Origin of the sequence: Streptomyces sp. NPDC001373, from assembly GCF_042895815.1 — a bacterium.
Lineage (GTDB): Bacteria > Actinomycetota > Actinomycetes > Streptomycetales > Streptomycetaceae > Streptomyces.
In genome coordinates this window covers 54,679-154,371 of sequence record NZ_JBIAWQ010000014.1, presented here as the reverse complement: position 1 = coordinate 154,371, position 99,693 = coordinate 54,679, and the positions used below count along the sequence as shown (strand labels likewise).

The window sequence follows — 99,693 nt, the reverse complement described above, 5'->3', positions numbered from 1 at the left end:
GGCAACCTTGCCGCAGCCGACCTCGGCCAGATCACCCGGGCCGTCAAGCGCAGGCTCAAGCAGATCCAGTACCGCCCGGACCTGGTCGACGGGTGCCTGGCCGGCACCGGCCTGATCACGGACGGCTGACCGACATCACGAATTCAAGTTCAGTAGTTGTGCCACTTCGTTGGACAGCTTGCTGTCCCGGACCCCGGATGATCTTAGAGGCTGTTGTCTTTCCGAGTTTGATGACGGCGTTTTCGCTGGTCAGGGTAGTGGTGGCGTCCGTGTGGGAGTGATGGATCGTTGCTTCGTCGCGTGGACGGGCTGCGCGAGGAAGCCGACCGGATCCAGGCCGAGCTCGCGGCGGCCGGGCAGGAGTGGCTGGAGTGGACGATCGCCCGTGAGCGTGTGGGTACCGTGCTGTCCGCGCCGGGCGGGTGTACAGCCGACGCGGTGGCCGCCGAACGACCGGGCGGTGCCGGGACGGAAGCCGTGGTGCAGGCGTCCATGCCGGTGGCGGCGAAGGCGAAGTCGCAGGTTCCGGTGTGGCGCAAGGGGCTGGCCGTGACGGCATTGTCGGCGGACTATCAGCGCATCCTGGCCGCGCTCGCGGACCGGGTCCGTCTCGGTCAGGGCCCGCCGACCTGCCAGGAGATGGCCTCCGCCTTCGGCATGGAGAGGGTGCCGGCCAAGGTGGAGGCCCTGCGGTCGAAGGCGAAGCGCCTGGTCGCGCGGGGCTGGCCGGCCGAGCCTGCGCCGGGCCGGTTCACGCTCGCGCGGAGCGTGAGCGGGCAAGGCGGCGGGTCATGATCATGGTCATCGACCAGTAGATCATCGCCTCGGCGGTGGTCGTGCGGCGTTCGTAGTCGCGGACCAGGCGGCGGCTTCGCATCAGGTGGGCGAAGAGCCGCTCGACGATCCACCGCTTGGGCAGGACCACGAAGCCGCGCCTGTCGTCGCTGCGTTTGACGATCGCCAGGACCAGGGCGAGCGTGGCCAGGCAGTGCTCGACGAGGCTGCCGGTGTAGCCGCCGTCGGCCCAGACGAGTTCCAGCCGGTGGTGGGCATCGGCCGCCCGCTCAAGCAGCACCTTCGCTGCGGCGCGGTCGCCGATGTCCGCGCTCGTGACCATCACGCCCAGCAGCAGGCCGAGGGTGTCGACCACGACATGCCGCTTGCGCCCGTTGATCAGCTTCCCGCCGTCGAAGCCGCGGCTGTCGGCGCCGACCACGGCGTCCGCCTTGACCGACTGCGAGTCGATCACGCCGGCCGTCGGCTCCGCATCCCGACCCGCCTCCTGGCGGACCCGGCCATGCAGCCGGTCATGAAACTCCTGGACCAGCACGTGGTCGCGCCAGCGGCGGAAGAACGCATGGACCCGGTCCCACGGCGGGAAATCGCCGGGCATTGCCCGCCACTCGATCCCGTTGTCCACGAGATAGCGGATCGCGTCCAGTATCGCCCGGTGGCAGTACGCCTCCGGCTGCCCGCCGCGGCCGCGCATCCAGCCCGGCACCGGCAACAGCGGCCGGACCACGGCCCACTCCGCGTCCGTCATGTCCGAGGGATACCGCCGAACACGCTCCGGATGATCGGCCGCATTCCCGAACCTGTGAGCGACACAATCACACGACGGTGCAGCCGAGTTGAACTTCACCGGGGCGAGCACGTACAACTGCGGCAACAGGGTCTCCTGGATCTCGGTTGGCTTCGCAACCCCGAGCTACCAAGAGGCCCTGCCTTCATGCCCGCGGCCAGCCGCGATCACCCGATCGAGACTCCCGTTCGACGCCCACCCCTCAAGATCGGAACGACAACAGCTACTAAGGTCTACTTCTTCGCCTGTTGCTTGGCCTTGGTTGGGCGAGGCGGTAGGACTCGGTGCCGCCGTCCCCGGCAGTCCAGCACGTAGGAGGCGGTGCGGGTGATCAGGCCGTAGTCGAACGCGGCATGCTCGGCGAGCAGCACGACCGCGTCCGCCGCGAGGAGGACCTCCGAGCTCGCTTCCACCGGCCCGTGGAGGCGGAACCCGAGTGCGGTGCGGCGGTGGTCGGGGACGTGGGGGTCGGCGGCCCAGGCCTGGGCACCCTTCGCGGTGAGCAGTTCGGACACCGCGGCGGCCGGGGTCTCGCGCACGTCGCTGCTGTCGGCCTTGCAGGCCAGTCCGGGCAGAGGGACCGTCGCGCCGTCCAGCGGGCGGCCGCGCTCGGCCAGGCCCTGCTCCAAGCGCTCCACCACGTAGGCGGTATCGCCTGGTTGACCTCGCAGGCCAGGTCGACCAGCGGGATCCAGCGCCCCGAGATCTGCTCGGCGGCCCACGACACGCCGCCGCGCCCCGCCGACGTCATGGGACCCGGGCTCGCCGCCCCGCTGGTCACAGACGCGGGCGGTCGGCCTACCTGGAGCGCGCCTTTCGGACAGCCGCCCCGCCCCGATGTGGACGCGGCCGACCCCGCCTGTTGCACTCGCAGGCCCGGCGGGGCGGCACCCCCGCTACGGTCCGCGGACACCAGGGGGAGGGCATGGCCAGGGCAGGACGTCCACAAGGAGAGCCGAAGGGCCGCTCGCAGGCCGCCAACGAGCTGGCCGCGCTGCTGAGGCAGGTCACCGCCGACCTGACGGTACGGGAGCTGGCCCAGCGGTTCGGGGGAGGCAAGACGGCCTGGAGCGAGTACCGTTCGGGCGCCCGGATCATCCCGCTCGGACGCCTCGGCCTGGTCGTCAAGGAGTGCGTCCGCGATCCCCGCAACCGTCAGCGGCTTCTGACCAGGGCCCGGGCCCTGCACGCCCAGGCCCTGACCGCGCACGCGCAGGCGGAGGCCGAGGCCACCCCCGCACCCGGACTGGAGGAGGCCCTGCGCCGGGCCCAGGAGGACCTCGCCACCTCCGGCCGCCTGGTGGAAGGGCTCCTGGACCTGATGGCCGTGCTCCAGGATCAAGCCAAAGTCTCCGCGCCGGACACCGCGCCGGACGCCACCGTTCCACCGGAGGCGCGCCCCGCACCGCCCGAGCGGTTACGCGGCCGGCTGGACGAGACGCTCGACCAGTTGGTCACCGCCCGGGCCGTCGAGGAGTCCGCCCGCCGAGCCGTCGCCGACGCCCGGGCCCAACGCGAGGTGGCCGCACGCCGCCGGCTCCCCGCCCTGGCACCGCCGCCGGCCGGCGCCCCGCCCCCGACAGCGGACGGGCCGCTGTCCACGGAACTGATCCGGCTGCGCCACAGCCTGCAACAACAGCGTGAGGACGCCCACTGGCTGTGGGCACGGGCCCGGACCGCCCGGGCCCCTCACGAGGTCATCGAGGGCGTCGTCCTGGAACGCCTCGACACCTTCCCCGCAGTCCCCGAACCCCCCGCACGCCGCCGCACCGCACCCGCCAGGACCCCGCTGGCCGCACTGGGGGCCCTCCTCGCCCTGGCGGTCATCGCGGCAGCCACCCTCGCCGGGGTGCTGATAGGGCAACGGCACACCGACCTCACCGCCGAACTCCCGGCCCCCCAGCCCGTACCCCGACCCGGAAGCGGCCCCGGCGCCAGCGCGGCCCCGTCCCCCTCGCCACCCTCCCCTCCCCCTTCCCCCTCTCTGCCCGCCGCTCCCCTCCCCTCCTTCCCGGGCCCTCTGCCGAAGCCCGCCGACCCCGGGACTTCCCCCACCCCGCCCGGAGCCCCCACGCCCGCAGCCCCTACCCCGCGATCCCCGTCCGGCACCGCCTACGCCGTCTCCCTCGACCGGCGCAGCATCCTGCGCTGGACCGCCCGGGACGGCTCCTGGAAGGTCATCGGCCCCGCGGCCGAGAAGGTCTACGCCAGCCCGGCCGGCCTGTTCGCGACCAACACCGGCGACGGCCGCATCTTCAAGTACGACGAGTCCTCCAGCTCCTGGTCCCAGATCGGCTTCCCCGGCGACCAGTTCGCCACCGCAGGGGACGCCCTCTACGGGATCACGGAGCACCGCGACGCCGTCATGCGCTGGAGCGGCCAGGGCACCGATTGGGTCCGCATCGGCACCGCGGCCGCCCGGCTCTACGCGGGCGGCGCGGGCCTCTTCGCGACCAGCCCCGACGCCGGAGCCCTCTTCCGGTACACGGGCTCCGGCGACGCCTGGGTCGACGCGGGAGGCCCCGGAGCCGACTTCGCCGTCGGACCCGACTACGTGGCCCGGATCTCCCCGGACGGCAAGGAGACCTGGCAGGCCAACGCCAAGGGCAGCAACTGGCACCGGATCGGCGGTCCGGCCCGCAACCTGTACGCGGGCGGCGCCGGGCTCTTCGCGGTCGACTCCGCCACCGGCCGGATCCTGCGCTACGACAACCTGCCGGACGCCTGGACCCCGATCGGCACCGCGGGCGTCGGCCTCACCGTCGGCGCCGACTCCGTCTACCGCATCGGCGACGACCTGACCGTCTCCCGCTGGACGGGACGGGGAACGGAGTGGACCACCCTGGGGATCTCCGCCAGCTCGCTCGCGACGGCCGACTGAACCGGCCCGGTCGTCCGGCGGACAACCCGGACGACCTGCACCCGGGGCACCTCCCGGCCCTTCGGATGTCAGAGCTCGGACGTAGGGTCCCGGCATGCACCTCCAACGTACCGCCCAAGGCGCCGAAGGCCCCTACGACGCCGCGTACCTCCCCCGGTTTGACATGCGCCTCGTACCGGACAGGACCCCCATGGCCGCGCCCGTCGCGAAACTGGGCGGCGAACCCGTCTGGCTGGGCGAGCCCAGCTGGCCGGTGGCCCCCGGAACGGGAGTCCCACTGGACTTCATCGGCCAGTTCCCCGTACCGGGCGAGCCCGGCGAGGAGCCGCGGATGGTGTACCTCTTCCTCGCCTACGGCGACTACGAAACGGGCGGCATCGACCCCGAAGACGGACAGGCCGTACTCCTCGTACAGCCGGGCGGCCGGATCCCGACTTCGCCGTCGTCGGGCCGCCCGGCACCACGGGTCGCTCCCTGTGGGCCTTCGATGCGGAGGACGAGACGGTACCCGTCGAATTCCGGATCGAGTTCCGGCCGGTGGCGGACGAACTGGAAGCGGAGCTGGAGGACGGTGGGATCCTCTCCGTCGACCACTACATGGGCGAACGGCCCTCGTATCCCGACTGGCCGGGATACGAGGCACCGTGGCGCTTCTTCTTCAAACTCGCACACGGGGACGGCGACCCCTACTTCCTCGACTTCGCCGACGGTGGCGGCTACGCCTACCTCAGCCCGGACCGACTCGAAGGCCGCTTCAAGTGGGAAGCGGCGTAGGCCGCGTTCATGGGCCCCGCGCTCGAAGGACGCCGGGCGCCGCATAGGCTTCACGGCGGCCGAGCGATGCCTCCCTTGTCCGCCGGACAACCGGGTTGTCCACTCCATCCACCCCGCTGACCTGCGAGTCCGTGATCCGGACCGTCCGGCCAACCTCACCGCCGGGCCAGTCTTCCGGCGGACGGGGCGCCGACCGGGCGCCTCGCCTCCCGGCCCACCCCGGTGGGACCGGACGACTAGGGGAGAAACATGTCATCGACGCGTATCCGCCTGGCGGCGCTCGGCGCCACCCTGCTCGGCGCCCTCGCCCTGGCGGCCCCGGCACAGGCGACCGACACGACGGTCGCACCGTCGCGGTCCGCCTTCTCCGCCCAGGCCCGCGAGGCGGGGCTGGACGACGGCCAGGCCGCGGAGCTCCAGCGCCGGGTCGACGCCGAAGTGGCCACCACCGGTGGCCGTCAGATCGCCGCGAACAAGATCGCCCTCGACAAGGACGCCCGGACGGTCATGCTGCTCACCCTGCCGGGGGAGGAGCGCGTCCGTGAACTGTCCGGCCCCGAGGCGTCGTTCGCCGACCCCTGCGCGCGAGGCTGGGCCTGCCTGTACCCGTACCCGAACTTCGAGGGCAACGCGATCAAGATGTACGAGTGCGGCAAGGTCGGCAACCCCTGGTACGGCACGGGCTCCTGGATCAACAACCAGCCCTCGAACTACCGCATGAAGTTCTACGACCGCAGCGGCCGGCTCGGCTGGACCTCCCCGGGCGGCTACGCCGAGGACCGCAACGCCCCCCTGGACTGGGTGGGCTACGTCGCCGCCTGCTGATCCGCGCCCGCTGAGGGCCTCCTGCCGCCTCGACGGCAGGAGGCCCTCGCCTCTGCGGCCCCCGGCGGACGCGTGGGAACGCGGGACCGCGCGGCCTGGTCACGAGGCCGTCCGGCCGAAACCCGCTGCGGGAGGGGGCGGCTGATCGAGCGGTTCCGGTCGGGGGCGAGTGGCCTGCGGGTGGCGCTGGCGTGGCCCGCCGGCCTGCGGGGCACCGCCGCCCGCTACGGAGGGGGTGGTCCACCACTAGGTTCTGTATTCGGGCGCGGGCGAGGACCGCGGGTGTGTGCGGCACGACTGCGGCGCGTCACCCCGAAGCCCTGGTGCCCCGACCACGGGACGGCCGTCGGCCGGATGACCGAGGACCACATCGGCGTCTACTGCACGCAGTGTGCCGCCTGCCACAGGAGTGCGCCCGCCCGCGTCTGAACCGCCGAGGGGGCGGCGGCCCAGGGTGCGCCGCCCCCTGGGCGGCCCCGCGCTGGAGGGGCAGGTAGATCAGGTTCCCGCGGGGCGGTTGTCGCTTCGTGTGGGTGGTGGGTGTGGTGTGTGTGAAGTCCTGGCGACTCCTTCGCAAGCTGCTCTTCACCACCACAATGGCCGCTGGCGGATCGTCAAATGACCTTGTACCACAGCTCGTACAGAGACGAAGACGGTGCGCCGATGCTCTGCGTTCGTTCGCCAAGGCCTATCTCGGAGGGGTTGATCCCCGCCCCGCCAATGACGCTGGCCTGGTGAGTTGCCTCATTCACTTCGCGCAGAATGATGTCAATCTGCGGTGTGCCATCGAACGGTATGAGCCGCTCGTTGAACTCATACACGTCCCCTTGTCGCATTTGTATCCTTTCGAAGATGCCGCCGTCACCTCTACTGATCTGGATCTCGTCCGCACCATCCGGGTCCTGAATCCTTTTCGCCTCGAGCCACAGAAGCTTGGCGTAAGATGCTTCTGCCATTTTATCCTCCCACACTTCCCTGCTGTTTGCTGCTTTTCATATGGGCCATATAATGGAATGACCATATAATGGAATACGGTTCTCCAAATCGGCCGCAGAAATGGTTTTCACCTTGCGCACCGTCCCGCCGTGCCGTCCCCTGCCACCCCTCAGGTCTCCTTCACCCCAGCATGCCCTTGTGGCGGGCCTGCGCAACCCTGCACTACGCCGAGCCCGAAGCGGGTGGAGTTCCGAGGGTGCGCGTGCGGAACTCTACGAAATCACCGGCGGCTGGTCGGGGTGCTGACAGTCATGGAATTCCCGCTCTGCGTCATCGGACTCCCTCTTGTCCTCGTCCACGACTTTCCGGGCAGCATCCACCTTCTGCTGCAGCGCAGCCACTTGGTCCGGATCGGGGTGCGGCAGGTGCTTGAGGGCGTTCAGCTCGCCCTCAAGGGTTTGGAGGACCGCGGTGTCCGCCTTCAGCTTCTGATAGGCCGCTTTGGCGGCTGCCTGCAATTCACTACAATCGTGCGCGCGCATAGCGAATCACCTCTGTCCTTCGAAGACCGGTCGCCGAGCCGGTTCGGGTGGCCGGAGCATCCGCTCCGCCCGGGCGTCAGAGCTCGCAGAGCTGGACACAGACCATGTGGGGCGCGTCCCCGGCCCACTCGCAGCACACAGGAAGGTCCTCCGGGTCGAATCCGGACTCGACTTCGTCGCGGTTGCGGAACTCGGTGACGATCCGGTCCCCTTCCACCCGGGACAGTCCGACCTGTTCGGCGAAGTCGACTTTCAGCACCTCTTTTTCGCGGTGCAGGCACCTTACGGCATACCTTCCGGAAACGTTCGAATGCTTTGCGAACACTGCGGCCAGGTCCCGAAAGAACTCGGCATCCCGTCCCGGACCGCACACATGCTTTTGAGTCATAGCAGCCTCCTGACGCCCGTGCCCCCGGTTCCAGGCTTCCGCTCACCGTCCAATGACGCCACCCACCGTGCCCCGTGCAGCCGACCGCACGGGGCCGGAGGCGACGGGCGCACCGCTCCGGCTTCTTCCGCCCCGCACTGCGATGGGTGAGACGGCCTCGGCAAAGCCGAGCTACGGCTGGACCGGGGGCTTGTCGATACCGGTCTCGCAGTCGTAGAGGGCTCGTTCTGCCGCCTCGACGGTGCGCTGGTCCGTGTCCACCTTCTCCTGCGCCGTCTTCACCTCCTGCTGCACCTCCGCCAGCTGGGCCGGATCGGCGATCGGCCGGCGCTTGAGGGCCTGCAGCTTGTTCTCCAGGTTTCCAAGAATCACGGCATCATGCTGCAGCGTCTGATTGGCCCTGGCGACGACTTTCTCAAGCCCACTGCATTCCTGCGTGCTCAAGGCGAATCACCACCGTCCCTCGAAAGTGGGGCCCGGCAGCATTCCGGAGGGCGCGAGCCGGGCAACAGGGCTGCGGCAGGATTTCCACGAGGCCGGCCATGGGCGGCCTTCATCGGGCCGACCGAAATCCCTGCGCTGCCACATACTCAATTCCAGGAGACCACGGCAGCAGTGGGACTGCACTCCCAACGGCCCGGTGACCGTACGGCACGCCCCGCCCACGCCGACACCCCGCCCCGCCGGGCGGTGAGGGTGAACAGGGGCCGGGTGCCGGTGAGGTCCAGCAGACGCAGGGCCTGGTCGGGCAGATTGGCCAGTTCCAGTGTCGCGCCGACGAGACTGGCGCGGTGGCGGAGGGCCAGGAGCACGTTGAGGCCACAGGAGTCGAAGAACGTGACAGCCGACAGGTCCAAGGTCAGGGCCCGACCGGGCAGGTCGATGGCGTCGGCGGCCTCGATCAGGTATGGCGCGGTGTCCATTTCGAGTTCGCCGGCCGCGGTGACCACCGTGTGGTCGCCGTGCACGCTGACGTCGAGATCAAGGGTGTTGGACATTCGTGGACCGCCCCGTTTCGGGATCGGAGCCCAGGCTGGTAGCCCTTCACACGCGTGATGGCACACTGTTCGGACAGCGGAGCCTCCGGTCTTTGTGAACGGCTTGTCTTGGTCGACTGCCAGTTCTACCGGGGCTCCGCTCCTCATGTCCGGCGAATCCGCAGCTTACGGCCCCCTGGACAACCCCACCCGACCCATAACTTCACGGCCTTGGGTCTAGCCCCGGCCGCGGCGGCCCAGGTCCAGCACGCTCAGCCCGAACATCAGGACGCCGAGCGGGACATGGGCCGCGGGGAGGTGCGCGATGCCCAGCACCACCTGCACCGAGGCGAGTGCGAGGAACCCGGACGCGTACAGGACAGGGCGCGGCGACCCGCCCCCCGGCCGCCAGGCCAGGACCGCCGCGAGTACGTACAGCATCGACGCGCCGTACATCACGCGCGCGCCGACGCCGTGCAGCACCTCGCCGTACGAGGTGGACAGCAGCAGTCCGGCGGTGACGGCCTGGAAGAAGACGGCCAGGGTCTGCAGGGCGACCGCCGCCCGCAGGAGGACCGTGGCGCGCCGGCCGGCGGTGGTGGTGGTCGTCGCGGTTGCCGTCGTCTCGTTGGTCGTCATGGAAGGGGCCCCGTCTCTGCCGTTCGGCGGTGGTCGGTACTGTCTCGCTGATCCGACGACGCAGCCCCGCGAAGTGTGAGGTGCGGGGGCGGAGCCGGGCCCACGAGCAGCCCCGAGGAGCGGACGAGGCCATGAGCACCCCACCCGAACCGGAGCCGGACGTGATCGTCGGCGAGCGGCGCCACCTGGCCAACCTCGCCTACCGGATGCTGGGTTCGCTCACCGAGGCCGAGGACGCGGTCCAGGAGGCGTTCACCCGCTGGTGCGCGCTGCCGGGGCGGAAGCGGGCGGCCGTCGCGTCCCCGGGGGCCTGGCTGACGACGGTGGTCAGCCGCATCTGCCTCGACGTGCTCGGCTCCGCACGGGTCCGCCGCGAACGCTACGTGGGCGCGTGGCTCCCCGAGCCCCTGCCCGACCGCACCGAGTGGTCCGCCGGATCGGCGGTCACGGCCGACCCGGCGGACCAGGTGGCCGTCGACGACTCGGTGAGCATGGCCCTCCTCGTCGTCCTCGAGTCGATGACGCCGGCCGAGCGCGTGGCATTCGTCCTGCACGACGTCTTCCGCTACCCCTTCCCCGAGATAGCCGCGATCGTCGGCCGGACCCCGGCGGCCTGCCGCAGGCTGGCGTCGTCGGCCCGCGGCCGGGTCTCCGCGGACCGGGCCCCCGCCACCTCCGCCCCCCGACAGGCAGCGGTCCTGCGCGACTTCAAGGAGGCGTGGCGGGCCGGCGACATCCAGACCCTGGTCACCCTCCTGGACCCCGGCGCCACGATGGTCGCCGACGGCGGCGGACTGGCCAGTGCCGTACGGCGCACGATCGAGGGCAGCCTGGACATCGCGGGCTACCTGACGCACATCGCGGGCCTCTCCCCGGACCTCACCCTCCTGGAACGCACGGTCAACGGCGAGCCGGGCCTGGTGGCCCAGCGCGACGGTGCCACGGTCACGGTGGCGGCCTTCCGGCTCACCGAGGGCCGCATCACGCACATCTGGGCGGTCCGCAATCCGGAGAAGCTCCGGCCCTGGACCACCCCCGCCCACGCCTGATCCCCACCCGGGTCCCCAACCGCCGTGAGCTGTGCGCGGGTTGGGGACCGGGGCATACTGGCCACCATGACGCACACCCCCGCCGAGCCGCCGACCCCGTTCTCCCGCATCAGGATCCGCGTCGGGGCCCTGGTGTTCTGCGGTGACGAGGTCGCCCTCATCCGCCGCGACCGTGCCGGATCGGTCCACTACACCCCGCCCGGCGGCAACGTCGAAGACGGCGAGGACCTCGTCGCCGCGCTGCGCCGGGAGCTCGAGGAGGAACTCGCCCTCGACGTCGGCCGGGCCGACGGCGGCGACCTGCTCTGGGTCGTCGACCAACGGGTCACCCGCCCGGGCCCCACCCCGCCGCCCCGCAAACTCCACCTGCTCTACCGCCTCCACATCACCCCCGACGTCCGCGCCACCCTCGCCGCGTACGAACACGACGAACTCCCCGACGGCAGCCACGACATCGGCGTCATCGAATGGATCGACCACCGCGAGACGGCCGGCCTGCCGCTCTTCCCGCCCATCGGCCCCGCCCTCGCGGCCCTGCCCGACCCGCGCGCGACGGTCGCCGACGCGGCCCTGGACGCGGTCACGGACGAGACCTACACCTGGGTGTGAGCGCGGCCGTACCGGGTGCCGTGGGTGCGTCATGCCGTTCGGCTCTCGGCGGGGGAGCGGCCCGCGTGGCCGCGGTCCGGGCGGACGGGCGCCCTATGCGGGCCCCTTCGCGCGGCCGTGGCCCTGCGTCATCCGACCGACCGGTGACCTGCATGATTGCGGGGTGTCCGTGCTTCCCGATCTGCATCCGGTCCGCCTGTTTCCCCGGGACGGCGGTCCCTTCGCCCACCGTCCGGAGCTTCTGGAGGAGCCCCTGTTCTGGCGGCAGCACCTGAGCGCCTGCCTGCGGGGCGGGACACCCGCCTCCTGGCTGGGGCCGCGCGACCCGGTCGCCTCCCTGGCGTTCTCGCGCCGCCTGTGGGCCGGGGGAGACCGGCCGGTGTTCACGGTGCCGCTCGCGGGCGGGCTGCGCCTGCATGTCGTCTACCGGAACGACACCGAGGACGTCGGGGTCGACTACGCCGTCCACCACCCCGACTGGGAGCGGGCCGAACTCCTCGCCCGCGACGACGGGCACTGGAGGGGACCGGGCCTGTCCTGGAACGAGCTGGCCGGCGCGGCCGACAACGGCCTGCCCGGCGGCACCACGACCGACCCCGGCACCCGGCTGCTCCTGCTGCTGCCCGCACTCGGGGACGAGGACCCGCCGCCCGGTGCGGGCCGGCGGCTCGCGGCCTGCCTGCGGGACCGCCTCGGCGCCGCCGAACCCGGGCGGCTCGCCGCCGCCGTCCTGCGCCGGCAGGGGATGGCCGGTCCGTCCCGGTGGAGCACCGGCCCCGGCGGCGTCCGCACCGACGACGGCGGGCACTCCTACCGCAACCCGGCCAACCGCGACGCCCTGCCGGACTGCCGCCTCGCCCAGGTGTCCGCCGCGCTCACGGACGGCCGGGCCGTCCTCCGGCGGGACCGCGGCCCGCAGGACTGCCGGCCGGACGGCTGCGCGGCCACCCCGCGCTCCGCCGCCGACTGCCCCCGCCGGGCCGCCTACGGCGCCTGGCTCGCCGCCCTCACGACGGGCGCCCCGCCCCCCTTCTGACGCGCGCCCGCGCACGGACGTCCCGTCACGGCTCAGCCGCCCAGGGCCCGGTAGCGGGCGAAGGCCTCCACCGCGTCCGGCACGAACGGCCACGTCGTCATCAGCTCGGGCAGGGACGCCTCCTCCACCCACCCCCACCAGGCGATCTCCCCGACGTCCGGCGACGGCGTCCCCGTGATCAGCGCCTCGTGCACCGCCAGCCAGTACGGGGAGACGGCGCCGTCGCACAGGAACGTGAACCTGAGCTCCACCGGCGCGGACGTCCCGAGCTCTTCCGCCAGCTCGCGCCCCGCGGCCTCCTCGTACGTCTCGCCGACGCCCACGGCCCCGCCGAGCAGCCAGTTGTAGGCGCCGGGGAAGCGCGGGCTGTCGTCCGGGCGGCGGTGGACGAGGAACCGCCCCCCGGGGTCCCGGCACACCACCGTCGCCACCCGGTGCAGCCAGCGCCGCTCGACGGCCTCGCCGCGCTCCACCACACCCAGGACCCGGTCGTGCTCGTCGACCCGCTCCACCCATTCCGCCATGTCCGGCCCCTCCTCCGTACCGCCCGGCCGGGTCGCCGGGCACGCCCCCAGCAGTACAGGATCCGCCGACGGGGGGGTGCGCCCGGGTTCCGGCGGGGCGTCTCAGTGCGTACCGCAGCCCCGGGCCGGCGCGGCGGCGTCCTCGTCCGCCACCCGGCGGCGGACCTGGTCCTCCTGGGCGAGGCGGCGCAGCAGCTCGAACACGGGGGCGCAGATCGCGAAGACGATGACGGCCCGCTCCGCCAGGGCCACCGGGTCGTCGAGGCACTCGGCGCGCTCCAGGTCCAGCCGGGCCACCGACTCGGCCAGCCTCGCGTACGCGGCGAGCTCGCCCGGGGCGTACTGCGCGTCCAGCCGCCGCAGCTCCTGGAGGGCCGTCGTGAGCCCCCGCACGTGCGGCGAGGCTGCCGGCGCCCGCCAGTCGAGGGCCGCCAGCAGTTCCGCCACCTCCGCCCCGGCGGCCTCCTCGGCCGCGGTGTCCTCCTCCGCCCCCGCGCCGCCCTGGGAGGCGACCGGCACCGGGAGGGCGTAGCTGATCGCCCCGAGGGCGCCCTCGGTGGTGTGGGCCTGGTCGACCGCGCCGAGCACCTCGCGGGTGGCGGCGATGGAGAGGCCGCCGAGCGTGGTCAGCGCCTTGATCAGGCGCAGCCGCTCCGCGTGCTCCTCCCCGTACTCGGCCAGGGTCGCGGCGGTCGCCCGGCCCGCGGGCAGCAGGCCCTGCCGCCGGAAGTACTTGATGCTGGCGACCGGCACGCCGGTCCGCCGGCTGAGCTCCGAGATCTTCACGCGGCCTCCCCGCTGGTCATCCGGTCCGGCGTCCGGCATCGGCGATTGGACACCACAACAAGATACTGCCACTATCCAGTAGCTGGATACCAGGAGTATCCAGCTACTGGAACGCAACCCAAGCAGCCCACCGCAGCCGTACCGGAGAATCCGGAGAATCGATGCCCCACCCCACGTCCCGCTCCGTGCTCCGCCGACCCCAGCTGTGGATCGGAACGGGGCTCATCGCCGCAGTGGTCTCGATGTTGTTCGCCCTGCTGTACGTCGGCGGCAACGTCAACCCACGAGGCAACCTGCGCGACCTGCCCGTGGCCCTCGTCAACGCCGACGCCGGCGCCGACGCGGGCGGCCGCCACGTCGACCTGGGCGAGCAGGTCGTCTCGGGCATACGCAAGGCCGCCGAGACCGACAAGAGCATCGACTGGCAGGTGGTCAGCCGCGAGGAGGCGGACAAGCGCCTCGGCCGGGGCAAGGTCTTCGGCGCCCTCGTCATCCCGCAGGACTTCAGCGCCGCGGTGACCGCCCTCGGCGCCCCGCAGCCCGCACCCCAGGGCAAGCAGCCGGCCCCGCCGACCCTCACCGTGCTGACGAACCAGTCCGCCGGCAGCATCGGCTCCTCCATGTCCTCCCAGGCCGCCCAGAAGGCCGCCCACGCCGCCTCCGCCCACATCGGCCAGGAGCTCCTGAAGCAGGCCGCGGCCCAGAAGGCCCCGCTGCCGACCGCCGCCCAGCTCAAGCTCGCCGACCCGGTGACCGTGACCGTCGCCGACGGCCACCCCGTGGGCGCCCGCAGCGCCATGGGCCTCAGCGCCTTCTACTACGCGCTCGTCCTGGTCGTCTGCGGCATGCTCGGCGCCAACCTGGTCAACTCCCAGGTCGACACCGCCCTCGGCTACCTGCACACCGACTACGGCCCGGTCCGCAAGCGCGTCCCCGTCCAGCACACCAGCCGGGTGCGCACCCTCGCCGCCGGCGTGGTGCTGATGCTGGGCATGTCGCTCGTCATGGGCACCCTCGTCGAGGTCGCGACCGTCTCGATCCTCGACATGGACGCCTCCCACCTGGGCCTGCTGTGGCTCTACTCGGTCGCCACCATCGCCGTCGTGGGCATCGGCGGACTGGCCCTGTTCGCCGCGTTCGGCACGCCCGGCATGCTGCTGGCCACCATCGTCTTCGTCGCGATGGCCGTCCCCTCCTCCGGTGCGACCGTGCCCCTGCAGGCGCTGCCCGGGTTCTTCCGAGGGCTCTCCGAGTTCGAGCCGCTGCGCCAGATCACCGAGGGCATGCGCTCCCTGCTCTACTACGGCGCCCAGGCCGACGCGGGCCTGACCAGGGCCTGGACCTCGATGGGGATCGCCCTCGTCGCCGCGCTGGCCTTCGGCTTCGCCGTCACCGCCTTCTACGACCGCCGGGGCCTGCACCGTGTCCCGCGGCCGGACGAGGAGGGCGACGCCCCCGCCGGGACCCCCGCCCCCGCCGCGGAGGCGGCCACGGCCTGAGCGCCCCCGCGGCAGCCCAACCGGAGCGCCGGTCCACCGTCGAGGAGGCGGAGGGCCGGCGCTCCGGCGTACCCGGGCCCCCTCCGCCGTGCCCGGAGCATCGCGCGGAGGGTCCGGCGGAGGGGGCCCTTCAGGGCAACGGGCGCCGCCGTACAGCCGGGATCCTTGGAATGAGGGGTTCCGCGAGGTACCCCTGACAGGGCGTACGCGCAGCCCCTGCCTCCGGCCGCCCGGCCCGGCCGGATCCGTCGGCAGGGCGGACCGCGCGCCCCACCGACGGCAGGAGCGCCCCATGACCACAGGCTGGAACACCCGCCCGCCGCAGCCCGGCCCCCCGGCGGTCGAGCACCTGCCCGAGCTCGACGTGCCGCCGCCCGGGCGCCAGCGGCGCTGGACGGTCCTGCTGCGCTGGCTCCTGCTCCTGCCCCAGTTCGTCGTCACGGCCCTGCTCGGCATCGCCGCCCTCCTCGTGACGATCGTCGGCTGGTTCGCCGCCCTCTTCCAGGGCCGTCTCCCGGCCGGCATCGCGGAGTTCCTCGGCGGGTACCTGGCGTACGAGACCCGGGTGGTGTCGAGCGCGATGCTGCTGGTGGACCGGTACCCGCCCTTCTCCTTCGACGGGCAGGGCCACCCCGTGCGGATCGAACTGCGCCCCGGTGAGCTGAACCGGCTGGCCGTGCTGTTCCGCATCGTCCTGATGATTCCGGTGGTGATCGTGACCAGCCTGCTGCAGTACGGCCTCGGGGCCGTCTGCTGGGTGTTCTGGCTGATCACGCTGGTGCTGGGGCGGATGCCGCTGCCCGTGTTCGGCGCCGTGGCCGCGGTGGTGCGGTTCCGGATGCGCTACCAGGCGTACGTGATGATGCTGACCTCCGCCTATCCCAAGCACCTCTTCGGCGACGGGCCGCCCGTGGGCCGGGCGGTCGCCCCCGCCCCTGCCCCCGCCCCGGCCGCCGCCTCGGCCACCCGGCCGCTGCTGCTCGGTACGCCGGCCAAGGTGCTGGTCGTGGTCATCCTCGTGCTCGGCCTCGGCGCGGCGGGCGTCTCCCAGACCGTCCAGGTCCGGCAGGAGCGCTGGAACCCCTCCACCGGGGCCGCAACCGTACCGATCCGGACAAGCTGAATGGCCTCCGGGTGTACGCGGGGTGCGCAGCAGCAGGTCAGTGGCCCCGCCCGGACGGCCGACCCGGTGATCACCCGCCGTTTCCACCCGGACACGGAGCGAGCGCACCCCGGCTGAGCTGCCCGAACGCCTCTTCGTTATCCGATAGTCGAACACTCTGTCCGTAAATAGGTCATCAACATGCGCCCTGCCTTCGCATCGGACAGACTCGGGCACATCGAGGCGCGACAACGCAAGAAAATGCCGCGCTAAACCTTCGTATCGAAAGCGAGTTTCGTCGTGCGCTACCGCTTCGCTGCTGTCCCTGCCGCCGCCCTCCTGTGCCTGGCCGGCGCCACCGGCATGGCGGAGGCAAAGCCCACCAGCCTGTACGCCCCGTCGGCCATGGTCTTTTCCATCGCCCAGGGCGACGACGCCGCCGGTGCCACGGTGCTGCGCGCCGCCACCCTCAGCTGCATGCCGGCCGCCCAGGGCACCCACCCGGACCCCAAGGCCGCCTGTACCGCCCTGAACTCCACCGGCGGCAGCTTCGACCGGCTCCTCGCCGCCCCCGACGCCAACCGCGCCTGCCCCATGCACTACGCGCCCGTGACCGTGACCGCCGACGGCGTCTGGCAGGGCAGCCGGGTCTCCTGGAAGCACACCTTCTCCAACACCTGCGACATGTCCGCGACCCTCAACGGCAACGCCGTCTTCGCGTTCTGACCCGCGCCGCGGCGTCGCGCCAAGGGCCGCCACCCCGGAGGGTGGCGGCCCTCGCCGTGCGGACGCGGTGCGTCAGCCGACCGGGCCGACGGCGTTCTCGTGGCCCGCGTCCAGCTCCTTGCCGAAGTGGAAGGCGACGACGCCCATCCGCTCGCGGAAGTAGAAACGGTGCGCCGCCGTGCGCTGGGTGCCCGAGTCGAGGTCCAGCAGCCGGCAGTCCGCCGCCCGGGCACGGTCCTCCAGGTAGGAGAGCAGGGCCCGTCCGACGCCCGTGGAGCGGGAGGCGGCGGCCGTGACGAGGTCGTCCACGTACAGCTTGCGGATGTCGCAGGTGCCGGCGACGATCCGCCAGCCGGCGGCCCCTGTGCACCTGCCGTCGGCGTCGTACGCCGCGCTGAACCGCAGGCCCTGCGGGTGCCCCTCGGCGTAGATCTCCCCGAACAGCGCGGGCGTGAGGTGCGGCCGCAGCTCACGCAGCACGGGCAGCAGGTCGGCGGCGAGCCGGGGATCGCCCGGCTCCAGGTCGATGATCTTCATGGGGCCACGGTAGACGCCCGCCCGGTTCAGCGGGCGTGCGCCAGTTCCAGGAAGCGGTGGAGGTCGTGGGCCGCCTCGAGCGCGCACAGCCCGGTGGCCGCCAGCAGGGCCGCGGCGGCGGCAAGGAGCAGCGGTCGGCTCCGGGGCGGGGGAGCCAGGAGCGCGGCGACGCGGCGGGGGACCATGCCGGGCGCGGGCCGGCGGCCCAGCACCCCGAGGGCCGCGGCGGGGATCCGGCGCGCGCCGCGGCTGCGCTTGGCGGCGATGGCGGCCCGGGCGACGGTCTCGGCGACCGCGCGGCGGTTCCCGGTGTGCCGCGCGGCGTGCTCGTCGGCCCAGCGCTCGACGGTGTAGGCGACGGCACCGGACAGGGGCCGCAGGAGGGGGTTGGCGGCGGCGGCCAGCTGGGTGAGCGCGACGAAGGCGTAGTGGTGGTGGCGCAGGTGGGCGCGCTCGTGGCTGAGGAGGATCTCGCGTCCGGCAGGGTCGAGGGCGTCGAGCATGCCGTGGGAGATGACGATCCGGCCGGGCAGCCCGGGCATGGCGTAGGCGTCGGCGCCGGGGTCGTCGGTGACGACGACCGGGCCGGGGCCGGGCATGCAGGCGGCTTCCAGGGCGGCGGACCACAGGGCTCCGGCCCGCCGGGCGGCCAGCCGGGCGGCGGCCAGGACCGCGAGGGCGAGCAGGACGGCGCCCGCGAGGGCGGCGGGCCACGTGGCGGGGTCCTGCCGGGCGACCAGCTCGGGCGAGTAGCCCTTGAGGGCGTCGACGAGCGGGATGCGCACCAGCCCGGCCAGCGTGAGCAGGCCCAGAACGAGGGTGCTGGAGGCGGCGAGCAGCAGGCCCGCCGCGGTCAGCAGCCAGGTCGCCAGGCGGGGCTCCAGCCGGCGGGCCAGCGGCCCGGCGCTGAGCCCGGCCAGGGCGGGGAAGAGCAGGGGCAGGTAGACGGCCAGGTGCATGGCGGGGGCGGCCCTATCCCTCGGGGCCCAGGAGCCGGCGCAGCAGCTCCTCGTCATCGTCGGACAGCTCGTCGACGAAGCGGGTCAGGACCGACGTGCGGTCGCTGCCTCCCTCCATGACCCGGTGCATCTGGCGGGCGGTGAGCCCGGGCTCGTCAGTGACCGGCGCGTAGGCGTAGCTGCGCCCGCGCGGGGTGCGTTCCAGGACGCCGCGCGCGTGCAGCCGGGCCAGGGTGGTGGCCACCGTGGTGTGGGCGGGGGAGGCGGTGAGGCGTTCGGCCACCTCGCCGGGGGTGAGGGCCCGGCCCGCGCCGTGCAGGAGGGAGACGATCTCGTTCTCCAGAGCCCCGTTCGCCCGCCGTCCGCCGCCGCTCCGGCCCGGCGGCTCCTCGCGCCTGCGCACCGTCGTCCTCCTTCCGCTCGTCGTCCTGGTCCAGAGTAACTTCTATTCGCGAATAGAAGTTACTCTGTGCGTCCCGTGTGTCCCGTGCGTCCGCCAGGATGCCCGATGCCCCCGTCCGAACAAGCGAAGGTGAAGGAACGTGAGCGCGATCAGTGTGGGCCAGGCCGTAGTCCTGGGCGTCGTGGAGGGGGTGACGGAGTTCCTGCCGGTCTCCTCCACCGGCCACCTCAAGATCACCGAAGGGCTGATGGGCATCCCCGTCGGCGACAAGTCCGTCGTCGCGTTCACCGCCGTGATCCAGGTCGGCGCCATCGCGGCGGTCCTGGCGTACTTCTTCAAGGACATCACCCGGATCGTCACCGCCTGGGGACGGGGGCTGGCCGACCGCGAGGAGCGCTACCACCACGACTACAAGTTCGCCTGGTGGGTCATCTACGCCACGATCCCGATCGTCGTCGTCGGTCTGGCGGCCAAGCCCCTGATCGAGGGGACGCTGGCCTCCCTGTGGGTGGTCGCCGGATCCCTCATCGTCGGCAGCGGGCTGATGTGGGCGGCCGACCAGATGGGCCGGCACAAGCGGGGTGAGGACGACAGCTCCCTCAAGGACGCCATGCTGGTCGGCTCCTCGCAGATCCTCGCCCTGCTCTTCCCCGGCTTCTCCCGCTCCGGCGCCACCATGTCCACCGGCCTCATCCTGGACCTGGAGCGCGTCGCGGCCACCCGCCTGTCCTTCTTCCTCGGCATCCCGGCCCTGACCGGCGCGGGCCTGTACGAGCTGAAGGACGCGCTCGGGGCCGGCGTGGACACCCTCCCCCTCGTCGTCGGCACCGCTGTGTCCTTCGTCGTCGCCTACGCCTCGATCGCCTGGCTGCTCAAGTTCGTCGCCAAGCACTCCTTCAACGCCTTCGTCGTCTACCGCGTCGTCGTCGGCGTGCTCCTCTTCGGCCTCCTGGGCACCGGCATCCTGCAGGCCTGAACGCCGCCGCCCCGCACGTCACCGCCCCCGGCCGCCCGCGCGGCCGGGGGCGGTCCGCGTCCCGGGCGGGGAGGCAGGGGTGGAAGCCCCCCACCGGAGCGCCTAGTTCCGCAAGGGCGGTGCTTCCGAGATGATGTGCGCTCGTCACCCCCGGCGGAAAGGAACGGAGCATGGCCACCTTGTGGTCAGGGCAGGGCGTATTCCGCCGCAAGCCGATCGAGCACATCGAAGAGCCCGAAGGCGCCCCCAGCGAGCGCCTCACCCGCACCCTCGGCCTCTGGCAGCTCACGGCCATCGGCGTCGGCGGCATCATCGGCGCCGGTATCTTCACCCTCGCCGGAACGGTCGCCAACGGCGTCGCCGGTCCGGCGGTGCTCCTCTCCTTCCTCATCGCCGGCGTGGCCAGTGCCGCGGCGGCCTTCTCCTACGCGGAGTTCGCCGGCCTGATCCCCAAGGCCGGTTCCGCCTACACCTACGGGTACGCCGTCCTCGGCGAGCTGGCGGGCTGGCTCATCGGGTGGGACCTGCTGCTCGAGTACACGGCCATCGTGGCGGTGGTCGCCATCGGCATCTCCGGGTACTTCAACTTCCTCGTGGAGGAGACGGGCACTTCCCTGCCCGTCTGGATGCTCGGGGCCCCGGGCACCGGCGCGGGACACCGGTTCGACCTCATCGCGGCCGTCCTGTGCCTGTTCACCGCCTACCTGCTCAACCTGGGCATGAAGAGTGCGGCCCGCTTCGAGACGGTCGTGGTCGGCATCAAGGTGCTGGTGGTGCTGCTGGTCATCGCCGTCGGCTTCTTCCACATCAACACCGACAACTACAGGCCCTTCTTCCCGTTCGGGGTGAGCGGCGCCTTCACCGGCGCGGCCACCGTCTTCTTCGCGGTCTTCGGATACGACGCGATGAGCACGGCGGCGGAGGAGTCCAAGGACGCGCAACGGCACATGCCCCGGGCGATCGTCTACTCCCTCGGCATCGCCATGGTGCTGTACGTCCTCGCCTGTCTGGTCCTGACGGGCATGCAGCCCTACACCGAGATCGACCCGGAGAGCGGCTTCTCCAGCGCCTTCAAGGCGGTCGGGCTGCCCGCCGTCGCCGACATCATCGCCGTCGGGGCCATCATCGGCATCCTCACGGTGATGTTCACCTTCATGCTCGGCGTGACCCGCGTGTGGTTCTCCATGAGCCGTGACGGGCTGCTCCCCCACTGGTTCGCCAAGACGCACCCGACGCGGCACGTCCCCGTCCGCGTCACCTGGATCGTGGGTGCGGCGTCGGCGGTCATCGCCGGCTTCGTACCGATCGGCGAGGCGGCGGAGCTCACCAACATCGGGATCCTGCTGGCCTTCGCGGTCGTGTGCACCTCGGTCATCGTGCTCCGCTACCGCCGCCCCGACCTGCCCCGCTCCTTCCGCACCCCGATGATGCCCTTCCTCCCCGCGCTCGGCGTCGTGGCCTCGGTCTGGCTCATCACCTACCTGCGCGTGGAGACCTGGATCCGCTTCGTGGTCTGGTTCCTCATCGGCCTGGTCATCTACTTCGCCTACTCCTTCCGCCACTCCGCGCTGGCCCGGCGCACACCGGACGCGTTCGAGGGCGAGGGCCCGGCCCGGTAGGGCGGCCGGGCCCCGCCCCCGGGGGCCCGGCTCAGAGTCCTATGGAGCGGAACTCGTCCAGCACGGTGAAGCCGGTGCTGTCGTAGAGGCCCATCGCGACCTCGTTGCCGCCGAACACGTTGAACATCAGAGCCTCGTCGCCGCCCTGCCGGGTGGCCCACTCGCCCACGGCCATCGCGGCCCGGCCGTAGCCCCTGCCGCGGTGCTCCTCGTACACCTCGAGCGAGAAGCCGAAGGTGACGCCCGGCAGGAAGCCGTGGTTGACCCAGCCGGTGCCGACGACCGCGCCGTCGGCCTCCATCGCGTAGAAGGCGTGCCCCGGCGTCAGGTAGCCCTGGGGAAGCTGCTCGGCGAAGTCCCGGTCGGACTTCTCCTGGGCCTGCTGCGGCGTCAGGGCCCCGGACCGGACGATGTCCGCGACGTACGAGGCCTCCTCACGGGCGTACCAGTCCGGGTACTCCTCCTCGCGCAGACGGCGGACCGTCAGCCCAGGTGGCAGCTGCGGCTCCTCCGCGACGGCACGCATCCGGTTCTGGCCCCGTACGGGGTAGTCGGCGAAGACCCCGGCTCCGCCGCCGGTGAGCCGGACGAGGACCCGCTCGGCCCCCTGGTCCGCGCACCACCGCTCGGCCCACGCGCGGTGCCCGGGCACCGTCAGGTCGTGGATCCGGCCCACGGCGGCGCCGTTCTCGTGGATCACCTCGACGGCCGCCCACCCGCTGCCGTCCGTGGCCAGCGTCCAGCCGTCCACGCCCTTAAGGGCCCGCTCCAGCAGGGCCCGGGCCAGGGGCTCCGAGCAGCCGGCCGCCCGGTACCCGGCCAGTACCCGCTCCTCGAACCCGCCCCGCCACGCGCCCTGATCGGCGACGATCTTCATCTCGGTCATCCGCTCAGCCTAACCAGCGGCACCGACAGCGCTCCGGACACCGCCCGTTCGCCGGAGCGGGCACGGACGGCCCCGCCCGAACGTCGTGCTCACCCGGACGGGGCCGTCACAGCGGCCCGGGGGCCGCGGGTGGATCAGGTGTTGATGCAGGTGTTGCCGGCCGCCGGGTTGAGCAGACCGGTCAGGTTGATGGTGTTTCCGCACACGTTGATCGGGATGTGGATGGGCACCTGGACGACGTTGCCGGACAGCACGCCCGGGGAGCCGATGGCGGCACCGTTGGCGTTGGCGTCGGCGACGGCGGAACCGGTGGCGCCGAGGATGCCGACGGCGGCCAGCACGGTCGCGGCGAACGCAGTGCGAATACGCATGTCACTCCAAAGTCGATGACGGACGTCGAAGCAGGATCACACCGCCTGCGGGGGCCTCTTGCCGGGCATTCACCTGACCAACGGCGTGTCACGCCGGTTCGATGACGATGACGGGAAACCCCGCGCCCGGGCGGCGGCCCCGGCCGTCGGCGCGGGCACGCCGCTGCTTCCTCCGTCGACGCGTTCACCGACAGGGTGGCAACAACGCGGCGGCGCGAATCGTGGGCGCACGGCGGTGAGGCGACCGCCGGGCGTCCTCGGGGCAGAGTTCTCCGCAGGTCGATGAATCCGTTCGCATGTCACCGTTGTCCGCGCCTGGGGTGCCTGTTCCTTTTCGGAGCGGCTTTCGCGCGGGAGTTCGCCGGGCGTCACGCCCTGGCGGCACTAATTGGCCCGACTGTAGCGGACGGTTCCCGTCCAGATGCGTTCGAGCCTGACGCGGGTGCCGGGCCGGGGAGCGTGCCAGATCTTGTCCTGGCCCGCGTAGATGCCGACGTGGCCCATGGTTCGCCCGGTGGGGAAGAAGACCAGGTCTCCTGGTGCGCGCTCGGTGCGCGCGATGTGGTCCGTGCTCTCGTACTGGGCCTCCGCGGTGCGGGGCAGGACCCGGCCGGCCGCTCGGAAGGCGTAGAGGGTGAGGCCCGAGCAGTCGAACGCAGCGGGCCCGGTGGCGCCGTAGACGTAAGGGGCGCCTTTCTTGGAGGCGGCGATGGCGACGGCCTTTATCCCGTAGAGCGAAGCGGCCTGGGCGGGGGTGGGGGGAGTGAGAAGAACGGCGGCGGTTACGGAGAATGCGAGCAACAAGGCCGGAGAGCGATGATTCTCCCCGAATTTTTTTGTTTTCGGCAATCGTGATACCTCCGCATTCAGATACAGGAACAAACCGTGATGGTGACTGTTCTCGGTGACTGCGTTACGGCTCCCGACGACCGCCCATTTTGCACGAGATGGACAGGGCTGAGGTGCCGGACACGACAGGAAATATCTCGGTTGGGCAAAGGTGTCCGAGATGATATGCCTTAAATTTGTCCGACCATTCCGCTGTCCGGTCGGACTCCGGTCGGCGAACCGGGCGGGCATGGAGAAGCGGCCGTCCGTGCCGGCCGGACGGCGACGGCCGGAAGCGCGCGGCCCCGGCCGGAAGAAGTGCCCACGGCAGGCAGGGCCCGGCCGTGGCGGGGCACAGAGCCCCTGGCCCCCTTGGAGTCCGGGCCGCGAGGGGCCCCGTCATACGCGTCCTGGACGCGTGCCGCGGCCCATGCCGAGGACGCCGACGTCCCCCGGAGGGCGCAGGATCGGTCGCCCCGCCTCACGGCCGCCCGCGTCGCCGCCCCTTCACCGACCCGGACGGCCCGGCGTGAACCCCTCGCCGCCCCACACGGTCGCACCGGACGGGGGAGGCGCCGGGTGTCCCCTCCGGTGGTCCGACAGGAACTCCCGGAACACCCGCGCGGATCGCGGGTTCTCGCCGCACTGCCACACACCGTGCGGGCAGTAGTCGGTGATGCTCTGGTAGAGCGGCTTGTGCTGGTCGATCCACGCCAGCATCCGGCGCATGTACTCGGGGTTGTCGCCGTTGCGGAAGAGCCCCCACTCGGGGTACGAGATCCGCTTGTGGTGCGCCTTCGCGAAGTCGACGTGCTGCTGGAGCCCGTAGGGCTGGTCGACCATCTCCTCGAAGGAATCGCCCGGAGGCTGGTCGTAGGAGTCCATGCCGAGGACGTCGACCACGTCGTCCCCCGGATAGCACCGGGTCCAGGCGATGGAGTCCCTGCCGCGGTTGGGGGCGAAGTCGAAGCGGAACTTCTGCCCCTCCACGGAGCGCATGGCGTCCACGATGCGCCGCCAGTACCGCTTCCAGTTCTCGGGGTCGGGCTTGCACCGGTGGGTGTAGTTGTAGCCGTTCATCTCCCACCCCAGCACGATCACGGTGTCCGGCACCCCGAGGCCGACCAGCCGCTTACCCAGCCGCCGGAAGTGGTGGTCGTACTCGCCCTGCGCGCCGGCGCGGATCAGCTCGGCGACCCGGTCGTCGGGGACGCCGGCCTCGTTGCCCTCGAACATGGGCACGTTCAGGACGAACAGCCGGTCGCGCCTCTCCTTGCGCCACCGCGCCCAGTTGCGCAGGGAATCGGGCGCCCCCTCGATGTTCACCCAGGTGTCCCCGGGCAGATAGGTGTGCCCGGCGCGCAGCTCGGTCCCGCCGAGCCAGCGCGAAAGCCCCTGCATCCGGTCGATGCCGGGCGAGCCGTAGTGGAGATAGGCGCCCACGGCGACCCCCGAACCCGAGCCGCCCCCGAAGGCCTCGCGCGGCGCCGGGGCGCGGCCGCCTCCCGTCGCGAGCAGGCCGACGGCGACCGCGCTGACGCAGACGCCGGCCGTCCACCGCCTTCTACGGGACATGGTCGTCTCCCCAAGCGTCGGGAACCGGTCTCCTCGAGAGCGACGCTAGACAGCGGACCCGCCTCATGGCCTGTCCGGTGTCCGGATCCTGGGCCATTCGCGGGAGCGGAGGTCCGCCGCCTGGTCCGAACGGGTGAAGGACCGGCGGTCCGACACGCGTCCCTTCGGGTGACCGCCGGCCGCGACCGGAACCGTCAGTGGGGTCCGCCCGTTCTCCTTCGGCATGAGCGTGAATGTGATCACCATCGAGATCCGGGGCCCGGAGTCGGCGGCCGTACAGGCGGCCGAGCAGATCTCCGCCCTGTTCTCCTCCAGCGGTCCCGGCCTGCCGAGCCGGACCGGGGCCGAGGACGAGGTGGTCGTCCGGATCCGGGCCGGCATCGGCCGCGTCCCCGAGGACGGGGCCTACACGGATACCTGCGCCTGACCGGCGGGTCGGTCGAGCGCCCCGCGCCTCGACGGACCCCGGCCAGGGCGGGGCGGACGACGGGCCGGCACCGGGAATGCCGACGGCCCCCGGGCCGTCATGTCACGGACGCGGGCCGCTCGGCAGCGCAGCCGTCCCGGCCGGGTCCGCCGGCCCGCTGTTCCGGCCGGGGCCGCGCACGGGCCCCGTTCCGTCCGGACCGACCACCCGGGGTTGACGTCCGGCCCCACCCCCTCGGGCAGCAGACGGCCGTCGCGCGCCCGCGCCCGGAGCCGCACGGTGAAGTCGCCGGTGGGCCGCACGGCGTTGAGGATCTGCCGGGGACCGGGACGGCCGGATCGCCCGTGCTCACGGCGAGGGCGGGCACACCCCGCTCCAGGGTGGCGACCGCGCCCGCGACCGTGTCGGCATGGGCGGCCAGGGCGGTCGCGTTCCGGCGCCCGTCGGCACGGGGGTCGGGGTCACACGAGAAACCACAGCCGCGATGGTGGTCCGGTCCGGTGCCGCGGCAGGGGTGCGCCGGAGCGCGTGTTCTGTTCCGCGCGCCCGGCGTGCGCTACCGGCCGGGCCGTTTCGGTCCGTCGGCGGCCCGTGTCACAGGCCGGACACGTCCAGCACGATTGTCGCTTTAATCCCGCTAAGGGGTTGCTCGCGTAGGTTCAATGATCTTCGCGTGCTTATGCTTCACCCGCTATGACGGAAAGCCAGCCAACTCGCGCCTTACGCGCAGCAGTCGACGTGGTCGTCCTCGGTGCCGGTCCGGCCGGGCTCGTCCTCGGAAACCTCCTGCTCGCCGCCGGAATCGACTGCGTCGTCCTGGAACGCGCCTCCCGTTCCCACGTCCTGACCCGGGCCCGCGCCGGGTTCCTCGCCCCGAACACCGCACGCATCCTGGAGCGCCACGGCCTCGCCGACGGCCTGCTCCGCTACGGCCTCCGGCACGGCACCTGCGAGTTCCGCACGCAGGGGGGCCGGTTCCGCCTCGACTACGGCGCCCTCGGAGAAGCCGGACCCCACCACGTCTACCCGCAGCAGAACCTGGTCGCGGACCTCCTGCGGCACTACCTCCACCGCGGCGGCCGCATCCGCTTCGACACCGAGGCGCTCGCCGTGCACGAGGCCGACGGCCCCCGGCCGTCCGTCACCACGCGCGAGCCCGACGGCCGGCCCGCCCGGTGGAGCGCCCGCTACGTCGCCGGATGCGACGGGCGGCACGGGGCGGCCCGCCGCTCCCTGCCCCCGGAGGCCGTCCGCCACCACCACGACCACGGCGTGACCTGGCTCGGCCTCCTCGCCCAGGCCCCGCCGAGCCTGGACGCCGTCGGCTACGCCCTCCACGACCGCGGCTTCGCGGGACACATGGCCCGCACCCCCGAGACGACCCGCTACTACCTCCAGTGGCAGCGCGGCACCGCCGCCGACGCCTGGTCCGAGCAGCGGATCTGGGACGAACTCGACGTCCGGATGCGCGCCGCGGACCACGGGCCGCTGCGCCGGGGCGCGCTCCTGGAACGCGGCCTGTTCGACCTGACCTGCGACGTGGTCGAGCCGTTGCGGTTCGGCTCGCTCCTCCTCGCGGGCGACGCGGCGAGCCTGCTCGCCCCGGCCGCCGCGAAGGGGGCCAACCTCGCGGTCCTGGAGGCCGAGATTTTGGCCGGAGCGCTCGCCGACGCCCTGGTCCGGGGCGACACCGGGGGACTGGACGGGTACTCGGACCGGTGCCTGGCCCACATCTGGAGGGCGCAGGAGTTCACCGGGTGGATGACGCGGCTGCTGCACGCCGCACCCGGCGGGGAGGGGGACGGCGGATCGATCTTCCAGGCCGCCCTGCGCCGCTCCCGGATCTCCTCGCTGCGTACCTCGCGCATCCACCGCGACTGGTTCGCCGAGAACTACGTCCGCGTCTGACCGCCCCGCCGCCCGCCGCCGCCCGCCCCCCTTCCCCTCGGCGCTCCCCATGGCGCCGCCTCGCCTCGCCCTGCCCTGTTCTGTCCCGTCCCGTGTTGTCCCGCCCTGCCCTGCGTCGATCACCCCCGGCCCCTGAGGACGTTCCCCCGATGACGATGACATTCCCCGACGAAACGATGCTGCTGGACGACACGGCACGCCTGCGCGCGGCGGCCGCGTTCGTCCGCGAGCACGACAGCGCCGCCCTGCTGCCGCTCCTCCTGCCGGGCATCGGCGGCCCGGACCTGCGGGCGCTGGCCGGACACTGCCGCTTCGCCCACGCCGGGATGCTCGTCTTCCCGCCGGACGAGGAGAGCCTGCGGGCCCAACTCGCGGAGTGCGGGCTGGCGGAGGACACCCCCTCCCACCCGAGTGTGGTCGTCCGCGGGCGTCTCGCCCGGCGCCACCGGCGGGACCCGGCCGACCTCGACGTGCGGATCCTGCGCCCGCAGGTGCGCGGCGCCGCCGGGGAGCGCCGGGCGGTCGAGGTCTTCGCGCTGACCGTGCCCCCGCACTCGGACCTGGAGCCGATCGCCGCCCACGAACGGGCCCGCGGGCACGAGGAGCACCTCGCCTTCGAGATCGACCGCCCGGACCCGCTGGTGCTGCGCGGCCTCCACGCGGTCCTGGCCCGCTACGGTGCGCGCCCCGACGGCGGCGGCCACAACCCGCACGAGGACGGCACCGTGCTGTACTTCACCGCCCCCGCCGAGGCGGCCTGCGGGTACCGGCGGCTGGAGCTCTACGCACCCGGCGACCACCGCGACGCCCTCGCCGCCCATCTGGACCACCCCGACGGGCACTCCCGTCCGCGCACGGCCGCGAGCCCGCCTGCCGAAACGCTCCTCCACCTGCTGACCGGCGCGTGGGCCACACAGGCCCTCGCCTCCTTCGCCCGGCTGCACCTGCCCGACGCCATGGACACGCGCAGCGCGCGCCGCACCGAGGACCTCGCCCGCCTGACCGCCACCCACCCCCGGGGCCTGGCCACGCTCCTGCGCTACCTCGCGACGCTGGGCGCCGTGACCCGCGAGGAGGAGCCGGGGGAGGGGTTCCGCCTCACCGAACTCGGGGCCCTGCTGCGGGCGGACGCTCCCGCGTCGATGCGGCCCCTGGCCCTGATGTACGGCGGCCCCTTCTACCGGTCCTTCGGCGAACTCGACCACGCCGTACGGACGGGGCGACCGGGCTTCGACCACCTGCACGGCGAGAGCCACTTCGACCACTTCGCCCGCGACCCGGAACTCGCCGACCTCTTCGACCGGTCCATGGCCGCCGGGTCGCGCATGTTCGGGCCGCTCCCCGCCCACCCGGCCGTCACCGCCGCGGCCCAGGCGCCCTCGTCCGCCACGGTCGTCGACGTCGCGGGTGGCAACGGGGAGCTCCTGCGCCAGGTCCTCACGGCCCACCCGGGCCTGCGCGGGGTCCTCCTCGAACGCCCGCACGCCGTCGCCGCGGCCCGTCGCCTGCTCGACGCCGCGGGCTGCGGAGCGCGCTGCGACTACCGGGCGGGAGACTTCGCCGACGTGCCTCCCGGAGGCGACGTCTACCTCCTCGCCCGCGTCCTGCACGACTGGGACGACGACCGCTGCCGGGAGATCCTCGGCCACTGCGCGCGTGCGATGCCCGACCACGCCGATCTGCTGATCGTCGAACGCCTCCTGCCGGCGGACGGTTCCCCCTCCCTCGCCACCCCCTGGGACCTGCACATGCTCTGCAACGTCGGAGGCCGCGAACGCCGGGCCGGCCACTATGCCCGCCTGCTCGCCGACGCGGGCCTCCACCTCCACGGCCGCAGCCCCCTGCCCCTGGACGCGTACGTCCTGCACGCCCGCAAGAACCCCGTCCCGGGCCCGCAGCAGCCCTGATCGTCAACAGTTTTCCTTAATACCCGTCCATGAACTGACGACTTCTGCTGATGACGACAGACGCTCACAGTGGGGGGCATGCAAAGGATCTGCGTCATCGGCGGAAGCCGGTACTTCGGAAAGCTCCTGGTCCAGCGGCTGCGGGCGGCCGGCCACCAGGTCACTGTGATCAACCGCGGGTCGAGCCGCCCGCCCGCCGGTGTGGAGCACCTCGTCGCCGACCGCGGCGACGAGGCGGCCCTCGTCGCCGCCCTCGGCTCCCGCACCTTCGACGTGGTCGTCGACCAGGTCTGCTACACGCCCGTGCAGGCCGCGATCGCCGCCCGTGCCTTCGCCGGCCGCACCCGCCGGTACGTCATGACCTCCACCATCGAGGTCTACGATCCGGCGACCGCGGCGCTGCCGGCCGTGCCGGCGGACACCCCGGTGCCGGAGGGGAACGTGGATCCGGCCGCCTGGCCGGTGGACCCGGAGCTGCCCTGGCACGACGCGGCGTACGCGGAGGCGCACTACGCCGAGGGCAAGCGCCAGGCGGAGGCCGTCCTCGCCCGGGCCGGCGGCTTCACCTTCGCCTCCGTACGCAGCGCGCACGTCCTCGGTGGCGGCGCACAGGAGTTCACCGGCCGCCTGGCCCACTACGCCGAGCGCGTCTCCCGGGGTGATGCGATCACCGTCCGAGCCGACGAGCTGCCCACGGTGTTCATCCACTACGGCGAACTGGCGGACCTGCTGCTGTGGGCGGCCACCGAAGGGGATTTCGGCGGTCCGCTCAACGCCTGCTCCGACGGCCCGCTCGACGTACGCGCCGTCGCCGAGGCCGTCGCCGAGCAGGTCGGCCGCGAGCCCCTCTACCGGGTGGCCGCCGCGACCGAGACGCCGTCGCCGTTCTCCTTCGACCGCCACTACGCCATGAGCAACGCCCGCGCGAAGGACCTGGGTTTCACCTTCTCCCGCACCGCCGACTGGCTGCCCGACGCCGTCGCCGAGGCCCTCGCCGCAGCCGCCGCCCCCACCCGCTGAGGAACACGAACCGCCATGCCGCACCCGTACCGCACCCTCGCAGACACCACCGTCGGCGCCATCGGCCTGGGCGCCATGCCGCTGTCGATCGAGAACCGCCCGGACGAGAGCCGGGCCGTCGCCACCGTCCACGCGGCCCTCGACGCCGGCGTCACGCTCATCGACACCGCCGACAGCTACCACTGGCACGCCGGCGAAGAGGGCCACAACGAACGGCTCGTCGCCCGCGCCCTGGCCCGCTACGGCGGCGACACCTCCGGGGTCCTGGTCGCCACCAAGGGCGGCCGGGGCCGCCCCGGCGACGGCAGCTGGACCGTCACCGGCACCCCGGAACACCTCAAGCGCGCCGCCGAAGCCTCCGCGATGCGGCTGGGTGTCGAGGCGATCGGCCTGTACCAGCTCCACAAGCCGGACCCGGCCGTCCCCTGGGCGGAGTCCGTCGGCGCCCTGCGCGATCTCCTCGACGCCGGCACGATCCGCGCCGCCGGCATCTCCAACGTCAGCACCGCCCAGATCCGCCAGGCGCACGAGATCCTCGGCGACGGCCTCGCCTCCGTGCAGAACCAGTACTCGCCCGCCGTCCGCGACAGCGAGCCCCAGCTGCGCCTGGCCGCCGAACTGGGTCTGGCGTTCCTTCCCTGGAGCCCCCTGGGCGGCATCTCCCGCAGCTCACTGGACGGCCCCTCCGGCCCGGCCTCCACGGGCACCGCCTTCCACCGCGTCGCGGCCGAACACGGCGTCTCCGCCCAACAGGTCGCCCTGGCCTGGCTCCTCTCCCGCTCCCCGGCCGTCATCCCCCTCCCGGGAGCCAGCCGCCCGGCCTCGATCAGCGACTCGGCCCGGGCCTCCCGGCTGGAACTCTCCGAGGCCGAACTGGCCCGCCTTACCGCGCCCCTGCCCGATCAGGCAGGATGACGCGCTCCCCGGCCGGGCGGGGAGACGGGCACCGGCCTCCGCCCCTGGCCGTTGCGCCCGGCGCGGGGCGGACCGATCGAGAACGGGCGACGGCCGGCCCTCCGGCCCGTATCCGGGGCGGGCCGGCCGCGGAACGGGCGGAGCCGGCCGGAGTCGAACCGGCGTCCTCGCGGTTTTGGAGACCGCGCGCGTCGACCTCTGCGCTACGGCCCCGCCCGGCCGGCATCCTATGCGGGCCGGAAAGATCCCGGGCATGTCCGATGAGTTCCGGCGCCGGCGTCGATTCACCCTTCAGACCCGTTTCTTCCGGAGGGAGCGCCAGATGGCCGGCACGACCACGTTCGATCTCGGACCCCATGCGGCCGTCGTGGCCCGCCTCGTTTCCGGTGTCGCCGGCGACTGGACCGACGAGGCCACCCTCGACCTGCTGGAATCGCGCTCCCGCCGGCTGATCGCCGTCCACGGCAACAACGACGGCCCCGCCCTGCGCCGCCGCCTCCCCGAGATCGCCCGCGCCGGGCTGGGCGGCCTGCGCTTCGCCGTCGTCCACGAGACCGGCCCGGCCGCCGGCCGCGGGCGCCGCTGCGCCGAGCGGTTCCCCGACGCCGACGTCCTGGTCTTCGGCCACAGCCACATCCCGTCGGACTCCACGGCCCCGGGCGGGCTGCGCCTGCTCAACCCCGGCTCGCCCACCGACCGCCGACGGCAGCCGCACCACACCTTCCTGACCCTCACCGCCGCCGACGGCACGCTGGGCGAGGTCGTCCTCCGCCGCCTGCCCACCCGCCCCTGACCCGGGCTCCCGCGGGAACCGGGGGATCAGGACTCGCGGTCCATGACGCGGCGTGCCGCCTCCGACTCGGCCGCCGGCGGGGACAGCTCGTCGAGGGTGTCGAGCTCGTCGTCCGCCGCGAGCTCCTCCTCCCAGGCCGCCGCGAGCCGCTCCTGCTCCTCGCGGGACCGGTCCGCGACGGCCTCCCGGTGCCGGGGGTCCAGAGCCGCGAGGAACCGTCCGACCGAGTCCGTCGGCATGCCGTTCTCCTTGTCGCCGTGCGGGAGGGCCGGCCGTCGCCCTGCTGCCGCGCCCGGCCCAGCATCGCGAACGCCCACGGGTGCCGCCCGCCGACACGTCCGGCCACCACCCGAAGGGCGGTGCGATCCGGCCAGGCGCGGCGCTTCGACGGGATTCGCCCCACCGCCGAACTAGGCTGGTGGGTTGTTCGGCGCCGGAACGCCACGACCCGGGCAGGCCCGGGCCCGGCGGCGCTCCGGACGCTACCGGGAACGAGACGCGAGGGCCGATGGCAATCACACCAGGGCGCGGTGAACTCGATCTGCTCGACGACGACGGGGAGCGGGAGGGAGACCGGGCGACGGAAGGAGCCCGCAGGCCCGGCGGCGATCCGCCCGGCCCCCACCCGACGCCTGACGAGGACACCGGCAAGTCCGCCCGGTTCTCGGCCGGGCCCCCCGCCCCTCCCCGCACCCTCGTCGACGTCCTCGCGGCCACGGTGCGCGCCCACCCCGACGAGCCCGCGCTCGACGACGGCACCGCCCGGCTCACCTATCGGGCCCTGGCCGCCGAGGTCGAGCGCAGGCGGCGGGTCCTCGCCGCCTGCGGGATCGGGCCCGGCGACCGGGTCGGGGTACGGGTGCCGTCCGGCACCAACGACCTGTACCTGTCCGTCCTCGCCGTGCTCGCCGCCGGCGCCGCCTACGTGCCCGTCGACGCCGAGGACCCCGACGAGCGGGCGGAACTCGTCTTCTCCGAAGCGGGGGTCCGGGCCGTGCTCGGCGCCGGCCCCGGGATCGAGGTCACCGGCCCCCGCACCCCCGGCCGGGTCCGCTCCGCACCGCCCGCACCCGAGCACGACGCGTGGATCATCTTCACCTCCGGATCCACCGGCCGACCCAAGGGCGTCGCCGTCACCCACCGCAGCGCCGCCGCCTTCGTCGACGCCGAGGCCGCCCTGTTCCTCACCGACGACCCGATCGGCCCCGGCGACCGCGTCATGGCGGGGCTGTCCGTCGCCTTCGACGCCTCCTGCGAGGAGATGTGGCTGGCCTGGCGCCACGGCGCCTGCCTCGTCCCCGTCCCCCGCTCCCAGGTACGCGCCGGAGCCGACCTCGGCCCCTGGCTCGTCGACCAGGAGATCACCGTCGTCTCCACCGTCCCGACCCTGGCAGCGCTCTGGGAGCCCGAGAGCCTCGACGAGATCCGGCTGCTGGTCTTCGGCGGCGAGGCCTGCCCGCCCGAGCTCGGCCGGCGCCTGGCCACGGAGGGCCGCGAGGTCTGGAACACCTACGGCCCCACCGAAGCCACCGTCGTCGCCTGCGCCGCGCTCCTGAACGGCGCGGAACCGGTCCGGATCGGCCTGCCGCTGGCCGGCTGGGAGCTCGCCGTGGTCGACGGGGCCGGGGAGCCGGTGCCGATGGGCGGCAGCGGCGAGCTGGTGATCGGCGGCGTCGGACTGGCCCGCTACCTCGACCCCGACAAGGACGCCGAGAAGTACGCCCCGCTCCCGTCCCTCGGCTGGCCGCGCGCCTACCGCAGCGGCGACCTCGTCCGCGCCGAACCGGAAGGCCTGGTCTTCCTCGGGCGCGGCGACGAACAGGTCAAGCTCGGCGGCCGCCGCATCGAGCTCGGCGAGGTGGACGCGGCCCTCCAGGCCCTGCCCGGCGTCGCCGGAGCGGCCGCCGCCGTACGCACCGCCCGCGGCGGCAACCAGCTCCTCGTCGGCTACCTCGTCACCCAGGACGGCTGGGACCACGCCGCCGCGCTCGCCCGGCTGCGCGCCGAGCTGCCCGCCGCGCTCGTCCCGCTGCTCGCACCCGTCGACGCCCTCCCCACCCGCACCTCCGGCAAGGTGGACCGAGAGGCCCTGCCCTGGCCCCTGCCCGGCGCCGGGACCACCCCGCCCGCCGGGGAACTGCACGGCACCGAGGCCTGGCTCGCCGAGCAGTGGAGCGAGGCCCTGGGCGTGCCCGTCACCGGCGCCGACGACGACTTCTTCGCCATCGGCGGCGGCAGCCTCGCCGCCGCCCGCCTCGTCACCCTGCTGCGCACCCGCTACCCCGGTGCGGCCGTCCTCGACGTCTACCAGCAGCCCGTCCTGCGCAAACTGGCCCGGCGGCTGGAGAAGTCCGTACGGGAGGACGAGGCGCCCCGGACCGTCACACCTGTCACGCTCCGCTCCCGCGTCCTCCAGACGCTGCTGCTCCTCCCGCTGTTCACCGTGGCCGGCCTGCGCTGGGCGGTGGTGCTGTTCGCCCTGGGCAACGTCCTGCACCGGCTCGGGCCCTACCCGTGGGCGCCGACCGCGTCCTGGTGGCTCGTGGCCGCCGGGGCGGTGCTGCTGCTGAGCCCGCCCGGACGCCTCGCGATCGCGGCGGGCGGCGCGCGCCTGCTGCTGCGCGGGGTGACGCCCGGGCGCCATCCGCGGGGCGGCGGCGTGCACCTGAGGCTGTGGACCGCCGAGCGGCTCGCCGAGTGCGCCGGCGCCACCTCGCTCACCGGGGCCTGGCTGGAGCGCTACGCGCGGGCCCTCGGGGCCAGGGTCGGCCCCGACGTGGACCTGCACTCCCTGCCCCCGGTCACCGGCATGCTCAGGCTCGGCCGCGGCTGCGCCGTGGAGGCCGAGGTGGACCTCTGCGGGCACTGGCTGGACGGGGACCGGCTCGTCATCGGCCCGGTCCGGGTCGGCGCGGGCGCGGTCGTCGGTACCCGCAGCCTGCTCTTCCCCGGGGCGCGCGTCGGCAAGCGGGCCGAGGTGGCCCCCGGCTCCGCCGTCGTCGGCCACGTCCCGACCGGCCAGCGGTGGGCCGGGGCCCCCGCCGTCCGGCTCGGCCGGGCCAAGCACGACTGGCCGCCCCAGCGTCCGCCGCGCCCGCTCCTGTGGCGGGCGATGTACGGGGCGACCGGTGTGGGCCTGACCGCCCTGCCCCTGGTCGCCGCCCTGCCCGCCCTGTGCGTGGCCGCCCGCTTCGTCCCCGCCGACGCCGGTGCCGGCCGGGCCCTGCGGGGGGCGCTGCTCGCCGTGGTGCCGGGGGCGCTCGCGTACGGGCTCACGTACGCCCTGCTGGTGCTGGTCTGCGTACGGGCGCTCAGCCTCGGACTGCGCCCGGGGAGCCATCCCACCCACAGCCGGACCGGGTGGCAGGCCTGGGCCGTCACCCAGCTGATGGACCTGGCCCGGGACACGCTCTTCCCGCTGTACGCCGCGCTGGCCACCCCCGTCTGGCTGCGGCTGCTCGGCATGCGGGTCGGGCGCCGCGCCGAGGTGTCCACCGTCCTCGGGCTGCCCAGCCTCACCACCGTCGGTGACGGCGCGTTCCTCGCCGACGACACCCTGACCGCCCCGTGCGAACTGGGCGGCGGCTGGGTGCGGATCGGGCAGTCGCAGATCGGCCGCCGGGCGTTCCTCGGCAACTCCGGCATGACCGCGCCCGGCCGGACGGTGCCCGACGACGGGCTGGTCGGGGTGCTGTCCGCCACGCCCAAGAAGGCCAAGAAGGGGGGCTCGTACCTGGGCCTGCCCCCGGTCCGGCTGCCGCGGTCGGCGGCGGCCGCCGACCACAGCCGTACCTACGACCCGCCCGCGCGGCTGCTGTGGGCGCGGGGCCTGGTCGAGCTGTGCCGGCTCCTCCCCGTCTTCTGCTCGGCCGCGCTGACCGTCCTGACGGCGGCGGCGCTCTGCGCGCTGGCCGGGCCCGGCGGCCCGGGCCCCGCTGGGGCCGCTGCGCTGTCCGGCGCGGTCCTGCTCGCCGCCGGCGCGGCCGCCTGCGCGGTCGGTGTGGCCGCCAAGTGGCTGCTGGTGGGCCGGCACCGGGTGGGGGAGCACCCCCTGTGGAGCGCCTACGTGTGGCGCGGCGAGCTGGCCGACACCTTCACGGAGGTCCTCGCCGTGCCGTGGCTGGCCGGTTCGGTGCCCGGCACCCCGCTGCTGACCCTGTGGCTGCGCGGGCTCGGCGCCCGGATCGGGCGGGGTGCCTGGTGCGAGAGCCACTGGCTGCCCGAGCCGGACCTGGTGGTGCTCGGCGACGGGGTCAGCGTCAACCGGGGCTGCGTGTTGCAGACGCATCTCTTCCACGACCGGATCCTGCGGACGGATACTGTGGTGCTGCGCGAGGGCGCCACCCTGGGCCCGGGCGGGATCGTCCTGCCCGGGAGCACGGTCGGGGCCCGCGGCACGGTGGGCCCCGCCTCCCTCGTGATGGCCGGGGAGTCCGTCCCCGACGACACCCGCTGGCTGGGCAACCCGATCGAGGCGTGGCGCTCCTGATCCGCGTTCCCCGGAACGGCGGGGCGGGCCGGCCCGCCGGCACCTCGTACGAGCAAGGCGCAGGGAGCGGAAACGGCAGTGAGCGGTCAGCGGACAGCGGCACCGGACCCGTACTTCCCGGAGAACGGCGATGCGCGCTACCGGGCGCACCGGTACGAGCTCGCCCTGGAGTACCGGCCCGGTCCCAACCGGCTCACCGGCCGGGCCCGGATCAGCGCGATCGCCGGACCGGAGGCACTGCCCGAGTTCCTCCTCAACCTGGCCGGGTTCAAGGTGGGCCGGGTCCTGGTCGACGGCCGGGCCCCGCACCACACCCACCGCGCGGGCCGGCTCCGCATCCGGCCGGCCAGACCGCTGCCGCCCGGCGCCGCCTTCACCGTGGAGGTGCACTGGGCGGGCAACCCCCGGCCGGTGCGCAGCCCCTGGGGGGGCATCGGCTGGGAGGAGCTGACCGACGGCGCGCTGGTGGCCAGCCAGCCGGTCGGCGCCCCCTCCTGGTACCCGTGCAACGACCGGCCGGCCGACAAGGCCTCGTACCACATCTCGCTCAACACGCCCTCCGCCTACACCGTGGCGGCCGGCGGCCGGCTCCTGACGCGGACCACCGGGGCCAGCACCACGACCTGGGTGTACGAGCAGTCCGCGCCCACCTCCAGCTACCTCGTCGGCCTGTCCGTCGGCATGTACCGGACGGTGCCGCTGGAGGGCGCGGGTCCCGGCGGCGTCCCCCAGAGCGCCCACGTGCCCGCACACCTGCTGTCGCGGTTCGCCCACGACTTCGCCCGCCAGCCCGCCATGATGCGCCTGTTCGAGGAGCTGTTCGGGCCCTATCCCTTCGGCGAGTACACGGTCGTCGTCGCCGACGAGGAACTGGACGTCCCGGTGGAGGCCCAGGGCCTGTCCGCCTTCGGCGCCAACCACGTGGACGGCGCCCGCGGCTCGGAGCGGCTCATCGCCCACGAACTCGCCCACCAGTGGTTCGGCAACAGCGTGACCATCGCCGACTGGCGGCACATCTGGCTGAACGAGGGCTTTGCCAAGTACGCCGAATGGCTCTGGTCGGAGCGTTCCGGCGGCCGTACGGCCCAGGCGCTGGCCGCCGCCGCGCACCGGCTGCTCGCCTCCCGGCCGCAGGACCTGCGGCTGTCCGACCCGGGCCGCAAGCTGATGTTCGACGACCGCCTGTACCAGCGCGGGGGCCTGACGCTCCATGCTCTGCGCTGCGCCCTGGGCGACGAGGCCTTCTTCCGGATGCTGCGCGACTGGGCCGCGCTGAACCGCCACGGCGTGGTGACCACGGCCGCCTTCACCGCCCACGCCGCCCGCTACGCGACCGGGTCGACGGACGGTCTGTGCGCGGCCTGGCTGGACGAACCGTCCCTCCCACCCCTGCCCCGGCCCCCGCACGGCCCCTGACGGCACGCCGGCCGCCCTGCCCCGGACCGTCGCCGGAGCCGGAGCCGGAGCCGGAGCCGGAGCCGGAGCCTGGGCGCTGTGCGTCCTGACCGGCCCCGGCACCCGGCCGCGCAGCCTCCTCCCGCTCCTTCCGCCGGCCCCGGCCGCCCTCGCGTACCGCACCCGCGGCCGGCTGCCGGCCGTCGACCCGGACTACCTGCCGCACTCCCTGGTCACCGGCTTCGGCGCCTGGGGGCCTCCGGGGGCAGGCGCCGTCGACGAGGCGCTGGAGGCCGGGGGCGCACAGGTCGGCCAGGCGGTCGGCGCTCGTGTGCGCGCCCGCCCCGTCCGGGCGGTGCAGGCTCAGGGTGGCGCCGAGGCCGAGCAGCTGGCCGGCGATGAGCTCGGCCCGCAGCACGGCGTCCGGCCCCTCCAGGGTGGCGGCCAGCCGGTCGGTGACCTGCTCGCGGAAACGCGCCCGCAGCAGGGTGCGTTCGTCCTCGATGCCGAGGGAGAACACCACCAGCGGATCCCCGCCGAAGCGGTCCCGCAGCTCGACCATCGTCAGGACCAGGTGCCGCCCGAGCCGCGACGGCGGGGCCGCGAACAGCGCGTCGGCGGCCGCGCCGAAATCGGCGACCGTGTTGAACAGGGCCTCCTTGCTGCCGAACCGCTTCGCGATCAGCGAGGGGCTCACCCCGGCGGCGGTGGCGATCCCGCGCAGGGTGACCTCCGCGTACGGGCACAGCGTGAACGCCCGGCGCGCGGCCCGCACGATGGCGTCCCGTCCGCTCCCGGCGCCCGCCTCCCCCTCGGCGGTGGCGGCCCGCGCGGTGGCGGATCCGTCGGTGGTGCTCATGCGCTCTCACGGGCGGCGGTCACGGACGTCGACACCGTGACCGTAGCGCCCCCGGCGGCCCGGTCGCGAGGCCGGTCCGATGGCAGGAAGAGGGTGGCGACGAGGGCGGCGATCGCCGCTCCGGCCGCGATGAGGAAGATCAGCAGGTACGCGTGCAGGGTCGGGGCGGTGCGGCCGTCGGCGGTGAACGTCAAATGGGCCAGCACGGCGGCGACGACGGCGCTGCAGCAGGCCTGCCCGACGGAGCGCATCAGGGTGTTCAGACCGTTGGCCGCGGCCGTCTCGCCCACCGGCACGGCCCGCATGACCAGGGCGGGCAGGGCCGAGTAGGCGATGGCCGTGCCCGAGGAGACGACGGTGGCTCCGGCCACGATCAGCCAGAGGCTGTGGCTGGTGAAGAAGCGAACCACGTAGCCGACGGCCATGACGACGGCGGCGAGCGCGAGGGCGGTCCGGGGTCCGTACGCGGCGGTCCGCCCCCGTTCCGACCCCCGTTCCGATCCCCGTCTCCGTCCCTCTGCCCGGCCTCACCCGGCGGAGGCGTCCGGGCCGTCGGGGCGGCGGCAGTACCGGCGCACCACGTCCTCGTGGTCCGGGAACAGCGCCGGCAACTCGTCGGGCCGGCCCAGGGTCATGTCGGCGAAGTCGAACCCGGGCGAGACGGCCTCGCTGATCAGGCCGTGGTCGCCGGCGGTCAGGTGGGAGGCCTTCCACACGCCCCCCGGAACGGCCAGGGTGAGCACCTCGCCCCGCCCCGGGTCCTGGCCGAGGACGGCGGTCTCGTACCGGCCGTCCGGGTGCAGCAGGTGGTAGGTGATCGGATCGCCGTGGTGGTGGAAATGCAGGATGTCGGACCGGTTGAGGTGCCAGTGCCCGACCGGCGACTCCCGGGTGAGCAGGTAGTGGATCGAGGTCAGGATGAATCGGTCGCCCCGGTCGGTCGCGATCGGAGGGCGGTGGTCCGCCTGGAAGGTCCGCCTGAAATACCCGCCCTCCACGTGCGGTTCCAGGCCGAGGGCGTCGATCCAGTCGTGTGCCGTGGGCACGGGGGCCTCCTCGGGTGGGGAATCGGTCGCTCGAGTATGTGCCGTGTCCGCGGGCCCGCCCCGTGATTCCAGGGCGATTCGAGGGTGATTCGACCCGTAATGCGGCGGCTATTTCCGGCATGACCGTATTCTCATTCCCGTGACCTGCCGGCCGTTTTTTTTTGCGGGGCACCCTGAGCTGCCCCGTCGAATTCATGGGAAATCGGCGGACGATCCCCTTGTTGGAAACTCATGTGCACGCGAGCCGGGTGGAACGGATGGGAATTCCAGTGGACCGAGAATCGAATACCCTGACCGCCCCGCGCCCGGACCACCGTGCCGGGTGGCCCGCCGACGGCCCGGTCCCCTTCGCGGCGACGACGGTCGAGGTGGCCGGCGACCCCGAGGACGGCCCGCGCCTCCTGCACCGCGCCGCCCGCCGCCTGTGCGAGGCCGCCGGGCCGGACGCCGTGCTCGCCCAGGCCGGCGGGGAACTCACCGCCCGCCTCGAACCGGGCCTGCACGCGGCGATGTACGTCTCCACGGAGATGCGCCGCGACGGGGCCGGGTCGCCCCTGCTGCGCCTGAACCTGCGCCTCTCGGGCCGCGGCGCCGCGCCCGCGCCGGCCTCGCTGGAGCGCTGGGCCGAGATATGGCACCGCCAGGCGCTCTCCGCGCACGAGGTGGTGCGCGTGGCGGGGGAGCTGCCGCTGATGAGCGCCGCCGTGCGGCGCCTGCGCGGCGGAAAGCCCCTCGCCGGCTTCGCCGTCCTGGTCACCGGGCACTTCCTGACCGACCTCGTCCACCTCGTCGGCTGCCTCGCCGAACTGGGCGCCCCGCTCGACGCGATGACGGTCCTGCGCAAGGACTACGCGTACCAGTGGCGCCACCGCGTCCACGGCCACCTCGTCGAGCAGGGGGTGCGCGTCGTCGACGCCGGGGACCCGGCGGCCGTCCGCGAGCACACCGAGCGTGCCCGACGCAGGGGGCTGCGCTGCCTGGCCCTGGACGACGGCGGCTACGTGGCCCCCGCGCTGCTGGACGCGGCCCGCAGCGGCGCGTTCGCGGCGTCGGGGGCGGGACAGTGGGCGGGGGTGGTGGAGCAGACCATGTCCGGGATCTACAAGCTGGAGGGCCGCGAACAGGAGCTGCCGTTCCCGGTGTTCTCGGTCGCCCAGTCCCGCCTCAAGGGGCGCATCGAGTCGTACTGGATCGCCGAGAAGGCCGTGAGCACGGCCCTGGAGCTGCTGCCCGCCCTGAAGATCGAGGGCCAGCCGGCGCTGGTCGTCGGCTACGGCAACGTGGGCGCCCACATCGCGGCCCTGCTGACCCAGCGCCGCATGCGGGTCGCCGTCCACGACGCCGACATCCTCCGGCTCATCGGCGCCCACGAGAGCGGGTACGTCACCGACCGGGAACTCCCCACCCTGCTCGACCGGCACGAGCCGTTGCTCGTCTTCGGCGTCACCGGCCGCACCAGCATGTCCACCCGGGAGTTCCGCTCCCTGCGGCGCCCGGCCTACCTGGCCAGTGTCAGCAGCCGGGACATCGAGTTCGACCTGCCCGCCCTGGAGGCCCTGGCCGACGGCGACCCCGTGACGCGCCCCGCGTCCCGCACCCACGTCCTGCCCGGCGGGGTCGACGTCACGGTGCTCGCCGGCGGACGGCCGGTCAACTTCCACGAGACGGACAGCATCAGCAACCTCCACTCGGACCTCGTCTACGCGGGAATGCTCACCGGCGCCTGCGCCGTCGCCACCCGCCCCGCCCCGCCCGGACTGGACCGGGCCTGGGCCGACGCCGTCCTGGAGGAGTCCGGACTGCTCCAGGACTACTACGACCGCTACGGCCCGAGCGCCACGTCCCGCCCGGCGGCGCCCCGCCGCTGAACCCCGGCGCCGGGCGCGGCCTTCGGTGCGGCCCGGTACGGACACGCGCTGTGCGGACCGCCGACTCGGCGGTCCGCACAGCCTGTAGGGGATGCGGCCGGTCAGCCGCAGTCGTCGTACCCTCCGCCCCAGTCGTCATCGTCGTCGTACCAGCCGTGGCCATAGCCGTGGTCGTCGTCCCATCCACCGCCGCCGTGGCTGTACGTGACCGGGTGCGCGGGCGCTGCCGCGGCAGCCGTACCCGCCGCGCCGAGGGCGGCGCCGCCGGCCAGGAGGACTCCGATCGCGGAGGCCGCGAAGAGCCGCTTCACTCTCAGTGCTTGCATGGTTCAGAACCCTTCTCGTCACTGCGCCGTTCCCACGGCGCGAAGCGGATTTCTGCCTCCTTTCGCCAACAGCACGGGGTTTTTGCCTTTACCCGATAAAATGTGGAGCGCATCCGCCGTCAACATGGCTGTTCGAGCCAAGGACCCATGGGCGGGACCGCTCTTCACTGGGCCGTCTGCATCACCGCAGGCTGAAACTCCTGCTACCGCGGTGGCGGCCCTCCTCTGTCCATGCTAGTCACCTACCAGTGAGTCGTCACCTCGGGCACCCGAGTCCGAGCGCCTGAAATCCGGAAAGGGGTGGAGGTGCCGTGGAACAGGAACGCACGACGTGCTGCGTGGTGGGCGGCGGACCGGCCGGCATGGTGCTGGGGCTGCTGCTGGCCCGGGCCGGAGTCGACGTGACGGTGCTGGAGAAGCACGGGGACTTCCTGCGCGACTTCCGAGGTGACACCGTGCACCCGTCGACGCTCTCGCTCCTGGACGACATCGGCCTCGCGGAACGCTTCGCCCGGCTGCCGCAGCGCCGGGTGACCTCCGTCCAGCTGCCCGTCGGACCGGACCGGTCCCTCGTCACCGTCGGGGACATCTCGGCGCTGCACGGCAGGTACAACTACATCGCGATGGTGCCACAGTGGGACCTCCTGGACCTCCTCGCCGACGAGGCGGGCAAGGAGCCCTCCTTCCGGCTGCGCATGGACACCGGGGCGACCTCCTTCCTCCTGGAGCGCGGCCGGGTCACCGGCGTCCGCTACCGCACCGCCGACGGCACCACCGGCGAACTGCGCGCCACCCTCACCGTGGCCTGCGACGGGCGCGGCTCGCTGGCCAGGGCCCTGCCGGAACTCGGCCTGGAGGGCTTCGCCTGCCCCATGGACGCCTGGTGGTTCCGTCTGCCGCGCCGCGAGCACGACCCCGGCGGGCTCGTCGGCGGCCTGGGCGACCGGTTCTTCACCGCCCTCATCGACCGGGGCGACTACTGGCAGTGCGCCGCGCTCATCCCCAAGGGCACGGACGCCGAGCGCCGCGCCGAGGGGCTGGAGCGCTTCATGACCCGCTTCACGGACGCCGTGCCGTGGCTGGCCGACCGCGCGGGCGCCGTCACCTCCTGGGACGAGGTCAGACTGCTCGACGTCCGCCTCGACCGGCTGCGCCGCTGGCACCGCCCCGGCCTGCTGTGCATCGGTGACGCCGCCCATGCGATGTCGCCGGTCTTCGGCATCGGCATCAACCTGGCCGTCCAGGACGCGGTGGCCGCGGCCCGCCACCTGGTGCGTCCGCTGCGCGCGGGCGCGGTGGGGCTCCAGGACGTGCGGCGGGTGCAACTGCGGCGCTGGCCCACGACGGTGGCCACCCAGGGGCTCCAGCGGCTGGCCCACGCCCAGGTCATCGAGCCCCTGCTGGCCGGCCGCACCGCCTTCGGCAACCCCCGCAGGGCGAAGCGGATGACGGAACTGGTCACGGACTCGCGCTGGCTGAACCGCGTTCCGGCCTACTTCATCGGCTACGGCGCCCTGCGCGAGCGCCCTCCGAGGGAGTCCCTGCGCTGACCTCCGCACAGCGGCGTGGAAGTAGGGTCTCCGTTTATTCGGACTGGCTGGATATGATCGGCATCCTCACCCCACAGGGCCGTGTCGGCAGTTCCCCCATGCCCTCGTCCAGGCCCGTCTCCGCCGCTCCCGAGGACCGATGTCTGCGATGGCACCCGAAGGCCCACCCAGCCAGCCGCCCGTCCGGCGCCGCCGCACCGTGCGCCTGCGCACGATGCTGGTCTGCCTGGCCGTCGTCCCCACCGTGGCGATGGGGACCCAGGTCGCCGTCACCGCCCAGCGGCTGCTGGCCCAGTCGGAGCACCTGCGCGGCGACGTGGAGGACGGCGAGCGGATCGGCGTGCCCCTGGTCAGGCTGATGAACGAGCTCCAGGCCGAGCGGGCGATGACGGCGGCGCGGTGGGCGGGCTCGCCCGTGACCGACGACGCCCTGCGCGAGAAGCGGGCCGGAACCGACCGGGCGGCGGCGGAGTTCCGCCGCATATCGGGCAGCGGCGGCGACATGGCGCAGCACGCCGACGAGGACGGACAGGAGCCCGGCGACGGGCGCCTCGACGCCGTCGGCGGACGGCTCGACCTGCTGGCCTCGTACCGCAAGCGGGCGGACGCCCACAACGGCAGCGCCGAGCAGGCGGTCGGTTACTACACCGGCGTGATCGACGACATCATCCGCGCCTACCAGGATGAATTCAGCCACTCCGAGGACGCCGAACTCGCCCAGGAGAGCCGGCCCGCCGTCGCCCTGTTCTCGGCCACCGAGATGGTCGCGCGCGAGGACACCGCCCTCGCGCTGGCCGGGCCCTCCCGCGAACTGGCGGCCACCGGGTTCTCCCAGTTCCTCGACGCCGTCGGCACCCACCGCTACCTGTACGACACCTGGATCGTGCCGTACCTGCCACCCACCGAGCTGGCGGCGTACGACAAGCTCACCGGCTCGGACGCCTGGCACTCCAAACTCCGCATCGAGAACGCGGTCATCGCCAACCACAAGGACACCGCGACCGGTGTGAAGCTGCCGGCCGACGTCGGCGACTGGCCCGCCGCGTACCGGACCTTCGCACCCCGCCTGGCCCAGCTCAACACGGACCGTGCCCGCGGCGTGTTCGAGGACGCCGACGCCAAGGCCACCGAGCTGGAGGTCGAGGTCTCCTGGCTGATCGGCGCCAGCGGTGGCGCCCTGCTGCTGGTCACCGCCGTCGTCGTCCTCACCACGCGCTCGGTCCTGCGCCGCCTGAACCGTCTGCACACCCGCACGGTCGCCATCGCCGAGGAGACGCTGCCCGACGTGGTGGCCCGGCTCCAGCGCGGGGAGCCCGTCGACGAGGAGGCGCTGCCGGCCGTGCGCGGACGGCAGGACGAGGTCGGGCAGATCGCCGACGCCTTCGCCCGGGTGGTCGCCGCGTCCGTCGACGGGCACCGGCAACTCGCCGCCGAGCGGCACGGTTTCGGCCTGTTCGCCTCGGGCATCGCCTCGCGCACCGGAAACCTCGTCAGCCGGCAGCTGAGCCTGACCGAGGACCTCCAGGACACCTTCGGCCACGACGAGGCGCTCCTGGCCCAGTTGATGCGTTCCGACCAGCTGACGGTGGGCATGCGGCGCCAGATCGAGAACCTGCTCATCCTCGCGGGCGGCGAGATCCCCGACCCGCACACCGAGCCCATGCGCGTCGCCGACCTGCTGCGCGAGGCCGCCGCGGAGGTCGAGGACTTCCGGCGCATCGAACGCCAGGCCCTGGACGAGGCGAGCGTCCAGCCGCACGCGATCAGCCAGATCAGCCACCTGCTGGCCGAGCTGCTGGACAACGCGACCCGGTTCTCGCCGCCGCGCTCGAAGGTGGTCGTCCGCGCCGAACTCGTCGCCGACGGGCTGTCGGTCGAGATCGAGGACCGCGGACCGCGCGTGACGCCCGCCGGGTACGAGGCCATGAACGAGCGCCTGCACTCGGCGCCGCCGTACTCCGTCCTCGCCGAGAACGCGCACCGGCTGGGCCTCTTCGTCGTGGGCCACCTCGCCGAACAGCTCCAGGCCCGCGTCACGCTGCGGCGCTCCGTGTACGGGGGGACGGCGGCCGTGGTGGTCCTGCCGGGCACGCTGCTGGCACCGGCCGCGCAGCACCCGGAGCCCGGGCCCCGGCCCGACCGCGAGCCGCGGCCGGCCGCCGTGCCCGCTCCGGTACGGATCCCCGTACGGGAGCCAGCGGTACGGGAGCCCGCGCCAGAGGCGCCGCCGACCCCGGCACCGGGCCCCGAGCCGGCCGCCCCTGCACCCCTACCGCCGCGGCCCGAGCGGGCGCTGCCCACCCGCTCCACGGCCGCCGCCGACGCGCGGCCGGCCCTGCCCGAGCGCGTCCCGCAGACCCACCTCACCCGGCAACTGCGCGGCCCCCGCGCCCCGGAGCCGGACGCCGGCCGGGACGCGGCGACACCCGAAGAGGTGGCCGACGCCTGGGCGGACTACGAAGAGGGGACCAAGAAAGTGGAAGCAGAGCTCGGAGCGGACCAGCCATGACAACAGCCAGCGACATGATCTACGGCATCCTGGACAACAACCTCAGCAGGATCGCCGGAATCCAGGGAGCCGTGCTCCTGTCCAACGACGGGATCAAGCTCAGCGCCTACCTGCTGGAGCGGGACCAGGCCGAGCGCATCGCGGCCGCCTCCTCCGGCATCGCCGCCACCATGAAGGCGATCTCCCGGGAGATCGACGGCGGCCGCGTCATCCGCCAGCTCGTGGAGATGGACGACCGCTACCTGTGCGTCGTCGGGTGCGGGGAGGGCAGCACGCTCATCGTGGTGACCAACCGCAAGGCCCGGCTCGGAGAGCTGGGGGGCGAGGCCGTACGGACCGCGCAGGCGCTCGGCGAGTGGCTGGGGACCCCCGAGCGCACCTCCGCGCCGACCGCGTAATGCCCGACGAGCCGCAGCGCCGCAGCACGCGCCGGACCCGGCTGTACGCGCTCACCGACGGCCGCACGGCCGCCGCTCCGCAGACCGTCCTCACGATGGACACGACCATCGTGGCGGCGGTCCCCGGGGACGTCGACCACGCCGGACTGGCCACCGAATGGCAGGCCGTCCTGGCCATGTGCGCGCCGCCCGGCGGCATGGCGGTCGCCGAGATCGCCGCCCGCATGCACATGCGCCTCACGCCGATGACGCTCCTCCTCGGTGAACTCGCCGACCGCGGTCTGATCGACCACCGGCCGCCCCTGGAGGGCGCCGAGACCACCAATGTCCACCTGCTCATGAAAATCAGGGACAACCTTGCCCGGATATGACACCTCCGCCGCCTCCGCCTCCCGGGAAGCGGCCCCTGTCAAGATCCTCATCGCCGGCGGATTCGGAGTGGGCAAGACGACCCTGGTCGAGTCGGTCTCCGAGATCGAGCCGCTGCGCACGGAGGAGCGCCTGACGAGCGCGGGCGTCGGCGTCGACGACCTCGACGGCATCGAGTCCAAGACCCTGACCACCGTCGCCATGGACTTCGGCCGGATCACCCTCGCCGACGCGGGGGTCGTCCTCTACCTGTTCGGCACGCCCGGCCAGGAGCGGTTCTGGTTCATGTGGGACGACCTGCTGAGCGGGGCCCTGGGGGCGCTCGTGCTCGTCGACACCCGGCGCCTGGACCGGGGCTTCCCGGCGATCGACTTCTTCGAGAGCCGCGGGCTGCCGTTCGTGGTGGGCGCGAACTGCTTCCACGGCGAGCAGCCGTACACCGCCGAGGAGATCGCCGCCGCCCTGCACCTGCGGGATCCGGCCACCCCGGTGCTCCTGCTGGACGCCCGCTCGCGCGACGACGCGCGCGACTGCCTGCTGGCCCTGCTCGACGTCGTCATCGCCCGAGCCGGAGCCCTGTCCGCGCCCTGAGCGGGCGGCGCGGCGGCCCTACCGGGGCGCGGGGCGCTGGGGCGCCGGCGTCCCGCTGTCCTCCAGGAGGACCCGCAGGGCGTACTCGGCGGTCCGGTGCCGCAGGAACACCTGCGCGCGGGTGCCGGCCGCCATGGTCCGGGCCGCCGCCGCCCCCACCCGGGTGGCGTCGTCCCGGGTCTCGCGCCAGCCGTGCGCGGTGCGCCGGACGGTGCCGTCCCACGCGGTGTGGCGGGCCATCCAGAACCATCCGGTCCCGGCGCGGCAGCACCCCCAGACCACCGAGTCGAGGCCGGCGTCCTCCCCGCCCTGCCCGTGCGCCTGTCTCTCCCGCGTCACGTGCGTCCCCCCGGTTTCGGTCCTGGTTCGGACCGCAGGCTAGGTCAGCGCGGCGGGCACCAGGGAGTCCGGGTTTCGGCCAACCTGGAGGGCGTTCGCGCCGCCGTCTCCCGGGGCGGGTCAGCCGGCGCTGGGAGACGGCGAGGGGGAGGCCGGGACCACCGTGGGGGAGGCCGGGACCACCGTGGGGGACGGGCTCGCCGGGGACGGGCTCTGCGTGGGGTCCACGGCGCAGACGACCTCGTCGCGCGGGGTGTAGTGGGTGCGGAACGTCTGCCGCCCGACCTCCCGGTCCTGGCGGACGAACACCCGGTCCACCGCCACGTCGAACCCCTCGAGCGGGGTCTGCGCCTCGCAGTCGGGGCCGGAGGCCCGGCGCACGCCCGGCGCGGTGACGTTCGTACGCGGGCCCTGGGTGGCGCGCACCTCGTCGTACTTCTTCGTCCCGAGCAGGGTGATCGTCACCGAGGTGTCGGTGGACTCGGCCCGGACGGTGAGGGGGTGGCCGGAGTCGTTCCTCCAGCGGAGGTCGAGGGTGCCCCAGGCGACCGTGGCCTCGCGGCCCTCGGGGTACCGCTCGATGTAGAAGGAGTGCGCCCCGTGCTCCACGAGATCGACGCCCGCGAAGAACGCGGCGTTGTACATGGCCGTGGCCACGCTGGAGACGCCCCCGCCGGGCGCCTTCACGTACCGGCCGTCGTTGATCATGATGCCGTCGACGAAGCCGTTCTCCCGGGTGCGCTCGCCGACGGTCCCGTTGAAGCTCCACGTCTGACCCGCGGGTACCACCGATCCGTTGATCAGCTCGACGGCGCGCCCGATGTTCGCCGTCCGGTACGGGGCGGCGGGGAAGTGGACGGTGAACGAGGAGACCTCCTGCAGGCCCGCCACCGCACCGGCCGCTCCGGACGCCCGCCCGGCCGCCGCGCCGGCCGGCGCGGGCGCCTCGGCGCCGGAGGCGTCACCGGCCGGGATCAGCAGCGTGAGGAAGAGGCCGAGTGCGGCGGCTCCCGTCATCGCGGGCAGGCCGATCCGGCCGTGGTCCGTCAGGCGGTGTGCGCTGCGCATGTCTCTCCCGGTGGCGTTGGCTTGGTACGACCACAGACAAGAATCCAGCGATTTTGGTCAAAAGGGACAAAAATGTGCCCGTTCTCACGCCGGGAGGTCCCGGAAGCGGAAGCCGGGCACGGCAGGGCTCCGGGCCGGGGCCGGTCCCCGGGAGCGCCGCCGGGGACGCTAGCGTGATCGTCATGTACGCGATCAAGGGCGTGAACGCCACGCCGGGCGGGCGGATCACCGTCCACCTCCACGACCACGGCTACGCCGTCAGGCCGGACCAGCGCGAGGAATCCCTCGCCGAGACCTTCCTCGGCGAGGGAGCCGGTTGCGTCACCCTCCTGGTGATGCTCGCCTCGCTCGGCGCCTTCACCGTGCTCCGCAGGACCGGGGCGCCGGAGGCCGCCGTCGACGCCTCCATGTGGGTGTTCCTCGTCGCCCTCTGCTACGGCGCTCTCATCGCGTTGCTGAACTGGGCCGGCGGCGTGATCGCGGGCATCGCGATCTTCCTGTTCGCCGTGGTGACCTTCCCGGCCCTGCTGATCCCCGGCTACCGGCGGGCCCTGCGGCGCCGCCGGGGCGGCCGCCGCGCCCCGGAGAGCGAGCCGGGCTGGGTCCCCGCCACGGCCCTCGCCGGGGTGTGGCACCAGCCCGACCCGCGCGGCGGCAGCGTGGTCACGGTCCAGCTCACCGACGGATCCGTCACCGCGTTCGTACCCGCGCCCGAGCAGGCGCACGACCTGTACGCCCGTTTCGACGCCCTGCTCCGCAGCGCCCGGCCGGCCCCCTGGCACCCCGGGCAGCCGGCACGGCAGCGGTCCTGGCACTGACGTCGGCCCGCGTGTCGCCTACAGCGCGGCGATGAGCGCGGGCAGCGCGCGCATGTCGTGGAAGACGGTGGTGCCGGGGCCTTCCAGGCGGGCCGCAGGGGTCAGCCCGCCGGCGTAGCCGAGGGAGCGCATGCCGGCGGCCCGTGCGGCCCGGACGCCGGGCCCGCTGTCCTCGACCACGACGCAGGCCGCCGGGTCCACGCCCATCCGCCGGGCCGCGTGCAGGAACAGGTCGGGGGCCGGCTTGCCGCGGGCCACCTCGGTGGCGCTGTAGATGCGGCCGGCGAAGCGGGCGTAGAGCCCGGTGCGGCCGAGGGTGTGGCGCATCTTGTCGTGCGAGCCGCTGGAGGCGACGCAGGTCGGCAGGGTGAGCGCGTCGAGGGCCTCGGGCAGGCCGTCGACCGGGGCGAGGCCGGCGTCCACGGCCTCGCGGTGCAGTTCCTCGAACCTCTCCGACCAGATCGCGGCCGTCTCCCGGCCGAGCCGGTCCGCGATCTGCTCCCGGATGGCGGCGTGCGAGCGTCCGATGAACCGGTCGACGACCTCCTCCTCGGTCAGCGGCCACCCCCACGCGGCTCCGAGGGCGACCTGCACGCGTGCGGCGATGCGCTCGCTGTCGACCAGCACGCCGTCGCAGTCGAATATGACGAGTTCGATGGGCTTGATCATCTCCGCAGGATAGGGGCAACGGCAGCCGCGCCCTCGCGGCAGGCGTCCGGCGGCACGGTCCCGGGCGGGGCCGGCTCAGCCGGCGGGCAGGCGCATGCCGAGCCGGGTGCCCAGGGCGCGGGCGGTGGTGCGCACCTCCTCGCCGGTCCGCCCCTCGGCGACGGCGCCGAGGACGGCCAGGGCGAGCACGGCCTCGCGGTAGGTGAGCACCGGCAGCCGCTCGGGCCCGGCGTCGGCGTCCGCGTCGAGTTCCTCGGCCACGATGTCGGTGTAGAGATCGTCAAGTGTCACGCGGTACCCAACGCGCCGTCCGTCCGTCGGTTACTCCGGCCGGACGCCCCCGTCCGCCGGGGTCCTCACTCCGCGAGCACGCCGAACGGGCCCTCCCCGCGCAGGCACGGGGTCCGGTCAGCCCGGGTAGGTGATCGAGCCCAGCGGCGGGCAGGCCAGGAGCACGGCGCCGGCGCCGGGACGTTCGACGAAGGCCCGCGCCTCGGCCTCCTGCCGGCGCCGGGTGTCCCGGTCGTCGGCGTGCCAGGCGTCGAAGGTGGCGCGGGTGCGGTCCCAGGACCCGTCGATGAGACTGAGGCTGGTGTTGGCGGAACTCCGCCCGAATTCCGCCTTCACCGCCGCCTGCTGGAGGGCGGACTGGAGCGCGGCCAGCTCGATGCGGGTGATCAGGAGGCCGGGGGTGTGTGGCGCACGCGTCGGGAGGGGCGCCTGAGGGAGCAGGGACACCCCGGCGTCGAGGCGGCCGATGTTGTCGACGGTCGCCTCCCGGGCCTCGCTCACCGTGATCTGCATCTCCCGGTGCAGCCAGACGAGCTCCTCGAAGTCCCCCTGGGTGATGCGCATCCGCTCGTACGTGAAACGGAACCGGGGATCCTGGTGCAGCGGGCGCATGGAGGGGAGGTGGAGGGCGACGCAGTCGTTGTAGCCGGCCGTCACCGCGGCGTCGAGGTGGTACAGGGCCCGGTTCACGTCGCCCTGCGCGACGGCCAGGTCGCCGAGGTTCGCGTGGCACGCGGCGGCGAGCCACGCACCGTCGGGGCCGAGCGGCGCGGCCCGCGCGACCACGTCGTGGAGGCCCGCGGCGAAATCGCCCCGCTGCGGGGCGCCGCTCAGACAGGTCACCAGCAGATCGTGAAGACGGGCGGTCAGCGAGTCGACGGTGTCGACCATGGGTCTCCTCGGACGTAACGGGCAAGAGTGAAGCGGGCGTTCAGGCTAAGCCAGGGCACCGCGCGGGCGCGCGGCGGTCGGCCCGGGAGGTATCCGCGGCGGACCTACAATGCCGGGGGGCCGTGAACGCGCGGACCGGGTCGACGAGGGGGACGCATTGACGCTGCTGCGCGCTCGCGCGGCCGAGGCCGCCGCGGTGGGGACGGCGTGACCCGGCCGGTGCACGGTGCCCTGCACCACGTCGAGATCTGGGTACCCGCACTGGAGCGGGCCGTCGCCTCCTTCGGGTGGCTGCTGGAATCCCTGGGCTACACGCCCTTCCAGAGCTGGCGCGACGGCCGGAGCTGGCGCCTCGGAGCGACCTACCTGGTCTTCGAGCAGTCGCCCGCCCTCACCGCGGGGCGGCACGACCGCCGCCGGCCCGGCCTGAACCACCTGGCCTTCCAGGTCGAGGGCCGCGACGCCGTCGACGCGCTGGCCCGCCGTGCGCCGGACCACGGCTGGACCCTGATGTTCCCCGACCGCCACCCGCACGCCGGCGGGGAACACACCTACGCCGCCTACCTGGAGAACACGGACGGCTTCGAGGTCGAACTCGTCGCCGTCGACGCACCCGGACCGGCACCGGCGACCGGGACGCACCAGCCCTGAGCCCCAGCCGTCCCGCCCCTCCCGCCCCGTCCCGCGGGTTCCGCCCGGGCCGGCGTCCGGAACCCGGACACCCTCTTCCGTGAAGCCCCTGGCACCGGAGCGCACCGCCCTACACAATTGAGCCGAACCGGGCCATGGGGGAGGCGCTGATGAGCCGGGCTCTGCGTGTCGGCATGACGCTGGGCGGTGTCGTGGTGGTGGCGGTGTGCGTGCCGCTGTTCGCCCCGTACTACTCCACCGTCCTGGTGTGGGAGCTGCGCAAGCTCTTCGCCTGGCTGGCCCTGCCGCTGCTGGCCGCGGGCGGCGTGCTGCTGGTGTGGTGGGTGCAGCGGCTCGTGCGCGGATGGCGCGGCAAGACCGTCGGCCAGAGCGATGTGGCGGGGACCCTCGGCTGTGTGGGCGTCCTCGTCGGCCTCGTCCTCGCGGTCGGGTGGATGATCTACGGCGCCTACCTCCAGGACCGCGCCTACATGCAGGCGACCCAGGTCGTGACGGACCCCGTGCCCGGGCTGGCGCCCCGCGCCCCGTTCCTCGTCGGCAAGGCGCAGGCCGCCCCGCACCTGGGTGATGTCACCGGTGAGATCGCCGACATCACCTATCTTCCCGACTCCGACCGCTTCGCCACCCTCGTCGAGCGGAGCGGCTGGCTGTCGGGGTACGAGGTCGGCCTCGAACAGGACGTCCCGCTCGGGGGCACCAGCCGCTCGCAGCAGCGCTGCGCGTTCGACGTGGATGTGGCGGACGCGCGCATCAGCGGCTGGTTCGACCACAACCTGGGCCGGAAGATCTCCGAGCAGAAGCGCTGGGTCCGCTTCGAGGCCGGCGACGCCTACGTGACCTGCTCGGGCGACACACCCGTCGTGGTCGTCCCCCTCAAGCGCCAGACCGGGTTCCTCGTCGTCACCGAACAGCCCGCCGGGGTCGCGCTCTACAACGGCCGGACGGGCAAGGTCACCATCACCACCGACACGGAAGCCGTCCCGGGCCCCTCCTACCCCGTCAGCCTCGCCGCCCGGCAGCGGGAGGCGGTCACCGCCGTCGGCAGCTTCACCGACTGGTGGTTCGAACGCAGTGGCTGGGACGCCTCGGAGGACGGCGCGAACGCGGGCAACGACTCCGAGTTCACCCTGCGCTACAGCGACGCGAGCGGACGCAGCGCCTACGTCACCCCCCTCACCCCGCAGGGCGAGGCCAGCTCCGTCGTCGCCGTCGCGACGGTCCCGGCGCACTACCAGGGCAGCGGGCTCGCGCCCCTGACCGTCCACCGGCTCGACCCGACCTGGTCCTCGCCGAAGGCGATCGTCGCCCTGATCAAGGCCGAGTACCGGGACGTCTGCTGCTACAACGACGACCAGGTGTTCGAGGTGGTCCCCACCGGCGGCACCACCTGGACCGCGACGATCGGCAGCGAACAGGACATCCGCTACCGGGTGGAGGGCAGGGGCCAGGTCGCCGGCCACGAGGCGACCTGTCTGAAGGCCGCCGACGGCACGCTCATCAAGTGCGCGTACGCGGCACCCGGCTCGCCGGAGGAGCAGGAGCTCAAACGGCGCGACGAGCAGAAACAGAAGGACAAACCCCGGACCGACCCACCGGACCTCGGTGACCTCACCGGCTACACCCCCGAGCAGCTGGCCGACCTGAACCGCCGCATCACCGAAGAGGTCAACCGCCGCCTCAAGGGCGGCGGCTGACCGGGCCCGCCGAATCGGGGACGACGCGGCCCGACCCGGCACCCACCGGCGCCGGCACCCGCCGTCCGAGCCCGGTCAAGGGGCCGCTGCCGCCGCTCCCACCGGCGGGTGAACCACCCCCGAAGATCGCTTCCGGGTGGGGCGGGCAGGCCCAGACTGGCTCCGTCAAGCCCCGGCCGGCCGGGGCGCCCCATGACGGAAGGCGGACGGAACCCATGGCGAACGGCACGGTGCTGCTGGCGCTGCGCGAGGACCCCCTCGGCGGCGGGGTGAGCGCCGAACAACTGCGCCGGATCGGCAAGGAACTCCAGTCACGGGGACTGGAGTTGCGCCGGGCGGCGGATGCCCGGGACGCCCGGGCGATGCTCCAGACGGAGGCGGGCATCGCCGCCGCGGTGGTGGCCTGGGACCTGCCGCGCCCCACCGCCGGCGCCCCGGCCGGGGGTGCGCCCGACGTGCCCACCGGCGGGGCCGAGGTCCTGGACCGGATCCGGCACCGCTTCAAGGACCTGCCGGTCTTCCTCCTGATGACCGACAGCTCCGACCACGACCTGGAGCACCTGCCGCTGTGGGTGTCGGAGACCGTCGTCGGCTACATCTGGCCGCTGGAGGACACCCCCGCCTTCATCGCCGGCCGGGTCGCGGCCGCCGCCCACACGTACACGAAGGAACTCCTGCCGCCGTTCTTCCGCGCCCTGCGCCGCTTCGAGGACGCCCACGAGTACTCCTGGCACACCCCGGCCCACTCCGGCGGGGTGGCGTTCCTGAAGTCCCCGGCGGGGCGGGCCTTCTTCGACTACTACGGCGAGCGGCTGTTCCGTACGGACCTGTCCATCTCCGTGGGCGAGCTCGGCTCGCTCTACGAGCACTCCGGGCCCATCGGCGAGGCCGAGCGCAACGCCGCCCGCGTCTTCGGCGCCGAGCGCACGTACTTCGTGCTGCACGGGGACTCCACCTGCAACCGGATGGTGGGCCACTACAGCGTCACCTCCGACGAGATCGCCCTGATCGACCGCAACTGCCACAAGTCCGTCCTGCACGGCCTGGTCGTCTCCGGCGCCCGCCCCGTCTACCTGGTGCCCACCCGCAACGGCTACGGACTGGCCGGCCCCGTGCCGCCCACCGCCACCGACCCGGCCGCGGTCGCCGCCCGCATCGCCGCCAACCCCCTCGCCGCAGGAGCCGTCTCGCCGGACGCCCAGTACGCGGTCGTCACCAACTCCACCTACGACGGCCTGTGCTACGACACCCTCGCCGCCGCCCGGGCCCTGGCGGCCAGCACCCCCCGCCTGCACTTCGACGAGGCGTGGTTCGCCTACGCCCGCTTCCACCCCCTCTACCGGGGCCGCTACGGCATGGCCGTGGGCCCGGACACCTTCGAGGGCGCCGACCGGCCCACCGTGTTCGCCACCCACTCCACGCACAAGCTCCTCGCCGCGCTCTCCCAGTGCGCCATGGTCCATGTACGGCCCGCGCCCCGCGCACCCGTCCAGCACGAGCGCTTCAACGAGGCGTTCATGATGCACGGCACCACCTCCGCCTTCTACCCCGGCATCGCCTCCCTCGACGTGGCGACGGCCATGATGGACGGGCCGCAGGGCCGGTGGCTGATCGACGAGGCCGTCACCGAGGCGATCCGCTTCCGGCAGGCCGTCGTCCGCACCGGCCGCCGCATCGCGGAAGCGGGCGACCGCCCCGACTGGTTCTTCGGCGTCTGGCAGCCCGAGACGGTCACCGACCCCGCCACCGGTTCGCGTGTCGCCTTCGCCGACGCGCCCGTCGGCCTGCTGGCCGCCGATCCCGCCTGCTGGCAGCTCGAACCGGGCGCCGCATGGCACGGATTCCCCGACCTGACCGACGGCTACTGCCTCCTCGACCCCGTCAAGGTCACCCTCACCTGCCCCGGCGTCACCGCCACGGGGGAGACCCGGCCGTGGGGCATCCCCGCCCGGGTCCTCACCGAGTACCTCGCCACCCGCGGCATCGTGGTCGAGAAGACCGACAGCTACACCACCCTCATCCTGTTCTCGATGGGCATCACCAAGGGCAAATGGGGCACGCTGATGGACGCCCTGATGGACTTCAAGGCCCACTACGACGCCGACGCCCCGCTGGACCGGGTCCTGCCCGCCCTCACCGCACGCCACCCCGGCCGCTACCGGGACACCACCCTGCGCCAACTGTGCGCCCGGATGCACGAGCACCTCACCCGCGGGGCCTTCATCCACGCGCTCGACGAGGCCTTCCAGGAGCTCCCCGAGCCGGTGCACCCGCCCCGGCACTGCTACCAGCAGCTCATCCGGGGCGGCACCGAGCGCCTGCGCCTGGCCGACGCCGCCCACCGGATCGCGGCCGCCATGGTGACCGTCACCCCGCCCGGCATCCCCGTCCTGATGCCCGGCGAGTCCCTCGGTGCCCCGGACGGCCCCCTGCTGCGCTATCTGGGCGCCCTGGAGGCCTTCGACCGGGCCTTCCCCGGCTTCGGCAGCGAGGCCCACGGCGTCACCGTGGACCCGGAGACGGGCGACTACCTGATCGAGTGCCTTCGCACCCCGCGATAGCCGGCCGGCCTTCGACGAGGGGGGTGAGGCCGTCGAGGAGGGTTTTGAGGCCGAGCTCGAAGAGCGCGTCGAGACGCAGGTCGTAGCCGTGTTCGAAGGCGCCGACCACCTTGGCGAAGGCCGGGAAGCGGCCGGATTCCACCAGCTCCCGCAGGACGGGGGTCCGGCCGTCCATCCACTCGTCCTCCGTCTGGCCCGTGGCGGCCTGGGCGTGGGCCTCCCTCTCCAGGTGCACGGCCAGGCCCTGGACGTGGCTGTAGAGCAGGACGTGGATGCCGAAGAGGGTGGTGGGGCCGAGGCCGTGGGCGTCGAGGGCGCTGAGCACCCACTTGCCGTGCACCATCAGGTTGTGCACGGGCAGCGGGCGGGTGAGGCTGCCGGTCTGGGCCAGCCACGGGTGCTTGCGGTACAGGCCCCACAGGGTGCGGGCGCCCAGCTCGACGCGGGCGCGCCAGTCCCCGGGGGCGTCGGCGCCGTAGGACGCCTCGCCGAACGCGGCGTCGGCCATGTGCAGGACGAGGTCCTCCTTGCTCGGGACGTACCGGTACGTCGACATGGCGGCGACGCCGAGCCGGGCCGCGACGCCGCGCATGGTCAGGGCCGGCAGCCCCTCGGCGTCGGCGATGTCGGGGGCCGTCCGGGCGGCCCGCGGGGGCTGGTGGACACCGCAGCCCGCGCGTGGCGCGCCGGGCTGCCGCCGGCCCGCGTCGGCGTCGGCCTGCTGCGCCTCGCCTCCTGGCAGGCGGCCAAGTCGGGCCTGGACGGTCCGCTGCTCGACCCCCGCACCATGAGCCCCGCCCCTCCCGGGGCGGTCCTCGACGTGCTGCTGGACCACGTCCGGGACGCGCTCGACGAGAACGGCGACCTCGAACGCGTACACCAGGGGGTGGCGCGCCTGCTCGACCGCGGCAACGGGGCCCGCCCCCAGCGCCGGCTCCTGAGCACGACCGGCGATCTGCGGGCCGTGGTGGCCGAGTGCGCCCGCCTCACCACGCCGCCCGCCGGGTAGCCGGCCCCGTACGGCGTTCGAACCGGAGCATTCCGGGTAGAAGGGTCTGTCCGGCCCCCATCCCGTGCCCGCCCCCCGACGGCCGGGCCGGGCCCCGGGACTCCGACGAGGCGGTGACACCGATGTCCCAGTGCAAGATCCCCGACTACCGGACCGGCCACCGCGGCCGGCACTGGACCCATGCCCTGCGCAGCGCCCAGAAGGCCGGAGCGGTCGTCGTCACGGACGAGACCGGCGAAGCGGTCCGCTACGGCGGCGAGCGCAGCGGACCCGGCCGCTTCCGCCCCTGGGTGACCGACAAGGGCGAGCGCTACGACAGCCACGACGTCCACCCGGAGTGGTGACGGAGGGCCCCGGGCACGCCCCCGCCCCGCACGGGCGGGGGACGCGGCTCAGTGCGCGGCGGCCGGATCCGTCGCAAGCCGGGATCCGTCGATCTCCGCCCACACCACCTTGCCCTGCTCATGGGTCTCGCAGCCCCAGCGGTCGGACAGCCGGTCGATGATGTGGAGCCCGTGGCCGCCCGGAATTCCGCGCCGGGGCGAGGGGTCGCGGCGCGGCAGGGCGGTGGAGCCGTCGAACACCTCGATCCGCAGGGCTTCACCGCGGGTGAGCGCGAGGTGCAGGCAGCCGCCCGCGTGCAGGGCGGCGTTCGTCACCAGCTCGGAGACGACGAGCAGCGCGTCCTCCGCGCTCTCGTTCCCGTCCCACTCCCAGTCCCGCAGGGCCTGCCGCGCGAAGTCGCGGCCCTTCGCGACCTGGCCCCGGACACCGTCCAGCGCCAGACGGCGGCGCTGGCGCGCCGCGGTGTGCGGCTGCGGCGGACGGGCGGTCGGCGATCCGCTGCTCGTCACTGTGCTCTCACCCTCACCGTTGCATGGCTCCGTTCTCGTGGCGGCCGCATGGGCCCCCGGCTGGTTCCGTCGCTGTGCGGACCGACGCACCTGCCCCCGGCCGGGTGGGGACACCCGGCGGGCCGCGTTCGAGGGGCACTTCGAGTGCCGGACAGTGTACGTGGGCCGCGGTTCCGGAGCACCGGTCACCGGCGGCCCCGGGGGGCCGGAGGTGCGGGAAGCGGGTCCGCCGGGCCCCTACCGGGCGAGCATGCCCTCCCGCAGCCGGCCCAGGACGCGGGAGAGCCGGCGCGAGACCTGCATCTGCGAGATGCCGAGGACGGCGCCGATCTCCGACTGGGTCCTCTCCTGGCCGAACCGCATGCGCAGGATGAGCCGGTCCCGGGGATCCAGCTCCCGCAGCAGGGGGGCCAGGGTGTGGAAGTCCTCGAACAGCTCCATGGCGGGGTCCGCGTCCCCGAGCTTCTCGGCCAGGGGCCGCGCGGGCCGGCCCGTCCCCCGCGCCCCGTCCTCCTCGCAGGCGAGGTCCAGGGAGCCGCTGGTGTACCCGTTCGCGGCGATCAGACCGTCCATCACCTGCTCCTCCGGCAGCCCGAGGTGGCCGGCGAGCTCCCTGACCGTCGGGGCCCGGTTCAGCGCGTCGGTGAGGGCCTCCTGGGCCTTGGCCAGCTCGGTGCGCAGCTCCTGGAGGCGGCGCGGCACGTGGACGGCCCAGGTGGTGTCGCGGAAGTGCCGTTTGATCTCACCGGTGATGTACGGGAGCGCGAGCGTGGAGAACTCCACCTCGCGGGCGGGGTCGTAGCGGTCGATGGCCTTGATCAGGCCTATGGTGCCGACCTGGACGATGTCGTCCATGTCGATCCCGCCCCCGGCCGCCCGGGACCGGAAGCGGCGGGCGGCGTACTGCACGAGGGAGAGGTTCATCTCGATCAGGGTGTTGCGCACGTACTGGTGCTCCCGCGTCCCCTCCTCCAGGGAACGCAGCCGGGCGAGGAACAGCCGCGACAACTCCCGGGCGTCGGCGGGGGAGAGCTCCCGCGCCTGTTCCACCGGTGGGAGCGCTCCCGCCGACGGCGTTCCCTCCGTGGCCGGGGCGCAGGCCGGAGCCCGGCGGTCCGTCGGACGAACGGGGTTCACTACTGCGGCCGAACGGGACATGGTGGCCGTTCCCTCCCTGCGGTCGATGGCTGCCGCGGCCGCTCCTGCCCCGGGTTGCCGGTCCTACACCTGCGCATCGCGACCCGTTCGGTCCGCGGTGCGGCCGGACCGGGGCACGGCCCCCGGCGCGACGACCGTGCATACTCCATTCCGGAAGACGTACGGTGACGTCCGGGGAGGCGGAGATGGCCGGAGCACAGGACGCGCGGGGCGGCGGCGTGGTGGGGGACGGCTATGGGGCCGGAGCCGGCTGGGTCGTCGTGGCGCGCGGCGAACTCGACCAGGACACCCTGGCGCCACTGGAGGAGGCCCTCACCGCCGCTGCGGACCGGCACCCCCTGGTGGTCCTGGACGCGGGCGCCGTCACCTTCGGCGACTCCTCCTTCCTGAACCTGCTCCTTCGGGTGCACCGCACGACCGTCCTGCGGATCGCGGCCCCGGGCCGCCAGTTGTGCCGTCTGTTCGCCCTGACCGGCGCGGACACGGTCCTCGCGCAGTACCCCGGAGTCCGGGAGGCGCTGGCCGGCTGAGGGCCGCGGGGTCCCGCGGCGGGGGTTAGCCTTCCCCCCGTCAGGGACGGCGAGAGTGAGGTTGGCGATGGCTGAGCGGACCGGCGCGGCTGCGGCGGGCGGAGCCCCGGTGGAAGGGGGCGGGGGCGGCATCACCGAGTCGGAGCTGCGCCTGCTGCTGGCGGGGCTGACGGCCGTGCGCGACGGGGATTTCCGTACGCGGCTGCCCGACGCGGCGGACGGGCTCCTCGGGGAGATCGCCACGGTCTTCAACGGGATGGCCAACCAGCTGTCGCTGTTCACGTCCGAGGTGACGAGGGTGGCCCGCGAGGTCGGCACGGAGGGGACCCTGGGGGGCCAGGCGGACGTCCCCGGGGTCGGCGGAGCCTGGCTGGACCTCACGGATTCGGTCAATTTCATGGCCGGAAACCTCACGGACCAGGTCCGCAACATCGCCCAGGTCGCCACCGCCGTCGCCAAGGGCGACCTCTCCCAGAAGATCACCGTCACCGCGCGGGGGGAGATCCTGGAGCTGAAGACCACGATCAACACGATGGTCGACCAGCTCTCGGCGTTCGCCGACGAGGTGACGCGCGTGGCCCGCGAGGTCGGCACCGAGGGGAACCTGGGAGGCCAGGCCACCGTCCGCGGGGTGTCCGGGACCTGGAAGGACCTCACCGACAACGTCAACGTCATGGCGTCGAACCTGACGGGCCAGGTCCGCTCCATCGCCCAGGTCGCCACCGCCGTCGCCCGCGGCGACCTCTCGCAGAAGATCGACGTGGACGCGCGCGGGGAGATCCTGGAGCTGAAGACCACGATCAACACGATGGTCGACCAGCTCTCCTCCTTCGCCGCCGAGGTCACCCGCGTGGCCCGCGAGGTCGGCAGCGAGGGCCGCCTCGGAGGCCAGGCCGAGGTCGAAGGCGTGTCCGGCACCTGGAAGCGGCTCACCGAGAACGTCAACGAGCTCGCCGGAAACCTGACCCGCCAGGTACGCGCCATCGCCGCCGTCACCAGCGCGGTCGCCGAGGGCGACCTCACCCGCTCCATCACCGTGGAGGCCCCGGGCGAGATGGGCGACCTCAAGGACAACATCAACTCCATGGTCGGCTCCCTGCGCGAGACCACCCGGGCCAACCAGGAACAGGACTGGCTCAAGTCCAACCTGGCCCGGATCTCCGGCCTGATGCAGGGCCACCGCGACCTCGCGGTCGTCGCCGAACTCGTCATGGAGGAGCTGACCCCGCTGGTCGCCGCCCAGTACGGCGCCTTCTACCTCGCGGAGGACACCCCCCAGGGCACGATGCTCAGCCTCGTCGGCTCCTACGGCCGCCCCGCCCGCGACGGGGTCGCCGAACGCTTCGCCCTCGGCGAATCCCTCGTCGGACAGGCCGCCCGCAGCCGCCGCACCATCGCCAGTGACCAGGTCCCCGCCGACTACGTCATCTCCTCCGGACTCGGCCGCACCACGCCCGGCAGCCTGATGATCCTGCCGATCGTCGTCGACGACCAGGTCCTCGGGGTGATCGAACTCGCCTCTTTCTCGGCCTTCACCCCCGTACACCGCGACTTCCTCGGCCAGTTGATGGAGACGGTCGGCGTCAACGTCAACACCATCGTCGCCAACGCGCGCACCGACGAACTCCTCGGCGAGTCCCAGCGCCTGACCGCCGAACTCCAGGCCCGGTCTGCCGAACTCCAGGCCCAGCAGTCGGAGTTGCAGCGATCCAACGCCGAACTGGAGGAGAAGGCGGCCCTGCTGGCCAGCCAGAACCGCGACATCGAGGCCAAGAACCTGCAGATCGAACAGGCCCGGCAGGAACTGGAGGCCCGCGCCCAGCAGTTGTCGCTGGCCTCCACGTACAAGTCGGAGTTCCTCGCGAACATGAGCCACGAGCTGCGCACGCCGCTCAACAGCCTGCTCATCCTCGCCCAGCTCCTGGCACAGAACCCCACCCGCAATCTCACCCCGAAGCAGGTCGAGTACGCGGGCATCATCCACTCGGCCGGCTCCGACCTCCTCCAGCTGATCAACGACATCCTCGACCTCTCCAAGGTCGAGGCGGGCAAGATGGACATCCACCCCGAACGGGTCGACCTGCACCAGCTGCTGGACTACGTCGAGGCCACCTTCCGGCCCATGACCACCCAGAAGAGCCTCGACTTCACCGTCACCACCGCCCCCGACGCGCCCGCCGACCTCCTCACCGACGAGTCCAGGCTCCGCCAGATCCTGCGCAACCTGCTCTCGAACGCCGTCAAGTTCACCGAGCGCGGCGGGGTCGAGCTGCGCATCGAGCGGGCCTCCGACGCCGAGGTCCCTGCCGGGCTGCTCCACCGCGGCAGCATGATGGCCTTCCGCGTCCGCGACACCGGCATCGGCATCCCCGAGCAGCAGCTTGAGTCCGTGTTCGGCGCCTTCCAGCAGGCCGACGGCACCACCAGCCGCAAGTACGGGGGCACCGGCCTCGGACTCTCCATCACCCGTGAGATCGCCCAGCTGTTGGGCGGGGCCGTGACCGCCGAGAGCACCCCCGGCCAGGGCAGCACCTTCACCCTTCACCTCCCCGTCCACCACGCGGACTTCGAGGAGCGTTCCGGACCCCTTCCCGCGGCGGCCCGTGCCGCCGCGTTTGAACTCCCCGAGCCGCGGCGGGGGAGCGGGCCCGGGACCACCGGAGAGAGGCCGCGGCAGGACCGTCGCCTCCTCGTGATCGAGGAACGACCGAACGGCCTGCTCTCCCTCGTCGCCGAGAGCGCCGAGCGCGATCTCGTACCGCGCCGGGCCGGGGTGGGGGCCGGGGAGGAGACGGGCGTCCAGGTGGTGGGCGCCACCAGCTCCCGCGAGGCCGCCGCGGCCCTGGCGTCCGGGCCGTTCCACTGCGTCGTCCTCGAACTCGGCATGGCGGGCGGCGAGGCCATGAGGTTCCTCGACGCGCTGGACGGGGACCCGGCCTTCGGCTCGCTGCCGGTCCTGGCCCATGACAACCCCCGCCTCGACACCGACCGCGAACGGGCCCTGCGGGAGCGCGCCGCGTCCCGTCGCGTGGAGCTGCTGAGCAGCCTGGACGAGCTGCGCGAACGCATCGTGCTGCACCTGTCCGCCGACCGGCCCGGGGAGGCGGCCGCACCCGTGGACGGGCGGGCGCGGGCCGAGCGGACCCCCCGGACCCCCGACGGCCCCGACGGGGACCTCGCCGGACGCACCGTCCTCGTCGTCGACGACGACGCGCGCAACCTGTACGCCCTCAGCGGGATCCTCGAACTGCACGGCATCCGCGTGCTCCACGCCGAGGACGGCCGCAAGGGCATCGAGACCCTCACGCGCAACCCCGGCATCGACCTCATCCTGATGGACGTGATGATGCCCGAGCTCGACGGCTACGCCGCCACGGAGGAGATCCGCCGCATGCCCGTGCACGCCGGGCTGCCCATCATCGCGGTCACGGCCAAGGCGATGCCCGGCGACCGGGAGAAGAGCCTCGCCGCCGGGGCGAGCGACTACGTCACCAAGCCCGTGGACGCCGACGACCTCATGGACCGGGTCCGCCACTGGCTGACCGCTCCCGGCAGCCTCCACGAGGGGCCGGCCCCACGGTGACTCCCTCCGACACCTCCCGCCCCGGGGAACGGACGGACGGGGCGGTGCCCGGCGACCGGCCGCCGCCCTCCGTACGGGGGGCCGGCCCCACGGTGACTCCCTCCGACACCTCCCGCCCCGGGGAACGGACGGACGGGGCGGTGCCCGGCGACCGGCCGCCGCCCTCCGGCCCCCGGCAGACGCCCACCCCCCTGGGCCGGCTCGTCGCCACGGTCGAGCGCCTGCGCCGGGAAGTCCGGGAGGCGCACGCGGCCGCCGACGGCCGGGCCCTGGTCGAACTGGCCAAGGGCATCCTCATGGGGCGGCTGGACTGCACCCCCGCCGCCGCGGCCCGCCAGCTCGACGAACTCTGCCGCGAGGCCGGGCTCTCCCCCCTCGAACTCGCCGCCGACATCGTCAACCAGGCGGCCCGCGACCAGGTCAGCGAGATCGCGGCCGAGTTCGTCGAACGCACCGCGACGGCGCAGCCGGCTCCCCGGGCCGCCACCGTGGGCGTACGCCTGCGCACCGCCGAGAGCGGGGCCCTCGCCGCCGCCGACACCCAGGCCGTGGCCGAGTCGCTGCTGGCCAACGCCCTGACACCGCTGGGGGCGGTCGCCGTGGCCGTGTGGGCCGCCGCCCCCGACGGCTCGCTGGCCCTCGCCGGCCACGCCGGCTTCCCCGCCGAGGAGGCCTCGCGCTGGCGCCACGTTCCCCCGGGCGTCGCCACCGTCCCCCGCCTCGCCCTGCGCGAGCGCGCCGCCGTCACCCTCTCCGACCCGGAACGCGAGGGCCTGCCCTCCGTCGGGCACCTGCAATGGCCGCGCGGCGGCCGGATGGCCGTACCGGCGGGGACGGGAGGCCGGGTGCACGGCGTGCTCGAGGTGATCTGGCCGCACCCCCTGGCGCCGCTGCCGCCGCCAGTCCACCGCCAGGTCGAGGCGCTGGCCGAGCTGTGCGCTCACACGCTGGACACGGCACCCCCGCCCGCCGCCGCACCGGAGGGGCTCCTCCCCGACGTCTCGGAGCTCGTCGACCTCGCCGAGGGGCTGCACGACCCCACCGTCATCCTGACCCCCGTACTCGATCCGGGCGGCCGGCTGGCGGACTTCCGCATCCGCCACGTCAACAGCCGCTTCGCCGACCCCGTGGGCCGGGCGCGTGCCGACGTCAACGGCGCGCTGCTCCTGGAGGCCTACCCCACGGCCGCGGGCGACAGCGGCCTCTTCGACATCGTCGAGCGGGTGCACGCCACCGGCGAGCCGTTCCGTGCCGAACGCGTGAGCCTGACCTCGCTCGTCGACCAGATCCCGCTGACCTCGGTCGCGGACATCAGCGTCAGCCGGCACGGCGCCGCCGTCCTGCTGATCTGGCGGATCGAGGACGAGACCGCCCGGCTCGCCAACCTCCTCCAACACGCCCAGCGCCTGGGCCGCATCGGCGGGTTCGAGGAGAACCTCGCCACCGGCGGGATCACCTGGAACTCCGAGCTCTACGCCCTCCACGGGCTGCCGGGCACCGCGCCCCCGGTGCCCCTGCGGGACCTGCCCGCCCACGCCCACCCGGACGACGCCGCGGCCCTCGGACGCTTCCTGCGGGCCGTACTACGCTACCGGCGCCCCGCCTCCGTCAACCTGCGCCTGCGGCGCTCCGACGGGATCCTGCGCCACATCCGGGTCGTCGCCGAGCCCGTCCTCGACTCCGCCCAGCGGCTGCACGGCGTCCGCGGCGCCTGCCAGGACATCTCCGCTCAGCACTGGACCGAGGTGGCCCTCGCCGCGACCCGCGACCAACTCGCCCTCACCGAGGCCGAATCGGCGGAACGCAACCGCCTCGCCCTCCAGCTCCAGCACGCCATCATGCCCCCGGAGCACCACGTCGAGGCGCCGGGACTGCGCGTGGCGGTCCGCTACCGCCCCGCGGAGACGGAGTCCCTGGTCGGCGGAGACTGGTACGACACCCTGGTGCTGCCCTCCGGTCTGATCATGCTCTCCGTCGGCGACGTCGCCGGCCACGGCATCGAGGCGGCCACCGGAATGGTCGTCCTGCGCAATGCCCTGCGCGGCCTCGCCGTCACCGGCGCGGGCCCCGGCCAGCTGATGTCCTGGCTCAACACGGTCACCCACCACCTGACCAAGCAGGTCACCGCGACGGCCGTCTGCGGGCTCTACGACCCCCGCACCCGCGTCATGCGCTGGGCGCGGGCCGGCCACCTGCCGCCCGTGCTCGTCCGCAAGGACGGCGCCGAGGCCCTCCCCCTGATCGAGGGCCTGCTCCTCGGCGCACTGCCCGACGTCACCTACGCCGAGCAGGAGGTCGCGCTCGAACCGGGGGACACCCTGCTGATGTTCACGGACGGTCTGGTCGAACGCCGGGACGCCTCCGTACAGGACTCCCTGGCCCACCTGCTGGACACGGTGACCTCGGGGGCCGACGACCTGGACGGCCGGCTCGACGGGCTGCTCACCGAGAGCTGGTCCGACACCGACGACGACACCTGCGTCATCGGAGTCCGTGTCGACTGACGGGCGCGGATGCGGTGCGCCGGAAGGAGGAGGAGGCTGGGAGGGCAAGAGCCGCCTAAGGAGGACACGATGTCGATCGTCGACAAGCTCAAGGGACTGCTCGGCCAGCACCCCGACAAGGCCAAAGAAGCCGTGGACCGCGGCGGAGACATGATCGACGAGCGGACGGGGAGCAAGTACTCCGACAAGGTCGACATGGGGCAGGAGAAGGCGAACGAGTACATCGACCGGAACAGGCCGCAGCAGCCCTGACCCGGGGTCAGGGCCATCGGCCAACTCCCAAGGAAATTCTGCAAGCTGGACGGCGCGCGGATTCGCCGCCTCGCACTGCTGACTGCCCGGCTCGCGGACAGCGGCGCCCGCGCCGTCGCGGTGGTGCTCGGCGCCGGGGCGGGCCGGCTGCGGCCCTTCCCCCGGGGCCGTTGCTCAGGGTGCTGGGTGCCGCCGCCCTGCTGGCGGGAGCACTCCCGTGGACCCGTGGCACCCCGCAGGACGCCCCGGCCGCCCCGCAGGCGCCGTCGGCCCCGGTGGCCTGCGCCGACCCGGCAAAGACCGGACGGTGACGGCGCTCCGAGACCGGGTCAGGGCGTCCTCCCCCGACCCGTAAACCGATGTTCGGGCCGCTGCATCCGACCCTAGAGTGCGTCCGTGGACACCACATACGTACGCGTCGAGCCGACGCACCCGACCCACGCGGAACACCTGGTCGACTTCCTCTCCGGCGACACCTGGCCGTTCCACGTCGCGGACGTCGTGACCCGGTCCCAGGCCCGCCAGTGGGTCGAGGACGGCCGCTACGACGGCCCGGACAACCGTGCCTTCTGGATCACACGGGCCGGCGAGCGGGCCGGACTCGTCCGCCTGACGGACCTGCGCGAGGACACACCGCTGTTCGACCTGCGGATCCGCTCGCAGCACCGGGGGCGGGGCCTCGGCCGTGAGGCCCTGGCCTGGCTCACGGGCCACGTGTTCACCGAGTTCCCCGAGGTCCGCCGGATCGAGGCCACCACGCGGCAGGACAACACCGCGATGCGCCGCGCCCTCCGGCGCAGCGGCTACGTGAAGGAGGCCCACTACCGCGACGCCTGGCCGGCGGCGGACGGCCGGGTGTGCGACGCGGTCGGCTACGCGGCCCTGCGACGGGACTGGCTCGCGGGCACCGCCACGCTGCCCGACTGGGACGACGAGCCCGGTGCGGGACGGGAAGGGCGATCCCCCGCTGCGGGGTGAGCCGGGCCCGGCGGAAGCCCGGAAGGCGATCTTGGCGGGGCGACCCCAGAATGGCCACGAAAGGGGTGACAGGCCATGTCGGACGGGAGAGCCGAGCGCATCGCGGAGTTCGTCGAGCCGCTGCGGGTGGAGCCCGGGTCCAGGGTGGACCTGGAGCGGGACTTCGACCCCCGCTACAAGAGCGGCATGAAGAAGCGCGAAGGCGTCGAACTGCTGCGGATCGGGGTGTCGCTGCTCGCCGAGTACCAGACTCGGCTGGCCGCCCAGGACACGTACGGCGTCGTGCTCTGCCTCCAGGCCCTCGACGCCGGCGGCAAGGACGGGACGATCCGCCACGTCATGAGCGGGGTCAACCCCCAGGGCGTCCGTGTCAGCAGCTTCAAGGTGCCGTCAGCGGAGGAGCTCGACCACGACTACCTGTGGCGCTACGCCCAGAGGCTGCCCGCACGCGGCGAGATCGCGATCTTCAACCGTTCGCACTACGAGGAGGTCCTCGTCGTACGGGTCCACCCGGAGTTCCTCCTGCGGCAGCACCTTCCGGAGCACGGGCCCGGACGGGGCGTCGGAGACGACATCTGGGACCGCCGCTACCGGGAGATCAACCGCTGGGAGCGCCACCTCACGGACAACGGGTTCAAAGTGGTGAAGGTCTTCCTGAACCTGTCCAAGGAGGAGCAGCGCATCCGCTTCCTGAAGCGGATCGACCTGCCGGAGAAGAACTGGAAGTTCTCCGCCGCCGACGTCCGCGAGCGGAGCCGGTGGGACGACTACCAGAAGGCGTTCTCCGAGATGCTCTCCGCCACCAGCACGCGGTGGGCGCCGTGGTACGTCGTACCGGCCGACCGGAAGTGGTTCGCGCGGATCTGCGCGGCGGCGGTCCTCGCGCACACCCTGATGGAGATCGACCCCCAGTACCCCGACGTGTCGCCGGAGGTGCGCAAGGACCTCCTCGTCGCCAAGCGGGGCCTGGAGCAGGAGGCCCCCGCCGGAGCCCCGTCCGATCCGTACGCGGCCCGGCACCCGTCGTCGGAACAGGCGGGACCGCACGGCGGGAAGAAGCGCGGGAAGCGGAAGAAGCGGAGGAAGCACGGCTAGGGTGTCCGGCCCCGGATGCGTCCGCGGCCCCGGAACGGAAGGCACAACATGACGGTGCGGTCGGATTCCGTGGCGGAACCGCCCCGGGCTGCCGGTGACGGCTGGTACACGCGCTCTCCCGAGGAGGTCGCGGCGGCGTTCGGTGTCGATCCCGCGGCCGGCCTGTCCGCGGCCCGGGCCGCCGCACTCCTGGCCGCGAACGGCCCGAACGCGCTGCCCGAGGAGGCGCGCGCGCCGGCCTGGCGCCGCTTCCTGGCCCAGTACCGCAGCTACATGCAGATCGTCCTCGTGGCCGCCGCGGTCGTCTCGCTGCTCATCCAGGAGTGGACCACCGCGATCCTGCTGTTCGTGCTGACCCTGCTGAACGCGGTTGTGGGCCTGCGCCAGGAGGGCAAGGCCGAGAGCGCCATGAACGCGCTGAAGTCGATGATGAAGGCGACGGCACGGGTCCGCAGGGACGGTACGGAAGCCGAGATCCCCGCGGAACAGCTCGTCGACGGCGATGTCGTGCTCATCTCCGCCGGGGACCAGGTGCCGGCCGACGGACGCCTGGTCGAGGCCAGCGCTCTGCAGATCGACGAGTCGGCGCTCACCGGCGAGAGCGTCCCCGCCGCGAAGGAGACGGGCGCGCTGGAGGGCAGCCGGCCGGCGCCGGGCGACCGGACCAACACGGCGTTCATGAACACCCCGGTGACGCACGGCAGCGGCCTCATGGTCGTCACCGCGACCGGCGCCGACACCGAACTCGGCAAGATCTCCGGCATGCTGTCGGCCACCGAGAGGGAAGTACCGCCGCTCACCAGGGAACTCGACCGGCTGACCCTGTGGATCATCGGGGCGGCAGGCCTCACCATGGTCGTGATGTTCGCCCTGGGGCGCCAGCGGGGCCAGGCCTGGGACGCCCTGTTCGTCAGCGCGGTCTCGCTGGCGATCGCGGCCATCCCCGAGGCCCTGCCGACCGTCACCCAGGCGATCCTGTCCGTCGGAAGCCTGAAGCTGGCCAAGCGCAACGCCATCGTCAAGGAACTACCGTCGGTGGAGACCCTGGCGTTCACGTCGGCGATCAACTCCGACAAGACCGGCACCCTGACGATGAACCAGATGACGGCCGTGGAGGTGCTGAGCCCAACCGACCGGTACACCGTGTCGGGCACGGGCTACGGACTGGAGGGGAAGGTCCATCACGCCGCCGGGTCCGCCGCGGGCATCGAGGACGCGATCCTGCCCTACGTGGTGGCCAGCGACGCCAAGCTGGTCGGCGGCGAGGTGGTGGGCGACCCCACCGAGGGCGCGCTGCTGGTCCTCGCCCACAAGGCCGGCCTGGACACCGACGCCACCCGCGAGGCGCTTCCCCGGCTCGCCACCCTCCCGTTCGACCCCGAGTACAAGCTGATGGCCACCTTCCACTCGGCGACCGACGCCTCGGGGCGGCAGGTCGTGCGCTGCTTCGTCAAGGGCGCGGGCCCGGCCGTGATGGCGCGGGCGACCAGCGCCCTCGCCGCGGGCGAGACGATCCCCTGGGACGGCGAACTCCAGCGCCGCGCGGAGGCGGCGAGCGAGCGGATGGGCGGCGAGGGGCGCCGGGTGATGGCCGCGGCCAGCCGCGACCTGGACCCGGACGGGTTCGATCCGGAGGGCGACCTGCTCGGGTACGTCACCGACCTGCGGATGACCAGCCTCGTCGGCATGGTCGACCCGCCGCGCGAGGAGGCGAAGGCCGCCGTGGCCGACGCGCAGGCGGCGCACATCCGCGTCCGCCTGGTGACCGGTGACGACGTCACCACCGGGGCGGCGATCGCCCGGCAGATCGGCATCCCCGGCGAGGCCGTCCTCGGCGCCGACTTCGCGGCCATGAGCGAGGAGGAGCAGCTCGCCCGCATCGAGGGGATCGGGGTGGTGGGCCGGGTCGCCCCGGAGCACAAGGTGCTGCTCGCGAACACCCTCAAGAAGAAGGGCGAGATCGTCGCGATGACCGGGGACGGCGTCAACGACGCACCGGCCATCAAGGCGGCGGACATCGGCATCGCCATGGGCAGCGGCACGGACGTGGCGAAGAACGCCGGCCGCATGATCCTTTCGGACGACAACTTCGCCACCATCGTCTACGCCGTCGAGCAGGGCCGGACGATCTACGACAACCTCACCAAGTACATCCGGTTCGTCCTGCTCCTGCTGGTCACGTTCGTGCTGACCTTCCTGGGGGCCACCGTCTTCAACATCGCCGCCGGTGAGCCCTTCACCCCGCCGCAGGTCCTGTGGATCCACTTCGTCGTCAACGCCTCGTTCGGCTTCGCGCTCGGCTTCGACCGGGAGAGCCCCGGACTCATGCGGCGCAGACCCCGCCCGCGCGGGGAGCCGGTCCTCACGGGTTCCGTCTTCGTCACCGTCGGGCTGGGCGGGCTGGCGATCACCGTCCTGCTGCTCGCGCTGATCAAGCTCGGCGAGAACCACTGGGGCAGCACCGCCGTCGGCCAGTCGACCGCGTTCACGGCCTTCTCGCTGTGCCTGATCGTGGCCGCCTTCGAATGCCGCACCGAGACGGAGTCCGTGCTGACGACCTCCACGTTCGACAGCAAGCAGATGAACCGGGTGGCCCTGACCCAGTTCGTGCTCGCCGTGATGGTCACCCAGCTGGACGGCTTCCGCCGCCTGCTGGGGACGACCGACATCAGGGCGCGGCAGTTCGGCTGGGCGCTGCTGGCCGCCGTCGTGCTCCTTCTGGCGTGGGAGCTGGGCAAGCTCGTCGCCCGGCGGTCCAAGGCCGCCTGAGGGAAGGGCGTCCGGGCCGCGGCGGCGGGGACGGCGGGCCCGCGCCGGCGAACGGATTGAAGCGATCGTGGGCGATTGCTATAGCGTGCCCACGTCAATTCGACGTAAATGCCTGACCAACGAGGGAATCCCGCATGACCTATCCGCCGCAGCAGGGCCCCGGCCCCTACGGCCAGCCCGGCCCGTACGCACCGCCGCCGCAGGGCTACCCGCCTCAGCCGGGGTACGCGTACCCGCCGCCGCAGGCCCAGCCGCCGTACGGTGGGGCGCCGCAGCAGCAGATGTACCCGAACCAGCCGCCGATGCAGGCGCAGCCGCCGCACCCGCAGCAGTGGTCGGCGCCCCCGCCGCCCCCGCCGGCCCGCAGCGGCGGCCCCGGCATCATGAAGATCCTCAAGGGCATCGGCATCGTGCTCGTCCTCATCGCCTGCGCGGTGGGGTACTTCCTGAGCCAGGACGACGCCGACCACGCCGAGGTCGGCAACTGCCTGAAGAACAACGGGACCACGGCCGCGAGCCTGGACCTCCAGGTGGTGGACTGCGGGTCCGCCGGGGCCACGTACAAGGTGGTCGAGGTGATACCCGGCACGCTGGACACGAACCGCTGCCAGGGCAAGTCCGACATGGGCTACTACGAGCAGAGCCGGGGTTCCCGGCGCAGGTCGGGCAAGCAGTTCGTGCTCTGCCTCAACCAGATCAAGAAGTAACCCGTCCGACCGGCCTCCGGCAGGCCGGCGACGCCGCCCCCGCCGCCCACCGGGCGGTGGGGGCCGGCCGGGCGCGCACCGGCCCCGGGGAGCCCCGCCCCGGCCGCACGGTTCAGGACGCGGGATACGGAGTCCGCCAGGCGGCCATCTGCTCCCGGAACTTCGGACACCGGACGATGTCCTCCTCGCCGCACCTGAGGGCGTGCGTCAGGAGCTGGTGGGCGTGTTCGAGATCGACCATGCGCTGCTCGATCTCACCGATCTTGGCGCGGATCATCGCCTCCCTGTGCGTCTGCTCCCGCTGGAACTCGGCGATCTCCACCAGGGTCAGTCCGGCCTGCTGGCACGTGCGCAGCACCGTGATCCGTTCCGCGGCCTCCGGCGGGTAGCGCCGCTGCCCGCTCACCCGCTCGGGCGTCGGCAGCAGGCCGTGGCGCTCCCAGTACCGGATGGCCGAAGCGGGCACTCCCGTGATCTCGGAGAGTCGGCCGATCGTCATGCGCACGCTGTGCTCCTCCTGCCCCTCCTGCCCCGCCGCTCGCGGCGCTTGACTTGAACCTTAGTTCAAGTTGAAGAGTGGTCCGCAGGTGGACGGCGGCGAACGGGTCGCCGCCGACAGCACATGTGGAGGTACCGCCATGAGTGACGCACGTGTACGGGACGAACTGGCCGGCCGGCTGGTCGAAGCCGCGGAGCAACTCTTCGCGGCCGGGGTGATGGCCCACTCCGGACACGCCAACCTCAGCGCCCGGGTGGACGGCGAGCGGCTCCTCCTGACGCCGGGACACGTCCGCGGCCTGCGGCCGCAACAGCTGGCGACCGTCGGCTTCGACGGGCGGGTCCTCGAAGGCGAACTGCGGTCCGTCAGCGCCGAGATCATCGCCATGCACACCGCCGTGTACGAGGCCCGGCCCCGCGTGGGCGCCGTCATCCACACCCACTCGCCCGCCGCGACCGCCTTCGCGGTGGCCCACCGGCCGCTGCCCTGCCGCACCGAGCCGATGCTGCGCTTCGGGCAGGCCGAGGATGTCCCCGTGGTCCCCTGGGGGCCCCGTGGATCGGACGTGTCGGTGCGCGGCATCGCCGAGGTGCTGGAACGGCGCCCGACGACGGCCGCGGTGCTGCTGGCCAACCACGGCCTCCTCGTGTTCGGCCCGGATCCGGCGGCCGCCGCCCACCTCGTGGTGGCGATCGAGGAGAGCGCCGAGGCCGAGATCGCCGCCGCGGCGATCGGCGGGGCCGTGGACTTTCCCCCGGGTGCCCAGGAGGCCGTGCGCGCCGCGATCGCGCAGGTCGCGTCGTGACGGCGACCACCCCCGCCTCCCGCGCGGAGGCCGTACGCGACCGGTACCGCTCGACTCTCGGGGCCGTTCCCGGGGGAGTGGAGGAGCGGCTGGGCCTGGCCCAGGAGTACGGCCGGCTGCCGACGGAGGAGGCCCTCGCGGAGCTGCGCCACATCGTCCTGACGGACAGTCCGCTGGGCGCGCGGGTGCAGCAGCTGGTCCACTTCGGGCAGCTGCTGGCCCTCGGCCGGGCCCATCCCGCCCGGATCCACGCCCGGGGCGCGCTGCACGCCGGAGCGGCGATCGCCGACCTCGTCGGCGTCGCCGAGACCGCGCTCATCACCGCGGGCGTGCCGGCGTACGCACTCGGCACCGAGATCATCGCCGGACTCCGCGCGCCCGCGGACGACGGCGCGCGGGGACCGTCCGACCGTACGGACGATCCCCCGGTCCGCCCCTGAGGCGCGGGCCCGTTCCGTACCGTCCCGGCCGGGACCGCGGCCGGCCGGGGCGCGCCACCGCACCGATCCGGTCACCCTGGACGGCCGCGGGGCCCGGACCGCCGCGGCCGCCACCAGGGCGGACGGCGGCAGCGGGCGCGCCGGGGCGGGCGCAGCGCCGTGGCGCCGCGCGGCGCGGACCTGCGGACATCACACGGAGGAGCCGGACGCATCCGCTCCGGTCTCCGATATGCGAACCGGGTGTCCGTAAGCCGATCGTCCATGTGCGACGGACCTTCGGATCTGGAAGGCTCGGCCCTGCCCGAGCGCTACACGCACGCTGTGGCGCCGCAGAACGCCTGTGATTCGAAAGGAAACTGATCATGTGTCAGCGCCTGGCCGCAGTCTCCGCCGCCGCACTCCTCTGCCTCGCGGGAACCGCGGGCGTGGCACGGGCCGAGGCGGCGAGCCCGTCCGGCCCGTCCGCCATGGTCTTCACCATCACCCAGGGCGACGGCACCACCCCGGGCACCGTCCTGCGGGCGGCCGTCCTCAGCTGCGCCTACTCCGCCGAAGGCACGCACCCCGCCCCCCGGGCCGCTTGCGACGCCATGAACGACACCGAAGGCCGGTTCGACCGCCTGCTGGCCGCGCCGGACCGCGGCCGTCCGTGCACGAAGCGCTTCGACCCCGTCACGGTCACGGCGGACGGCGTCTGGCAGGGCGACCGCGTCGCGTGGAAGCACTCCTTCGCCAACGCATGCGTGATGTCCGCGATCCTGAACGGCAACCCGCTCTTCGCGTTCTGACGCCCCGGCGACGCCCCCAGGCGCCCCTACGGCTCGTCCCGGCGGTCGCGCAGGGCCCGCGCGATCAGGTCGTGGACGAGGTACTCGCCCGGGGCGCGGTTCTCCTTGAGCCGGGGGAGGTCGCCGGGGCCGAACCAGTCGTAGGCGGTGTGCTTGGACCACTCCAGCGCGGGGTGGTCCAGGTCGCCGCCCTCGACCTCGACGAGGTAGTCGGCCTCCCGGCGCGTACCGGCTCCGTCGTCTCCGGTCCAGGCCGAGATCCCCAACAGGCGCCGTACTCGGCACAGGCGCCATCCGGTCTCCTCCCCGACCTCCCGGGCGAGGGCGTCGATCAGGCCCTCACCGGGCTCGACGTGGCCGTCGACGACGTCCCAGCAGTCGGGGAACAGCCGCCGCCGGGGGCCGCGCCGCTGGGCGAAGGCCCTCCCGTCGGCACCGAGGACCACCGCCCCGACCACCCAGACCTCGCCCTCGGCGGGGACCGGTATGTCGACCCCGTCGTCCACCCGGCCACTTCGTACGTCTCGTCCGGCATGCCCCCACGGTAGGACGACGCGGCCCACGGCCGGCGCCCCACCGCTCGATCCGAAGCCGCCCGGACCCGGGGCCCGTGCCCGGGCGGCGTAGGCTCGGCGGTATGCCGCGTTCGCCGAAGAAGCCCCGTCTCCTCGTCGCCAACGGGCGGGCCTACCTGTGGACGGTCCGGCACGGGCACCGTGTGCTGGAGGGCGGCGGCTGCCGCAAGACCCTCACGCTGCGCTCCCGTCCGCCGGGCCGCGGAGGCCTGTTGCGCCTCGTGTTCGACGAGGGCCCCGGGCGGTACGTCTCCGGCTTCACCGCGGGGTCGGGGGAGGTGGGAGCCGTCGGTGTCGGCGCCCTGAACCTCCACGAACCCGGCACCGTACGCTGCCTGCTCGACGCGGCCCTCGCCCGTGGGTGGGAGCCGGGGGAGGCACGGGAGACGAGGGTCGACGGCTGGAGCTTCCTGGAGGCCGCGGCAGCCGCACGGGGCTGATGCGACGGTCGCCCCGCCGGACCGGCGGACACCCGGGGCCGTCCGGTCGGGAGCCGGGGCCCGGCCCGGCGGGGAAGAGGTCTTTCGGGAGGCTCAGTCGAGGCAGAACTCGTTGCCCTCGACGTCCTGCATCACGAGACACGACTCGTTGACGCCGTCGGCACGCAGCAGCCGCACGCGCACCGCGCCGAGCGGGAGCAGGCGTGCGCATTCGGCCTCCAGTGCGGCCAGCCGCTCCTCACCCACCAGCCCGGTAGCGACCCGCACATCGAGGTGCACCCGGTTCTTGGCGGCCTTGCCCTCGGGAACGCGCTGGAAGAAGAGCCGCGGGCCCACGCCCGAGGGGTCGTTGCAGGCGAACGCCGAACCCTGCCGCTCGGGCGGCAGCGACCGGTTGAATTCGTCCCAGTCGGCGAACCCCTCCGGCGGAGGCGGGACGACGTACCCCAGCACCTCGCACCAGAACCGGGCGACGCGCTCGGGGTCCGCGCAGTCGAAGGTGACCTGGAACTGCTTGATCGATGTCATCGGCCCACCGTAGCAGGGGCCGGTTTCCCCAATTCCCGCTGGCACCAGCCCGGTTGGCGGAGCCCGGGTGAGGGGCGCGCCCGGGTCCCGATCGTCCCCGGCGAGGCGCTCCGCATACGATGCGTGCCGTCGACAGGGCAGGACGGGCGGGACGGGGGCACGGAGTGAGCGGATACGGCGGGGGCGGATACGAGGCCGGACACGGGGGTCCGGCAGGCGGTGCGGGCAGTCGGCCGCCGGCGGGACGGCCCGCCCAGCCGCCCCCGCAGGGGTACCCGTACCCGCCGCAGGGGAACTTCTCCGCGGGACCGGTTCCGCCGCAGGGATACCGGTACCCCCCGTACCCGGTGTACCCCACGTACGCGCCGCCGGCCGGGCCGCCGCCCGTCGAGCCCTCCCGGGGCCGGAAGATCCTGCGCGGGATGCGCAATCCGCTCTACGCCGCCCAACGGGCCTTCCGGCCCTCGCGTTCCGGGATCGTGGACGATCCCCGGGTCCGCCGGCTCCAGATGTGGCGGACCGTGCTGGGCCTGGCCGCCTGGGTAGGGCTGACGCTCACCTACAAGGCGGTCGTGAGCGTCGGCGACGTCAAGGCCGTGGCGGACGAGCGCCTCGATCAGAGCTGGTCCAGCGTCCTGGTCCTGGTCTGCACCTTCCCCGTGGTGGTCGGCGCCTTCGTCGCCGCCGCGCGGGGCGGACTGCGGCGCGTCTACCTACGGCGGGCCGTGCGCCCGCTCGGCGCGGTCCTGGCCGTCATGGCGTCCATGGGCACCTCGGCGCTCGCGATGGCCCCGGAACTGGCGGGGCTGCGCGACGCCGTCGGCACGCCCGGGAAGATCGCCATCGGGGTGCTGTTCGTGTGGGCGGTCTGCTTCGCCCTCTACGGCATCGGCCTCTCTCTCGTCCACGTCTTCCGTACCGCCGACATCCACGAGGTGGTGCCGCCGGTCCTCGCCGGCATCCTGGTATGGGAGATGGCCCTGCTGGACGTCGTCACGGGCGCCTACTCCCAGGTCCCGGCGGGCGTCCGGGCGGCCTTCGTCCTGGGCGCGCCCGTCACCGTCACAGCCCTGTCCTGGTGGGAGATGCGCCGCCTGCGCCTCCGCCACGGACTGACGGTCCGCGCCGCGCTCGGACGCTGACCGCCTGACGGCGGGGCACGGCGCCGCGCGCCCTCGGCGCGGTGGGTGGGGCGTCCGTCCAGGACCGTGAGCAGCGCGGGGAGCCCACCCTCCGCGCAGCCGCCCCGCCCGTACGGCCGGATCCCGCGTGGGGGCGGCGTCACCGGGCCCCGTAGGCTCGCCGGAATGGACGCCCGTACCCCGCCCGTACTCCTCCTGCCCGCTCCCCGTACCTCGACCGCCGAACTGCTTGCCCGCGCGGCCGCCTGGCGCGGACACGAGGTGGCCGACCGCGCTGCGCAGGCCGAGGGGCGCCGTGCCCACTGGTACGGAGGCCCGCGTGCGGCCGCCCGCGTCGCCGGTCCGCTGGGCCTCGGGCTGCTCGAACCGGCCGACGACTGGCTGACGCGCGTACCGGGCCCGCTCCTTCGGCGCTCCGTGCGGCTCACCACCCTCGCCGAGGCCCGGACGCTGCGGGAGCGGGTCTTCGTGAAGCCGCCCTCGGCCAAACTCGACCTGCTGCCCGCCGCCGTCCACACGGACGGGAGCGGTCTCCCTGCCGGGCTCGACGGGGCCACACCCGTCCTGGTGAGCTCCGTGGTCGAATTCACCGCCGAGTACCGGCTGTTCGTCCTCGACGGCGAGGCCGTCACCGGCAGCCGCTACGCCGTCCACGGACGCCTCGAGCCGGCTCCGCTGGACACGGGAAGCCGTGCCTTCGGCCGTACGGTCCTCGAGGCCACGGCCGGCGGACTGCCCAGTGCGGTGTGCCTGGACGTCGGCCGGCTCGCCGACGGCGGCTGGGCGGTGGTCGAGGCCAACATGGCCTGGTTCGCCCACTGTTACGCCGCCGAACCGGACCGCGTCCTGGACGTGGTGCTCCGCGCCGCCGGCCCGCTCGACGCGGTCACCGACCGGGACCGGCAGCACCTGAGGGGCTCGGAGGCCGACCGCTGACCGCTGACCGCGCACCGTGGACTGCGGGTACCGGTGCCGGCTCCTGCGATCGGAGCCATGCGCGCGTGCCTCACGCCGGGTGGGCGGCGGCCGCCGCCACCGCGGCGAACCTGGCGGACGGTCATGTGCCTTACCGTGGCGCCCGGGAGCGGTCCGCCGCCACCCTCGCCGCCCTCGCGGCGGAACCCCGTCGGAGAACCAGGGAGATCCCATGAACGAGCAGGGCATACCCGGCGCGCCCGAAGGCTTCACCGCCTTCGGGGTCGAGGCCGACTGGCCGCAGTCACGGCAGGTCACGGGGCACGGCCACAACCGTGTCGGCGGCGACGCCCACGTGCACCTGTGGTTCGGCTCCCCGCACTTCGACCCCGAGGTCGCTCACGTCACGGTCAGCAGCGTCTCCCCCGGCAATCCGGAGGCGGAGGAGGCCCTGCAGCGGGGATTCGAGGACTACTTCCACACCGACGGGGAACCCCCGGCCGACCTGCCCGCCCCCGGACCCGTCACCGTGACCGTGGAAGGGGAGCCCGTGGTGTTCGAGCTCTGGCGCGCGGGCGGGAGCCGGGGCTGGGTCGCCCGGGGACGGACCAGGACCACCGAAGTGGTCCTGTCGGGCTCCGGGGTCGACCCCGAGGGCCTCGGCCTGGTCCGTGTCAGCGACCTGACCTGCTTCTCGAACCCCTTCGGATTCCTCGGGTGAGGGCCCCGTCCGCGGACGGGCACCGGTGCCCGCGGACGGGTACCGGCGTCAGGCCGGGCGCCCGACCGCCGCCAGGGCGTCCTTGACCTCCTGCGCCACGCGGACCGCGTCCTCGGGGTTGTTCACCACGTCCGTGTGGTTCATGTCGATCACGAGGACCTCGCTGGCCGAGTAGTGCTTGTGCACCCAGTCGTCGTAGCCGGACCACAGCGTCCGGTAGTAGTCCACGAGGCCCTCGTCCTGTTCGAAGTCGCGGCCGCGCAGCCCGATGCGGTGCAGGACCGTCTCGAAGTCCGCCTTGAGGTAGACCATCAGATCGGGCGCCTTGCGGTACGGCAGGCCGTCGATCTCGCGCATCATCTCGTCCAGCAGACCCTCGTACACCTGCATCTCGAGGGAGCTGATCCGGCCCAGGTCGTGGTTGACCTTGGCGAAGTACCAGTCCTCGTATATGGACCGGTCGAGGACGTTGTCGCCCTCCTTGTACGCCGCCTTGATCGAGGCGAACCGCGTCTGCAGGAAGTAGAGCTGGAGGAGGAAGGGGTAGCGCTTGGCCTGGATCTCCTCGGGGCTCGCCGTGTAGAAGAGCGGAAGGATCGGATTGTCCTCCACGCTCTCGTAGAAGACCTCGCTCCCCAACTCCTTGGCGATCAGCTCGGCCACGGTCGTCTTGCCGATGCCGATCATGCCTCCGACGCAGATCACTGGCATACCTCACTTCTCCCTGGGGGTCTTCTGTTGCGCGTGGCGGATGGGCTGGGCGCCCGTACCACTGGGGCGCCTGTCGGCGGCCCCTCGATTCCCCAGGATCTTCATGATCAGCGTCATGTGGTCCCCGTTCGGACCAAGGCCCCGATGCAGGTCGCTCTCCCCGACCGGTCGGACTGACCGTTCCGCAGTTGCCGTATCGGGCGACGAGCCGCCGCCCAGTGGCCGCTCTGAAGCATAAATCATGGTTCACCCCGGACCTGCCAGAGCCCCGCCCCCGACCCGCCGGACGACCTGCACCGGCGGGCGTTGCTACCGGCGGACGGTGCGCAGCCGCACCACCAGGCCGGCGTGGTCGGACGGCCACAGGCCGCCGGGGGTGCGGTCGCGCAGCCGGTCGCCGATGACCTCGGCGCGTACCGCCGTCAGCCGGCCCGCACGGGAGAAGACGTGGTCGATACGGCGGCTCAGCGCGGACGGGACGTTGGTCAGACCGGGGTCCTGGGCCGCGGTGAAGCCGTTCTTCACCGGGTGGACGGCATGCCAGGCGTCGACGTAACCGCCGCCCGTGAAAATGCCGTACGGCCCGGTCGCGTCGACGGGCGGGGAATTGAAGTCGCCGACCGCGACGACGGGGTGGGGCGAACGGGCCAGGGCGGTGTGCAGCTCCCGGGCCTGAGCCTTACGGACTGGCACCGCCGAGGGTTCCAGGTGCGTGGTCGCCACCCGCACCGGCCCGTCCGCGAGCCGCACGTCCACGGAGGACCAGCCCCGGGGGATGGTGAACGTGATGCCGGACGGTGTGGGGACGACCAGCTGCGTCGCGTAGAGGTGCGACTGGGCGTCCGCCGTCGGCAGGTCGTCGCGCACCAGGATCACGTCCCGGTCCGTGACGCTCGCCTGCCGGGTGGTGCTGATCGGCAGGGTCCCGCTGAACGTGGTGTCGACCGCGGCCGCCCGGTAGTGCAGCCCCTCGGCGCGCAGCGCCTCCAGCAGGACGGCCAGGAAATCGTAGGCCGTGGTGAGCTCGCCGCCCCGCGGGCCGGTCTTCCACAGGGCGACTTCCTGCAGGCCGATGACCGCGGGCCGGTCCTTCCTGAGCAGGCGGGAGATCGACCGGGCCCGGCCGGGGAAGTCGGTGGCGACGGCCTGGTCGTAGGCGACGCCGGCGCGCCGGATGAGTTCCGGCAGGTCGGGGGCGCTGAAGAGCGGGACGAGGTCGGCGCCTTGGTAGACGTTGTAGGTGGCGACGTCGACGGTCCGGTGCCCGGTGGCGCCGGCCCGGTCCGGCGCGGCCGTACCCAGCGCCGCGGCGAGCAGGCCGGCGGCAGCGAACAGTGCTGTGCGTCTCCGGGGCATACGCCTCTCCAGGGATCCACCCGATCTACGGATGAAACCGTGCATACCATCCGGCAGCCGCGGCGGCGGTGCCGACACCGCGGGAAGAGGCGGCTTTGCCCCTCATGCGCCGCGGACGGGTGCCTGGTTCCTGGGCGGACCGACAGGCGGAGACGGCCGAGCGCTCCTAGCGTGGACCACGTACCCGTTCCCGCACCGAAGGGGGCCGAGGTCATGGGTCACGACGCCACCATGGGCAAGGTCAGAGGCAAGATCAAGGAAGCCGTCGGCAAGATCGCCGGAAACGAACGGCTACAGGCCGAGGGCAGGACGGACCAGGCGAAGGCCAAGGTGCGCGAGGCGGCGGAGCAGGTGCGTGAGCGCGCCGCGGGCATCGTGGATTCCCTCAAGCACCACGACCGCCATCACGGCCATCACGGCCGTCACGGCCATCACCACGACCACCGCAAGTAGCACCGGTCCGGCCGCTGCAAGCATGAGGCCGGGCCCCCGGGGGAAGACGTCCTGGCGGGGCTGTGAGCGGCAGAGGGCTGAGGTGAGGGACCATGACCGACCCCGCGGAACCCCACCCGGTGCGAAGGCGCTGCGAGTGCGAGGGGGGCAGCGCGCCGGCCCGGGCCCGACGGGAGGTCCGCCGCCTCGTCGACGACGCCGTGCTCAGCGGGGACCCGGTGCCGGCGTCCGTCGAGGACGCGGCGCTCCTGGTCGCCAGCGAGCTGGTGACCAACGCGGTGAAGTACGCCTCCGGCCGGTGCGGACTGGACGTGGGCTGGTCCCCGTCCGGCATGGACATCGACGTCACGGACTCCAGCCCCACCCCGCCCCGCGGACGGCCGGGTGACCCGACGGGAGCCACCGGTGGCTACGGCTGGCCGCTCGTGCAGTGCCTCGCCTCCCGCGTGGACGTCCGTCCGACGCGGGAGGGTGGCAAGACCATCCACGCCCACATTCCCCCCTCCGCTCCGCCCGGTTCCTGACCGCGGGCAGGCCGCGGTGCGTGGTCACGGGGCGGGGCGGGGGCAGAGGGTGAACAGGTGGCGGGTGCCGGTGAGCTCGAGTACCTGCCGTGCCTGGTCGGGCACGCCCGCCAGGGCCAGCGTGCCGCCCTCGTCGCGGGCGCGTCGGCGCAGACCGAGGAGCAGGTTGAGCCCGGTGGGCCCCATGTAGGTGAGGGCCGACAGCTCCAGGACGAGCGTCTGGCCCTTGAGGGGGATCGGGGCGGTGGCTTCGATGACGCAGGCACAGGTGGCCGGGTCGAGGTCACCCGTCAGCGTCACCACCGCCCAATCGGGACGTACGGTGACCTGGATGTCGAAGACGCGCACGGTGCGGTCCGCCGTTCGGATCGGAGCCCATCGCGGTCGGCTCCCGAACGGGGGCGGAAGAGGCCGTCAAGCGCACGGCACCGGGCCGCGCAAAGCCGAGCGAGACCACCCGCACCGTCCGTCGGCCACCCGCGGTGACCCTGTGGTGGCGTGGGGTCTCCCACCAGACCAGGCTGGTTGCACGGCTTCTGCCCCGTTCCGCACTGCCCAATCCCGAACGGGGGACACGGACGTCCGATGGCCACCGGGCCGGTCAGGTGTCGAGGCGGCTGTTCCTGCCGTCGTGGTGGTCGGCGTGCTCGTCGTCGAACCAGTAGTCGCCGGCCGCGAGGTAGCGGAAGGCGTGGCTGGTGTGGGCGGGGAGGGCGACGGTCGCGGCGCGGGTGCCGTCGCCGCGCGGGGCCAGGGGGTGGGCGTGGGGGTTCCAGTGGTTGAAGTCCCCGACCACGCTGACGGGGCCGACCGGAGTGTCCTCGGGCAGGACGAAGGTGACCTGGGTACGGCCCTTGAGTTTCTTGCGTTCGAGCACGGAAAGACTCCAGCCGGTCAAAGAGGGAGAGTGGGCCCGAGCATCCTCGCCCCCGCCCCGGGGGCGCCGACGCCGTACACGCCGTCGGCGTCCGGCCGGTCACCCGGCCGGTGGCCGCACCTCTGGGCCGTCCGGCGGCGCCGCGCGGCGCCGCCGGACCGGCGCGGCGTGTCAGCCCGGCCGGAGCCGCCGCGAGGCGGCGCTGCGCAGGGCCGTCCGGACGGTGAGCCGGGCGCCGCGCACCGTCAGCCGCATGCCCCACACCATCGCTCGCCTCGCGGTACGGCGGGTGAGGACGAGCGCCGCCAGGCGGCCGAGCGGGTGTCGACGTCTTCGCCTTCTCCTCCTCGGAGGAGGGCGACGGTGATGCCCGTGCTTGCTCATGGAAACCCCCTCGTGGGGCATTGATCCGCATCACTCTCATTTTCACCCTTGTGCGCCGTCCCGCGGCCTCGCGGTTCGTCGAGTTCGGGTTCACCCCGTGCGGCGCCGGCCTGGAGAGCGTCAGCGCCCTGGTGGAGGACGGCAGCCTCCGCGTGGCCGTCGACCGGGTCCTTCCGCCGGCGGACGCGGCCACGGCGCACGCGCTCGGCGAGACCGGCCTCGTCGAGGGCGGGATCGTCCTCGCTCCGTGACGCGCTCCGGCCGGCCCGGCCGGCGGCGAGCGCCCGGTCAGCCGATCGTCGTCACCGCCGGGGTGCCGCCGTCGGCCGCGGCGGGGTGGATGGTCTCGGCGGGCGGGTTGGCGGTGCGGCGCGCCCAGAGCCAGTAGAGGGCGGAGGTGGCGGCCAGCCCGACGATCCACGAGATGTCGGCGCCGTCGAGCCTCTTGGTGATCGCGCCCGTGTACAGCTTGGTGGCCAGGAACGGGACCTGAACCGCGATGCCGATGAGATAGCAGCTCAGCGCGGCTGCGTTCCAGCGGCCGTAGCGGCCGTCCGGGTCGTAGAGGGCGGGGATGTCGACCCGCTCGCGGGAGAGCAGGTAGTAGTCGACCAGGTTGATCGCGCTCCACGGCGTGAACACGGCCAGGAGCAGCAGCACGAAGTTCTTGAAGTTGTTCAGGAAGTCGTCGCTGGCGGCGAGCGCGATGACCATGGACACCGCGATGAAGCCGACGATGTAGGCGGCGCGCGCCGTGGGCGCGATGCGCGAGCGCCGGTCGAAGGCGGTGACGGTGGTGAGGATCGACATGAAGCCGCCGTAGGCGTTGAGGCAGTTGACGGTCAGCTTGCCGACGACGATCACCAGGTAGATCAGGAACGCGAGGAACGCCGGACCCGCCAGCTGGCCGAGGAAGCCCACCTGGTCGGGCAGGAAGGCCTTGCCCGCGACGGCGGCGGTGAGCGCGCCCAGCGTCATGGCCCACTGGGATCCGATGACGGAGCCGGCGAAGGTGGACCAGAACGTCGCGCGGGTGCTGGTGTCGCGGGGCAGGTAGCGCGAGTAGTCGGCGACGTAGGGGCCGAAGGTGAGCTGCCATCCGGCTCCGAGGCCGACGGCGAGCAGGAAGGTGGCCGCCTCGAACCCCTTGGTGCCGACGTGCGCGCCGACGTCGTACTGCGTGAACAGCCGCACCATCAGATAGCCGAGGCCGAGCGCGCCGACGACGGTGGCGATGCGGCCCGCGACATGGATCAGGCGGTAGCCGGTCACGGCGACGACGGTGGTCACCGCTCCGAAGAGGAGGATCCCGGCGGCCGTGCCGATGTGCAGCATCTTCGCCATCGCCTGACCGGCCAGTACGCTGCCGGTCGCGGCGAAGCCGAGGTACATGAGGATCACCAGCAGCAGCGGCAGGACCGCACCGAACACGCCGAACTGGGCGCGACTGGAGATCATCTGCGGTACGCCCAGCCGCGGCCCCTGCGCGGAGTGCAGGGCCATGACGGCGCCGCCGAGCGCGTTGCCGATGAGCAGCGCGGGTATCGCCCAGAGCGGGTCGGCGCCGAAGACGACCGACAGGGCGCCGTCGACGATGGCGGTGATCTGCATGTTGGCGCCGAACCAGAGGGTGAACTGGCTGCGCGGTGTGCCGTGCCTCTCGGATTCCGGGACGGCCTCGATGGTCCGTCTCTCGACCGCGAGGCGGTCCCCGGAGGTGTGCGGTGCCGGCATGGTGGTGGCCTCTCCCTGCAGTTGTTGCGGCGCAGCAGGAATGAGCTCCGCCGTCGACCCGGGTGGTGCTGCGCCGAATCTGGCATGGGCATGAACAAACATCAAGATCTTGAATGGCAAATTTCACTGAGGTGCCTCCTCTTCGGCCGGTGGCTTGATCTATCGATATTCGATAGATTCCCATCGAAGGTCGATGGAAGGCAGGTGGGTCATGGGCAAGGTGACGATCCGTGCGCTGCGGGCCGTGCTCGCGGTCGTGCTCGCCGGCACCCTGGGCGTGCAGGCGATGATGGTGTGGACCCTGGTCGGCGGGAACGATCCGGAGGACGGGTCCGTCCCGCTGACGCCGCTGCGGCTGATCACGATCGTGGGCATGCTGTCGGCCCAGGGCGCCCTGGTCTGCGTGTGGCGGCTGGTGGCGATGGTGCGGCGCGGAACCATCTTCTCGCACGCCGCCTTCCGCTACGTGGACGGGGTGATCGGCGCGATCGTGGCGGCCGCCCTCGTGTGGTTCGCCGGCACGGCCCTCAACGCGCCGGGCCAGCGGGAGGACCCGGGCGTCACCGTCGTCATGGGCGGGATCGGCGTGGCCATCCTGGGAGTCGCGCTCATCGTGCTCGTCCTGCGCATGCTCCTCGCCCAGGCCGTTGCGCGCGACACCGAAGCGGCCCAGCTCCAGGCCGAGCTGGACGAGGTGATCTGATGCCGATCGCCGTCGACATCGACGTGATGCTGGCCCGGCGGAAGATGTCCGTGGGCGAGCTCGCGGACCGGGTGGGGATCACGCCCGCCAACCTGGCGGTACTCAAGAACGGCCGCGCCAAGGCGGTGCGGTTCGCGACGCTCGCCGCGCTCTGCGAGGTGCTCGCCTGCCAGCCGGGCGACCTGCTGCGCTGGGAGGCCGAGGACGCCACCGACGCCTGAGGCGTCCTGCCCGCACCGCCGGAGCCGGCCGGGACGGGCTCACCGCCTGGTGCGGATCCTGTCCAGCGGCTCCGCCAGGGCTCCCGTCTCCGCGGGCAACGGCGCGCGGGCCTGCCTCTGCTCCTCGCCCCCCGGGCCTTGAACGCCGCGCTGAAGTGGGGCTGTTGTATACGTACGCGGGGAACGCGGAGGGCCGTTCGGTGCTCACAGCGGGACCCCCCTCCGGACCGTGGGCATTCCTTCCCCGGGCCGGGGAGGGGGAACCTCCGCCCCCCGGGGTTTGCGGCGGATGACCGCGGGCACGCGCCAACCGAACCGGAGGCCGCCCGCCGGCCACCCCCGCGGATCGGAGCCGCCATGAACACCCGCCCCACCAGCACGGGAACACGGTCCCGCCCCCTCGCGTCCCCTCCCGACCCGCGGCGCCTCCTGGCGGTCTATCTCAACGACCACCTCGCGGGCGCCGGCAGCGGTGTGTCCCTGATCCGCCGCATCGCCCGGACCCACCGCCGTACGCCCGCGGGGCCGGCCCTGGCCGAGCTCGCCTCGGAGATCGCCGAGGACCGGGAGAGCCTGCGCGCGTTCATGACGGCCCTGGACGTGCCCGCACAGTGGCCCCGGGTCGCCGCGGGCCGGCTGGCGGAGAAGGCGGCCCGGCTCAAGCCCAACGGCCGGCTGGTGAAGCGCTCGCCGCTGAGCGACGTCCTCGAACTGGAGACCATGCGCCTCGGAGTGGAGGGCAAGGCGTCCCTGTGGCGGTCGCTGCGGGTCCTCGCCGCCACCGACTCCCGCCTGGACCTGACCGCCGTCGACCGGCTCCAGGCCCGTGCGGGGCAGCAGGCCTCCCTCCTGGAGGCCCTGAGACTGGAAGCCGCCCGGAGCACCTTCACCGCCCCGGCAGCCGATGCCGCCCATGCCCGCCGCCAGGGGGGACCGGCCCGTCACGGGATGCCGAGAAGGCCGCGGTGGGCGTCATGAGGGTCGTCGTCACCGGAGCCACCGGCAACGCCGGCACCGGCGTGGTACGCGCCCTGGCCGCCGACCGCACGGTCACCGACGTGCTCGGCATCGCCCGCAGGCTGCCGGACCTGCGCATTCCGGGCGTGCGCTGGGCCGCGGCCGACATCGACCCCGGCCGCGAGGACCTGACCGGCCTCTTCGCGGGCGCCGGCGCCGTCGTCCACCTGGCCTGGAAATTCCAGCCCACCCACGACCCCGTCGCCACCTGGCGGACCAACGTGCTGGGAAGCATCAGGGTCTTCGAGGCCTGTGCCCGGGCCGGAGTGCGGACCCTCGTGCACGCCTCGTCCGTGGGCGCCTATTCCCCCGGCCCCGCCGACGGGCGCCCCGTCGACGAGTCCTGGCCCACCCACGGCTGGCCGGGAGCCGCATACACCCGCGAGAAGGCCTACCTGGAGCGCTACCTGGACGGCTTCCAGCTCGCCCACCCCGACATCCGGCTGGTGCGGATGCGGCCGGCGTTCCTCTTCAAGGAGGAGTCGGCGAGCGAACAGCGCCGGATCTTCGGCGGCCCGCTCCTGCCGTGGCGCCTGATCCGGCCCGGCCTGCTGCCCGCGCTGCCCGCCGTCCCCGGCCTGCGTTTCCAGGCCCTGCACACCGACGACGCCGCCCGGGCCTACCGCGCGGCCGTCGTCCGCCCGGTCCACGGCCCGTTCAACCTGGTGGCCGACCCCGTGCTGGACACCGCGGCCCTCGCCGCCCTCCTCCACGCCCGTACGGTCCCGATCCCCGCGGGCGCCGCCCGCGCCGCGCTCGCCGCGGCCTGGCGCATGCACCTCGTACCGGTGGCCCCCGGCCTCCTCGACGCCGTCCTGCGCCTGCCGCTGCTCGACGCCGGGCGGGCCCGGGAACAACTGGGCTGGGAGCCGTCGACCACGGCCACGGAGGCCGTCGCGGCGTTCCTCGAAGGCCTCCGCCGGGGAGCGGGCGCCGACACCCCGCCCCTGGCCCCCGCGAGGGCGGGAGCGTGACCGGGCCGCCACGTACCCACCGGCCCCCGTCCGCACGCGACGCATGAGGAGCGGCTGCCATGAGCGGTATGAAGCACAAGCGACAGGAGCCCGGCATCGGCCGGGAGGAGCAGGTGCAGGAGCATCCGGGCCCGGACCCGGTGCACCCCGAGGCCAGCAGGCCGGTGCCCGGCAGGACCCCCGAGGAGCTGAGGCGGCGGCGGGAGCGGGCCACGGACCGCGACCACGACGACGCGCGATGACGCCCCGGGGCGGAGCGCCCGGCTACATGGGGTCCATGGTCCCGCTGCCCGGACCGTTCTGCTCGTCGCTCTTCTGACGGATGTGCAGTGCCTTGTCCCTCAGCCGCTTCTGCTCGGCGGGGTCCGTCGCCCGCTGGGCGGCCTGCTCCAGCTCCTGGGCCTTGTCGCGCATCTGCCGGGCTCGTTCGTTCGTCCCGCCGTCCTTGCTCATGACCGGTCCTCGGGTGGTGGGGGAGGGTGTGCTCCCAGCCAAACAGCACCGGGCCGCACCCGCCACCGCAGCCGCGCCGAACGGGAGAGCGGCATCGCATCGTGTGAGGGGCGGCCCGGCGGGTAGGCGCGGACATGGGCCGCCTCGTCGGAGGCGGAACCCCGTCCCTGCTCCTCCGCGGCTACGCCCGGCCGCCCCCGCCCTGTGCCGCCGCCCCGGCGGGGAAATCCCTTCGAAAGGACGTGAGTACCGTGCGCATCGCATTCCTGACGGCGCCCGAAGGCGTCGAGGAGGTCGAACTGACCTGGCCCTGGAAGGCGGTCCTCGGGGCCGGCTGGACCCCGCAGCTGGTCTCGACGAAGCCGGGGAAGGTCCAGGCGATGCGTCACCTGGACAAGGCCGGCACGTACCCGGTCGACCGGGTCCTGACCGGCCGTACGGACGAGAGCTTCGACGCCCTCGTCCTGCCCGGGGGAGTGGCGAATCCCGACGCGCTGCGGATGAGCGGGTCCGCGGTCGACTTCACGCGCGGCTTCTTCGAGGCGGGCCGGCCGGTGGCCGCCATCTGCCACGCGCCGTGGCTGCTGGTGGAGGCCGGTGTCGTCCGGGGACGGACCCTGACCTCGTGGCCCAGCCTGGCCACCGACATCCGCAACGCCGGCGGCACCTGGGTGGACGAGCAGGTCCACATCTGCCGGGCGGGCGCCAGCCCCCTGATCACCAGCCGCAAGCCGGACGACCTGGACGCGTTCTGCGAGGCGTTCGTGACCGTATTCGGCGGCTGACCCCCACGGCCGGCCCCGACGGGCCGCCTTCTGCGCTCCCGGGCGCGGAGCAGGCCGATCAGCCCCGCGCCCCCTCCCCCCTCGGGGCGGCCGCGGCGACGCGCGGGGCTGCGGGCGCGGCGGCAGGTCCCGCGCCGACGACGAGGGCCCGGAACCGTTGCCCCCGCCCGCCGGGTGGACCACGGTGCCACGGCGTCCGCTTCGCCGAAGCCACCGGCGTCCCCGCGGCCGCGGCGCAAGGACGCCGGGACGTGCGGGGGCCGGGCACAGCCGGATGCCGTGAGCGCGGGCCGGACACAGCCGAGCGCCGTACACGCGGGCCGGGCGCAGCGGGTGCCGTGCGCGGGCACCGGACACAGCCAAGTGCCGTCAGTGGCCGCCGGCCGGGCGCAGCGGGTGCCGTGCGCGGGGACCGGACACAGCCAAGTGCCGTCAGTGGCCGCCGGCCGGGGTACCCGCCGGGGCGAATGCGGACGGCACCGCCGACGGCCCTCGCGGCGTGGCGCACCCCGCGTTCCCGGGATCCAGGCCCGCCGCCGGACGGCGTGCCGGCCGGTGCCTCGCCCGAACGGCCCTCCTTCGGCTGTTGCGCGCCCTGCCGCCACAGGGCCCCACGGACGGCCGCCGCGACCGATCGCGCGTCCGAGCGTGCCGCAGCGGTACTCGGTCGTCCCCGCCCGCGATGATGCGCAGGACGGATGCGGACCGCCGCCGGACGGCGTGCCGCCCAGCCAGCCAGGAGGGACAGCCGGTGGCCGACGACCGGAGCACCGCCATACCGGCGGCGTACGGCGCCGCCCGGCAGAAGCCGGCGGCACCCGGTGGGGCCCTTGTGCGTGGCGCCCCGCGGCGGTAGGGGCGAACCACGGCTCCCTCGGCCGACGCCTCCCGAGCCGGGCCCGGGTCACCGGCGGGGCCGCGACGGCCGCGGTGCCCGTGCCACCCCAGACTCAGGCCCGCGCGACCGGTGTTCCGGATGCGGGCCGGATCCCAAGGAGACGATGCACATGTCAGCCGGACCGCCCGCCGAGGGCACCGCAGCGCCGCAGGACGCGCTGGCGGTCGTCCGCAGCCGCGGCTACGTGTCGGTGCTGGTGTTCTCGGCGCTGCTCGGCGTCCCGATCTCGGCCGTCGCGTTCGGCTTCCTCGCTCTGGTGTCCGAACTCCAGTCGCTGCTCTACCACGACCTGCCCGAGAACCTCGGCTTCCACGGGACCCCCGACTGGTGGGCGATCGGGCCGCTCGCGGTCGCCGGCGTACTGGTCGCCCTGACGATCCGGTACCTGCCGGGCGGCGGCGGCCACAAGCCGGCCGAGGGCTTCAAGGCCGGCGGCACACCCTCGTTCGTCGTGGTGCCCGGTGTGGCGATCGCCGCGATCGCCACACTCAGCCTGGGGGCGGTCCTCGGTCCGGAAGCCCCGCTGATCGCGCTCGGAGGCGGGCTCGCCGTCGGCGCGGCCAGGCTCCTCAAGCACGACGCCCCGCCCAGCGCTTTGGGCGTGATCGGGGCGGCCGGCAGTTTCGCGGCCATCAGCGAACTGCTGGGATCCCCTCTCGTCGGCGCCTTCCTCCTCATGGAGACCGCCGGGCTGGGCGGCCCGATGATGGGCGTGGTGCTGGTACCGGGCCTGCTCTCCGCCGGCATCGGCTCGCTGATCTTCACCGGCCTCGGCAGCTGGACCGGCCTCGGCACCTACTCGCTGGCGCTGACCCACGTGCCGCACGCCAGCCCGCCCACCCTCGGCGAGTTCGCCTGGGCGGTCGTCGCGGGCGTCGCCGCCGCCTTCCTCGGGGACGCGATCCGCCGCTCCTCGCTCTCCCTCCAGACCGTCGTCGAGCGCCGCCGACTGCCGCTCACCGTCCTGATGGGCGTAGCCGTCGGCGTGATCGCGCTGCTGTACGCGGTGATCACGGACCGGCCGGTCACCGGCGTGCTGTTCTCCGGCCAGGACGCCCTCGCCCCCCTGCTGACCGACAGCGCGGGCTACACCGCGGCCACCCTCGTCGTCCTGCTGGTGTGCAAGGCCCTGGCCTACGGCCTCTCGATGAGCGCCTTCCGCGGCGGCCCGATCTTCCCCGCGGTCTTCGTGGGCGCGACCGGCGGCCTCGCGCTCTCCCACCTGCCCGGACTGGGGAGCACCGCCGGATTCGCCATCGGGATCGGTGCGATGACCGTGGCGATGCTGAAACTGCCCCTGACCGCCGTCATGCTGGCCAGCCTGCTGCTCGGCACGGACGGCCTCACTGTGATGCCGCTGGTGATCGTCGGCGTGGTGGTCTCCTTCGTCGTCACGCTCCGCCTCGGCCGGCTGTCGGCGGGGCCTGCGCCCGAAGCGCCACGACCCGAGCCGACGGCGCCCGCCACCTGACCGGGTCGCCACGGGCGGCCCGAGAGGTTCGGGGGTACCGGCGTGGCCCGCTTGATCTGCCGGGCCGGGGGCCGCACAGTCGGGAGGAGGCCCGCGCGGGCACAGGAGCCTCCGCCCGCCGGGCACGGGCACGCTCGTTCCATACGCCCGCCCGGTGACACCGGGTGGCCTCGATCTCCGGGAGCCGCCTTGCCGATGGTCGTCGACCTGGTCGTGATCGGCACGGCCATCACCCTCGGGCCGCTGCACAACAGCGCGTTCATCCTGCTGCTGGCGTCGCGCCGCGGTGTGCGCAAGGGCCTCACCTACCTGCTGTCCTGGCTGGCCAACCTGGTCGCGGTGATCGCCTGCGTCGTGCTGCTGACCGGCGGGACGCCGCCCGTCCACCACACCGCGCCGTCGACCGCCGCTGTCGCCGCCAAACTGGCGATCGGCGTCGGCCTGGTGCTGTTCGGCGGCTACCGGCTGCGGCAGCCGCCCCGCCCGTACCGGCCTCCGAGCTGGACGGCCCGCATCGACAACGCCTCGCTCGGCAGCGCCGCCGCACTCGCCTGGCTGCTCCAGCCGTGGGCCCTGGTGGGGGCCGGCGCCGCCACGGCCGTCGACGCCGACCTCTCTTCCCTCTCCGACTGGCTGGCCCTGACCGGGTACTGCCTGCTGGCCACCCTCAGCCTCCTGATCATGGAGCTGTACACCGTCTGGGCCCCGGACGCCGCCCAGGCACGGCTGAGCGCCCTGCGGAGCTGGCTGGAGCACCACCAGGACCAGCTGATCGTCACCCTCTCCCTGCTGGCCGGACTCTGGCTGACCGCCAGCGCCATCTACGCACTCGTCACCTGAGGACCCGACAGCGGCAGGGTCATGGGGAGACCGTGACGCTTGGTGACGGCCCTGCCCTGAGGCGTGGAAGCCGCGTCACCCGGATCGTCAACCTTGCCGAGGTGCGATTCACTCGCACGTGGGATGGGCTCGTCCGGTGCGGTGGGGGCTTTCGGTCACGGTCGAGTACCGGGTCACCCTCGGACGGGCCGGCGCCGGCAAGCTGGTCAGCAACACCGCGACCGCTTCGTACGAGAACCGTCTCGGCGACACGCCGGAACCCCTGACGTCCACCTCCAACGAACAGCTCACGGAGGTGAAGCCCGCCGCCGACCTGGCCGTGACGAAGGCGGCGGACGCGACCACCGCCACCGTCGGTCAGACGGCGACCTACCGCATCACCGTCCGCAACGCCGGCCCGAACGACGCCACCGGAGTCACCGTCACCGACCGGCTACCCGACGGCCTGGCCTTCCTCTCCGCCGAAGGCCCCGGACGCTACGACCCCGCCACCGGCCGCTGGGCCGTGGGAGGCCTGCCCGTAGGTGCCACGGCCACCCTCGTACTGCGGGCCAAGGCCGAGAAGACCGGCCGGATCGTCAACACGGCCGCCGTCACCGGGAACGAGAAGGACCCCGACACCACCGACAACACGGACACGGTCACCCTCTGCGTGGTACCGGCCCCCTCCTGCTGCGACCCCTGCGCCGACCTGAAGTAACCCCGGGCCCACACCGCGATGCCGCCCCGGCCCTCCGGACACCGACGGGCGGACCGGCGAAAGCGCCGAGGCTCGGCGGCCGTTGTCGGCCACCGAGCCCGCTCCGGTGTGTGCGGAGCGGCCCGCGTGGCGGTCGCCGCGCGGCCCGCTCGGTCAGGAGCGCGGCGAGACCTGGACGATGGCCTCGATCTCCACGAGCTGCTCCGGCACGGACATGTCGCTGACGCCGACGATCGTGTCGGTCGTGCGGTGGTTGCCGACGTACTCCTTGTGCAGCCTGGCGGCCGTGTCGAAGTTCTGGCGGAGGTCCTTGGTGAAGATCTTCATGCTGATGATCTGGCTGCGCGGGACCCGGTAGTGCGCGAGGACCTTGTCCAGGTTGGCGAACGACTGGCGCACCTGCTTCTCGAAGTCGCCGGCGCCGATGAAGTTACCGGCCTCGTCGTGCGACACCTGGCCCGAGATGTAGATCGTGTCGCCGGCCCGGATGCCCTGCGAGTACCCGTAGGACTCCTCCCACGGAACCCCGAACCCGAAGTGGTCCCAGCCCCGGCGTGCCAGGTCCTGCGCACTGGCTCCCTGGAGTCCCGTGACAGTGATCATCGCGGCTGCGATCGCGGCGACCACGGCGCCGATGCCGAACCTGCGCCTTGACTTGGCCATTCCCATCGTCCCTTCGTTCCTGGTGGATCCCGGAGCCCAGACGCTGTCACGACGGAAAGGAGAACCCCTCGAACGGGAATCGCGCGGACGGCTACTCGCCCTTCCCTCCGCGGACTTCGGCGCGGGTCTGTCCGCCGGAGGCCCGTGGCACGATGCCAGGATGATCACCTCACCCGTACCGCCCGTCGTCCCCGCAGGCCGCATGGCCGCGATGGAACAACCCGTGCTCGGCCTCCCCGGCGGTCTGGAGCTGCGTCCCTGGCGCGTCAGCGACGCCGACGTTCTGGTGGCCGCCTCCCGGGAACCGGCCATCCGGCAGTGGAACCGGCTCGTCGTCACGTCGCGGGCGGAGGCGCGCGAGCGGATCGGGCGCATGCACGAGCGCTGGCGGAACGAACAGAGCGCCCTCTGGGCCGTCGCACGGCCCACCGACGGTCAGGCCGTGGGCCTGGCCGGCTGGGGTGACATCGACCTCGCCGGCGGCAGCGCCGAAATCCTGTACTGGATCCTGCCCGAAGGGCGGGGACGCGGCGCCATGGCCGAGGCCACGAAGCGCCTGAGCCAATGGGCCTTCGACGACTTGGGCCTGCACCGCCTCCGGCTGTGTCACGCGGTGGCCAATCCCGCGTCGTGCCGGGTGGCGCAGAAGGCCGGATTCTCCCTCGAAGGCACGATGCGCAGCGCCCTGTTGCACGAGGACGGCTGGCACGACGAGCACCTGCACGCCCTGGTCCACGGCGACATCTGATCCCGCCACGGCCGGTCGGGCCGACTCCGGCGCGGTCGACGTCGTCCGCCGTCCGGCCGCGGGCCAGGACGGCCATGGCGCCGTCGTCGCGCAGGAGGATGTCCCGACCTGGGAACCACCGGACGGGATCGTCCTCCTGGAGGGTGCCGGGCAGGCCGCACCGCGGAGCGCGGGCGCAGACCGCCGTCCCCCACGCGCGGCACCGGACGGCCGCTTCGGCCCGGTACGGCAGGACCGCCGCCTCCTGGGAGACGGCGGTCCGGGTGGGGTACGCGGGAAGGCGGATCCTAGTAGCCCGTGTACCAGACGTAGTCGCCCGACTGCTGCTCGGGGATGTACTTGTCCTGGGACCAGCGGAAGGAGGTGCCGGTGCAGCCGCCGTTGTTGAAGGACTTGACCCTGACGGTCCCCTTCCACCACCAGCCGGCGATCTTGGTCTGGCCTCCGGCGGACACGGTGAAGCACTGGCTGGTGTGGGACCAGTTCTGGTTGTAGCCCTCGATCTGGATCGAGTGGGCCGCGTAGGAGTTGTCCTGGAACGCGATCTGCTGACCGTTGCTGCCGGCGGAAGCGGGGCCGGCCGCGAACAGCAGGGCCGCACCGGCGAGGGCGACAGCGGTGGCCGCGCCGCCGCGCGGGTTGATGCTCTTGAACACAGATATCCCTCCGTTGGTTCCGGACCTCGCAGTCCGGAGCGTCTGCCCATATTATTGATCTTGAATGGTCGCTACCACCGCCCGGCCCCGACGGCGCCCCCCGCGCCCTCGCCCCTCGCGCCGGGCCGCGTGTCAGCGCGCGGTGACCGTATAGGCGGCGAGCGGCCGGTTGCCGTGCGGCTTGGCGACGGCCCGGAGGACGTCGGTCTGGCTCAGGAGGAACTGCCGCACGGGCTCGGGCAGCGCGGCCAGACGCTCCTGCGTTCCGGCCGGGTCGAGGCAGGCGGCGATCTCCCAGTCGCCGTCCTGGAGGCCATCGGTGTCCACCGGCCCGCCGCCGTCGGCCGTCCAGCCGGCCTCGGGCAGGAGCCGCAGCAGCGCCTCGCGGGACAGCGGGGTGCGGACGTTGCCCTCGCCATGCGCACCGGCGGCCTCGGCCTGCCCCTGGATCAGCACGGCGAGGAGGTGCGCCAGCCGGTTGCCGGAGCCGGGCGTCAAGTCCCATTCGGCGAGGCACAGTCGCCGTGCCCACGGCCGTACCCGGGCCATCGTGTCGCGCAGTCGTCCGGGCGACGCGAAGTACCAGGAGCAGTGTGCGAGCACCACGTGGTCGAAGGCGTTCCCGGGGTAGTCCACCGAAGGGTCCAGGACGTCGGTGCCGAAGCGGAAGCCGATGCGCGGCCCGAGAGGCCCCGCGGCGAGCCGGGCCGCCGATTCTCCCAGGGTGACCGGCGCCCCGTAGGAGGGGGCTGCCACGTCGACGGCCACCACGCGTCCCTCGGGTCCGACCGCCTCCGCGAGGACGGCGGTCATGTCCCCCTGTCCGCAGCCCAGTTCGAGGACGGTCGAGCCCGGCTCGATCCGCCAGTCCGAGACCAGTGCGACGCGGTGGCGGGTCTGGGACAGCTGGGCTTCCGGGCTGTGGCCGGCGGCGGCCATGCCGGCCGCGAGCGCGGGGGCCCTGGCCTGGAGGTCCGAGTGGTTCACGAAGTCCTCGGTGGTGCTCGACGGGTCGGTGCGGGCCGATGGTAGGGGACATGCGGGCGGCGTTGCCTCCGATTTCCCGGGAGGGCCGTGGAGGAGCGGCCCGGGCGGCACGGTCCGCCGGAGGACACCCGGGTCCGGCACCGTCCGGACGGTGGAAATCCGGTGGCACGCGGCCGGGGCCGATCGGATAATCCGGCGGTGGGAACTCTCGTGGCGTTGCGCCGGTACCCGGTGAAGTCCATGCTCGGCGAGGCGCTGACGAGCGCCCGGATCACGGAGGAAGGGCTGGCCGGGGACCGGGCGTTCGCCGTGCTGGACGGGGCGGGCGCGGTCGGCAGCGCCAAGCACCCCCGCAAGTGGGGCGCCCTCCTGGACTGCCGCGGCAGCACGGCCGGCCCGGGGGAGGCCCGGGTGGAGCTGCCCGGCGGCGTCGTGCTGCCCGCCGGGGCCGCGGAACTGGACGCGCGGCTGTCCGGCCTGCTGGGCCGCCCGGTGACCGTGTCGGGCGAGCCGCCGGACCACGGGCTGCTGGAGCGTGCGGTCCCCGCCTATGAGGGCGGCATCCCCGAGGTGATGCGCGCCCGGGCCTCCGTGGACGGGACCGGGGAGACCATCACCTCGGGACGGGTCGCCGCGGGGACCTTCTTCGACTTCGGCCGGATCCACCTCGTGACCGCCAACAGCCTGCGCAGACTCCGGCGGAGCCACCCCGCGGGGGACTTCGACCCCGGGCGCTTCCGGCCCAACCTGGTGGTCGACCTCCCCGGCGGGCCGGGGTTCCCCGAGGACTCCTGGACCGGCGGCACCCTGCGGATCGGCCGGGCCCTGTTCCGGGTGACCGTGCCCACGCCCCGCTGCGCGGTCCCGAACCTGGCCCACGGCGAACTGCCCGCAGACCCGGGCATCATGCGCGCCGTGGCCCGCGAGCACCGCGTGCCGGTGCTCGACCTGGGCCGGCTCTCGTGCGTCGGCGTGTACCTGGAGGTGCTGGAGCCGGGCGTCGTCTGGACCGGTGACGCGGTGACCGCACACCCGGTCCGGTCGCGCCGGTGACCGTTCAGTCGGGGCGGGGGCCGATCACGGCGGAGCCGTCGTGCACGGTGATGGCCTGCGCCGGGCACATGTCGGCGGCCTCCAGGATCCGTTCCTGCGCGGCGACCCGGTCGGTGCGCGGCCGTGCGTGGTCGTCCTCGAGCGCGAACACCTCGGGGGCGGTGCCCGCGCAGATGCCCGAACCCAGGCACAGACCGGCGTCGATCCGTACGGTCCACGTCACGCGGCTCACCACCCGACCGGCATGACGCGCGGCCCGCGCACCAGCATCTCGGTCTTCCAGGTGACGTCCCCCGCGAGCTTCAGCCCGGGGAAGCGCGCCAGCAGTCCCCCGAGCGCCTCCTGGAGCTCCATGCGGGCCAGCGGGGCTCCCAGGCAGTGGTGGACGCCGTGGCCGAAACCGATGTGCTGGTTGGAGGGGCGCCGGATGTCGAGGACGCCGGGGGCGGTGAAGCGCAGCGCGTCGCGGTTGGCAGCGCCGAACGCGACGAGCAGCGGGTCCCCGGCCCGGACGAGGGTGCCGCCGACCTCGATGTCCTCGGTGGCGTAACGGGCCTGGCCCGCCCCGCTGCCCAGCGGTACGAACCGCAGCAGCTCCTCCACCGCCCGGTCGATCAGGGCGGGGTCCCGGCGCAGCAGCGCGAGCTGCTCCGGGTGGTCGAGCAGGGTGAGGACGAAGTTGGGGATCTGGGAGGCCGTGGTCTCGTGCCCGGCCACCAGGACCGCCACGCACAGGTCGACGAGCTCCGGCTCGGAGAGACGGTCGCCGTCGCCGTCCCGGGCCTCGATGAGCGCCGTCATCAGGTCGTCCTGCGGGTCCCGGCGGTGCAGCTCGATCAGCCCCGCCATGTAGGCGCGCAGCTCCTCGAGGTTGGCCTCGAACTCCTCGGCCGTGAGCGAGCTGGTCGAGAGCGCGGCGTCGCTCCACACCCGGAACCGCGGCCGGTCCTCGACCGGCACGCCCAGCAGGCGGCAGATCACGGCCACCGGCACGGGCAGGGCGAAGCGGTCGACCAGGTCGACCGGCGGACCGGCCGCCTCCAGTTCGTCGAGCAGGTCCGCGGTGAGCGCGCGCACCTGCGGGCGGAGCTTCTCGACCTGCCGGACGGTGAACGCCTTGGCCACCAGGGACCGCAGACGGGTGTGGTCGGGCGGGTCCATGCCCAGGATGCCGCTGTCGGTGCGGCCCTCGGACTGCCGGGGCTCGTCGTGCGCCGCGGCCGCCGCACGGCTGAACCGGGCGTCGCCGAGCACGAGGCGGGCGTCCGCGTAGCGGGTGACCAGCCAGGCCGGCTCACCGTACGGCATCTGCACGCGTAACAGGCCGGGCCTGTCGCGGGCGCGCTCGTACTCCTCGGCGAGCAGGAGTCCCTCGGCGGTGTTGAAGGGGTAGGCGAGGGGGGTGGTGCCGGTGCTCGTCACGTCGGTCTCCCTGGGTTGTAAGCATCTGCTTACAACCTAGGACGGGCCACCCGGCCGGTCAACGACGCTTTGCGGCCGTTATCCTGGCGGGCCTTCCGAGAGGACGACAGCGTGGACGAATCCCCCCGAACGCAGCCTGTGGAACGCCCCCGCAACGCCGCGGCCACCCGGCTGCGGCTGCTCGAAGCCGCAGCCGAGCTGTTCGCGGAACGGGGTTACGAGCGCACGACGGTCAGGGCGATAGCCGAGCGGGCCGGTGCCAATCAGGCGCTCCTCTTCCGCTACTTCGGGTCCAAACACGGGCTGCTGACCGAGGTCGTGGCGCGGGGCGGCCTGGAACAGCTGCACGCGACCGCGCCGGAGGACCTCTTCGAGACCGCCCTGCGCTCGATGCTCACGCGCAGCGCCCCCGGGGCCGACCGTTCCCTGGAGGTGTACCTGCGGTCCGTCGGCCGGGGGGACGAGGCGACGGCGACCCTGCGGGAACTGGGCGGGGAGTACCGGAAGGTGCTGGCCGGCCTCACCCCCTCGCAGGACGGCGCCCTGCGCGCGGATCTGGCCATGGCCTGGCTGCTCGGGATCGGCCTGATGCGCACGGTCGCCGCGCGCGAACCCCTGGCCAGCGCGGACCCGGAGGCGGTGTGCCGGCTCGTGCTGACCACCCTGGACCGCTTCTGGACGCTGCCGGCGCAGCCCGCGCCGCCGGACGGAGACGACGGTCCGGACGGCGGTCGGGGAGACCGTCCGGCGGCCGGGCCGGCCGGCACGGAGGTCAACCCGTCGGGTACTCCAGGATCCGGCCGTCGACGGTCCCGATGAGCAGGCGCCCGTGAGGGGGCGGATCAACAGCAGCTCGCCTTCGAAGCGGTAGGCGCCGTCGTAACGCCCCGTACCGGCGGCCGACAGGGGGACAGCACTGCCCTCCCCGATGAGCCCGCCCGTGCAGTCCCACTGGCGGACGGGAGCGCCGTTGTCCGTACGCCAGTCGGCGACCTCCAGGCACGTGCCGCTGGATCACGACGTGGGCATGACCGGACGGCGTCGGGCCCGGCGGTCGCCGCGGCACTTCAGTACCGAGGAAGAGTGCGCCGGGGCAGGCGAAGGTGCCCGGAGCCGTGGGGCTCCGGGCACCTGTGTTTCAGACCGTGGCCGGTCGGCCGGTCAGAAGGTGAGCTTGAAGTCGGTGATCGTGCCGGTGTCGGCGGCGCCCTTGTCCTGGACCTTCAGCTTCCAGGTGCCGTTGGCCGCCACGGCCGAGGCGTTCACCGTGTAGGTCTTGTCCAGGTTCGCCGTGGAGTCCGAGGAGGAGTTCTGCAGGCGGAACGAGGTGCCGTTGGGGGCCACCAGGTCGATCTGGAGGTCACCGATGTAGGTGTGGGTGATCTTCACA

At 73.4% G+C, this 99,693-nt stretch carries 105 protein-coding genes, 1 tRNA gene and 3 pseudogenes (1 of these 109 only partly in view); 63 read left to right on the top strand and 46 right to left on the bottom strand.

All coding sequences use genetic code 11. The features are described 5' to 3' along the window. Positions 1 to 300 precede the first annotated feature (300 nt). Complete coding sequence (locus ACFY15_RS27660) at positions 301 to 795, top strand: hypothetical protein (RefSeq protein ID WP_390826256.1); 495 nt, start codon at positions 301 to 303, stop codon at positions 793 to 795. On the opposite strand, the gene ACFY15_RS27655 is transcribed toward ACFY15_RS27660, so the two are convergent. Both ACFY15_RS27655 and ACFY15_RS27650 read right to left on the bottom strand, forming a co-directional pair. Further along, the gene (locus ACFY15_RS27655; RefSeq protein ID WP_390826255.1) at positions 752 to 1,543 is read right to left on the bottom strand and encodes an IS5 family transposase; all 792 of its coding nucleotides are present in this window, start codon (positions 1,541 to 1,543) and stop codon (positions 752 to 754) included. The two genes, ACFY15_RS27660 and ACFY15_RS27655, sit on opposite strands and share 44 nt — an antisense overlap. Before the next feature lie 272 nt (positions 1,544 to 1,815). Continuing rightward, positions 1,816 to 2,223 carry a UDP binding domain-containing protein gene (locus ACFY15_RS27650; RefSeq protein WP_390826254.1) on the bottom strand — a complete coding sequence of 136 codons (408 nt, stop codon included), beginning with the start codon at positions 2,221 to 2,223 and terminating at the stop codon, positions 1,816 to 1,818. A gap of 284 nt (positions 2,224 to 2,507) precedes the next feature. Between ACFY15_RS27650 and ACFY15_RS27645 the strand changes: the two genes are divergently transcribed. From ACFY15_RS27645 to ACFY15_RS27630, 4 genes are all read left to right on the top strand, one after another. After that, positions 2,508 to 4,463, top strand: coding sequence for a hypothetical protein (locus ACFY15_RS27645; RefSeq protein ID WP_390826253.1), 1,956 nt, complete (start codon positions 2,508 to 2,510; stop codon positions 4,461 to 4,463). Between the two features lie 537 nt (positions 4,464 to 5,000). Beyond that, positions 5,001 to 5,237, top strand: coding sequence for a hypothetical protein (locus ACFY15_RS27640; protein WP_390826252.1), 237 nt, complete (start codon positions 5,001 to 5,003; stop codon positions 5,235 to 5,237). A 249-nt stretch (positions 5,238 to 5,486) separates the two neighbouring features. Further along, complete coding sequence (locus ACFY15_RS27635) at positions 5,487 to 6,062, top strand: hypothetical protein (RefSeq protein WP_390691363.1); 576 nt, start codon at positions 5,487 to 5,489, stop codon at positions 6,060 to 6,062. Positions 6,063 to 6,344: 282 nt separating this feature from the next. Continuing rightward, a complete protein-coding gene (locus tag ACFY15_RS27630; RefSeq protein WP_390826251.1) occupies positions 6,345 to 6,491 on the top strand; it encodes a hypothetical protein in 147 nt (48 codons plus the stop codon). 185 nt (positions 6,492 to 6,676) lie between these two features. On the opposite strand, the gene ACFY15_RS27625 is transcribed toward ACFY15_RS27630, so the two are convergent. The 6 genes from ACFY15_RS27625 to ACFY15_RS27600 all read right to left on the bottom strand — a co-directional run bounded on the left by ACFY15_RS27625 (position 6,677) and on the right by ACFY15_RS27600 (position 9,544). Beyond that, complete coding sequence (locus ACFY15_RS27625) at positions 6,677 to 7,018, bottom strand: hypothetical protein (RefSeq protein ID WP_390826250.1); 342 nt, start codon at positions 7,016 to 7,018, stop codon at positions 6,677 to 6,679. Positions 7,019 to 7,270: 252 nt separating this feature from the next. Then, entirely contained in the window at positions 7,271 to 7,540 is a 270-nt protein-coding gene (locus ACFY15_RS27620; protein WP_390826249.1) for a hypothetical protein, read from the bottom strand. A gap of 76 nt (positions 7,541 to 7,616) precedes the next feature. Further along, positions 7,617 to 7,928 carry a hypothetical protein gene (locus ACFY15_RS27615; RefSeq protein WP_390826248.1) on the bottom strand — a complete coding sequence of 104 codons (312 nt, stop codon included), beginning with the start codon at positions 7,926 to 7,928 and terminating at the stop codon, positions 7,617 to 7,619. Positions 7,929 to 8,099: 171 nt separating this feature from the next. Continuing rightward, positions 8,100 to 8,300: a hypothetical protein gene (locus ACFY15_RS27610; RefSeq protein ID WP_390826247.1), complete on the bottom strand. Its 201-nt coding sequence runs from the start codon at positions 8,298 to 8,300 to the stop codon at positions 8,100 to 8,102. 218 nt (positions 8,301 to 8,518) lie between these two features. Continuing rightward, positions 8,519 to 8,926 (bottom strand): STAS domain-containing protein, encoded by a 408-nt coding sequence (locus ACFY15_RS27605; RefSeq protein WP_390826246.1) that lies wholly within the window; start codon positions 8,924 to 8,926, stop codon positions 8,519 to 8,521. A 216-nt stretch (positions 8,927 to 9,142) separates the two neighbouring features. Continuing rightward, entirely contained in the window at positions 9,143 to 9,544 is a 402-nt protein-coding gene (locus tag ACFY15_RS27600; protein ID WP_390689879.1) for a hypothetical protein, read from the bottom strand. A 131-nt stretch (positions 9,545 to 9,675) separates the two neighbouring features. On the opposite strand from ACFY15_RS27600, the gene sigJ reads away from it, so the two are divergent. The 3 genes from sigJ to ACFY15_RS27585 all read left to right on the top strand — a co-directional run bounded on the left by sigJ (position 9,676) and on the right by ACFY15_RS27585 (position 12,238). Then, a complete protein-coding gene (gene sigJ / locus ACFY15_RS27595; RefSeq protein ID WP_390826245.1) occupies positions 9,676 to 10,593 on the top strand; it encodes an RNA polymerase sigma factor SigJ in 918 nt (305 codons plus the stop codon). Positions 10,594 to 10,659: 66 nt separating this feature from the next. Then, a complete protein-coding gene (locus tag ACFY15_RS27590; RefSeq protein WP_390826244.1) occupies positions 10,660 to 11,202 on the top strand; it encodes an NUDIX domain-containing protein in 543 nt (180 codons plus the stop codon). Positions 11,203 to 11,365: 163 nt separating this feature from the next. Continuing rightward, on the top strand, positions 11,366 to 12,238 hold the full coding sequence (locus tag ACFY15_RS27585; RefSeq protein WP_390826243.1) for a hypothetical protein: 873 nt from the start codon (positions 11,366 to 11,368) through the stop codon (positions 12,236 to 12,238). Between the two features lie 32 nt (positions 12,239 to 12,270). Here the strand turns inward: ACFY15_RS27585 and ACFY15_RS27580 are convergent, their stop codons facing one another. Both ACFY15_RS27580 and ACFY15_RS27575 read right to left on the bottom strand, forming a co-directional pair. Then, the gene (locus ACFY15_RS27580) at positions 12,271 to 12,762 is read right to left on the bottom strand and encodes an NUDIX hydrolase (RefSeq protein ID WP_390826242.1); all 492 of its coding nucleotides are present in this window, start codon (positions 12,760 to 12,762) and stop codon (positions 12,271 to 12,273) included. A 102-nt stretch (positions 12,763 to 12,864) separates the two neighbouring features. After that, a complete protein-coding gene (locus ACFY15_RS27575) occupies positions 12,865 to 13,548 on the bottom strand; it encodes a MerR family transcriptional regulator (protein WP_390826241.1) in 684 nt (227 codons plus the stop codon). Between the two features lie 161 nt (positions 13,549 to 13,709). Here ACFY15_RS27575 and ACFY15_RS27570 point away from each other — a divergent pair, with 161 nt between their 5' ends. The 3 genes from ACFY15_RS27570 to ACFY15_RS27560 all read left to right on the top strand — a co-directional run bounded on the left by ACFY15_RS27570 (position 13,710) and on the right by ACFY15_RS27560 (position 16,875). After that, positions 13,710 to 15,047, top strand: a complete 1,338-nt coding sequence (locus tag ACFY15_RS27570) for a YhgE/Pip domain-containing protein (RefSeq protein ID WP_390826240.1) — start codon at positions 13,710 to 13,712, stop codon at positions 15,045 to 15,047. A gap of 292 nt (positions 15,048 to 15,339) precedes the next feature. Beyond that, a complete protein-coding gene (locus ACFY15_RS27565) occupies positions 15,340 to 16,170 on the top strand; it encodes a DUF4389 domain-containing protein (protein ID WP_390826239.1) in 831 nt (276 codons plus the stop codon). Positions 16,171 to 16,449: 279 nt separating this feature from the next. Next, entirely contained in the window at positions 16,450 to 16,875 is a 426-nt protein-coding gene (locus ACFY15_RS27560) for a subtilase-type protease inhibitor (RefSeq protein ID WP_390826238.1), read from the top strand. 72 nt (positions 16,876 to 16,947) lie between these two features. Here ACFY15_RS27560 and ACFY15_RS27555 read toward each other — a convergent pair whose 3' ends face one another. The 3 genes from ACFY15_RS27555 to ACFY15_RS27545 are packed head-to-tail and all read right to left on the bottom strand — an operon-like array spanning position 16,948 to position 18,774. Further along, positions 16,948 to 17,412, bottom strand: a complete 465-nt coding sequence (locus ACFY15_RS27555; RefSeq protein WP_390826237.1) for a GNAT family N-acetyltransferase — start codon at positions 17,410 to 17,412, stop codon at positions 16,948 to 16,950. 26 nt (positions 17,413 to 17,438) lie between these two features. After that, a complete protein-coding gene (locus ACFY15_RS27550) occupies positions 17,439 to 18,371 on the bottom strand; it encodes a M56 family metallopeptidase (protein ID WP_390826236.1) in 933 nt (310 codons plus the stop codon). Positions 18,372 to 18,384: 13 nt separating this feature from the next. Continuing rightward, complete coding sequence (locus ACFY15_RS27545; RefSeq protein ID WP_390689868.1) at positions 18,385 to 18,774, bottom strand: BlaI/MecI/CopY family transcriptional regulator; 390 nt, start codon at positions 18,772 to 18,774, stop codon at positions 18,385 to 18,387. Between the two features lie 139 nt (positions 18,775 to 18,913). On the opposite strand from ACFY15_RS27545, the gene ACFY15_RS27540 reads away from it, so the two are divergent. Together ACFY15_RS27540 and ACFY15_RS27535 are read left to right on the top strand one after the other, a co-directional pair. Continuing rightward, positions 18,914 to 19,750, top strand: coding sequence for an undecaprenyl-diphosphate phosphatase (locus ACFY15_RS27540; RefSeq protein ID WP_390826235.1), 837 nt, complete (start codon positions 18,914 to 18,916; stop codon positions 19,748 to 19,750). A gap of 170 nt (positions 19,751 to 19,920) precedes the next feature. Further along, positions 19,921 to 21,369 carry an amino acid permease gene (locus ACFY15_RS27535; RefSeq protein WP_390826234.1) on the top strand — a complete coding sequence of 483 codons (1,449 nt, stop codon included), beginning with the start codon at positions 19,921 to 19,923 and terminating at the stop codon, positions 21,367 to 21,369. A 31-nt stretch (positions 21,370 to 21,400) separates the two neighbouring features. Here ACFY15_RS27535 and ACFY15_RS27530 read toward each other — a convergent pair whose 3' ends face one another. The 4 genes from ACFY15_RS27530 to ACFY15_RS27515 all read right to left on the bottom strand — a co-directional run bounded on the left by ACFY15_RS27530 (position 21,401) and on the right by ACFY15_RS27515 (position 25,029). Then, positions 21,401 to 22,255: a GNAT family N-acetyltransferase gene (locus ACFY15_RS27530; RefSeq protein ID WP_390689865.1), complete on the bottom strand. Its 855-nt coding sequence runs from the start codon at positions 22,253 to 22,255 to the stop codon at positions 21,401 to 21,403. Between the two features lie 134 nt (positions 22,256 to 22,389). Next, the gene (locus ACFY15_RS27525; protein ID WP_390826233.1) at positions 22,390 to 22,626 is read right to left on the bottom strand and encodes a chaplin; all 237 of its coding nucleotides are present in this window, start codon (positions 22,624 to 22,626) and stop codon (positions 22,390 to 22,392) included. Between the two features lie 384 nt (positions 22,627 to 23,010). Continuing rightward, the gene (locus ACFY15_RS27520; RefSeq protein WP_390689863.1) at positions 23,011 to 23,430 is read right to left on the bottom strand and encodes a C40 family peptidase; all 420 of its coding nucleotides are present in this window, start codon (positions 23,428 to 23,430) and stop codon (positions 23,011 to 23,013) included. Positions 23,431 to 23,961: 531 nt separating this feature from the next. Further along, positions 23,962 to 25,029 carry a glycoside hydrolase family 26 protein gene (locus ACFY15_RS27515; RefSeq protein WP_390689862.1) on the bottom strand — a complete coding sequence of 356 codons (1,068 nt, stop codon included), beginning with the start codon at positions 25,027 to 25,029 and terminating at the stop codon, positions 23,962 to 23,964. A 223-nt stretch (positions 25,030 to 25,252) separates the two neighbouring features. On the opposite strand from ACFY15_RS27515, the gene ACFY15_RS27510 reads away from it, so the two are divergent. The 5 genes from ACFY15_RS27510 (at position 25,253) to ACFY15_RS27490 (ending at position 31,206) form a co-directional block, all read left to right on the top strand. Further along, positions 25,253 to 25,456, top strand: coding sequence for a hypothetical protein (locus ACFY15_RS27510; RefSeq protein WP_390689861.1), 204 nt, complete (start codon positions 25,253 to 25,255; stop codon positions 25,454 to 25,456). 693 nt (positions 25,457 to 26,149) lie between these two features. Continuing rightward, positions 26,150 to 27,364, top strand: coding sequence for a 4-hydroxybenzoate 3-monooxygenase (locus tag ACFY15_RS27505; protein WP_390826232.1), 1,215 nt, complete (start codon positions 26,150 to 26,152; stop codon positions 27,362 to 27,364). Between the two features lie 149 nt (positions 27,365 to 27,513). Then, positions 27,514 to 29,271, top strand: coding sequence for a methyltransferase (locus ACFY15_RS27500; protein ID WP_390826231.1), 1,758 nt, complete (start codon positions 27,514 to 27,516; stop codon positions 29,269 to 29,271). A 78-nt stretch (positions 29,272 to 29,349) separates the two neighbouring features. Further along, positions 29,350 to 30,291: an NAD-dependent epimerase/dehydratase family protein gene (locus ACFY15_RS27495; protein ID WP_390826230.1), complete on the top strand. Its 942-nt coding sequence runs from the start codon at positions 29,350 to 29,352 to the stop codon at positions 30,289 to 30,291. Between the two features lie 15 nt (positions 30,292 to 30,306). Further along, positions 30,307 to 31,206, top strand: coding sequence for an aldo/keto reductase (locus tag ACFY15_RS27490; protein WP_390826229.1), 900 nt, complete (start codon positions 30,307 to 30,309; stop codon positions 31,204 to 31,206). A 138-nt stretch (positions 31,207 to 31,344) separates the two neighbouring features. On the opposite strand, the gene ACFY15_RS27485 is transcribed toward ACFY15_RS27490, so the two are convergent. Further along, positions 31,345 to 31,419 (bottom strand) — tRNA-Trp (locus ACFY15_RS27485). A gap of 109 nt (positions 31,420 to 31,528) precedes the next feature. On the opposite strand from ACFY15_RS27485, the gene ACFY15_RS27480 reads away from it, so the two are divergent. After that, a complete protein-coding gene (locus ACFY15_RS27480; protein ID WP_390826228.1) occupies positions 31,529 to 31,999 on the top strand; it encodes a metallophosphoesterase family protein in 471 nt (156 codons plus the stop codon). A gap of 26 nt (positions 32,000 to 32,025) precedes the next feature. Here the strand turns inward: ACFY15_RS27480 and ACFY15_RS27475 are convergent, their stop codons facing one another. Further along, positions 32,026 to 32,238: a hypothetical protein gene (locus ACFY15_RS27475; protein WP_390689855.1), complete on the bottom strand. Its 213-nt coding sequence runs from the start codon at positions 32,236 to 32,238 to the stop codon at positions 32,026 to 32,028. 269 nt (positions 32,239 to 32,507) lie between these two features. On the opposite strand from ACFY15_RS27475, the gene ACFY15_RS27470 reads away from it, so the two are divergent. Together ACFY15_RS27470 and ACFY15_RS27465 are read left to right on the top strand one after the other, a co-directional pair. Then, positions 32,508 to 36,488 carry a Pls/PosA family non-ribosomal peptide synthetase gene (locus ACFY15_RS27470; RefSeq protein WP_390826227.1) on the top strand — a complete coding sequence of 1,327 codons (3,981 nt, stop codon included), beginning with the start codon at positions 32,508 to 32,510 and terminating at the stop codon, positions 36,486 to 36,488. 78 nt (positions 36,489 to 36,566) lie between these two features. Then, positions 36,567 to 37,904 (top strand): M1 family metallopeptidase, encoded by a 1,338-nt coding sequence (locus ACFY15_RS27465; protein ID WP_390689853.1) that lies wholly within the window; start codon positions 36,567 to 36,569, stop codon positions 37,902 to 37,904. Here the strand turns inward: ACFY15_RS27465 and ACFY15_RS27460 are convergent. The 3 genes and pseudogenes from ACFY15_RS27460 to ACFY15_RS27450 form a co-directional block, all read right to left on the bottom strand. Continuing rightward, complete coding sequence (locus ACFY15_RS27460) at positions 37,795 to 38,742, bottom strand: TetR family transcriptional regulator (protein WP_390826226.1); 948 nt, start codon at positions 38,740 to 38,742, stop codon at positions 37,795 to 37,797. The genes ACFY15_RS27465 and ACFY15_RS27460 overlap by 110 nt on opposite strands. Next, positions 38,739 to 39,197: pseudogene (locus ACFY15_RS27455) on the bottom strand (MFS transporter); the annotation flags it as partial. The pseudogene ACFY15_RS27455 and the gene ACFY15_RS27460, both read right to left, overlap by 4 nt. 72 nt (positions 39,198 to 39,269) lie before the next feature. Next, on the bottom strand, positions 39,270 to 39,788 hold the full coding sequence (locus ACFY15_RS27450; protein WP_390826225.1) for a cupin domain-containing protein: 519 nt from the start codon (positions 39,786 to 39,788) through the stop codon (positions 39,270 to 39,272). Between the two features lie 269 nt (positions 39,789 to 40,057). On the opposite strand from ACFY15_RS27450, the gene ACFY15_RS27445 reads away from it, so the two are divergent. Beyond that, entirely contained in the window at positions 40,058 to 41,656 is a 1,599-nt protein-coding gene (locus ACFY15_RS27445) for a hypothetical protein (RefSeq protein ID WP_390826224.1), read from the top strand. A 101-nt stretch (positions 41,657 to 41,757) separates the two neighbouring features. Here the strand turns inward: ACFY15_RS27445 and ACFY15_RS27440 are convergent, their stop codons facing one another. Next, complete coding sequence (locus tag ACFY15_RS27440) at positions 41,758 to 41,982, bottom strand: hypothetical protein (RefSeq protein ID WP_390689848.1); 225 nt, start codon at positions 41,980 to 41,982, stop codon at positions 41,758 to 41,760. 362 nt (positions 41,983 to 42,344) lie between these two features. On the opposite strand from ACFY15_RS27440, the gene ACFY15_RS27435 reads away from it, so the two are divergent. The 5 genes from ACFY15_RS27435 to ACFY15_RS27415 all read left to right on the top strand — a co-directional run bounded on the left by ACFY15_RS27435 (position 42,345) and on the right by ACFY15_RS27415 (position 47,399). Then, positions 42,345 to 43,532 carry an FAD-dependent oxidoreductase gene (locus tag ACFY15_RS27435; protein WP_390689885.1) on the top strand — a complete coding sequence of 396 codons (1,188 nt, stop codon included), beginning with the start codon at positions 42,345 to 42,347 and terminating at the stop codon, positions 43,530 to 43,532. Between the two features lie 148 nt (positions 43,533 to 43,680). Next, positions 43,681 to 46,041: a nitrate- and nitrite sensing domain-containing protein gene (locus tag ACFY15_RS27430; protein WP_390826223.1), complete on the top strand. Its 2,361-nt coding sequence runs from the start codon at positions 43,681 to 43,683 to the stop codon at positions 46,039 to 46,041. Next, positions 46,038 to 46,439, top strand: coding sequence for a roadblock/LC7 domain-containing protein (locus ACFY15_RS27425; protein ID WP_042818750.1), 402 nt, complete (start codon positions 46,038 to 46,040; stop codon positions 46,437 to 46,439). The genes ACFY15_RS27430 and ACFY15_RS27425 overlap by 4 nt, the downstream gene beginning before the upstream one ends. Next, entirely contained in the window at positions 46,439 to 46,810 is a 372-nt protein-coding gene (locus ACFY15_RS27420) for a DUF742 domain-containing protein (protein ID WP_390689846.1), read from the top strand. Before ACFY15_RS27425 ends, ACFY15_RS27420 begins: the two co-directional genes overlap by 1 nt. Continuing rightward, on the top strand, positions 46,797 to 47,399 hold the full coding sequence (locus tag ACFY15_RS27415; protein ID WP_390826222.1) for an ATP/GTP-binding protein: 603 nt from the start codon (positions 46,797 to 46,799) through the stop codon (positions 47,397 to 47,399). Before ACFY15_RS27420 ends, ACFY15_RS27415 begins: the two co-directional genes overlap by 14 nt. A gap of 18 nt (positions 47,400 to 47,417) precedes the next feature. Here ACFY15_RS27415 and ACFY15_RS27410 read toward each other — a convergent pair whose 3' ends face one another. Next, positions 47,418 to 47,738 (bottom strand): hypothetical protein, encoded by a 321-nt coding sequence (locus tag ACFY15_RS27410; RefSeq protein WP_390826221.1) that lies wholly within the window; start codon positions 47,736 to 47,738, stop codon positions 47,418 to 47,420. A 120-nt stretch (positions 47,739 to 47,858) separates the two neighbouring features. Next, on the bottom strand, positions 47,859 to 48,806 hold the full coding sequence (locus tag ACFY15_RS27405; RefSeq protein WP_390826220.1) for a VanW family protein: 948 nt from the start codon (positions 48,804 to 48,806) through the stop codon (positions 47,859 to 47,861). A 182-nt stretch (positions 48,807 to 48,988) separates the two neighbouring features. On the opposite strand from ACFY15_RS27405, the gene ACFY15_RS27400 reads away from it, so the two are divergent. Further along, complete coding sequence (locus ACFY15_RS27400) at positions 48,989 to 49,624, top strand: hypothetical protein (protein ID WP_390689842.1); 636 nt, start codon at positions 48,989 to 48,991, stop codon at positions 49,622 to 49,624. Between the two features lie 18 nt (positions 49,625 to 49,642). Here the strand turns inward: ACFY15_RS27400 and ACFY15_RS27395 are convergent, their stop codons facing one another. From ACFY15_RS27395 to ACFY15_RS27385, 3 genes are all read right to left on the bottom strand, one after another. Beyond that, the gene (locus ACFY15_RS27395; protein WP_390689841.1) at positions 49,643 to 50,293 is read right to left on the bottom strand and encodes an HAD family hydrolase; all 651 of its coding nucleotides are present in this window, start codon (positions 50,291 to 50,293) and stop codon (positions 49,643 to 49,645) included. Positions 50,294 to 50,368: 75 nt separating this feature from the next. Continuing rightward, entirely contained in the window at positions 50,369 to 50,584 is a 216-nt protein-coding gene (locus ACFY15_RS27390) for a hypothetical protein (RefSeq protein WP_366449490.1), read from the bottom strand. Between the two features lie 117 nt (positions 50,585 to 50,701). After that, positions 50,702 to 51,475, bottom strand: coding sequence for a hypothetical protein (locus ACFY15_RS27385; RefSeq protein WP_390826219.1), 774 nt, complete (start codon positions 51,473 to 51,475; stop codon positions 50,702 to 50,704). 207 nt (positions 51,476 to 51,682) lie between these two features. Between ACFY15_RS27385 and ACFY15_RS27380 the strand changes: the two genes are divergently transcribed. The 3 genes from ACFY15_RS27380 (at position 51,683) to ACFY15_RS27370 (ending at position 56,381) form a co-directional block, all read left to right on the top strand. Further along, positions 51,683 to 52,126 (top strand): VOC family protein, encoded by a 444-nt coding sequence (locus ACFY15_RS27380; protein ID WP_390689839.1) that lies wholly within the window; start codon positions 51,683 to 51,685, stop codon positions 52,124 to 52,126. A 149-nt stretch (positions 52,127 to 52,275) separates the two neighbouring features. Further along, positions 52,276 to 53,820, top strand: a complete 1,545-nt coding sequence (locus ACFY15_RS27375; RefSeq protein WP_390826218.1) for a hypothetical protein — start codon at positions 52,276 to 52,278, stop codon at positions 53,818 to 53,820. 215 nt (positions 53,821 to 54,035) lie between these two features. Then, entirely contained in the window at positions 54,036 to 56,381 is a 2,346-nt protein-coding gene (locus tag ACFY15_RS27370) for an Orn/Lys/Arg decarboxylase N-terminal domain-containing protein (protein WP_390826217.1), read from the top strand. Here ACFY15_RS27370 and ACFY15_RS27365 read toward each other — a convergent pair. Continuing rightward, positions 56,323 to 56,988 carry a TetR/AcrR family transcriptional regulator gene (locus ACFY15_RS27365; protein WP_390826262.1) on the bottom strand — a complete coding sequence of 222 codons (666 nt, stop codon included), beginning with the start codon at positions 56,986 to 56,988 and terminating at the stop codon, positions 56,323 to 56,325. The genes ACFY15_RS27370 and ACFY15_RS27365 overlap by 59 nt on opposite strands. Before the next feature lie 51 nt (positions 56,989 to 57,039). On the opposite strand from ACFY15_RS27365, the gene ACFY15_RS27360 reads away from it, so the two are divergent. Together ACFY15_RS27360 and ACFY15_RS27355 are read left to right on the top strand one after the other, a co-directional pair. Continuing rightward, positions 57,040 to 57,390 (top strand): hypothetical protein, encoded by a 351-nt coding sequence (locus ACFY15_RS27360; RefSeq protein WP_390826263.1) that lies wholly within the window; start codon positions 57,040 to 57,042, stop codon positions 57,388 to 57,390. 122 nt (positions 57,391 to 57,512) lie between these two features. Beyond that, complete coding sequence (locus ACFY15_RS27355) at positions 57,513 to 57,734, top strand: hypothetical protein (RefSeq protein ID WP_390689886.1); 222 nt, start codon at positions 57,513 to 57,515, stop codon at positions 57,732 to 57,734. A 48-nt stretch (positions 57,735 to 57,782) separates the two neighbouring features. Here the strand turns inward: ACFY15_RS27355 and ACFY15_RS27350 are convergent, their stop codons facing one another. Further along, positions 57,783 to 58,244, bottom strand: a complete 462-nt coding sequence (locus ACFY15_RS27350) for an ATP-binding protein (RefSeq protein ID WP_390826216.1) — start codon at positions 58,242 to 58,244, stop codon at positions 57,783 to 57,785. 237 nt (positions 58,245 to 58,481) lie between these two features. Then, positions 58,482 to 59,402, bottom strand: coding sequence for a SigB/SigF/SigG family RNA polymerase sigma factor (locus ACFY15_RS27345; RefSeq protein WP_390826215.1), 921 nt, complete (start codon positions 59,400 to 59,402; stop codon positions 58,482 to 58,484). A 185-nt stretch (positions 59,403 to 59,587) separates the two neighbouring features. On the opposite strand from ACFY15_RS27345, the gene ACFY15_RS27340 reads away from it, so the two are divergent. The 8 genes from ACFY15_RS27340 to ACFY15_RS27305 all read left to right on the top strand — a co-directional run bounded on the left by ACFY15_RS27340 (position 59,588) and on the right by ACFY15_RS27305 (position 71,820). Next, positions 59,588 to 59,932, top strand: coding sequence for an STAS domain-containing protein (locus ACFY15_RS27340; RefSeq protein ID WP_390689832.1), 345 nt, complete (start codon positions 59,588 to 59,590; stop codon positions 59,930 to 59,932). 67 nt (positions 59,933 to 59,999) lie between these two features. After that, on the top strand, positions 60,000 to 63,515 hold the full coding sequence (locus ACFY15_RS27335) for a HAMP domain-containing protein (RefSeq protein ID WP_390826214.1): 3,516 nt from the start codon (positions 60,000 to 60,002) through the stop codon (positions 63,513 to 63,515). Next, positions 63,512 to 66,019, top strand: a complete 2,508-nt coding sequence (locus tag ACFY15_RS27330) for a SpoIIE family protein phosphatase (RefSeq protein WP_390826213.1) — start codon at positions 63,512 to 63,514, stop codon at positions 66,017 to 66,019. The genes ACFY15_RS27335 and ACFY15_RS27330 overlap by 4 nt, the downstream gene beginning before the upstream one ends. A 69-nt stretch (positions 66,020 to 66,088) precedes the next feature. After that, on the top strand, positions 66,089 to 66,271 hold the full coding sequence (locus ACFY15_RS27325; RefSeq protein WP_390826212.1) for an antitoxin: 183 nt from the start codon (positions 66,089 to 66,091) through the stop codon (positions 66,269 to 66,271). A gap of 396 nt (positions 66,272 to 66,667) precedes the next feature. Next, entirely contained in the window at positions 66,668 to 67,249 is a 582-nt protein-coding gene (locus ACFY15_RS27320; RefSeq protein ID WP_390826211.1) for a GNAT family N-acetyltransferase, read from the top strand. Between the two features lie 75 nt (positions 67,250 to 67,324). Further along, on the top strand, positions 67,325 to 68,344 hold the full coding sequence (locus ACFY15_RS27315) for a polyphosphate kinase 2 family protein (protein WP_390826210.1): 1,020 nt from the start codon (positions 67,325 to 67,327) through the stop codon (positions 68,342 to 68,344). A 48-nt stretch (positions 68,345 to 68,392) separates the two neighbouring features. Beyond that, complete coding sequence (locus ACFY15_RS27310) at positions 68,393 to 71,113, top strand: cation-translocating P-type ATPase (protein ID WP_390826209.1); 2,721 nt, start codon at positions 68,393 to 68,395, stop codon at positions 71,111 to 71,113. 134 nt (positions 71,114 to 71,247) lie between these two features. Beyond that, complete coding sequence (locus tag ACFY15_RS27305) at positions 71,248 to 71,820, top strand: hypothetical protein (protein WP_390689824.1); 573 nt, start codon at positions 71,248 to 71,250, stop codon at positions 71,818 to 71,820. Between the two features lie 112 nt (positions 71,821 to 71,932). Here ACFY15_RS27305 and ACFY15_RS27300 read toward each other — a convergent pair whose 3' ends face one another. Beyond that, the gene (locus tag ACFY15_RS27300; RefSeq protein ID WP_390689823.1) at positions 71,933 to 72,319 is read right to left on the bottom strand and encodes a MerR family transcriptional regulator; all 387 of its coding nucleotides are present in this window, start codon (positions 72,317 to 72,319) and stop codon (positions 71,933 to 71,935) included. Positions 72,320 to 72,458: 139 nt separating this feature from the next. Between ACFY15_RS27300 and ACFY15_RS27295 the strand changes: the two genes are divergently transcribed. The 3 genes from ACFY15_RS27295 (at position 72,459) to ACFY15_RS27285 (ending at position 74,352) form a co-directional block, all read left to right on the top strand. Beyond that, positions 72,459 to 73,124 carry a class II aldolase/adducin family protein gene (locus ACFY15_RS27295; RefSeq protein ID WP_390689822.1) on the top strand — a complete coding sequence of 222 codons (666 nt, stop codon included), beginning with the start codon at positions 72,459 to 72,461 and terminating at the stop codon, positions 73,122 to 73,124. Beyond that, positions 73,121 to 73,564, top strand: a complete 444-nt coding sequence (locus ACFY15_RS27290) for a carboxymuconolactone decarboxylase family protein (protein WP_390826208.1) — start codon at positions 73,121 to 73,123, stop codon at positions 73,562 to 73,564. The genes ACFY15_RS27295 and ACFY15_RS27290 overlap by 4 nt, the downstream gene beginning before the upstream one ends. Positions 73,565 to 73,926: 362 nt before the next feature. Continuing rightward, entirely contained in the window at positions 73,927 to 74,352 is a 426-nt protein-coding gene (locus ACFY15_RS27285) for a subtilase-type protease inhibitor (RefSeq protein WP_390826207.1), read from the top strand. 26 nt (positions 74,353 to 74,378) lie between these two features. On the opposite strand, the gene ACFY15_RS27280 is transcribed toward ACFY15_RS27285, so the two are convergent. Beyond that, positions 74,379 to 74,858 (bottom strand): NUDIX hydrolase, encoded by a 480-nt coding sequence (locus ACFY15_RS27280; RefSeq protein ID WP_390826206.1) that lies wholly within the window; start codon positions 74,856 to 74,858, stop codon positions 74,379 to 74,381. 131 nt (positions 74,859 to 74,989) lie between these two features. Between ACFY15_RS27280 and ACFY15_RS27275 the strand changes: the two genes are divergently transcribed. After that, positions 74,990 to 75,367 (top strand): hypothetical protein, encoded by a 378-nt coding sequence (locus tag ACFY15_RS27275; RefSeq protein WP_390826205.1) that lies wholly within the window; start codon positions 74,990 to 74,992, stop codon positions 75,365 to 75,367. A gap of 93 nt (positions 75,368 to 75,460) precedes the next feature. Here the strand turns inward: ACFY15_RS27275 and ACFY15_RS27270 are convergent, their stop codons facing one another. Continuing rightward, complete coding sequence (locus tag ACFY15_RS27270; protein WP_390826204.1) at positions 75,461 to 75,895, bottom strand: VOC family protein; 435 nt, start codon at positions 75,893 to 75,895, stop codon at positions 75,461 to 75,463. A gap of 422 nt (positions 75,896 to 76,317) precedes the next feature. On the opposite strand from ACFY15_RS27270, the gene ACFY15_RS27265 reads away from it, so the two are divergent. The 3 genes from ACFY15_RS27265 (at position 76,318) to ACFY15_RS27255 (ending at position 78,673) form a co-directional block, all read left to right on the top strand. After that, positions 76,318 to 77,037 (top strand): hypothetical protein, encoded by a 720-nt coding sequence (locus ACFY15_RS27265; RefSeq protein WP_390826203.1) that lies wholly within the window; start codon positions 76,318 to 76,320, stop codon positions 77,035 to 77,037. Positions 77,038 to 77,202: 165 nt separating this feature from the next. After that, positions 77,203 to 77,973, top strand: coding sequence for an ATP-grasp domain-containing protein (locus tag ACFY15_RS27260; RefSeq protein WP_390826202.1), 771 nt, complete (start codon positions 77,203 to 77,205; stop codon positions 77,971 to 77,973). 211 nt (positions 77,974 to 78,184) lie between these two features. Further along, the gene (locus ACFY15_RS27255; RefSeq protein WP_390826201.1) at positions 78,185 to 78,673 is read left to right on the top strand and encodes a hypothetical protein; all 489 of its coding nucleotides are present in this window, start codon (positions 78,185 to 78,187) and stop codon (positions 78,671 to 78,673) included. Positions 78,674 to 78,721: 48 nt separating this feature from the next. Here ACFY15_RS27255 and ACFY15_RS27250 read toward each other — a convergent pair whose 3' ends face one another. Further along, on the bottom strand, positions 78,722 to 79,384 hold the full coding sequence (locus ACFY15_RS27250) for a deoxynucleoside kinase (RefSeq protein WP_390689814.1): 663 nt from the start codon (positions 79,382 to 79,384) through the stop codon (positions 78,722 to 78,724). Positions 79,385 to 79,693: 309 nt separating this feature from the next. Beyond that, complete coding sequence (locus ACFY15_RS27245; protein ID WP_390826200.1) at positions 79,694 to 80,740, bottom strand: endonuclease/exonuclease/phosphatase family protein; 1,047 nt, start codon at positions 80,738 to 80,740, stop codon at positions 79,694 to 79,696. Between the two features lie 213 nt (positions 80,741 to 80,953). Here ACFY15_RS27245 and ACFY15_RS27240 point away from each other — a divergent pair, with 213 nt between their 5' ends. Further along, positions 80,954 to 81,193, top strand: coding sequence for a CsbD family protein (locus ACFY15_RS27240; protein WP_390826199.1), 240 nt, complete (start codon positions 80,954 to 80,956; stop codon positions 81,191 to 81,193). A 92-nt stretch (positions 81,194 to 81,285) separates the two neighbouring features. Then, on the top strand, positions 81,286 to 81,717 hold the full coding sequence (locus tag ACFY15_RS27235; protein ID WP_390689811.1) for an ATP-binding protein: 432 nt from the start codon (positions 81,286 to 81,288) through the stop codon (positions 81,715 to 81,717). 24 nt (positions 81,718 to 81,741) lie between these two features. Here the strand turns inward: ACFY15_RS27235 and ACFY15_RS27230 are convergent, their stop codons facing one another. After that, the gene (locus ACFY15_RS27230) at positions 81,742 to 82,065 is read right to left on the bottom strand and encodes an STAS domain-containing protein (RefSeq protein ID WP_390826198.1); all 324 of its coding nucleotides are present in this window, start codon (positions 82,063 to 82,065) and stop codon (positions 81,742 to 81,744) included. A 253-nt stretch (positions 82,066 to 82,318) separates the two neighbouring features. After that, positions 82,319 to 82,594 carry an isoamylase early set domain-containing protein gene (locus ACFY15_RS27225; RefSeq protein ID WP_366449528.1) on the bottom strand — a complete coding sequence of 92 codons (276 nt, stop codon included), beginning with the start codon at positions 82,592 to 82,594 and terminating at the stop codon, positions 82,319 to 82,321. 401 nt (positions 82,595 to 82,995) lie between these two features. On the opposite strand from ACFY15_RS27225, the pseudogene ACFY15_RS27220 reads away from it, so the two are divergent. Then, positions 82,996 to 83,229, top strand: a pseudogene (locus ACFY15_RS27220) (zinc-binding dehydrogenase); the annotation flags it as partial. Between the two features lie 37 nt (positions 83,230 to 83,266). On the opposite strand, the gene ACFY15_RS27215 reads toward ACFY15_RS27220, so the two are convergent. Then, entirely contained in the window at positions 83,267 to 84,712 is a 1,446-nt protein-coding gene (locus ACFY15_RS27215; protein WP_390826197.1) for a purine-cytosine permease family protein, read from the bottom strand. A gap of 211 nt (positions 84,713 to 84,923) precedes the next feature. Here ACFY15_RS27215 and ACFY15_RS27210 point away from each other — a divergent pair, with 211 nt between their 5' ends. From ACFY15_RS27210 to ACFY15_RS27190, 5 genes are all read left to right on the top strand, one after another. Beyond that, the gene (locus ACFY15_RS27210) at positions 84,924 to 85,415 is read left to right on the top strand and encodes a DUF2975 domain-containing protein (protein ID WP_390826261.1); all 492 of its coding nucleotides are present in this window, start codon (positions 84,924 to 84,926) and stop codon (positions 85,413 to 85,415) included. Next, positions 85,415 to 85,636 carry a helix-turn-helix domain-containing protein gene (locus tag ACFY15_RS27205; RefSeq protein WP_390689807.1) on the top strand — a complete coding sequence of 74 codons (222 nt, stop codon included), beginning with the start codon at positions 85,415 to 85,417 and terminating at the stop codon, positions 85,634 to 85,636. The genes ACFY15_RS27210 and ACFY15_RS27205 overlap by 1 nt, the downstream gene beginning before the upstream one ends. Before the next feature lie 357 nt (positions 85,637 to 85,993). Next, the gene (locus ACFY15_RS27200) at positions 85,994 to 86,614 is read left to right on the top strand and encodes a hypothetical protein (protein ID WP_390826196.1); all 621 of its coding nucleotides are present in this window, start codon (positions 85,994 to 85,996) and stop codon (positions 86,612 to 86,614) included. Continuing rightward, positions 86,611 to 87,627, top strand: coding sequence for an NAD-dependent epimerase/dehydratase family protein (locus ACFY15_RS27195; RefSeq protein WP_390826260.1), 1,017 nt, complete (start codon positions 86,611 to 86,613; stop codon positions 87,625 to 87,627). The genes ACFY15_RS27200 and ACFY15_RS27195 overlap by 4 nt, the downstream gene beginning before the upstream one ends. Before the next feature lie 59 nt (positions 87,628 to 87,686). Next, positions 87,687 to 87,869 carry a hypothetical protein gene (locus tag ACFY15_RS27190; protein WP_390689804.1) on the top strand — a complete coding sequence of 61 codons (183 nt, stop codon included), beginning with the start codon at positions 87,687 to 87,689 and terminating at the stop codon, positions 87,867 to 87,869. Positions 87,870 to 87,891: 22 nt separating this feature from the next. On the opposite strand, the gene ACFY15_RS27185 is transcribed toward ACFY15_RS27190, so the two are convergent. Then, positions 87,892 to 88,080 (bottom strand): DUF6381 family protein, encoded by a 189-nt coding sequence (locus ACFY15_RS27185; RefSeq protein ID WP_390826195.1) that lies wholly within the window; start codon positions 88,078 to 88,080, stop codon positions 87,892 to 87,894. 251 nt (positions 88,081 to 88,331) lie between these two features. Here ACFY15_RS27185 and ACFY15_RS27180 point away from each other — a divergent pair, with 251 nt between their 5' ends. The 4 genes and pseudogenes from ACFY15_RS27180 to ACFY15_RS27165 all read left to right on the top strand — a co-directional run. Next, positions 88,332 to 88,865 carry a type 1 glutamine amidotransferase domain-containing protein gene (locus ACFY15_RS27180; RefSeq protein WP_390826194.1) on the top strand — a complete coding sequence of 178 codons (534 nt, stop codon included), beginning with the start codon at positions 88,332 to 88,334 and terminating at the stop codon, positions 88,863 to 88,865. 1,007 nt (positions 88,866 to 89,872) lie between these two features. Beyond that, positions 89,873 to 91,234: a chloride channel protein gene (locus tag ACFY15_RS27175; protein ID WP_390689801.1), complete on the top strand. Its 1,362-nt coding sequence runs from the start codon at positions 89,873 to 89,875 to the stop codon at positions 91,232 to 91,234. A gap of 195 nt (positions 91,235 to 91,429) precedes the next feature. Further along, positions 91,430 to 92,074 (top strand): GAP family protein, encoded by a 645-nt coding sequence (locus ACFY15_RS27170; protein ID WP_390689884.1) that lies wholly within the window; start codon positions 91,430 to 91,432, stop codon positions 92,072 to 92,074. A gap of 157 nt (positions 92,075 to 92,231) precedes the next feature. Further along, a pseudogene (locus ACFY15_RS27165) lies at positions 92,232 to 92,774 on the top strand (DUF11 domain-containing protein); the annotation flags it as partial. Between the two features lie 153 nt (positions 92,775 to 92,927). Here ACFY15_RS27165 and ACFY15_RS27160 read toward each other — a convergent pair. Next, complete coding sequence (locus ACFY15_RS27160) at positions 92,928 to 93,437, bottom strand: RidA family protein (RefSeq protein WP_366449546.1); 510 nt, start codon at positions 93,435 to 93,437, stop codon at positions 92,928 to 92,930. Positions 93,438 to 93,597: 160 nt separating this feature from the next. On the opposite strand from ACFY15_RS27160, the gene ACFY15_RS27155 reads away from it, so the two are divergent. Next, positions 93,598 to 94,185, top strand: coding sequence for a GNAT family N-acetyltransferase (locus ACFY15_RS27155; protein ID WP_390689800.1), 588 nt, complete (start codon positions 93,598 to 93,600; stop codon positions 94,183 to 94,185). A gap of 287 nt (positions 94,186 to 94,472) precedes the next feature. Here ACFY15_RS27155 and ACFY15_RS27150 read toward each other — a convergent pair whose 3' ends face one another. Both ACFY15_RS27150 and ACFY15_RS27145 read right to left on the bottom strand, forming a co-directional pair. Then, positions 94,473 to 94,841, bottom strand: a complete 369-nt coding sequence (locus ACFY15_RS27150; protein ID WP_390689799.1) for a hypothetical protein — start codon at positions 94,839 to 94,841, stop codon at positions 94,473 to 94,475. Positions 94,842 to 94,973: 132 nt separating this feature from the next. After that, complete coding sequence (locus tag ACFY15_RS27145) at positions 94,974 to 95,828, bottom strand: methyltransferase domain-containing protein (RefSeq protein ID WP_390689798.1); 855 nt, start codon at positions 95,826 to 95,828, stop codon at positions 94,974 to 94,976. A 198-nt stretch (positions 95,829 to 96,026) separates the two neighbouring features. Between ACFY15_RS27145 and ACFY15_RS27140 the strand changes: the two genes are divergently transcribed. After that, a complete protein-coding gene (locus ACFY15_RS27140; protein WP_390689797.1) occupies positions 96,027 to 96,881 on the top strand; it encodes an MOSC domain-containing protein in 855 nt (284 codons plus the stop codon). A gap of 4 nt (positions 96,882 to 96,885) precedes the next feature. Here ACFY15_RS27140 and ACFY15_RS27135 read toward each other — a convergent pair whose 3' ends face one another. After that, on the bottom strand, positions 96,886 to 97,104 hold the full coding sequence (locus ACFY15_RS27135; protein WP_390689796.1) for a ferredoxin: 219 nt from the start codon (positions 97,102 to 97,104) through the stop codon (positions 96,886 to 96,888). Between the two features lie 5 nt (positions 97,105 to 97,109). Further along, positions 97,110 to 98,303: a cytochrome P450 gene (locus ACFY15_RS27130; protein ID WP_390689795.1), complete on the bottom strand. Its 1,194-nt coding sequence runs from the start codon at positions 98,301 to 98,303 to the stop codon at positions 97,110 to 97,112. 111 nt (positions 98,304 to 98,414) lie between these two features. On the opposite strand from ACFY15_RS27130, the gene ACFY15_RS27125 reads away from it, so the two are divergent. Next, complete coding sequence (locus ACFY15_RS27125; RefSeq protein WP_390689794.1) at positions 98,415 to 99,122, top strand: TetR/AcrR family transcriptional regulator; 708 nt, start codon at positions 98,415 to 98,417, stop codon at positions 99,120 to 99,122. Positions 99,123 to 99,464: 342 nt separating this feature from the next. On the opposite strand, the gene ACFY15_RS27120 is transcribed toward ACFY15_RS27125, so the two are convergent. Next, a protein-coding gene (locus tag ACFY15_RS27120; protein ID WP_390826193.1) for a M4 family metallopeptidase crosses the window boundary here: on the bottom strand, positions 99,465 to 99,693 show its 3' end. The gene runs 1,811 nt beyond the window's last position; 229 of the gene's 2,040 nt are visible here — the last part of the coding sequence; its start codon lies beyond the right edge, outside the window; the stop codon is at positions 99,465 to 99,467.

What these genes read in the sequence shown, in the direction of transcription:
- ACFY15_RS27655 (WP_390826255.1), bottom strand. Translation starts at nt 1,543, where the DNA reads ATGACGGACGCGGAGTGGGCCGTGGTCCGGCCGCTGTTGCCGGTGCCG.
- ACFY15_RS27645 (WP_390826253.1), top strand. Translation starts at nt 2,508, where the DNA reads ATGGCCAGGGCAGGACGTCCACAAGGAGAGCCGAAGGGCCGCTCGCAG.
- ACFY15_RS27635 (WP_390691363.1), top strand. Translation starts at nt 5,487, where the DNA reads ATGTCATCGACGCGTATCCGCCTGGCGGCGCTCGGCGCCACCCTGCTC.
- ACFY15_RS27625 (WP_390826250.1), bottom strand. Translation starts at nt 7,018, where the DNA reads ATGGCAGAAGCATCTTACGCCAAGCTTCTGTGGCTCGAGGCGAAAAGG.
- ACFY15_RS27620 (WP_390826249.1), bottom strand. Translation starts at nt 7,540, where the DNA reads ATGCGCGCGCACGATTGTAGTGAATTGCAGGCAGCCGCCAAAGCGGCC.
- ACFY15_RS27615 (WP_390826248.1), bottom strand. Translation starts at nt 7,928, where the DNA reads ATGACTCAAAAGCATGTGTGCGGTCCGGGACGGGATGCCGAGTTCTTT.
- ACFY15_RS27605 (WP_390826246.1), bottom strand. Translation starts at nt 8,926, where the DNA reads ATGTCCAACACCCTTGATCTCGACGTCAGCGTGCACGGCGACCACACG.
- ACFY15_RS27600 (WP_390689879.1), bottom strand. Translation starts at nt 9,544, where the DNA reads ATGACGACCAACGAGACGACGGCAACCGCGACGACCACCACCACCGCC.
- sigJ (WP_390826245.1), top strand. Translation starts at nt 9,676, where the DNA reads ATGAGCACCCCACCCGAACCGGAGCCGGACGTGATCGTCGGCGAGCGG.
- ACFY15_RS27590 (WP_390826244.1), top strand. Translation starts at nt 10,660, where the DNA reads ATGACGCACACCCCCGCCGAGCCGCCGACCCCGTTCTCCCGCATCAGG.
- ACFY15_RS27580 (WP_390826242.1), bottom strand. Translation starts at nt 12,762, where the DNA reads ATGGCGGAATGGGTGGAGCGGGTCGACGAGCACGACCGGGTCCTGGGT.
- ACFY15_RS27570 (WP_390826240.1), top strand. Translation starts at nt 13,710, where the DNA reads ATGCCCCACCCCACGTCCCGCTCCGTGCTCCGCCGACCCCAGCTGTGG.
- ACFY15_RS27565 (WP_390826239.1), top strand. Translation starts at nt 15,340, where the DNA reads ATGACCACAGGCTGGAACACCCGCCCGCCGCAGCCCGGCCCCCCGGCG.
- ACFY15_RS27555 (WP_390826237.1), bottom strand. Translation starts at nt 17,412, where the DNA reads ATGAAGATCATCGACCTGGAGCCGGGCGATCCCCGGCTCGCCGCCGAC.
- ACFY15_RS27550 (WP_390826236.1), bottom strand. Translation starts at nt 18,371, where the DNA reads ATGCACCTGGCCGTCTACCTGCCCCTGCTCTTCCCCGCCCTGGCCGGG.
- ACFY15_RS27535 (WP_390826234.1), top strand. Translation starts at nt 19,921, where the DNA reads ATGGCCACCTTGTGGTCAGGGCAGGGCGTATTCCGCCGCAAGCCGATC.
- ACFY15_RS27530 (WP_390689865.1), bottom strand. Translation starts at nt 22,255, where the DNA reads ATGACCGAGATGAAGATCGTCGCCGATCAGGGCGCGTGGCGGGGCGGG.
- ACFY15_RS27525 (WP_390826233.1), bottom strand. Translation starts at nt 22,626, where the DNA reads ATGCGTATTCGCACTGCGTTCGCCGCGACCGTGCTGGCCGCCGTCGGC.
- ACFY15_RS27515 (WP_390689862.1), bottom strand. Translation starts at nt 25,029, where the DNA reads ATGTCCCGTAGAAGGCGGTGGACGGCCGGCGTCTGCGTCAGCGCGGTC.
- ACFY15_RS27510 (WP_390689861.1), top strand. Translation starts at nt 25,253, where the DNA reads ATGAGCGTGAATGTGATCACCATCGAGATCCGGGGCCCGGAGTCGGCG.
- ACFY15_RS27505 (WP_390826232.1), top strand. Translation starts at nt 26,150, where the DNA reads ATGACGGAAAGCCAGCCAACTCGCGCCTTACGCGCAGCAGTCGACGTG.
- ACFY15_RS27500 (WP_390826231.1), top strand. Translation starts at nt 27,514, where the DNA reads ATGACGATGACATTCCCCGACGAAACGATGCTGCTGGACGACACGGCA.
- ACFY15_RS27495 (WP_390826230.1), top strand. Translation starts at nt 29,350, where the DNA reads ATGCAAAGGATCTGCGTCATCGGCGGAAGCCGGTACTTCGGAAAGCTC.
- ACFY15_RS27490 (WP_390826229.1), top strand. Translation starts at nt 30,307, where the DNA reads ATGCCGCACCCGTACCGCACCCTCGCAGACACCACCGTCGGCGCCATC.
- ACFY15_RS27480 (WP_390826228.1), top strand. Translation starts at nt 31,529, where the DNA reads ATGGCCGGCACGACCACGTTCGATCTCGGACCCCATGCGGCCGTCGTG.
- ACFY15_RS27475 (WP_390689855.1), bottom strand. Translation starts at nt 32,238, where the DNA reads ATGCCGACGGACTCGGTCGGACGGTTCCTCGCGGCTCTGGACCCCCGG.
- ACFY15_RS27470 (WP_390826227.1), top strand. Translation starts at nt 32,508, where the DNA reads ATGGCAATCACACCAGGGCGCGGTGAACTCGATCTGCTCGACGACGAC.
- ACFY15_RS27460 (WP_390826226.1), bottom strand. Translation starts at nt 38,742, where the DNA reads ATGAGCACCACCGACGGATCCGCCACCGCGCGGGCCGCCACCGCCGAG.
- ACFY15_RS27440 (WP_390689848.1), bottom strand. Translation starts at nt 41,982, where the DNA reads ATGCAAGCACTGAGAGTGAAGCGGCTCTTCGCGGCCTCCGCGATCGGA.
- ACFY15_RS27435 (WP_390689885.1), top strand. Translation starts at nt 42,345, where the DNA reads ATGGTGCTGGGGCTGCTGCTGGCCCGGGCCGGAGTCGACGTGACGGTG.
- ACFY15_RS27430 (WP_390826223.1), top strand. Translation starts at nt 43,681, where the DNA reads ATGGCACCCGAAGGCCCACCCAGCCAGCCGCCCGTCCGGCGCCGCCGC.
- ACFY15_RS27425 (WP_042818750.1), top strand. Translation starts at nt 46,038, where the DNA reads ATGACAACAGCCAGCGACATGATCTACGGCATCCTGGACAACAACCTC.
- ACFY15_RS27420 (WP_390689846.1), top strand. Translation starts at nt 46,439, where the DNA reads ATGCCCGACGAGCCGCAGCGCCGCAGCACGCGCCGGACCCGGCTGTAC.
- ACFY15_RS27405 (WP_390826220.1), bottom strand. Translation starts at nt 48,806, where the DNA reads ATGCGCAGCGCACACCGCCTGACGGACCACGGCCGGATCGGCCTGCCC.
- ACFY15_RS27400 (WP_390689842.1), top strand. Translation starts at nt 48,989, where the DNA reads ATGTACGCGATCAAGGGCGTGAACGCCACGCCGGGCGGGCGGATCACC.
- ACFY15_RS27395 (WP_390689841.1), bottom strand. Translation starts at nt 50,293, where the DNA reads ATGATCAAGCCCATCGAACTCGTCATATTCGACTGCGACGGCGTGCTG.
- ACFY15_RS27385 (WP_390826219.1), bottom strand. Translation starts at nt 51,475, where the DNA reads ATGGTCGACACCGTCGACTCGCTGACCGCCCGTCTTCACGATCTGCTG.
- ACFY15_RS27375 (WP_390826218.1), top strand. Translation starts at nt 52,276, where the DNA reads ATGAGCCGGGCTCTGCGTGTCGGCATGACGCTGGGCGGTGTCGTGGTG.
- ACFY15_RS27370 (WP_390826217.1), top strand. Translation starts at nt 54,036, where the DNA reads ATGGCGAACGGCACGGTGCTGCTGGCGCTGCGCGAGGACCCCCTCGGC.
- ACFY15_RS27355 (WP_390689886.1), top strand. Translation starts at nt 57,513, where the DNA reads ATGTCCCAGTGCAAGATCCCCGACTACCGGACCGGCCACCGCGGCCGG.
- ACFY15_RS27345 (WP_390826215.1), bottom strand. Translation starts at nt 59,402, where the DNA reads ATGTCCCGTTCGGCCGCAGTAGTGAACCCCGTTCGTCCGACGGACCGC.
- ACFY15_RS27340 (WP_390689832.1), top strand. Translation starts at nt 59,588, where the DNA reads ATGGCCGGAGCACAGGACGCGCGGGGCGGCGGCGTGGTGGGGGACGGC.
- ACFY15_RS27335 (WP_390826214.1), top strand. Translation starts at nt 60,000, where the DNA reads ATGGCTGAGCGGACCGGCGCGGCTGCGGCGGGCGGAGCCCCGGTGGAA.
- ACFY15_RS27325 (WP_390826212.1), top strand. Translation starts at nt 66,089, where the DNA reads ATGTCGATCGTCGACAAGCTCAAGGGACTGCTCGGCCAGCACCCCGAC.
- ACFY15_RS27315 (WP_390826210.1), top strand. Translation starts at nt 67,325, where the DNA reads ATGTCGGACGGGAGAGCCGAGCGCATCGCGGAGTTCGTCGAGCCGCTG.
- ACFY15_RS27310 (WP_390826209.1), top strand. Translation starts at nt 68,393, where the DNA reads ATGACGGTGCGGTCGGATTCCGTGGCGGAACCGCCCCGGGCTGCCGGT.
- ACFY15_RS27305 (WP_390689824.1), top strand. Translation starts at nt 71,248, where the DNA reads ATGACCTATCCGCCGCAGCAGGGCCCCGGCCCCTACGGCCAGCCCGGC.
- ACFY15_RS27300 (WP_390689823.1), bottom strand. Translation starts at nt 72,319, where the DNA reads ATGACGATCGGCCGACTCTCCGAGATCACGGGAGTGCCCGCTTCGGCC.
- ACFY15_RS27295 (WP_390689822.1), top strand. Translation starts at nt 72,459, where the DNA reads ATGAGTGACGCACGTGTACGGGACGAACTGGCCGGCCGGCTGGTCGAA.
- ACFY15_RS27285 (WP_390826207.1), top strand. Translation starts at nt 73,927, where the DNA reads ATGTGTCAGCGCCTGGCCGCAGTCTCCGCCGCCGCACTCCTCTGCCTC.
- ACFY15_RS27275 (WP_390826205.1), top strand. Translation starts at nt 74,990, where the DNA reads ATGCCGCGTTCGCCGAAGAAGCCCCGTCTCCTCGTCGCCAACGGGCGG.
- ACFY15_RS27270 (WP_390826204.1), bottom strand. Translation starts at nt 75,895, where the DNA reads ATGACATCGATCAAGCAGTTCCAGGTCACCTTCGACTGCGCGGACCCC.
- ACFY15_RS27265 (WP_390826203.1), top strand. Translation starts at nt 76,318, where the DNA reads ATGCGCAATCCGCTCTACGCCGCCCAACGGGCCTTCCGGCCCTCGCGT.
- ACFY15_RS27260 (WP_390826202.1), top strand. Translation starts at nt 77,203, where the DNA reads ATGGACGCCCGTACCCCGCCCGTACTCCTCCTGCCCGCTCCCCGTACC.
- ACFY15_RS27255 (WP_390826201.1), top strand. Translation starts at nt 78,185, where the DNA reads ATGAACGAGCAGGGCATACCCGGCGCGCCCGAAGGCTTCACCGCCTTC.
- ACFY15_RS27250 (WP_390689814.1), bottom strand. Translation starts at nt 79,384, where the DNA reads ATGCCAGTGATCTGCGTCGGAGGCATGATCGGCATCGGCAAGACGACC.
- ACFY15_RS27245 (WP_390826200.1), bottom strand. Translation starts at nt 80,740, where the DNA reads ATGCCCCGGAGACGCACAGCACTGTTCGCTGCCGCCGGCCTGCTCGCC.
- ACFY15_RS27240 (WP_390826199.1), top strand. Translation starts at nt 80,954, where the DNA reads ATGGGTCACGACGCCACCATGGGCAAGGTCAGAGGCAAGATCAAGGAA.
- ACFY15_RS27235 (WP_390689811.1), top strand. Translation starts at nt 81,286, where the DNA reads ATGACCGACCCCGCGGAACCCCACCCGGTGCGAAGGCGCTGCGAGTGC.
- ACFY15_RS27215 (WP_390826197.1), bottom strand. Translation starts at nt 84,712, where the DNA reads ATGCCGGCACCGCACACCTCCGGGGACCGCCTCGCGGTCGAGAGACGG.
- ACFY15_RS27210 (WP_390826261.1), top strand. Translation starts at nt 84,924, where the DNA reads ATGGGCAAGGTGACGATCCGTGCGCTGCGGGCCGTGCTCGCGGTCGTG.
- ACFY15_RS27205 (WP_390689807.1), top strand. Translation starts at nt 85,415, where the DNA reads ATGCCGATCGCCGTCGACATCGACGTGATGCTGGCCCGGCGGAAGATG.
- ACFY15_RS27200 (WP_390826196.1), top strand. Translation starts at nt 85,994, where the DNA reads ATGAACACCCGCCCCACCAGCACGGGAACACGGTCCCGCCCCCTCGCG.
- ACFY15_RS27195 (WP_390826260.1), top strand. Translation starts at nt 86,611, where the DNA reads ATGAGGGTCGTCGTCACCGGAGCCACCGGCAACGCCGGCACCGGCGTG.
- ACFY15_RS27190 (WP_390689804.1), top strand. Translation starts at nt 87,687, where the DNA reads ATGAGCGGTATGAAGCACAAGCGACAGGAGCCCGGCATCGGCCGGGAG.
- ACFY15_RS27185 (WP_390826195.1), bottom strand. Translation starts at nt 88,080, where the DNA reads ATGAGCAAGGACGGCGGGACGAACGAACGAGCCCGGCAGATGCGCGAC.
- ACFY15_RS27175 (WP_390689801.1), top strand. Translation starts at nt 89,873, where the DNA reads ATGTCAGCCGGACCGCCCGCCGAGGGCACCGCAGCGCCGCAGGACGCG.
- ACFY15_RS27170 (WP_390689884.1), top strand. Translation starts at nt 91,430, where the DNA reads ATGGTCGTCGACCTGGTCGTGATCGGCACGGCCATCACCCTCGGGCCG.
- ACFY15_RS27160 (WP_366449546.1), bottom strand. Translation starts at nt 93,437, where the DNA reads ATGGCCAAGTCAAGGCGCAGGTTCGGCATCGGCGCCGTGGTCGCCGCG.
- ACFY15_RS27155 (WP_390689800.1), top strand. Translation starts at nt 93,598, where the DNA reads ATGATCACCTCACCCGTACCGCCCGTCGTCCCCGCAGGCCGCATGGCC.